This is a genomic window from Streptomyces sp. NPDC088252 (assembly GCF_044740965.1).
Classification (GTDB): Bacteria; Actinomycetota; Actinomycetes; order Streptomycetales; family Streptomycetaceae; genus Streptomyces.
Genome location: NZ_JBIURS010000020.1, coordinates 55,251 through 159,450 on the forward strand (window position 1 = coordinate 55,251; position 104,200 = coordinate 159,450).

Consider the following 104,200-nt stretch of genomic DNA (forward strand, 5'->3'; position numbering starts at 1 on the left):
CGATCACGGTCAGGACGTCGGCAGGCAACCCTCCTCGGGCGTAGACAACACGACGGTTCATGGTTCTTCTCCTGCGCGCTGGTACGTGTGGGTCCTGGCCCCGGCATCGACCGACGTCCTGCGGTTGCGCTCCGCCGAGTGCACTGCGGAACACGGGTTTCGTAGCGCACACGGCCCGCGCTGTACGGGCGGTCCTTGCGGTCGGTTCGTGGTGATTGCCAGGTCAAGCAGTTCGTCACTCACGGGCCGGGTCCTTTCGGGGGCGGTGTCGGCGTGAGAACTCGATCCGGTGTCCGTGTGGCGGCCGGCCCCGTGCGCGACGGCCCGTCGGCGCCTCCGACGGTCAGCCCGTGTCATGCTCGACAACGAACGACGAGGAGGTGGCTTCAGGGGCTGAACAGGCCGGGGTTCTCGCGGACGTAATCGGCCACTCCCGAAGGAGGCCGCCCGGTGACCTGCTCGACCCCGTCCGCCTTGCGGTCGTACCGATTCTCCGCGTGAAGGCGAGCCATGGTGGAGATGTGCTGGAAGACGTGGTCGGGCAGCCCCAACGGCCTGAGATCGTCGTCGATCCATTCCTGCAAGGGGACGTCGATGTAACCGACCTGTCGGCCCAGGGCCGCGGAGACCTCCGCCGCCATGGCGGCGACATCCTCCGACCGGGGTCCGGTCAGCTCATAGATCCGGCCGACGTGCGGGGCAGGATCGGCCAGGATCTCCTCCACGACCGCGGCGACATCCCGGGCCGCCACAGGGGAGGTCTTCGCCCGGCCGAAGGGCAGCCTGATGCTTCCGAACTTCGCGATCGAGGAAAAGCCCACACGGAACAGCGGGTTCTCCATGAACACGGTGGGCCTGACCTGGACGACGGGCAGGCCCGACCAGCCGAGGACCTGCTCCACCAGCCACTGCTGCCGCTGCTGCGCGGACTCGGAGATGCTGGTGAGGCGCATCTCGGAGACAGTCAGCTGCGACATGTTCACGAACACTTCCAGGGACCCGTACGCATGCGTGACGGTCGCCACCGTCACGGCAGCCTCCAGATACTGCGCCGACACGCCCATGCCGAAGTACATACGTCCACAACCGGCCAGGGCGTCGGCGACGTCGCCCGCGCGCGTCAGGTCTCCGACCACGGTCTCGGCGCCCGTCGCGCGCAGCGCCTCCGCCCGCTCGTCATCGCGGTGCACCATGGCTCGGACGGGCAGGCCCCGACGCCGAAGACCTTCGACCACGGAGCGCCCGACGCCGCCGACACTGCCCGCCGCGCCTGTCACCAGAATGGGTAGCACACTGGCTTCCGGGGTGCGGTCCATAGGTGCAGCTTGTGACGCGTACGACCAGGGCGCAACCGGAGCCCGCCGAGCCGTAGGCGCTGCGACAACAGTCGGCTGTCGGCGACGGGACGTACGACAGGGGCGTCCCGGAGCTGTCGCAGGCAGCCGACCCGCAGCCGCCTCGGCTGTGCGCAACCGCTTCGCGGACGAGGCCGCCGACATCGGCAACCTGCTCGTCGCCGCGGATCTTCCCGGCATGCGCCTCGGAGGGATCATCACAGCCGACGGAGGACGTCGTTCCGTCGCCGTGCAGCCGCAGGGCCGGCGTGATGTCCCCCCCAGTGGTTGTCGGGGGGCATATGGGCTGCGGGCGCCGTCGGCTTCGCGCCGGTGCGGGGCCGGGGATTGCGGCGGGTCAGCAGGCACGGACCCGGGTGGCGCCTTGAGTTGTGACGGTTTACGTTCGTGATGCTGTGTTCGCTTCCTGCTCTGCGATCGAGGCGAGGGCCTTGTGGACCTGCCCGGCAGCGAGGGAAGCCGGGGCCGTTGTCAGTGGGGCCGTCTACTGTGCCGGCCATGTCTGATGATCTGCGGAACGACGGCCTGCGGGCCGAACCCACGGCTGCGCATGAGTGGTTGTCGGATCCCGGGCTCCCGATGGTGCCGTTGGAGCCCGGGCCGCGGAGGGGGGCAGCCGCGTGCCGGAGAACCCGCTCCCCATTCGTCGCCGACGGACTCGACACCGGGGCCGAGGAGAAGCACTTCACCGGGGACTTCGAGACCCACTTGACGGTGCGTCTGCGTGACGGAGAAGAAGCGTCGTTGCTTCGCCTCGCGGAGCACAACGGGATGAAGTACTCCCGAATCGTCCTGGATAGAGGGAAGACGCCGGACCAACCGATGCTCACCACCACCGGCCGTGGGACTCTGGCCCTGCAACGGGCCACTGCCGGAAGGCGCGTGGAACAACTGCGCAGTGAGGGCTTCGAGGTCGCACGCGTGAAGATCGAGGCGGCACCATGGAACAAGGACGTCCCGCAGACAACCCGAGAGGCCGCGGCGCTCCCGCGGCAGTGCTACTTCGAGCATCATGTGAAGCTGGCGCTGACCGATGTCGATCAGGTGACAGCGGTGCGGGCGCTGTGCGAGCCCCACGCGGCGCACGTCTCCCGCAATGCCCGCCGTCCGCTCAGCGGGGGCCGCCACGAGCGCTTTGTCACGCAACGCTGTCGACCGGTCGGCCGTCCTGCTGCTCGCGCGCGACTGGACGCCCTGCTGGCATCGCTCGCCGACGCGGGGTTCGTGGCCGTGGAGGTCGAGGAGGAGTTCGTGGTGCACGACGACAACCTCGTCATGGACGAAGGCTGGATGGTCGCGGACGGGAGCGGTGCCGCGTGACGAAGAGCAATCGGAACCGTCCGACTCCCCCGGCACCGAAGGAGGCGATCGGGGGCTGGGAATCTCCGTCCGAGGAGTTCGACCGTCGATCACGGGCAGGGGAGCCGGAGTTCGCGGACCCGGCGCAGGCCGTGCGCTGGCGGACCGCCCGCCGGGCGGCGATCGATCACGTGCTCGCTCTGATCGCCGGATCCTGGTGGAGCGACAGTCTGGTACTGCGGGGCAGCCTGCCGCTACAGGCATGGGTCGGCGAGCGGGCCCGGGAGCCGGCTGATCTCGACTGGGTGGTGGTTCGCGACATGCTCAACACGGGCTGGCAGTACGGAAACCTCATCGACCTGACCCGCACCTGGCCCGCCGTGGTGGACGCGCTGGAGCCCGCTGACGATGCGCACGGCATTCAGGGGACCTGGGATGCGAGGCATCCGTCGTCGGACCTGAAGCGGCTGCTGGAGGCCGCCTCGGCGGATGGGGAAGCCGAATCCTTGTACGGGGACCTGCTTGAGCGGATCAGGCAACGGCCCGAGGCACCGGGCGGCGTGCTGCTCGACGCCGGTCAGGCGTACGCGGAGTCGAGCGACGGAGGATGGTCCTACCACGGGCCGGGGGTGCGGCTGGAAGTGCCCTGGCGGGCATCCGGGTTGCCGCCCGGCCGGATACGCGTGGACTTCGCTACCGACGACACGTTCTCCGATCCGCCGGAGTTGGCGGCCTTGCCGGTCGGCTGCGGCGAACCACCCGTCGTGGTCCAGACGGCCAGCCGGGAACTGTCGCTTGCCTGGAAGATCCTCTGGCTGCAAGTCGAGTCCGAGGAGGACGGCGGCGCCCAGGGCAAGGACCTCTACGACGCCGTCCTCCTGGCCGAGGACCGCCGTACCAGGCTGTCCACGAGCCTCCTTGAAGACGTCTTGTCCAGCGGTTACGGCTGCACCGACGCCAATGGGCTCGACCCGGACCGGGTACGCCAATGGCCCATGGCATGGGCACAGTTCCAAACCGAGTATCCCTGGGTGCAGGGGAGCGCGGAGGAATGGTCGTCCCGCCTGTCCGCGGCACTGACTTCGATGTTCGCGGCGGCGGTACCCACAACGGCCGACCTCGAGGTCGGTGATTCGGTGACAATCGCCGACCTTGAGGTCGGTGATTCGGTGACAATCAGCGGTGGTCCCTTCGCCACTCTCCAGGCGACTGTCGACGAGGTCAGTCCCCACTCGAAAAGGGTCAGGGTTCTGGTCCATGCGTTCCACCGGGAGACCACGGTCGACCTCTCCTTCGACCAAGTGCGCAAGAATTGATGAGGGGGGCACCGGAGGTGTTCCTGGCTCACGCCCAGGGCTGCGAGTTCCGTGTAGCCGACGGGCTTCAAGACGATGCCCATGACCACACATCCACCATCCGCCAGGGCTGTCGCCGGACGGATCCTCCGCCGCTCCGAACTCAGGAGTGGTCGGAGGCCACGTCAACCGGATCAAGATGCTCAAGCGCCGGCTGTTCGGCCGCGCAGGATTCCAGCCTCTCCGCAGCCAGGCTCTCCCGGTTCCACAATCGTGTCGACGCCGGGCTCGGCCGGGACTTACGATCGGGCGTGGCGATCAACTACGTGTGGCGGGGCGACTTCGACAACACTTCCCTCAACGCGCTGCACGCCGACGGCTTCGGTCACCCGGTTGCTCGGACCGACTGGCGGGCGCGACTCGAACGCCACAGCCTCGGCTGGGTCTGCGCCTGGGAAGGCGGCGCCTTGATCGGCTTCGTCAACGTTGTCTGGGACGGCGGAGCCCATGCTTTCATCCTGGACACGGTGGTCGCTCAGCATCGCCGGGCAAAAGGAATCGGCGCCGGGCTCATTGCGATCGCAGCGGACGAAGCCCGTGCCGCGAAGTGCGCGTGGCTTCACGTCGACTTCGAGGACCACCTGCGTCCGTTCTATTTCGATGCCTGTGGCTTCAAATCGACGACAGCCGGACTGATCGCTCTGTAGCGCGGCAACACCGGCTCTCGGTCTGCTGCACACGACCAGGCGCAGAATAACGGCCTCCACTACGAACTCCGCCCGACCTCAGCTGTCACGGAGCGTGGCCTCGCCACAGAAGTTTGCCTGTAGTGCACCACGGCGCAGCAGGTGCTCGCCGAGCTCCACAGATCCCGAGACCGCCCATCCGGACATGCTGAAGACGATGGTGTCCACGGGGTCGGGGCCGATCACTTCGGCCAGGTCCGCCCACGGGTGCCCCTCGCGAACACCCTGCAGATAGGTCAGGACCGGCACCCCTGCCGATTGGTCAGGGTCTGGCGCTGCTCGTCGCTCTCAGTCACTCGTCATCCTTGATAGATCACATGTACCTCGGTGCGGCATTCTCCGGTTCCGCATTCGCCACGGCAACAGAATTCCGCAACTCACACGCCTGTACGACAGATCGGTGGTCCGCAAACCGCGGCAGCGGGGCAGATCACCGCCGAGGCCCGGGATCTGTCCTGGCAGCCCCGCTGAACTTCCAGGCAGTGACTGCCCGCTGCACCGCGAGTTGCGGCGAAAGCCCAGATGGGGTGTGCACCGCCACCACTCGGACAGAACCAGCCTCTGCTCGGCCACGGAAGGCCGAGAAGTCATGGCGTCCAGCAGTGATGACGACGATCAGCGACGGAGACATGAGGGTCGGCGCCACCCACAGCAGCGACGACGCGCCGAGCGTGACGGGACCCGCGCGCGATGTCAGTGGGGCGATTCGGCAGCCAGCCCGAAGTCCACGGGGAACAGGGCTATAGGGCGGTGCGGCGGAACGTTCAGAAGAGTCGGCCAGCGGCCTGATGCCGGGTGTTGACAGCGTCAGCAAGCTGGGCCGACGTTCCGGCCGCGTTGGTGATCACGGCAATGGCCGCCCTGGCGTGGCTGAGCCTGCGAGGCTCGTCCGGCGCGTCCGATGATGGCCTCGGTTCGCGGCTCACAGCAAGGGCACCGGGGCCTGGTCGCGCCGCGGCAGACCGAGCACCAGGTGCGTTCAGCTGTGCGATGTGCGCCACCAAATCCGACCACGCGCCCCATCGAATGGCGCAACGGTCGCTGGGACGCGCTCACGCCATGCCGTTCTGCACAGGCTGACTCCGTCGCACCGCGACCGCCCCGCCCTGCCCCGGAATCACGCACGCCCGACCGTTGGCTCGCGGGCTCCCGCGCGCCGCCCGTTCGGCAGGCCGTGCGGCGGCCCGCGTGCTCGCGTGCGTGACACACAGGAAGAACCAGCGGCGCGCGGAAGGCCTCGGGCCGAACCGATGTCCGGGGCCTTCCGCGGTGTGCTGGGGCCGGACGCCGACAGGGCTGCCCCGAGCCGGACCGGCCGGGCCTGCCGTCGGGGCCGGTGCCAGTGGCGCGGGAGAGGCATGTCCGGGCACATGCCGAAGAACCGGACGCCGCGGCCGAGCACGGAGAGGCGACCGGAGGAGGCGGACCAGGTGGCCGCCTCGATCAGGAATCGAGAAGCGCGGGTCACGAAGTCGCACCTAGCATGATCTCCATGGACATCACCATTCACACGAGCGTTCTTCCGCACGACGACCCGGACGCGTCCCTGACCTTCTACCGCGACGTCCTCGGCTTCGAGGTCCGCAGCGATGTCGGACAGGGCAAGATGCGCTGGATCACGGTCGGCCCCGCCGGCCAGCCCGACACGTCCATCCTCCTGGCACCGCCGGCCGTCGACCCCGGGGTCACCGAGGACGAGCGCCGCACCATCACCGAGATGATGGCCAAGGGCACCTACGGCTGGATCCTGCTGGCCACCCGGGACCTCGACGGCACCTTCGAAAGGGTCCGGGCCGGCAACGCCGAGGTCGTCCAGGAGCCGACCGAACAGCCCTATGGCATCCGCGACTGCGCCTTCCGCGACCCCGCGGGCAACCTGGTCCGCATCCAGGAACTCCGCTGAGCCGCCCAACGGCCCCTCCCTCACCGCCGAGCAACTCCTCGGCCTGCCCGATCGGCTCGCCCACCCCAGCAGGCCGTGCACCGCCACCGAGCACCTCGCCACTCACCCCGCCGTGCAGGCCCGGGTGCTCACGGACATCGACGAAGAGGACCTCTCTTCATGTGTCATCTCTCGTAGGGACGCTCACGTACGGCGGCACAACGCCTGAACGACCTCAAGCGACTGCGTCGCGTCCGCGACCGGATCGACCGTGAATACGCGCAGCCACTGAACGTCGAGACGCTCGCCCGCGGCGCGAACATTTCCGACGGGCACCTCAGCCGCCAGTTCCGGCCGGCCTACGGCGAGTCACCGCACGCGTACCTGATGACACGTCGCATCGAGCGTGCGAAAGCGCTGCTGCGCCGCGGCGACCTGAACGTCATCGACGTCTGCCTCGCGGTAGGCCGCACATCCCTGGGCATCTTCGGCACCTGCTTCACCGACCTGACCGGCATGCCACCCAGCACCTGCCGCCGGCGCGCAATGAGCACCGCGGCAGGGGTACCGCCATGCGTGGCAGAACAAGTGACAAGACCGGTCAGGAACCAACCAGCACCGACCGCCGAGCCACAACCGGCTTGACGACCACAGCGTCCACCAACCCGGTCACCCTCCACTCGGACGGCCTCACGACCGACCAGTCACCAGGGCGCGCTCGATCCGCCCGGTCCCCCGGTCGGGTCCCGGCCGAACAGCACGTGCCACCACCAGCAGCGGAACCCGTCGGCTGCCGAGCCCACCGACTCGCGACATCCCGGTGGCAGCCGACCGGGCGTGGCCCCGCCCACCATCCGGTTCACCGATACGCCCGGCCCCGCACATAGGCGATGACGAGGGCAACAGCGGTGACGGTGCACACCAGCATGCCGAGGGCCAGGAAGGCGTAACCCGCTTCGCTGATACCCGGTTCGGAGCTCTGTACCGCAGTCATGCCGTCGCCGATGGAGATCCGGTGGTCCTTGTCCGGGTGGGCGACGATGTAGAGGAACATGGCGGCGACGGCCGCCACGCACGCCACCGCCCCGGCCAGCGGCCAGGCGCCCGCTCTGCCGTACCAGGGGACCTTGGGGACCAGAGCGACATGCGGGCACCGCGTCAGCAGCGCACGCCCCAGCTCAGCAGGACGCTCGGCCATCCCGTCCGCCCGGAGCCGTCGGCCGTCGTCCAAGCCGATCACGCAACGGTGTCCATTCCCCAGCCGGGCTGCGAGGGCGTTCACGGATTCGCCCTCGACGCGGAGCGAGGTGACACGGTCCCAGGACCAGCCCGACACCCCGCGCCGGGACCCGTGGACCAGCCCGCCCTCCCGCACCTCGAAGTACTCCCCCGGCTCACCGCGCACCGCCCGGACGATCTGGGTCACCGCCACACCCACGGCGCCCAGCGCCACACCGAGCAACAGCCCGATCGCCTTGTTGCTGCCGGCCGACCCGTCGCCTGTCGCGGATATGCCCCATACGCCCAGCCAGCCGCTGGGGACGGCTATGAGCAGGGCCCAGCCCGCGTTCACCCACCGCTTCCGGTGGTCGACCGCATGCCGGCTGACCACGGGGCCGAACTCCTCGAAAGCGTTTGCTCCCTCGTCTTCCATCACTGCGCAAGTCAAACACCAGGCGTGTCCGGCCTCAAGATCCAGGCGATACAGTTCGGTTGCTCTCCAGCGGAAGGGCTCGGAGGGCCTCGGGATCACGGGCTGCCGCTCACGCGGCTGGGGGCGCCCCCCTGTCCGGCACCCGGGCGATGAGATCTGCGTGTCCGATCGGCCCACGAACGGGTCGGTGGCGAAATCGCGTGCCCGGTGCGCTGGTTGACAAGGTTGTCACGGCGCCGGGCAGATCACTCATGCCGTCCCGGCGGAACAGGGGGTCGAGGCCTTCCCCGACCGCGAACCCAGACGTGCCTGGATCCGGTCGACGTCGGGTACGTCCAGTCGCCTGGCGATCACGAGGGAGAGCGACAGCCAGTCGGAACCGTTGCCCGCCGTGCCCTGCCCCCGCAGACTCCGGTCGAGCCCCTCGAGGGCGAGCATCTCGTCGTACGGCGACTCGATGGCACGTGCCAGTTCGAGTGCCCGCTCATGGCACTCGCGGGCCTCGGACGCGAAGGCGACACCGTCGGCCGCCAGGCAGACCGCGCCGAGGATGTTGAGGGCTTCCGCCTCGCCCCCGCGGTCCTTGAGCTCGCGGCACAGGTCCACGCTCGCGCGAGCATTCTTCATCGCGATGCCGTGGGCGCCGCTCGCCGACTGCGTCTCGGCCAGATGCATGAGGACGTGAGCCTGTCCCATACGACTGCCGAGTTCGTGACAAATGGTGAGGGCTTCGTCGAGGTCGCTCTCGGCCGCTTCGAGTCGTCCCGTGCTGAACCTGACCCGGCCGAGGTACATGAGGGCGTTCGCCTGGCCGAGCCTGGCACCCAAAGCGCGGAACATACCGAGCGCCTGCTCGATGCATTCCGCGGCCTCCTCGTACTCACCCCTCAGCCGCAGTACGTCACCGAGGTCGGCCAGGGCATTGCCCTCGCCGTAGCGGTTGTCGAGGACGCGATAGCTCACGAGGGCCTCACGATGGGCGTCGATGGCCCCCGTGTAGCGTCCGGCAGACTTGTGCAGATCACCGAGAGCCGTGAGGGCGTTCGCCCGGCCGAGGCGGTTTCCCGATGCACCGTGCAGCTCCAGCGCCCGTTCGAGGCTCTCGGCGGCCTCGGCGTAACGCCCGGTCAGTTGCTGCACATGGCCGATGTCGACGAGCACATGAGCCATGCCGCGCGGGTCGCCCACGTCACGGAAGAGCCGCAGCGCCCGCTGATACATGTCGTCGGCCTCCTCATATCTCCCGGTCACACGAAGGACACTCGCCAGATCACCGAACGCGATGGCCTGGCCGTGGCTGTCCGGGAGACCGTCGAAGCGATCCAGCGCCTGCACGAGGTTCGCCTCGGACTGTTCGTACCGGCCCATCACACGATGGATCACCGCCATGTTCCGCAATGCCGTCGCCTGCCCCAGCAGATCCCCGGCGGCGAGAGCGCATTCGAGTGCGGTCCCGTGCAGGGCAAGGGCTTCGCTCCAGTGCCCGTGAGTACGCAGGAACTCCTTCATCGCGGCGGGAAGATGCACGGCGTGAGTGCGGTGGCCGTGGCGCGCCGCGTACTCGACCGCCGCCTGGAGGTTGGCGTACTCGGCGCGCATCCAGGCAGTCGCGCGATCCGCATCGGGAATGTCGGGGATCTCCGGTTGCAGGCTGGTCACATACCGCGGCTCGGGGCTGTTGTAGCGGTTGAAGAAGTGGGCGGCCCGGGTCGCGGCGTGGAGGTAGTAGTCCAACTGCCTCTCCAATGCCTCATGTACGGCATGGGTTCCGGCCTCACACGCGAGCGTACGGGCGTACTCACGGACGAGGTCGTGCATGCGGTAGCGGCCGCGGGTCGTTTCCTCGATGAGGTGATGCTCCTCGATCTCCTCAAGCATGCGGCGGGCGTCCGACACCCCGGTGTCCTGCAGTGCAGCGGCCCCGTAGGCGTCGACGTCGACGCCCGGCTGCATCCCGAGATGCCGGAACAGCTTCTGGCGATCCGCCGGAAGGTCTCGATAGGAGAGCTGAAACGCGGCGGCGACAGAGGTGTGTTCGGTGGAGAGGCCGCTCAGTTGTCCCTTCGGGTCGCTCAGGTCGGCCACCATGTCGGCAGCGGTCCAGGTGGGGTGATGGCGCAGGCGTGCGGCGGTGAGCTGAAGAGCCAGAGGGAGGTAGCCGCACAGTCGGCCGAGTTCGGCGATCGGGAGGTCACCGGCGTCGAGATCGGCTCGTCCGGCCTTCGCGACGAGCAGTTGGACCGCGCGTTCGGGCTGCAGGACTTCCAGGGTGAGCGGCACGACGTCCTCGAGGGCGGTCAGCCTCCGGCGACTGGTTATCAGCACGAGCGAGGAACCGGTGCCGGGCAGAAGAGGCTCGATCTGTTCACTGCTGCAGGCGTCGTCGAGCAGGATGAGCATGCGGCGGTCGGCCAGATCGCTGCGCCACAGACCGGCGCGGGCCTCCAGGCCGCCCGGGATGCGCTGAGGGTCCTCACCGAGGGCGAGCAACAGGGTGGTGAGGGCGTCGGCCGGGTCGACGGGGGGCGTGCCCGGTGTGTGTGCGTGCAGCGGGAGGAAGATCTGGCCGTCGGGGAAGTCCTTGCGCAGACGGTGGGCCGCGTGGACGGCGAACGCTGTCTTGCCCACACCGGGCATGCCGTCGACGGCGTGGATGTTGATCACGCCCGAGGGCCCCTCGGAGCGGCTGCGTACCGCGGCTGTCAGCAGGTGGAGTTCGTCGTCACGGCCGGTGAAGGACGCAATGTCCCGCGGGAGTTCCGTCGGCACGGTCGGGGTGACGGGCGTGCCTCCCGCCGGGGGTTGGGGCGTGCTGCGGCCGGAGTCGTCGAGTATGTGCTGGTAGGCCGCGCGGGCTTCGGGCCCCGGCTCGACACCGAGGTCGTCGACCAGGGTGCGACGCAGCCGGTGGTACACGTCCAGGGCCCCGGCCTGCTGTCCGGTGCGGTGGAGAGCGAGCATCAGCTGGGTGTGGAAGGACTCCCGGAAAGGGAATTCGGCTGCCAGACGGCGGAGTTCGGGCAGAAGGCCGTCGTGCCGGCCGCGCTGCAGCTCCGCGTGGTTCCGCCACTCCAGGGCCTGTAGCCGGGCCTCCTGCCACTCGTCGACGTGGGCGTAGGCCGTCTCCGCGGCGGCGGGCAGGTCGCTCAGAGGAGTGCCGCGCCAGAGACCGAGGGCGGCTTCGGCCTCGCGCGCCACATTGTCCCAGTCGCTCTCCAGGCGTGAAACGCGAGCGGCCTCGACCCTCCGGGTGAAGACATCGACGTCCAGCTCGCCCTCACCGACGTGGAGGAGGATTCCATGACGCGGGGCCTGGACACGAGCCTCCTCCCCCAACGCGCGGCGCAGACGGCTCAGATGGTTGTGCAGGGAAGCGCGGGCGGTGGCCGGTGGCCGCGCGCCCCACAGGACTGTTTCGAGACGGTCGTGGGAGACGACACGGTTCGGCGTGAGCAACAGGACTGCCAGGAGGGTCCGGGCCTTGAGGGACCCCGGTGTCCGGTCGGTCCCGTGCTCGTCGTGGACCGTCAGCGGGCCGAGGAGTCCGAATCTCACGTTGTTCCCCCTTGTTGAGCTCTTCCGGCTGCCACCGGACCGCGTCGCTCCGTCCGCGTGGGCTGCATCGTAGCTCCGCGTCGACGTACTGACGTGGGGTTTCGTCGTGCCCCCACATTCCCGGTCGTGCCCCCGACGTCCCCGGATGAAGGGAGGTTGGCGTTCTGTTGGAGAGCTGTTGATCGGGTGGGCCAGCATGCCGATGTCGATCAGGCATGGACCCGGTCCCGTTGCCGGGAGCGTGCTTGACGGCGGGGTGGGTCCCACTCGTTTGCGCCTCGAAAGGTGTGCACGCATTGCTGCCTCTCTCGTCGTTCACCGATGCGATCGTCGCGACCGTGCTCCTGCGTTCCGCTGCCGCCAAGGCCGTGTCGCCCGGTGTGGCGTCCGCGGCCGTCAGCGAGGCGCTCGGCGGGCGCGCAGTCATTTCGCCGGCAATGGTCCGGGCTGTTTCGGCCTGGGAATCGATCGCCGCCGTCGCACTTCTGACGCCGGCTCTGCGCTGGGCCGCGAGCGCTCTCGTCGCGGTACTCGGTCTGAGCTTCGCCCTGCTGGGAACAGCCGGGTCAGTACGCGGAAGCAAGCAGCCCTGCGGCTGTTTCGGAGCCGAATCCGCGCGTCCGCTGGGCGCGGTGAACACGGTTGTCGGCGCCTTCTTCATCGCGGCTGCGGCCGTTCACGCATTCGGCCCCTCACACATCGACGTATCCGTCCTGACTTTCACCGTGCTGTTGGTGACGATCCTTTCCGGTGGCTGGCTGATCCTGTCGCAGCGCCGGACGGGCTGGGTCGTCGTAAAGAATTTCTTCCGGCGATGGGAATCCGCATCATGATGGTCGTTATGGCGTTCGCACTGCTGATACTGACCGCCGCGGTAGTGCTGCTCTTTGCGATGATGGGCGAGCTCAGTTCCCGTGTCCCCGATCCCGAGGACGGCCGGATCGTCGCCCTGGAGGAGTTCCGGCCCGGCGCCGAGGCGGACGAGTGGCCCGAGCCGCTGTCGGGGCTGGTCGGCGCCCGACGCTCCGCGCTCCTGGTGCTGAGCACCGTGTGCGCGACATGTGCCACGGTGGCCGACGAGATCGGTCACCGTCCTGAACTCGTGGCCCGGAGGCCTGTCGGCACCGTGGTCACGTGCGCGAATGCCGAGGAAGGCGAGAAGTTCGCCGCGGACCACGCGCTGCCCCCGGGCAGCTATGCGATCGACGCGGGCGGCGCCTGGGTGTCGGAGAACTTCGGTGTCGGCAAGAGTCCGTCGGCCCTGGTGTTCAACGGGGGCGTGCTCACCGAGGCCTTCGCGTTCGGCAGGGTCAGCCCACTTCTGGAACGCATCCAGATCGGAACAGCCACGGAGGAAATGGCATGACCGTTTTCAGGAAGAGATCACGTGATGCTCTCGGCGGCGCGGAGAAGGCCCGTGTGGGACGACGGCGGGTGCTGGGCGGTATCGGGGCGAGTGGCCTGATGGCCTCGGCCGCGGTGTTCGCCAGCTCGTCCACGGCGCACGCGGGCAACGCCGACTGCTGCAACCTCGCACACCCGCCGGGGACTTCCGGCTACCTGTCCAACTACACCGACTGCTCGTCCAGGGCCGCGTACATCTGGGGCTGCACCTCCAGTGGCGGCTACCTGCACTGCTACTGCTGCGAGACGGCCGGCAACGCGCAGTCCGCCTACCGCTGCCAGTACAACTGAGCGGGGAGCACACGTGGTGACGTGGTTGGCGATCGCCGGCATGGCGGCGGTCCTTCAAGTCTTCAGCCCTTGAGGCCAGTCCATGGCCGGGGTCGCCGGTCCCATGCTGACCCGCAGCAGATCCGAGGGAACGCGTTTCCTGGCCGGTCTGTTCGCAGGAGAAGTGATCGCCGCAACACTGATGAGTCTGGTGGTCTACGTCATCGGCGCCGGCCTGGCCGTGCTCGTCCCGCACACGGGGCTGCAGGTCGTCATGGCAATGGTGGCTGTGATCCTCGGTGTGGCGGACCTGCTGAACCGCACGCCGCACATCTGGCGACAGGTCCCGCAGTCGCTGGTACGCACCCACCCACCGGGAATGCTGGGTCTTTCGTGGGGTTTCGACCTCGCGTTGCTGTTCACCACCCAGAAGACCACGTCGCTCACCTGGGCGGCGCTGGCCGCGGCGCTGCTGCTGCACCCCTCGTTCTCCTGGCTCTGTCTCGTCGGCATGGCGGTGGTCGGCGTGCTGACGATCGCGTTGCGGAGCATCACCTGGAACTTCGTGCCCCTTTCGGAGTTCGGCGATCGCCTGCAGCCGTGGTTCGTACCGACGCGGCGGGCGGCGGGAGCCCTTCTGGTGGTCGTCGGCATGCTGACGGCGGTCGGAGCATGGTGACGCGGGAAGGGGGGTGTGGACATCTCCGGTGAGCGGTCCGGTGACAAGAAGGGCCAGATATTCGTCACCAGGTTCGAATGCCAGAGTCTGTTCAGGCTGTTGCTCGTGCTCGGGTTGCACGTCAAGGTCAAGCGCGAGGTACGCCGGGCCGCCGAGGGGTTCCTGGGTGGCACGACGCTCGTCCAGTGGCGCCGCAGGACCGTGCTGAGCATCTCGCTGTGGCAGGACCTGGACAGCGTCTATTCCATGGGAAGAGTCGGCCACCACATCGTGGCCTCCCGGATGCCCGCGCGCACGGGGATCCGTACGGCATGCGGTGTGTATCCGTACGCGGGCGACTGGAAGCACGTCATGTTCGGCGCGCCCGCAACCGCCGGCGAACCACTGTTCGCCACCGGTTCCGTGTCCACGACTGGGAAAGGAAGTCCGTCATGAGGAACCACACCCCGACAGACCGGGGGTACGCGTTCATCAAGAGCAATCCCGATGGCACCAAGAACGTCTACGTCGCCATGGGGATCGCGGCCGAAGGCACCCCGGAGGACGTGTTCGCCGTGCACCTGCGGCGTCCGGAAGTCGACGTGGACTCCGCCGTCGAGACCGTCGACACCGGCTCCGTGCGTCGCACCGGCTCGGCCGTGCACGTGTGGGCGGGCCCCGACAGCGTCGTGAGGGTCCGGGCGGCACGTTCCGGACCGGGAACGCTTCTCGGAAGCTGATCCCGGCCCGGCCGGACGTGTGGCGGAGGCGGACGGGAATCGAACCCGCCGGACGGGGGTACCCCGTCCCTCCCGCTTTGAAGGCGGGGAGGCCCACCAGAAACCCTGACGCCTCCGCCACACACCCTAGAGCAAAAGCGGCGGCGCGGCGGCCCGTTCAGGCTTCCGCCCGCTGCCGCGGCCGTGCCACGGAGCGTGGCGCCCTCATCGCGTTGAGCCGCTCACCACGAACGAACCGGATGACATGACACTCACACAGCAACCGTCACACGCCCCCACCCCCGAGCAGGTGCGGCTGACACAGTACGCACGGGGCGGTGGTTGCGCCTGCAAGATTCCGCCCGGTGAGTTGGAGAACGCGGTTTCCGCCCTTTCCCGCTCCCAACCCGTCTCGTCCGCACACGAGTTGCTGGTCGGCCTCGACACCGGCGACGACGGAGCCGTGGTGCGTCTGACCGGGGACTCGGCGCTGATCCTGACCACCGATTTCTTCACCCCGGTCGTCGACAGCGCCTATGACTGGGGGCGCATCGCCGCAGCGAACGCCCTGTCCGACGTGTACGCCATGGGCGGCGCCCCGCTCCTCGCGGTGAACCTGCTGGCCTGGCCCCGCGACGTTCTTCCGCTGGAGCTCTCCGCGGAGGTGCTGCGCGGTGGCATGGACACGGCTCGTGAGGCGGGCTGCCATCTCGCGGGCGGTCACAGCGTCGATGACGCCGAGCCCAAGTACGGCCTCGCCGTGACAGGCATCGCCGACGCGCGGCGTCTGCTGCGCAACGACACCGGACGGGCCGGTGTCCCGCTCTCGCTGACCAAGCCGCTCGGCATCGGAGTGCTGAACACCCGTCACAAGGCAACCGGCCAAACCTTCCCCCAGGCCATCGACACCATGACGCGCCTCAACCACGAGGCCTCGCAGGCCGCGCTTGCCGCGGGCATCACCTGTGCCACAGACGTCACCGGGTTCGGACTGCTCGGTCACCTCTACAAGATGGCCCGGGCCAGCGGTGTCAGCGCACTCCTGGACCCGTCCGCCGTCGCCTACCTCGACGGGGCCAGGGAAGCGGCACGGGATGGGTACGTGAGCAACGGCACCCGACGCAATCTCGCCTGGACGGACCCGCACACCACCTGGGGGGACGTACCCGAGACCGAACGCCTCCTGCTCGCCGACGCCCAGACCTCCGGCGGCCTGCTGGTCGCCGGTGAGATCCCGGGCGCCCCGGTCATCGGGGAACTCGTGCCCGCCCGCGAACACACGCTGATCATCGGCTGAGCCGGCATGAACCCGCAGAAGAGCGCCGACCGGCGCAGCGCCATCCCCCGTACCGACACGCTCCTGGCCGACCCGCGGCTCGTCCGGGCCGCCGACCGGATCGGCCGGCCCCGGGTGCGCGGCCTGGTCCGGGACGCCCAGCAGCACGCCAGGAACGGTGATCTGCTGCCGGAACAGGTCCTCTCCCACGTCCTGGCAGCACTGCCCACGGGCCCGACCACGCTGCGGCCCGTCATCAACGCCACCGGTGTGGTCGTCCACACCAACCTGGGAAGGGCCCCGCTGTCCCCCGCGGCGGTCGAGGCAATGACCCTGGCCAGCGGGTACACCGACGTCGAGTACGACCTCGCCGACGGAACACGGGCCCGGCGGGGCCGTGGGACCGTCGACGCCCTCCTGGACGCGGTGCCCGCAGCAGAGGACGCACACGTCACCACGAACGGCGCGGCAGCGCTCGTGCTCATCGCGACCGCCCTCGCCCAGGGCCGCGAGATCATCGTCAGCCGGGGCGAACTCGTCGAGATCGGCGACGGGTTCCGTCTGCCGGACCTACTGACGAGCACCGGTGCCCGGCTGAGAGAGGTCGGCACGACCAACAGGACCCACCTCGCCGACTACGCCGCCGCGGTCGGCCCCGACACCGGGTTCGTCCTCAAGATCCACCCCTCCAACTTCCTCACACTCGGCTTCACTTCGTCCGTCTCCGTGCGGGAACTCAGCGGTCTCGGCGTGCCGGTCGTGGCCGACATCGGCTCCGGTCTCCTGCACGCCGACCCGGCCCTCCCCGACGAGCCCGACGCGACGCAGTGGCTCGGCGCGGGTGCGGACCTCGTGACGGCCAGCGGGGACAAGCTCCTCGGTGGGCCGCAGGCCGGCATCGTCCTCGGACGCCGTGACCTGGTCACGGTCGTCCGCCGACACCCGCTCGCCCGCGCCGTGCGTGTCGGCAAGCTCACTCTCGCCGCACTCGAAGCCACGCTCCGCACACCGCAGACACGCGTCGACCAGGCCCTGCACGCCACCCCGGAGTCACAGGAAGCGAGAGTGCGGGCGCTGGTTGCGCGGCTGCGCGACGCCGATGTGGACGCAACGGCCGTGCCCTGTGCCGGCGCGGTCGGCGGCGGAGGCGCACCGGGAGTGGAACTGCCCGGATGGGCGGTGCGGCTGGCCCCGTCGTTCGCCGCCGCGCTGCGTACCGGTGACCCCAGTGTCGTGGGCCGTCTCGACCGGGGCTTCTGCCTCCTCGACCTGCGCTGCGTCCCGCCGGACGCGGATCCCTCGGTTGCGGCGGCCGTTCTCGCGGTGTCCCGCCGGCTGGACGGTTCGCCGTGCACGTGATGGCCACCGCGGGGCACGTGGATCACGGCAAATCCACCCTCGTACGCGCATTGACGGGAATGGAACCGGACCGATGGGCCGAGGAACAGCGGCGCGGCATGACCATCGACCTGGGATTCGCCTGGACACAGCTGCCGTCCGGAGTGACGGCGGCCTTCGTCGACGTCCCCGGTCACCACCGCTTCATCACCAACATGCTGGCCGGGATCGGCCCTGTGCCCGCCGCCCTCCTCGTCATCGCGGCGGACGAGGGCTGGTGCAGGCAGACCGAGGAGCACGTGGCGGCGCTGACGGCCCTGAACGTGCGTCACGGTCTGCTCGCCGTGACCCGCACCGACCTCGCCGACCCGGAAACAGCCGTCGCCGAAGCACGCGACCGGCTCGCCGGTACGCCGCTGGAGAACATCGAGGCCGTAGCCGTCCACGCTCCATCGGGCCGTGGCATCGACCGGCTCAGGACCGCGCTGGACCGCCTCGTCCACTCCCTTCCCGCAGCCGACACCGAAGGGCCGACCCGGCTGTGGATCGACCGTGCCTTCACCGTCCGTGGCGCAGGCACGGTCGTGACCGGAACCCTCGCCACCGGGCGGATCGAGCGCGGCGACGAACTCGTGTTGGCACCCTCCGGCACACAGGTGCGGATACGGGGTCTTCAAAGCCTCAAGGAAACCGTGACCGGCGCCGGGGCGGTTGCCAGGCTGGCGGTCAACCTCCGGGGCACGGCGCTCGAGAACGTGGCCCGAGGGCACGCCCTGATCGGTCCCGGGGAGTGGGCCCAGGTGTCCAGGATCGACGTGCGGCTCCACCACGTGCGGGAGATCCGAACCCACCACCTGGTTCTGCATCTGGGATCCGCGGCCGTCCCCGCCCGGCTCCGCCCGTTGGGCCGGGAGACCGGCCGGCTCACGCTCGCGCAACCGCTCCCCCTGCATGTCGGGGAGCGTGTCCTGCTGCGCGACCCCGGTATGCACCGGATCGTCGCCGGAGCGACGATCCTCGACACGAGGCCCACGCCACTGCGTCGCCGCGGCGCGGCAACCGCGCGTGCCGTGGAACTCTCGTCACTGCCACAAGCCCCCGACTGCGCGCGGTACATGCGGCTGCACCACTGCGCCAGGCGGTCCGATCTGCTGGAAGCCGGTCTGCTGCGGCCCGGTGTCGAGCCTCCCTCGACGACAAGGAGAGTCGGGGACTGGGTGATCCACAACAGCCTCTGGGAGTCGTGGCGGACGGAGCTGATGCGGGTCGTCGACGCATGGGCGGAGCGTCACCCGCTCGCACCCGGGATGCCACGGGCGGCGGCTGCCCGTATGGTCGGTCTTCCCGACTCACGGCTGCTGGGGCCCCTGATCGGCGCAACGGTCCTCGTCAGTGACGCCACGGGCGTTCGGCGTCCGGGTTCGGGTGGCGCTCTCCCCGAGGCCGTGCTGAGCGCCGTCGGAAAGGTGCGTGAGCGGCTGGAGAGCGCCCCCTTCGCCCCGCCGTCCGTTCCCGAACTGCAGGCGCTCGGACTCACCCGGAAGCACCTGTCGGCGGCCGAGCAGAACGGTCTCCTCCTGCGGATCACCGACGACGTATGTCTGCTGCCCGACGCTGCCCGGACCGCGGTGAGCCGCCTCGCTGCTCTGCCTCAGCCCTTCACCGTGAGCCAGGGGCGCGCCTGCCTCGGTACGAGCCGCAGAGTCGCGGTCCCGCTGTTCGAGTACCTCGACCGGCTGGGACTCACCGTCCGTACGAACGCCCAGGAGCGGCGGCTGCGCACCGGAGGGCCGACGGCCTTCGGACCGGACGGATCCGACCGGTGAGGGACCTCGGGCGTGAGCCGTTCCCGATCCGAAACGCTCAGTACCGGGGCCGCCGTCACGCTCGTGATCAGGCCTCTCCGCGGGAAAATACCGCCCCGCCCCGAGGTCCTTCCGACGCCCGGGACACCTTCGCCGCGGCCGGACCTGGCCACTGCGCCACCCGGACCTCGCGCCGGTCCCGTCCTCGCGCGTCCGGTCATCGGGATGCGTCGGTCGGCTGTGCGGGACACCATGGGGGAATGGCGACAGCACCCATCACCGTCCATGCCCCGACCCCGTCCGGCGGGCGTCCCGTGACGGTGCACATCAACAACCGTGAGGAGAGACTCGGCCTCGCTCACAGCGACCACGATCTCGTCGTCTTTCTCGCCGATGCCGGAATGGCGGATCCGGAACGGATCCTCGACAACCCCGCCGTGGTCCGGTGGACGGGCGCCGAGGCCCATCGGTACGAGTCCCCCGCGTAGCGGTCCGACCCCGGCCGAGCACCGACCGAACGGTCCCGGTCCGCTACGGCACCTTCCCGAGGTCGAGCAGGCCGGGCGGGCTCTCCCGCGTCCACAGGCCCGGCGAATCGTGACAGGAAGCCTCGGCTTCGGCTGGACGGCGAGTCAGGGGCTGTTCAGCCGGGACGCGATGCCCGCCGGCGCCGCTCTACCGGTCATGTACCGGGACGGAGTGGCCCTCGGAGTAGTCATTGACCCATCCACACCCTGCGCAGGCGTAGCGGCCGTCGAGTCCCGCGATGTGGGTGCCGCAGCGGGAGCAGTCCATGTAGGTGATGACTGGCCGGTGCGCGGGTAACCGGTCACCGGAGCGGCTTCGAGCTGTAGGGCGTTCGTCAGCCATGGTCCGAGGCTACCGAAGCAGCGGCACCCCTGACCCCGCCCGCCCCGTGACCGCGCGGTGCCCGCCGGACGGGCCCGTGCGGGACCGGACGGGGCCCTTTGGCGTGGGCCGTCCGCTCGATCCGTCCGGCGACGCGGACCGTGCGTCGAAGGCGCTGCGGAAGGTGTCGGAGGCCGGGGCCACTCCGGTCAGTGTGTCGCTGGCCGCCGAGTCCGCGAGCCACTACGTCGAACAGTTGGAGGCGCTCGCCGGGATCGCCGACCTGTCCGGCCGGCCCGGCACGACGTCGGCCCGGGAGGGACGGGCATGACCGAGGACCGGCCGGCCGCCGTCGAGGCGCGCCTGAGGCGGCTTGAGGACGAACGCGACATCGCCCGGACGACAGCCGCGCACGGGCCGCTGGTAGACGGCGGTGGCGCGGACGGTGTCGCCGCGCTCTGGGCTCCTGACGGTGTCTACGACATCGACGAGATCTTTCTCGCGGGCCGGGAGCGGATCCGCGAGATGGTGCGGTCCCCCGCACATCAGGGCTGGATCCGGCAGGGGTGCGCACACGTCGTGGTGGCCGACGCACATCACGGTCGACGGCGACGAGGCGGTCGCGGTGTGCCACTCGCTGATGGTGGTGCACGAGGAGGGCAGGTACGTGGTGCGCCGAGCCACCACCAACCACTGGCGGCTGAGCCGCACGGATTCCGGCTGGCACGTGGTCACCCGGACGAACCGGATTCTGGACGGCCGCCCCGAGGCTCCCGCTCTGCTGGCGGGCGGGGCGCGCGGCGAGTCGGCCCGCGGCTGAGGAGACGGCGCGGCGGTGCGGTGGCACACCACCGCCCCGCCGCGGTGCGTCGCGGTGCGGCGTCAGCGGGCGCCGTACACCGGCTGGGGCGTCTCGGACGCGGCGAGCAGCTCGGCCGCCGCCGCCCCGGCCTCGGCCGGGCTCCAGCGGGCGCCCTTGTCGACGGTGGGGCCCGGCCGCCAGCCCTCCATCACGGTGATCCGGCCGGCCTCGGCCTCGAAGACCCGGCCGGTCACCCCGGCGCATGCCGCCGATCCCAGCCAGACGACGAGCGGCGACACGTTCTCCGGGGCCATCGCGTCGAATCCACCGCCTCCGGGCGCCGCCATGGACTCGGCGAAGGTCTGCTCGGTCATCCGGGTGCGGGCGGCCGGGGCGATCGCGTTGACCTGGACCCCGTAACGGCCCATCTCTGCGGCGGCCACCAGTGTCAGGCCGACGATTCCCGCCTTTGCCGCGGAGTAGTTGCCCTGGCCGACACTGCCCGACAGCCCTGCCCCCGAGCTGGTGTTGACCACACGGGCCTCGGGGAGCCGGCCGACCCTGGCCTCGGCGCGCCAGTGCGCCGCCGCGTGCTTGAGCGGCAGGAAATGCCCTTTGAGGTGGACGCGCATCACCGCGTCCCAGTCGTCCTCGTCCAGGTTCACGAGCATCCGGTCGCGGAGGAATCCGGCGTTGTTGACGAGGGTGTCGAGGCGGCCGAAGGAGTCGAGCGCGGTGGCGACGAGGGAGGCCGCGCCGTCGGTGGTGGCGATGTCGCCGCTGTGCGCGACGGCTTCACCGCCGGACGCACGGATCTCCTCGACGACCTGCTGCGCGGGACCGCTGCCCGCTCCGGAGCCGTCGAGGTCCACGCCGAGGTCGTTGACGACGACCCTGGCGCCCTCGGCGGCGAGGGCCAGGGCATGTGCGCGGCCGAGTCCGCGGCCGGCGCCGGTGACGACGGCGACGCGGCCGGCGCACAGGGCGGTCGGTGTGGTCATGTCGGGTGTCCTTCCGGTTGGGGCGGGAGCGGGGCGGCCGTACCGCTCAGTGGCATGACTCTCTCCCGTGGCTTCCGCATCACTGCTACGTTCTACCTAACAAACATTTGGTGGAAAGGTAGCTGATCTGCTCATGGGTGTCTCCACCTCCGCCCCGGAAGAGGGCATCGCGGTCGTCACCGTGGACTTCCCCCCGGTCAACGCCCTCCCCGTGCAAGGCTGGTACGAGCTGGCCGCCGCAGTGCGCGCCGCCGGAGCCGACCCGAAGGTCCGGTGCGTGGTGCTCACCGCCGAGGGCCGCGGCTTCAACGCGGGCGTGGACATCAAGGAGATGCAGCGCACGGCCGGGCACGAGGCGCTGATCGGCGCCAACCGGGGCTGCTACGAGGCGTTCGCCGCGGTCTACGAGTGCGAGGTTCCCGTGGTCGCCGCCGTGCACGGCTTCTGCCTGGGCGGCGGCATCGGCCTGGTGGGCAACGCGGACGCCGTCGTGGCCAGCGACGACGCTGCCTTCGGCCTCCCGGAGCTGGACCGCGGCGCACTCGGCGCGGCCACACACCTCGCACGACTCGTCCCCCAGCACCTGATGCGGATCCTGTACTACACCTCGCGCACGGCGACGGCCGAGGAGCTGCACCGGCACGGCTCGGTGTGGCGGGTGGTCCCGCGCGACGGTCTCGCGGAGGCCGCCCTCGAACTCGCTCGTGAGATCGCCGCCAAGGACGGCAGTCTGATCCGGCTGGCCAAGGCCGCCATCAACGGCATCGACCCGGTCGACGTACGCCGCAGCTACCGGTTCGAGCAGGGCTTCACCTTCGAGGCCAATCTCAGCGGCGTCGCCGACCGCGTGCGCGACACCTTCGGCACGGACAAGGAGCAGCAGGCGTGACACAGGACAAGACGATGACGGCCGACGATGTCGTCGGCCGTCTGGAGAGCGGCATGACGATCGGCATCGGTGGCTGGGGCTCGCGCCGCAAGCCGATGGCGCTGGTGCGCGCGCTGCTGCGCTCGGACCTCACCGACCTGACCGTGGTCTCGTACGGCGGCCCGGACGTCGGCCTGCTCGCGGCCGCGGGAAAGGTCCGCAAGCTGGTCGCGGCGTTCGGGACGCTCGACTCCATACCGCTCGAACCGCACTTCACCGCGGCCCGGCAGCGGGGCACGTTCGAGATGGTCGAGCTCGACGAGGCGATGCTGATGTGGGGCCTGACCGCCGGGGCTCACCGGCTGCCGTTCATGCCGGTACGGGCCGGTCTCGGATCGGACGTGCTGAAGGTCAACCCGTCGCTGCGCACCATCACCTCACCGTACGAGGACGGTGAGGAGCTGGTCGCGGCACCGGCCCTGCGTGTGGACGCGGCCCTGGTCCACCTCAACCGCGCCGACGCACAGGGCAACGGCCAGTACCTGGGCCCCGACCCGTACTTCGACGACCTGTTCTGCGAGGCCGCCGACCACGCGTACGTCTCCTGCGAGCGGATCGTCGACACGGCGGACCTGCTCAAGGAGCACGGACCGCAGACCCTCCTGGTCAAGCGCCTGTTCGTGGACGGCGTCGTCGAGACACCGAACGGCGCGCACTTCACGTCCTGCGTGCCCGACCACGAGCGCGACGAGGCCTTCCAGCGCGCCTACGTCCGAGCCGCCCGCGACCCCGAGGCGTGGCGGGCCTTCGACGAACGGTTCCTGTCCGGGGACGAAGCCGCGTACCAGGCCGCTGTGACGGCGTTCCACCAGGAGGAAGCATGAGCGCCACCGAGACCGGCACCCCGACGGCGACCCGCGCCGACTACTGCGTGGTGGCCTGCGCCGAGGCCTGGCGGAACGCCGGCGAGGTCCTCGCCAGCCCCATGGGCACCGTCCCGGCGATCGGGGCGCGTCTGGCGAAACTCACCTTCTCGCCCGACCTGCTGCTGACCGACGGCGAAGCGCTGCTCATGGGCGACGTGCCCGCGGTGGGGGTGGAGCCGGGGATCATCGAGGGCTGGCTGCCGTTCCGTCAGCACCTCGCACTCACCGCCACCGGCCGCCGGCACGTGATGATGGGCGCCAGCCAGCTCGACCGGTACGGCAACCAGAACATCTCCTGCATCGGCGACTGGGCCAGGCCCGTGCGACAGCTGCTCGGCGTGCGCGGCGCTCCCGGCAACACCCTGAACAATCCGACGAGTTACTGGGTGCCCAGGCATTCGGCGCGGGTGTTCGTCGAGCGCGTCGACATGGTCAGCGGCGTCGGGTACGACCGGGCCGCGGCGGCCGGCCCCTCCGCGACCCGCTACCACCGCATCCCCGACGTCATCAGCAATCTGGGCGTCTTCGACTTCGAGACCCCCGACCGTACGATGCGGCTGCGCTCCCTGCATCCCGGAGTCACCGTCGAGCAGGTCTCCGAGGCCACCGGATTCGCCCTCACGATCCCCGACGAGGTGCCCCTCACCCGCGAACCCACCGAGGCGGAACTGCGGCTGATCCGCGAGGTCATCGATCCGAAGGGGCAACGTGAGCGCGAGGTTCCGGCATGAGCGGGCCCGGGTCGATCCCCACCGCGCTCACCGCACTGACCGGGGTCCGGCATCCGATCGTGCAGACCGGGATGGGCTGGGTGGCCGGCCCTCGTCTCGTGTCCGCCGCCGCGAACGCGGGAGCCCTCGGGATTCTCGCCTCCGCCACGATGAGCGTCGAACGGCTGCGTTCTGCGGTCCGCGAGGTCCGGTCCCGTACGGACGCGCCGTTCGGCGTCAATCTGCGGGCGGACGCCGGGGACGCCGGCGAACGGGTACGGATCATCATCGACGAGGGGGTGCGGGTGGCGTCCTTCGCGCTCGCGCCGTCGCAGGAACTGATCGCCCGGCTGAAGGACGCGGGCGTCGTCGTCATCCCTTCCGTCGGGGCCCGGCGACACGCGGAGAAAGTGGCCGCGTGGGGTGCCGACGCGGTGATGGTGCAGGGCGGCGAGGGCGGCGGCCACACGGGGAACGTGGCCACCACGATACTGCTCCCCCAGGTCGTGGACGCCGTGGGCATCCCGGTGATCGCGGCCGGCGGCTTCCACGACGGCCGCGGTCTGGTCGCCGCGCTCGCCTACGGGGCGGCCGGGATCGGCATGGGCACGCGATTCCTGCTCACCTCCGACAGCACCGTCCCGGCGGCGGTGAAGGCGAAGTACCTGGCCGCCACGGTGAAGGACGTCACGGTCACGACCAAGGCGGACGGGCTGCCGCACCGCATGCTGCGCACCGAACTGGTCGACGCCCTGGAGCGTTCGGGGCGGGCGGCCTCGCTGTTGCGGGCGCTGCGCCATGCCTCGGCCCTCAGGAAGGAGTCCGGGGCGAGCTGGCCCCGGCTGGTCCGCGACGGACTGGCGATGAGGCACGGCAAGGACCTGACCTGGAGTCAGGTCCTCATGGCCGCCAACACCCCGATGCTTCTGAAGGCCTCGATGATCGACGGTCGCACCGATCTCGGGGTGATGGCCTCGGGGCAGGTGGCGGGCCTGATCGACGATCTGCCGTCCTGTGCGGAACTCGTCGACCGCATCGTGGCCGAGGCGCAGGCCACGCTGAAGACGCTCTCCGGGGCCGGTTGACGGTCTCCCGCGTACGCCGCCGGGGCGGTCCGGACGCCGGACCGCCCCGATCCGTGTGCAGGGGACGGCGACGGCCACCACCCGGTGCGCCCGTCCAGGGACAGCGCCCCGGTACATGGGGCGGCCGGGGCGTCAGGGGCGGATCTCCCTGGGCAGGCCGAGGACGCGCTCGGCGATGATGTTGCGCTGGATCTCGTTCGATCCGGCGTAGATGGTGTCGGAGCGGGAGAAGAGGAACAGCCGCTGCCAGTCGTCGAGTTCGTACGGTTCGCCGGCGGCGAGCATGCCGCCCGCACCGCGGACGCTCATGGCGAGTTCGCCGAGCTCCCGGTGCCAGGTGGCCCAGAAGATCTTGCCGATGGACGCTTCGGGTCCGGGTGCGCCCGCCGCCACGCCGTCGAGCATGCGCAGGGCGTTGCAGCGGATGGTCTCCAGTCCCGTCCAGGCCCTGGCGAGGCGGTCGCGGACCAGCGGATCGTCCGCGGCGCCGTTGCGTCCGGCCAGTTCGATGAGGGCTTCGAGTTCGCGCCGGAAGCCGACCTGCTGACCGAGGGTGGAGACACCGCGTTCGAAGCCGAGCGTGGCCATGGCGACGCGCCAGCCCTCGCCCGGGGCTCCGACGATGTGTTCGGCGCGTGTGCGGGCCCCGTCGAAGAAGACCTCGTTGAACTCGCTGGTGCCGGTCAACTGGGCGATCGGCCGGATCTCGACGCCGGGCTGGTCGAGCGGGACCAGGAGGTACGACAGGCCCTTGTGGCGGGACGAGCCGGGCTCGGTGCGGGCCACCACGAAGCACCACTGCGCCTCGTGGGCGAGTGACGTCCAGATCTTCTGTCCGGTGACCACCCAGGAGTCGCCGTCGCGCTCGGCCCTGGTCCGGACGTTCGCCAGGTCGGAACCGGCTTCGGGCTCGCTGTAGCCCTGGCACCACAGTTCCTCGGCCGCGACGATCGGCGGCAGGAAACGGGCCCGCTGCTCCGGCGTGCCGAAGGCCACCAGGGTCGGGCCCAGCAGTTGTTCGCCGATGTGGTTGACGCGGGCGGGCGCGTCGGCGAGGGCGTACTCCTCGTGGAAGGCGACCTGCTGCTCGATGCTCGCGCCCCGGCCGCCGTACTCCTCGGGCCAACCCACGCAGGTCCAGCCGGCTGCCGCCATGTGCCGCTCCCAGGCGAGCCGTTCGGCGAAGGCCTCGTGCTCGCGGCCCGGTCCGCCACGGCCTCGCAGACCCGCGAAGGGACCGGTGAGGTTGGCGACCAGCCAGCCGCGGATCTCGGTGCGGAACTCCTCGACGCTGCTCATGGGATTACGTTAATCTACCAAACACTTGTTAGGGAAGCGCGGAAGGCGCACAGGTCCGTCGGCTGCACCGCCGCGATCGGCCCGTCCCTGTGGGTCCGCAGGGCCCGCCCGCCGCGCGGCCGCCGGGACGCCCCGGCCGTCTGCCGGGCCCGTGTACTGGCCGCCCGACGCGCACGACAGTGCGTGCCACACCGAGGGGAGCAGCCCGATGCGGCTGACTGAGGAGCAGGAAGAACTGCGGTCGGCCGTACGGTCACTGCTGACCCGGTACGAAGGAGTTGAGGCCTGGCGGCCGTTGACCGAACAGATCGGCGTCGTCGGTCTCGCCGTGCCCGAGGAGTACGGCGGGGCGGGCGGCGGCGCCCGGGATGTCCATGTGCTGATGGAGGAACTGGGCCGGAGCCTGAGTCCGCTGCCGTTCCTCGGCTCGGCGGTACTCACGGTCGGCGCACTGCTCGCCACCGGCGACAAGGCGGCCTGCGGACGTCTGCTGCCGCGGCTTGCCGAAGGCGGCTCGGTGGGAACCCTGGCCTGGGCCGAGCAGGGGTCCTGGGAACCGGAGGCGGTACGCGCCGAGGCCGTGCCCGGACCCGGTGGAACCTGGCGCGTCACCGGGACGAAGGAGCACGTACTGGACTGGCCCCGGCTCGACGTGCTGCTCGTCGCGGCCCGTACGGCGGCCGGGGTCTCGCTCTTCGACGTGGCGGTGGACGCCGCCGGGGCGCACCGCGCACCCGTCGTCACCATGGACGGCACGCGGAGCCAGGCACAGTGGGTGCTGGACGGCGCCGAGGCGCAGCTGATCGGCGTGGACGGCGACGGCGGACGGAGCCTGGCGCAGGTACGGGACCTGGCCTGCGCGGCGCTCGCCGCGGAGCAGGTGGGCGCGGCCGGGCGCTGCCTCGAACTCACCGTCGCCTACGCCCGGGACCGCGTCCAGTTCGGCCGCCCCATCGGCTCGTTCCAGGCCGTCAAGCACCGGCTCGCGGACGCCTACGTCCTGGTGGAGTCGGCGCGTTCGGCGGCGCTCGGCGCCGCCTTCGCCGCCGACCAGGACCCCGGCGCGCTGCCACGGGCCGCCGCTGTCGCGAAGTCGGTCTGTTCCGAGGCGTTCTCGGCGGTGGCCGGCGAGATGATCCAGTTGCACGGCGGCATCGGCATCACCTGGGAGCACGACGCGCACCGCTACTTCAAGCGGGCGCACGGGGCGGGCGAACTGTTCGGTTCGGCCGCGCGGCACCGGGCACGGCTCGCCGCCGGGCTCGGGCTGGCCGCGAACTGACCACCGATCGGGCACACCCGGCAGAGAGGCCGTACATCATGGACATCGACAACCCGTTGGACTTCACGGGACGCGTGGTGCTCGTCACCGGCGGCACGAAGGGCATCGGTGCCGCCATCGCCGAGGCGTTCCTCGACGCAGGGGCGGACGTCGTCGTCTGCGGCCGCAACGCCCCTGACACGACGCCGGCGGTGCGGGGCCGGGCAGCGGTCTTCGTCTCCGCCGACGTACGCGACCCCGCGGCGGCGGTCCGGCTCGTCGACACGGCGCTGGAACGCTTCGGCCGCCTCGACGTGCTCGTCAACAACGCGGGCGGCTCCCCGGACGCCGACGCGGCCACCGTCTCGCCCCGTTTCGTGGAGAGGATCGTCGCGCTCAACCTGCTCGCGCCGTTCTACGTGGCGCAGGCGGCCCACCGCGTCATGAGGACCCAGCACGGCGGCGGTTCGGTCATCAACATCGGCAGCGTCTCCGCGCACGACCCGCAGCCCGGCACCGCCGCCTACACGGCCGCCAAGGCCGGACTGCTGGCCCTCACCAAGGCGCTTGCGCTGGAGTGGGCTCCCGAGGTGCGGGTCAACCACATCACCACCGGGCTGATCCGCACCGAGAGCGCGGCAGCCGTCTACGGCACGGACGGCGGGGCGTCGGTGGCGCGCGTCATCCCGATGGGACGGATGGCCGTCCCCCCGGACGTCGCCCGCGCCTGCCTGTTCCTGGCGAGCGGGCTGTCCGGATATGTCAACGGGGCGGATCTCGCGGTGCACGGCGGTGGGGAGTTCCCCGCCCGCCATCTCGCCGCGAAGTCGGCCGACGGGCAGGAGTGAACGGGTCGAGGACCCCGCCCGTGATCCGGCCCCCAAGAGGCCCTGGCACAGAGCACAGACGCTGAACGGACGAGGGGGGCGCTGCCGCGACATCAGGGGCATGGGTACGCCGCGGTCGGAGCGCAGGACCGGACGAAGGCCGCCTCCGCGTCCCGCGATGGCCCGGGTGAGCTATCCGCGCGGCGACAAACGCGGGCGCCTCGTGCTCAACCGGCGGCGCCTGTTCGGGCGTACCGGCCCGGGGTGATGCCCACGATTCGCTTGAAGTGCCGGGTGAGGTGGGACTGGTCGTAGAAGCCGGCAGCGGCCGCCGCCTCGCCCGGCGGCTGTCCGTCGAGGAGCAGACGACGGGCCAGGTCGACACGGCGGGATGTCACGTACTGGTGGGGTGCGATGCCGAAGGCGGCGCTGAACGCCCTCACGAGATGCGTGGGGTGGACGTGGAACAGACGGGCGGCCTCGGCCAGAGTGACGGCTTCGCGCAGTCGCTCGTCGAGGAGGTCACGCAGATCGTGGGCGACGCCGCGGTCGGGTCGCGGGCCGGCGACGGCCGACCCGGGGCGCAGGTGCTCGCGCAGGCGCTCGCCGATGAGGGCCAGACGGCTCTCCGCCTCGAACTCGTCGCCCCGGCCGGCGAGAGCTGTGTGCAGCTGCCCGACGCGTCTGCGCAGGACGCGATCGGCCAGGTCGGGGCTGTCCACGGCGGGATTGATGAAGCTTTTGTCCAGTTGCGACATGTCGAGATAGAGCACGCGCTTGCGAAAGCCGTGAGGGGTGGCGGGTGAGCCGTTGTGCGGGACCTCCGGCGGGAGCAGGCTCACGGTGTCGCCCGGAGTGGCGCGCTCATGGCGGGCCAGGTCGTAGCGGACCGCCCCGTCGTCGACGATCAGCAGGGTCCAGGAATCGTGGACGTGCATGGGGTACGCGTGCTCGGTGAAGTGGGCGTGGAAGACCTCCACGACACCCGCGACCGGCGGGCGCCAGGCGGAGACTTCCTGCCGTGGCATCACGCAAAGAACGTACAAGACCGAGCGGGCGCGAGCCCGGCAGTCTCAAAGCATGAGAACCAAGGATGAGACCGAGGCGGGGGTCCGCATCGTGACCGGTGCGGGATCCGAGGACGCGCCTGTCCGCTTCGACACCAAGATCGCCGTACTACTGCGCGACGACCTGGAGCCCTGGCAGCGGCTGAATGTGACCGCCTTCGTGGTCAGCGGGCTCGGCACCGTGTCACCGGAGGTGGTCGGCGGGCCGTACACGGACGCGGACGACACCACGTACCTGCCGATGTTCCGCCAGCCCGTGCTGGTCTTCCAGGGGCCGAAGGAGACGCTGACCACCGCGCACGCTCGTGCGCTGTCCCGCTCACTCCCGACAGCCGTGTTCACCTCGGAGCTGTTCGGCACGGGCAACGACCGGGACAACCGGGCGGCTGTGCGCACCGTGGGCAGGGATCGGCTCGATCTGGTGGGGATGGCCGTCTACGGGCCGCGCAACGCGGTGGACAAGGTCCTCAAGGGTGCGCGGATGCATCCCTGACCAACGCGCCCCGGTGTGAGCACCGTGCAGAGACAGGCACGCCCCCGCATCAGTGCGGGGGCCACTGTTCGGCATGTCCGCGGGCCGGAGCTCTGTCGGCGACAGCGGACGTGTACACACGAACGACAAAGAGTTGTCACACAACAACCGGAATGCGCGGTCGACCGCAGTTGGTTCGCACTGGCATGACCATTGGAGTAGCCCTCAACGCGACGGACGCCGCCAACCAGATCGATGCCACTGTGCAACTCGCGCACGAGGCTGCGGCTGCCGGGCTGCGGTCGGCCTGGTTCGGACAGACCTTCGGCGCGGACTCACCCCAGCTCGCAGCAGTCGTCGGGCGAGAAGTACCCGGTCTGCACGTGGGCACGTCGGCGATTCCGGTATTCGGCCGCCACCCCCTGCTGGTCTCCAGTCAGGCCCAGACCGCCCAGGCGGCCACACACGGCCGCTACCATCTCGGACTGGCGCTCGGCACCAAACTCCTGACCGAGGCGGGCTTCGGCATCCCCTTCGAACGGCCCATCGCGCGCCTGCGTGAGTTCCTCATCGCTCTGCGGCAGTTGACCGAGACCGGCACCGCCGACTTCCACGGAGAACTGCTCACCGCCACTACACCGATTCCCGCGCGTGTGCCGGGCGCCGAGAACGGTGTGCCGTTGCTCGTCGCCGCCATGGGCCCCCAGGCCTTGCGCGCCAGCGGTGAGCTGGCGGATGGGATCCTGCCCTATCTCGCCGGGCCGCGTGCCCTGAGCGAACACATCGTTCCGGCTGTCACCGCGGCTGCAGAGGCCGCCGGCCGGCCCGCGCCCCGGATCGTCGCGCTGGTGCACGGAGTGGTCACCGACGACGTCGAATCCGTACGCGAGAAGGCCACCGAACAGCTCGCCTTCTACGAGCAGATCCCGTCCTACGCACGTGTCATCGAACTCTCCGGCGCCCTGCGGGCCTCCGATGTCGCGGTGATCGGTGACGAGAAGGCGGTCTCCGCCGAGGTGCGACGGTACCGGGATGCCGGGGCGACGGAGGTGGTGTTCTCGGGCACCGAGATCGCCGGGGCCACCGATCGGCGCCGTACCTGGGATCTCCTTGGAGGGCTGGCCGGTTGAGTGTCGGCGGGTGGTGGTAGGCGGGTCTTCGAAGCAGCACGGGCGAAGCGCAGGACGGTGTTCTGACTCATCCGCTCGCACTCCCGGTCAAGGGGCTTCGGACAGGCGCTGGACCGCCCGCCGGCGTGGGGCCTCGTCGTCCGGGACGTCCGGGGAAGGGAAGTGGAACGGCACTCCGAGATGGTGGGCCAAGGCCTGCCCTGCCCTGCCCTGCCTGCTGCGGTTCCCGGCGCGGGCCCGCCAGTGCGGCACTGGACGGTCGCCAGATGCGCTTCCCCGGATGGGTCGTCCATGACCGCTGCCAGGAGCACGAACCAGTCGTGAACGGTGTCGCCGCCCCAGAGGGCCTCGACCGCGGCCACCCGGCCCGGGTGGGTGACAGCACGGGCTGCGAGCGAGGGGACATCGAGCGGATCGGGCTGCGTGCGCCGCACGCGGTCGCCGAAGACCTCGTAGCGCGCGTGGACCACTTGTTCCGCCTCGCGCAGACCCAGCCCCAGCGGACGCAGCGCTCGCCAAACGGCCTTGACCGCCATGAGCGTGCGGTCGCGCAGCACGTTCTCGTCGACCTCCCGGCGGGTCCGGTCCTCCAGGTAGTTCCACCACCCGCTCACCGGGCCGCCAGGGATTGCGTGAAGTGCGTCATGGGCCGACCGTACCTCCACCGCGGAACGGCCCCGTCAGCCCGCGAGGAAGGCGGGGTGCTGTCGGACCGCGGGCTCTGGCACACATTCTGTGGCCGGGTGTCAGTGGTGGGCAGAACCATCACCGTTTTCTGCTCAGGCAGGCTGTTGGGCAAGGCGGTCACGCCGTCGCGGCGCAGAACTGGTGAGCGCCGCGCAGCGTGGTGCTGAGATTCCGCTGGGTCGCCTCGCTGTCGAGGCGTACGTCGGGGGCCCCGGGAAGCACGCTGTCCACCCGGAGGGGCGGAGGCGCGGAACAGGCCGACTACACCGTCACCGCCGAAGGCACGGACGCCGCGTTCTGCGTCGAGGTCCACGCCATGAAACGCAGGTTGCCCACGGGCTACGAATCCGTCGCCATCTCCGTCGGCGACGGCGCGTGCCGTGACGCAGATACCTGTTGTCCGAGTCTGTTGCACATGGTTCACCGGGCGCGCACGGGGTGGTCAGTCTCCGGGGCGCGATCCAGCCGATACAGACAGCCGGCGTAATGGCGTACTGGCGTATTGGCGGGACCGGAGGACTGTTGTACTGCTCACCGGCTGGTGCGACGGGTCCCTTCGACAACCGACCGGCATCGAGCGCCCTCGCGGTGGTGTCGCACCACGTGCCGCCGAGGCAGTCCCGGCGGCGCTGTTCGGGATCGAAGAGATGACCGATCACGACCCGCCGCAGGCACACCTGGACGGCGGAAGTCACGCCTGGACGGCCACGAAGCGATCGCTCGATTCACCGTGGAGGCGCCCCGGAGGAAGCCTACGACCGTATACGAGCAGAAGCAGGTCCTGCGCGGCGCCGGACAGCGGCGTCCCGGCACCGAAGGACCAGTCGAGGTCGTCGGCGCGGAGTTCGATGCCTTGAAGGTCGGCTCCGAAGAACTTGAGGGTCCTGGCGTCGACGCTCTCCAGAAGGATGCACAGACGGTCTTCGGGCACCCGGCGACCGAGGCCCAGCGCCACCGTGATGTCCAGACCGTGGATCACGTCATGACCCAGGGCCGCCACGAACCCGCCGACCGGCGGCGTCCAGGGGTGAACCGCGTTGTCCCTGAGCAGTGCGGCGAGTTCACGCGTCGAATGAGTGGCCGCGTCCTTGCGCGCGCATCGATCGGTCATCCGGTGGATGTTGCCTCGCGCTTGAGCGAGTTCCCGCGCCATCCTGGGCAACGAGTACCGGAACCCCAGCGACATATGGGCCGCGACTTCCCGTACACGCCAACCCGCGCACAGGGTCGGCGCGTCCCATTCCTCCTCCGACAGCCCGTCCAGCACGGCCGCCAACTCCTGGCGTTCAGCAGCAATCGCCGCTCTGATCTCCGCAGTCGGTCGCTGGTATGTCGCTCTCCTCATGGCATCAAGGGTCACGGCAGCCCCGCCACAAGTCCAAGAGTTTGCATGTCTCGCAGCTAGCATCACCAGTTATGGACATTCGGCAGCTGCGGTATTTCGTCACAGTGGTGGAGGAAGCAGGCTTCACCCGCGCCGCCGCCCGCCTGCATCTGGCACAGCCGGGGGTGAGCGCCCAGATCCGGCAACTCGAAAGGGAACTCGGCCAGCCGCTGCTGGACCGCTCCGCCCGGTCGGTGACCCCGACGGAAGTGGGTGAGGCCGTACTCCCGTACGCGCGGGCAGCGCTCACCGCAGTCGAAGCGATACGGCAGACCGTGGACGATTTCACGGGGCTGCTCCGCGGTCACGTCCACGTCGGCCTCGTCTCGGGTGCCGGCGCGGCCGCCCACGAGTTCGACCTGGCCTCCGTCCTGGCAGGCTTCCACGATGACCACCCACAGGTGGAGATCGTCCTGACCGAGGACACGTCGCAGCGTATGCTCGCCGCTCTGAACCGCGGGCACCTGGACATCGCCGTCATCGGGCTGACGGACGAGGAACCCCCACCGGGCATCTCCCTCCAGGTCGTGGTGGACGAACCCCTGGTCGCCGCCGTTCCCCCGGACCATCCGGCCATCATGCACGAGGGACGCACGAGCATTCCGCTGGCCGAACTCCGGGATCGTCCACTGATCAGCCTGCCGCGCGGCACGGGCGTCCGAGGGGTACTCGACCGGGCCTGCGCGCAGGCCGGGTTCCAGCCTCGCATCGCCTTCGAGGCAGCTGCCCCACTGTTCCTTGCCGAGCTCGCCGCCCGCGGTCTCGGTGTGGCGGTGGTTCCGGCGCTCCGGTGCGACGCAGCGTCAGCCTTCGGACTACGGACGCTGGAGATCACCGAACCACGGCTACGCGGCCGGATCGCCCTGGCCTGGCGGACGGACGGCCCTTCCGGCCCTGCTGCCGCAGCCTTCCTGGACCTGCTGCGTGCGACTCTCGCCCAAGAGGCCGCAGACGCGGCTGCCGTCGGGGCGGCCGTGCCCCGGCAGGCCGGATCGAGCAGGCCGAACACCCGCCGGAGTCAGCGCGCACACGGACAACGCCAGGAGAGACGGTAGTGGGAAGCGGCGCCCACGCTCGGCACGGGGATCGGGAATGCGGACGAACTCGGCCAACGGCGCGGCGACTTCCTCGCCGTGGGCTCGGTCCGGCTCCGGACGCGGGCTGCTGACGGCGCAGCGGCGGGCGTGGGAGGGCCCGACGAACGGACACGGCATCCTTGCCGATCGTGAAGCTTCGACACCTCCGTGATCACAAGGGGTCGTGACCACTTGCTTCCCGTGCTCCTGCCCCCACTGATCATCGTGGGCCGGGGCAACCTGCCTGAATTTCGGGGCCCGGCTAAGGGGTGTCCCGTAATCCGTGGTGGATCAGTGCGCGGCGTCGGATGCGGTGCATCGCAAGGCGGAGGGACGTCCGCATACTGGATGTATGCGGACTTTCCGACAACGCGGCGAGGTGCCGTAGCTGTCGTCGCGCGCCCGCCAGGGATTACGGGACACCCCTTAGGCCGTGTTTCGAATGTGCTGGTCGCCGGCGCGACACCATCGGCGGACGACCCGAAATCGCGTGCGATCTTCGCCCGGTCATGCTGAGATCAATCGCTATGAATGATCATTTCCTCAATGAAGCCGACTTGATGGACCGGATGGAACGCAACCTGGCGGAACATGCCTGTCACCTGCATCGAAGCATGACTGGTGCGGCCGTCACAGAGGCTGGTGACCTCCTGGTCGCCGACAGCGGCCTGGACGACGACACTTTCAACATCGTTGCCGCGGCCCGCTTCACCGCTACAACCGCCCCGGCACGTATCACCGAGACCGCTCGGACGCTGGCTCGCACTGGCCGGCGTTTCTCCTGGTGGGTGGGGCCCGTCTCGACGCCACCGGACCTCACCGCCCGCCTGACGGCGGCCGGTCTGTCGGCGTCCGAACACGAGACGGCCATGTGGGCGGAGCTGGACGACACCCTGCCACTGCCCGCCGCCCAAGGACTGGACATCCAGACGGTGGCCACGCCCGAACAGCTTGCCGACTACGCCGCGGTTCTCGCCGCGAACTGGGACCCGCCCGCTGACACCGTCCGCCGCTTCTTCGCCCAGGCCGCCCCGCGAGCACTGGCCGCGCACTGCCCGGCCCGTTACCTGGTCGGCTACGTGGAGGGCCGTCCGGTCTGTTCGGCTGAGGTGTTTCATCACGCGGGGGTCGCCGGTATCTACAACATCTCCACCCTGGCCGCCCACCGCCGACGTGGCTACGGCGGGGCCATCACGCTCGCGGCACTCCGCACGGCCCGCGACCGAGACCATCGCATCGCGGTCTTGCAGGCGTCAGCCGACGGCGAGCCCGTCTACCGCCGCCTGGGTTTCCGCTCCTGCGGCCAGTTCACCGAACACGTCATCAACCCCTGAACCGCTCGACCTTCACAAGCCCACTGCCCACTTCTTCACAACAGCGCTGGCACAGCCACTCGTTGATGGCCGCTACGAGGACGGTCGCCTCGTAGCGGACCGCAAGTCCGTCGTAGCGAGTTGCCACGGCACGGTGCCTTTTGAGGCGACTACGCACTCGACCGCGTGCCAAGGCTTGTAGTCCTCAGCGTCGAACTCGGGTGGCCGACCGCCGCGAGAGCCGAGCTTCTTGCGGTTGTGGGTCTGGTCGACCTTCTCCGGGATGGTGCAGGGGATGCCGCGTCGGCGCAGGTAGGCGCGACTCTTGCGGGAGGTGTCGCTGCCAGCGGCGGAAGAGGTCGTGCACCCGGGCCCAGGGCCCGTACCGCTCCGGGACGTCCCGCCGTGGGACGCCGGTGCGGGTGCAAAACCGTATGCCGTCGATCAGCTGCCGCCCGGCCCATATCGACGGACGGCCCGGCTTCTTGCCCTTGGACAGCAACGTCTCCAGGCAGCCCCACTGCGTATCCGTCAGATCTCCACGGTCCACGGAACGAGATCACCCCACTCAAGATCCACTTCCGATACACCGCCTAGCAGGGCTCGCCTGCCGTTCCATGAGGAGGGCGCCCGGCGTCAGGAGCGGCTGAGTTCGTGGCCCATTCGGTGAGGGCGGTGAGGGCGTCCACGGGGTGTCTGGCACGGATCCGGATCCTTCGGTAGCGGTCGCCCTGCACCGGAAACTGCGGGGATCGGTCCCATCTGCGGGCGAAGCGCCAGATCCAGGTGCCGTGGTGAAGCCTTCGGACCGAGGCGAACCCGTGGTCGCCGCGCAGCCGTACTTCCACGTTCAGCGGCTCGCGGAACGGAGTCAGCTCGGTCGTGTCGTAGCCGATGCGGAAGCTGACCTCGGCATCCTTCCAGTCCAGCCGATCGACTTCCGCGATTCGCTCGCGCGCGATCCGGGCGCCTTTACGGAGGAACACGGGGTCATGGATGACCAGGGCGCCCTTCTCCAGGGTGAGCCGGGGTCTGGACAGCAGAGCCCTGACGGTCTGCACCTGAGCCGGAACGGTTGCGAAGGACGCCGCACCGGCTGCCACAGCCATCGAGGTGCCCAGCACGTCAGGCTGCCCCGTGACGGCGTCCCATCCGATGGTGAGGGCCGCCGACGGCAGGCCCAGCCCCCACGGAAGCACGGCGAACATCGCGAGTACGGCCCGCCAACGTGATCGGACAAGCGCGATGTCCATGACCGGCGATACTAAGGGTTGTCGGGAGAAAGGGCATCAGACCTGTGGAACCACTGGGTCCGATGCCCTCAAAGGGTCACGGGAAGGAACCCCGGACCGATACCGCCGAGGGGGTCAGTCCCCGGTGTTGGTGGCCCAGACCGGGCGCCTGTCCGCGTTGTAGACGACTACGTTGCCGTCGTCCTGGATGGCGAGGTAAGCGCCCTTGCGCCAGGTGCCGGAGGCCCACAGAGGCTTGCCGCCGCGGTCGTACAGGACGAAGTTCCCGTCTTCCTGCATGACCGCGTGGTCACCGTTGGGATAGGCACCAGGGGCCTGCCACACCGGGCGGCCGTCCTTGTACAGGACGAAATTCCCGTCCTGCTGCACCCGCAGGATGGCCCGGCCGTTGCCCGAGGTCCAGGCCTGGTTCTTCTGCAGCGTCGCCCTCGGGTAGATCAACGTGTCGGACGTGGGGCGCGCACCGGAGACCTGAGCGTGGCGGGCCCCGGCCGGTGCGGTCACCGAGGCCTGAGCGGTGCCTGCCAGCATTCCGCCGACCGCGAGTACCGCGGTCGCGACGGCGAGGGACGGGAAGATACGGAGTTTCATCGATGTCCTTTACGGGATCGGGGTGCCCTGCTTTCAGGGTCACGCCTTGAAGCTGCCACAAATCCATCGAAGAAAACTCATTCCGAGAAATCAAGAATTAGTCAGGATTACTGAAATCCATATCGACACGAGAAGAATCTTGTTTCACCGAAAACCATCTCCCGAGCCAATGAAAATATCCACCACAAGCGCAATGCGACTGCCGCACGAATCCCGGCACGCCGCAGGTCCGCACCCGTGTGACGTCGGCCGATGCCCGGCCGGTGCGATCGACACAGCCGCCCGGCGCTCCGTCTGCACGGCCGCAGCGCATCGAATGGTAATCAACTACGACATTCTGCATGCGGAGTCTCGCCCCGCGCCGCTGCGCCGGTGCCGCTCCGGGACCCTCGCCATGACACATATCGGATTCGCCTCACAAAACCGAGCACATTTACGGTGGCCACCGGTGCACGGACGTGGTGAGGACGTGCAGCGGACGACGAGCGACCACGCCATGCCTCGCCACCCGTGTCCGCCGCGGGTCAGTACGCCTCCGCTGCCGGCCACGCGCGTGGGTACGGCACACGCAGCGACTCCGGTGCGACCGGGGCGTGTTCGGCGGCCGCGTGGAGCCGTCCGTCGCGCAGGACGACGGCGCCGCTGCGGAGCATCGTGGCGGTCAACTCGGCGGCGAGCGCCTGGGGCGTGCGATCCAGGAGCCGTGCCGCGTCGGTCAGCCAGGCCCGCGCGTGCAGGTAGGGCTCCACCTCGTCCGCCAGGACGCCGCCGCGGATCATCAGGGCGAACGCGAAGATCCGCCTGGCTCCGTACCAGACCGCCCCGTCCGGGTCGTCCACGAGACGTCGGGCGCGGCGCAGGGCGGTGGCGAACGCCGCGCCGGGATCCGCCGGGACGGGCCCGTGCGAAGGGAGCAGCACGCGCGGGGAGAGTTCGGCCATCCGCTTCAAGGAGGCGAGCGCCGTCGTGGCGGCGTCGAGACCGTCGAGGGCGAGGTTCACCCAGCCGACGTCGTAGTCCGACAGCGCGTCCCCGACCACCAGCAGGCGCTCCTCCGGTTGCCACAGCGCCAGATGCCCGGGAGTGTGCCCGGGAGTGCGGATGACCTCCCAGTCGGCATCCCCGAGCCGGAGGATCTGTCCGTCGTCGAGCGGTACGTCGACCGTGTACGGGGCGACCGGCTGGTCGAGGTACTCGGCCGCGCAACAGCCCGGGTCCCTGCGGGAGATCGCCTCCGCCTCGGGTGCTCCGGCGGCGATACCAGCGCCCCTCGCCTGGAGAAGGGCGTTGCCGCCGACGTGGTCGGAGTGCCAGTGCGTGTTCACGACCAGGTGGACGTCCCCGGCGTGCGCACGGGCCCAGTCGGCCGTCTCCTCGGCGTGGCCGACGAACCCGCTGTCGACCAGGACCGGTTGGCGTCCCGGCAACAGAAGTGTGTTGGCGTCGGGGAACGGCCTCTGCCACCAGGTCACCCAGGACGGCAACGACGGCTGCGGGCTCACGGAGCGGCCCTGTTCACGCGTATGAGCGTCTGCTGCCCGTTGGCGACAAGTTTCCGCTGTCCGTCCTGGACTCCGAACACCTCCAGTTGACACACGGTCAGGGTGCGTCCGGACTTCAGGACGGTCCCGACGGCCTCTATGTGGTCGCCGACGGCGGGCGCCAGCAGGTTGATCTTGTACTCGACGGTGAGCACATCGGTGTTCTCGGGGAACAGCGTGAAGGCGGCGTAGCCGCCGGCGCTGTCCGCGACGGCACTGGTGGCGCCGGCGTGGAAGTAGCCGTTCTGCTGGGTGACTTCGGGACGGCTCGGGAGCGTGATGTGCACACGTCCGGGTCCGATGTGGGTCATCCGCGCACCGAGGTGCCCCATGAGCCCCTGGCGGTCGAAACTGGACCGGATCCGGGCCTGTGCCTCGGGGCTCGCCTGTTCCTGCTGCGCCTGGTCTTCCACATGCTCTCCTTCGACGGACATCACGGTCTGTGAACGCGGTGAGACGGGGTCGGTCAACCGGCCGAGCTTTCCACCAGCACGTGCCCCGCCGGTGACGATCATCATGGCACCGAAGGCCCGGGCAGCCGCGCGGTCCTTCAGCACCCGATCCGTGCTCGGAACCGTCGGACGCGGCGCCGCCGACCCGGTCGGTGAGGCCAGGGATCCGGACCGGCCGCTCCTGCTACGCAGTCGGGAGGCCGAGCCCCGAGGCAACCGTTCTGTGCGTCGGACTCGGTGAGGTCGGTGAAGGGCTCACAGTTCTTGAGCGGCGCCAAGGTGAGCGCGGCCGACTTCAGTCGCGTCCCTGAGGTGTCGGTGCCGGTCCTGTCCCAGCCAACGGTCTTCGCGGTCTTCCCGAAGGAGTACAGGGCCGAGTCTCTCGGACCCGCCACCGGAAGCCGCGCGTACGGCATCGACGAAGAGAGCGCGATGACCGCCACGTCGTAGGTGAGTGTGCTCTGAACGAACTTCGGGTGGACCTTCGCCGAGGCGACGTGCCGGGCTGTCCCCTTGGTGCTGCCCATGTCGGTTCGCCCACCCATGACCAGCAGGTCGAGGGGCGCAGCGGCGTCCTTGATGCAGTGGGCGGCGGTGAGCACCTTTGTTTCCCGACGCGGGACGGGGCGACGCGCCGCTGGTGACGCGTCACCTCCTCCCCGACCGCCTCACACGTCTCGGCGGCACCGACGCCCGGCCCCGGTCCGAATTGCCGAGCGCCCAGCCGGGCAGGCCACGCGCGGGGAGGCGGGCGGGGGCGTCATCGCGCGCAGCCCTCCGAGCACGTGGGCCCGCGCGGTGAGCCCGTGGACCGCACAGGGAAGCTCGCGGCAGCCGGAATCGGCCGATGGCGGCTCTCTCGCCCTCGGCAGTCGTCTCCCCGCCCGCGCGTCGCATCTGCCTAGTGCAGCCTCCAGTGGAACTTGCCGCCACCCACCCACCGGATCAGGCCCGGGTCGTCGAGGTCATGGACGGTGATTCCTGCGGCTGCGGCGGTGAGCAGCACGTCCGTCACCGATGTGGCCTCGCTGACGACCTCGCCATCGATCTCCACCAGGCGAAAGGGCGGATCGCCGGGCTGCACGCCGAGCACGACGATCCTGGGCGTCGAGATATAAGGGCTCCCACTTTCAGTCATGCATAGATCGGTTCCACGCCGTGGTCGGCGGTAAGCCCGCCAGCAGGATGGGTGACGCGGCACCGCGCGGCCTCCCCGCGGCGACCCCGGCGCCGGCCGGGAGCGCCCTCTGAGTGGGGTTGTCGAGTCGCTCGCCTGACTGCAGCAGCCCGGCGCGCGTAGCGAACCCGCCACCGCAAAGCTGTGGGCATACGCGCTCCCGCCGTCCTCTCAGCGAAAGAAGAAGAAGGTTTCCCTGTGCGTTTGTATCGAATAGCGTTGTGGGTCGCGACTCCTATGGCGGTTCCTCTGTTGGCTGCGCCCCCAGGGGCAGCGACGGCCGGTGGTGCCGGCAGGACGACGCCGGAGGGCCCTCTCGCCGTGTGGCGGGCCGGGACGGTTCCGGAGGGGGCGGCTGTCGGTCCCTCCCGGCCGTTCCCGGCCCTCGGAGCGGCTTCCGTGGCATTCCCCCGTGCGGCACCGCAGCCCGCCATCGTGTCGCGTACGCGGTGGCGGGCGGACGAGACCAAACGCGACCCCCATGCCCACTATGCGGAAGGGGTGAGAGCGGTCTTCATCCATCACACCGACACACCCAACGACTACGACTGCGCCGACGTCCCGCGTACATTGCGCAATCTCTACACGGGCCAGACCCGTGACCGGAGATGGGGAGACCTCGGCTACAACTTCCTCGTCGACAAGTGCGGCACCATCTACGAAGGTCGCGCCGGTGGTGCCGATCGACCCGTCATCGGCTCCCACACCCTCGGGTTCAACCAGGGCACGGCGGGAATCGCCGCGATCGGCACATTCGGGCCGGGGACGCCCGTGCCGGCGGCCATGGAGCACGCGATCGCTGCCCTCGCCGCCTGGAAGCTCGGCTTGAGCGGCGTCGACCCCACCGGCAAGGTGCGACTCACATCCACCAACGACGAGAGCCGCTACGCCAGGGGAACTTCAGCGGAGTTCGACGCCATCTCAGGACATCGCGACGGCTTTGCCACCAACTGTCCCGGGGAAGCGCTGTTCGCGCGGCTCCCCGCGATCCGGGACATTGCTGCCGGCCTGCAGGGTAGGTCTCTTCGAGCACGCTCGGGTACCGGCCTGCCCGCGAACCTACGGAGCGTTCATCACGACGGTCACTGACGACCATCACGTCGTGGTGCGGCCCGAGCGCGGGTCCGAGCCCTGCGCAGCGGCGTGAGAACCGAGGTCCGATTCGCAGGAGAAGGCGGAGCAGACGTGCACGGGCCGCATGTTCACCCGGGTGGCGGGCGATGACCTCGTACGCACGCCGTTCGTACGCACCGGTCTCCCACATCCCATCGGATGCCTGCCGCAGGAACAGGAAATCCGTGGGAGTGGGGACCGGTGCGTGAACACCCTCGATGCGGCAGTGGCCGTCGGCCCCCTCTGCCGCGCTCAACGCCGCGCGGTTCCCGGCGTTCCACGCTGACGCTACGCGCCGACGGGCGTGAGGCAGGGGGCCCTCCAGCAGCCACTCGGCGTTCAGCCGCTGCCCCTGCCCCGGATCGACTTCCGCCTCAGATGTGTTGAGGCACTGCGGCGACAGCGCACGCTCTGCGTACGAGTCACCGGCGGGCGCCAGGCAGCCGTTGTACTCAGAAGCGAATCGGTCCGGGCTCCGGCCCCGGCCCCGGCACAGCTTGGCCGGCTCCTTGCCGATCCGGCCGGGACGGAGCGTGGCTTCCGGACGCGCCACTCCCACTCGGGCCCGTCGCAGCCTTACGCATGCGCGGCAGGTCACGGTTCATGCCGCCGAAGTCGGCCGTGGATCGACCCCGGGTGACGACCCGGCGTTCGCCCAGCCTGGCGCCTGCGCCGGGGCGGTCGGGGGACGAGTCCGCCGAAGCTGCGGTTCATCAGCACCGTTGTTGCAGGTCGGGGCGTGGGTGGCGGGCGTTCGGAGTGTTGGCGTGACGCGGTTTCGGCGAGTGTCAAAGACAGACACGCTGGCGTCAGGGTGACCCGGAATCAGGAAGTCGCCCAGACAGACCAACGAATCATCAACTCACGTGTTTTTGAGTCAAGTTGGAGATTAGTAATATTATCCTGCAATAGCATTTGGCGTACTTCTTATCCCCCAATAGGAGATACGCCCCCTTTCACCAATGCACCCGATATGACAGCTATGTGGACCGTCAGTACGTTCAATCACGGGTCGACTGCTCAGTCGGCCTCTCTGAGACAGGAGAAGCGACATGGTTACCCGTTCCACCGTTGTTACCGCCGCGGTAGCGGCAGCGGCGGCCCTGGCCGCCACCGGCATCACCTACGCGTCGGCCGCCACTTCCGAGCCGGCCCAGGCCGCCCCCGTCGTCCAGCAGGCCGCCGCCCCCGTTTCGGCTCTCACCGGCGGCGACGCCGGCAAGGGCAACGAGGGCAAGGGCAACGAAGGCAGGGGCGAGGAGGGCAGGGGCGAGGAGGGCCGCGGCTTCGAGCGCCGTGGCCACGAGGAGGAGCGCTTCGAGGGCCGGATCCACATCAACGAGCGCACCTACTCCGACGAGCGCGGTGGCTGCATCACCGTGGTCAGCGGCCTCGGCTCCAAGAGCCTCAACATCCGCAACGACAGCCGCCGGACCGTCGAGGTCTTCCGCGGGGCCACCTGCGACAACGGTGCCCCCATCGCCACCGTCGGACCTCACAGCTCCAGCGACGGCGTCTTCCCGGGCCGCGTCCGGGGCGGCGTCCACGTCCGCGACGGTGTCGTGGGCAGCTTCCGGGTGATCGACCACCGCAAGTGGTAACCGAGTCACTCGCCTGACACGGAACCCCGGCCCGCCGGAATCGGGCCGGGGTTCCCGCTCGGACTCCTCTGTTCGACCCCCCACACCTGACCAGCACCCGAAAGTCCATTCGCCCACCGCTCCGGACCGGACGGCAAGGCGTTGCCCGCCGGACCGTACACGGCCGGCGACCACGGGCCACCGGCGATCGGCTTTCGCCTTTCGGCAGGCCCTCTCGGCAGGGCCCGGCCATCGGGGCGGCACGACATGGCACCGGCGCGGCAGACGCCGTCCACGTCCCGGCCGCCCCGGAATCCGGTCACCTCACGACCGGCCGCCCTGCGGGCCCTCTTGAGCCGGAGCGCGAACTCACACCTCGGCACACCCTGTTGCCGTCCGGCGGCCCACGCCCCGGAAGTCCCATCCCGCAAGCAGGCACCGCCCCATCCCTGCCTGCGGGGAGGCCGCCGCCGATGCGCCCGCCCATGAAACGGCGGGGTGGCCCAACCGGGCGAACAGGGCGGCCGAGGGAAGGCGTGGATGCTGCACCTTCAAGCAGGGCGGCCGAGGGAAGGCGTGGATGCTGCACCTTCAAGCCCGACCCGCTCCCCGCTCGTCGCCGCCTCGCCACGGGCGACCCGGTCGGTGCCGGAGCCGGCCGGCCTCCCGGAGTCGGCCGCTCTGTGACCGAGGCGGACGGACCCCGCTCGACCGAGGAACCGGTCACCCCGGAAGTGCGCCGTGGTCCGTCGGCTCCGGGAAGATCGACCACCGTACGGCCGCCGGGCCTTCCAACGCCACGTCGGTGACCGGAGTCGTCGCCGGTCGCTGTGATTCGGTCGCTGTGCGGCAGTGGCCCGGTCCACGGGAGAAATGCCATGCGTGCGGCCCGTCCCTGCTGTCAGGCTGTGTCGGTGAACCGTGAACAGATTTCCAGACTTGCCCATGCCGACCACCCCATCAAGTCCCCACTCGATGACGACTCCGTGAGGCAACTGCTGGCACACGGCGTCCCGCACGGCGACGCACGCGTACTCGACCTGGGCTGCGGCAGCGGGGAATGGCTGCTGCGCGCCATGACCACGCACCCGAACCTGACCGCCGAGGGCGTCGACGTCTCCGAGGACGCCCTTCGACAGGCCCACGATTCCGCCGTCCGCCTCGGCGTCCAGGCCCGCCTCACGCTGCATCACCAGGAGGCGGCCGACTTCCGTTCTGCGCACTCGTACGACCTGGTGACCAGCGTAGGGGCCACCCATGCGTTCGGCGGCCTGCTGCCCACCCTCGCGGCCGCTCGCAAACACCTGGCTCCGGGGGGACGCGTCCTGATCGGTGACGGTTTTTGGGAGCATGAGCCCACACCGGAAGCCGTCGAAATGCTCGGGGACTTCACCGACCTCGCGACCACCGTGGACCGCGTCGCCGCCGACGGGTGGACTCCCGTCCACGGGCATGTCAGCACGCGCCGTGAGCTGGACGACTACGAGTGGGCCTGCTGGGGGTCGCTGGCCTCCTGGGCCCTGGACCATCCGGCCGACCCGGACAGCGCGCAGGTACTGGAGACCGCCTCGGCCCGCCGCACCGAATGGTTGCGCGTCTACCGGAACACATGGGGCTTCGTCAGCCTGGTCCTGCGCCGGACCTCCGACTGACCCTGGACCGGTACGACGGGTCGGCCGCGCTCGAAAGGGACTCGGGCGCGGCCGAACAGGCCACGGCCGGCACGGTCGACCAGCAGTCCCCGAGCGAGGGGTGGTCACCGCGACGCGCGCACCGCACCCACTGGGAGGCGACGGCACGAAGCGGTGTGAGGCGGCTCGGGGAATGGTCCCGTCGATCGGCGCCCACCGCGGGGCGCTGTCGGACGGTCGGCGGACCCGGACCCGCCCCACCCCCCTCCGCGTCAGCCGGTCGGGGCGAAGCACTCCGCGACACGGCCCGGGGAGCTGCCTCCCCGGCGGCAGGCGTCCAATCGAGCCGGGGGCGCGGTACCGGCACCCGTTCCGGGCACCGGTACCCTCTCGTCGGTCAGCCGATGTTCACGTCGACGCAGGCATAGAAGGCATTGGCGGTGTCGGCGATGTTCCAGACAGCGAGGACCTTCTGCTTGCCCGTCAGGCCGCCGAAGTTCACCTGGTGAGTGACGGTGGCACCGGGCTGTGCGCCGTTGTCGTTGAACTCGGCGACCTTCCGGCCGCCGGCGAAGTACTGCCACGTGCTCGTGGCGTGCCGGGCGGTCAGGATCCACTGGAAGGACGTGGTCCCGCTCACCGGGGTGACCTTCCATCCCTTGGAGTCGTTGTCGAGTTCGGCGAACCGGATGTTGCCTCCGCTGCAGCTGGTGAGCCCCTTAAGGCCTTCCACGCTCTGCGGCTCGTACTTGATGTCACCGCAGCTCACGGTCCCGGCGGCACACTGGGCCTGGCGGCTCGGAGGTGACGAGATGTATCCGTGGGCATCGGCGGAACCGGCCGGAAGGCTCAAAGCCAGTACAGGTGCGAGCAAGGCACCGATGGCTGCGGCTGTCTTCCTTTTCGCGTGCATGCTTCTCCTTCACATGAGGCGTCGCTGCGCATGATCGGGCTGTGGGGGCCCAACCGGTGGCAGGCCGGCCTCTCCAGTGTGGGGGCCAAGAGGCGCGAAGGGCTCGGCAAGATCCACCACCGCGTACGCCGTGAAGCAGCAGGTGCACGGAAGGCGGCCTTGCGCTTGGACTAGACCATAACCACCGATGCGTACGCGTCAAGGGCGTCGGCCTGGCGGGCGTCGACAGCAACAGCGACTTTCGGACAGCGCACATCGGGCCCACACCCTAGGGTCGGGACCGACACCGAGATCAGGAATCACAGGAGAGACCATGACGGTACGTCCCCCGGTCCCGCCGTTCACGCGTGAGTCGGCTGTCGAGAAGGTCCGGCTGGCGGAGGACGGCTGGAACTCCCGGACGCCGGAGAAGGTGGCACTCGCCTACACCGAGGACTCCCGGTGGAGAAACCGCGCGGAGTGGGTCACCGGACGCGAGGAAATCGTCGCGTTCCTCGCCCGGAAGTGGGCCAAGGAGCTCGACTACCGGCTCATCAAGGAACTCTGGGCGTTCGAGGACAACCGGATCGCGGTGCGGTTCGCGTACGAATGGCATGACGACTCGGGCAACTGGTACCGCTCGTACGGCAATGAGAACTGGGAGTTCGACGCGAGCGGGCTCATGAGCGTACGGCACGCCTCCATCAACGACGTACCGATCCGGGAAGCCGACCGGAAGTACCACTGGCCGCTGGGCCGCCGGCCGGACGGTCATCCCGGACTGGGTGACCTCGGCCTCTGATCGGCCGGAAGGGACGGTCGGCCCGGGAGATCGGTCCGGCCCGTCCGACGGGCCGTCGAGCCGTCGGCGCCCGCACCTTCTCGCCCCTCGCACGCAACGGCTGCCGGAGCCCCGCATGGACCGCACGTGCACGGCTACGGCTTTCGCCGCCCTCGCGGCGGACACCGCCCCGCTCGCCCCGCTCCCCCGGTGACCCGGTGACCCGTCGACCGGACGCCCGGAGCGTCCGGCGTCCGGACGGATCCCGCACCGGGCCCGGGGCGTTCGCCCGGATCCGGCCGGGCCCGGGTGCCGCCCTCGCCGATCCGTGCCGACCCAGACGGAACGCCCTGGCTCAGTGGCGCATCACGCTCCCGTCACACCGTCGGTGCGCTCGCGCAGAAGATCGGCGTGGCCGATGTGGCGCGCGTACTCCCCGATCATGTGGACGTGGACCAGGCGGAGCGAGTACACCTCGTCGGCGTGGGTGAAGGTGTCGTCCAACGAGGCGTCGGCGACGATCGCGTCCGCCAGCCGGCATTCCTCGACGAGGCGCGCGTAGTCCTCGGCGGCGCGGGCCGGGTCCAGGTCCTCGAAGTCCGCGTCCTTGCCCTTCTCCGGGTCGTACATCGGATCGAGCGCCTGGCCGGCGAACCGCTGCCGGAACCAGACGCGTTCGACCTTCGCCATGTGGCGGATCAGGCCGAGGAGCGTGAGGTTGGACGGAGGTACCGCCTGTTCGGCCAGCTGTTCCCCGGTCAGGCCGGCGCATTTGTGCAAGAGGCTGCTGCGGAACCACGCAAGGTAGCCCGTGAGCATCTCCCGCTCACCCGCCACGAGTGAACCGGGCGTGCGCTCTACATCAGGTGCTGTCCATGTCATCCCATGATCTTGCCCGGCGCGCGTCGGATCGGGCCAGGCATTTACACATGTCGGCGACGGGCTCCGCCGACCGGGGGCGTAACGGGTGTGGCGATTCCGGCGGCCGCTTCGGTGAGCGGGCACGCACGCCGGTCCGCGCGGAGGTACATCCCCCCTGCGGACCGGCGTGCGCCGGCTCAGTCGCTCCCGACCGTCGTGCCGCTCCCGCCCGGCCCGTCTTCGTCGACAGACACGAGGAGGTTTCGGCGCAATGCCGCCACCAGTTCCTCGTCGACCCCCAGGAGTTCGGCGGCGTAGCCGTGGACGGAGTCGTGGGTCGCGGCGAGATCGGCCAGGAAAAGCCGCATGACGTCGGCGGGAGCCCTGCCGAACCCGGGCCAGTCCGGCTCCTGGCCGGCGTGGTCCGCCCGCCAGTCGGCCAGGAGCCGTTCGGTGGCGAGCTCGGTGAGGGTGAAGTCGGTGACGATGTCGTCCTCGGACACGCCGAGCAGGGACAGAACGAGCGCGGCGAGCAGCCCGGTGCGGTCCTTGCCCGACGCGCAGTGGAAGACGGCGGGCGCGCTGTCCTCTGTGGCGATCACGTCCAATGCGCGTCGGAGCTCGGCGACTCCGTCATGAGCCACCTCCGTGTACCGATCGGCGAGGAAGCGTCCGGTCTCCACCCCCGGCCCCAGGGCCGCCTGGTCGTAGGGCCGGTGCTCGATGCTGAGGTGGTGGTATCGCAGTCCCGGTGCGTCGGGTACGCGCCCCTCGGCGGCGATCTCCCAGTCGTAGCGCAGATCGATGACCGTGCGGACGCCGAGGCCGAGGAAGCGGTCCCAGTCCTCGTCGCGGAGCTTGCCCAGCGAGTCGGAACGGTAGAGCCGCCCCCAGCGGACCTGACGGCCGCCCTCCGCCCGATACCCGCCCATGTCACGGAAGTTGTGCAGTCGCTCGAAAGCTATGTGTCTGTTCACCTTGCAGAACCTACGCCGACGACGACCTGCGCGTCGGTGTGGTGCGGATGCCCCCGCACGGATCCGCAGGGGTGACGATGCCCGGTCGTGCCTGACTCGCCGCGCCGGGCAGGCGGTGTGCACCTGCTTCGGCGGAGCTGAGTCGAGAATGCAGACGTGTCTACTCCTGTTCTCCCCGCCACTGGGCGCGACCCGTGGAGCGAATGGGCTCTGCTGCTTCTGTCGGCCGCTTCCGGGGCCGCGGATGCGTTCGTCTTCATCTGTGTCGGCCAGGTCTTCGCCGGGGTGATGACCGGGAACCTGGTGCTGCTGGGCGCTTCTGCCGCCGGTGTCGGGGAGCACGGGGTGGCCCTGCGGGTGATCACCGCGCTCGTCGCCTACGGCATCGGCGTCATGTGCGGTGCGTGGATGAGCGAGCGGTGGCGGTGGCCTCTGCCGTGCATGCTGCTGATCGAGGTGGCACTGCTCACCGCGGGAGCCGTGCTGTGGTGGCTGGGCCTGATCACCTCCGTGGGGGACCTGCTGGGGCTGCTGGTGCTCATCTCCGTGGCCATGGGCATTCAGGGCCGTATCCGGGCTACGCCCACCAACTACTTCACCGGCACGCTCACGTCCTTCGTCAGCCGTCTGGCGCTGCGATCGTGGGACCGGGGGGACCGCTGGGTGGCCGGCCGGCTGACCGCGGTCGTGGCGGGTGCGGCCGTGACCGCCCTGGCGGTACGGCTCTGGCCGGGCGGCGCGGCCACGGTGGCCGTGCTGCCGGCGGCGGGTGCGTTACTCATCGAGGCGGTGCCCAGGAAGCTGCCGCGAGGCTGACCGCGGTCCGGGCGGGTGCATCACTGCGTGGTCACGGGGCCACGTTCCGCGACGCAGTTCCGTACGAGGGCTGCGGTCTCCACCTGGCAGCGCTGTCGATTCCGAGTACGTGGTTCAGGACCAGCCCATCGGCGTGGGGCCCTGCGTGATCCGACCACCGTCCATGGGACAAAAGAATGCCCCGGCCGGATCGGGGGAATCCAGCCGGGGCGGTTCGGGTGTGGGCGCGATACGCGGCATCCACATATAGGTGAACAATAAACCATCGCGTCGCGTTCCCAGGACCTCGCGCCCAGCACTGTGATGCAGAGCACGGAATCACCGCTTCAGGGTGGTACGGATCAGCTTGCCGCGGGCGTCCGGCCGCCATAGCGACGGGTGAACCGTTCGATGCGGCCGGCCGTGTCCAGCACCCGCTCGGTCCCGGTGTAGAACGGGTGACTCGCCGACGAGGTCTCCACGTCGACAACGTGATAGCTCAGGCCGTCCTCCCACGTCACCCGCGCATCCGAGCTCACGGGCACGGTCGAGCGGACCAGAAAGGCCGCCCCCGCGGCGCGGTCACGGAAGACCACCGGACGGGAGACGGGGTGGATACGGGACTTCATGCGCGTTCCTTTCCTGGTGTCGCGAGAGGGCCGGACGAGCCGGCGGTCAGCGTTCCTCACGGAAGAGGACGTGACGCCCCACGGCGGGATCGAACTTGCGCAGGACCAGTCGGTCAGGGTTGTTCCGGCGGCTCTTGCGCGTCACGTAGCTCTGCCCCGTTCCGGCCGTCGACCGGAGTGTCACCACGGGGCGGGCCTCACTGCGGGCCATGTACGCCTCCAGACTCTTCCTCGACCCCGATTCCCCCGATGAGAATGGGTGTCGTTTTCGTTCTGGTGTCGTAACGCGAGAGGGGCACGCCGCATTCCCTTCCCGTCAGTGCCGACCGAAGACCACACCTCGCCCGTACCTCATGGAGGGATGGACCATGCGACCGTCGGGCAGCTCGCACGGATCGGCGCCGGAACAACCCGCGGAGCGTTCGAGGGCGACCCCGGCCGGTACCCGCACCCGAGCCCACCGCGCCCGCGCCGCGGCCCACCGACACATCCGGGCCGGATGTCGCGACCACCACTGCCGAGGGGCTCCTTCGCATATGCCCTCGCCTCGGCCGGACGCGCCGTTCGGGGACCGCGTGCGCGGGCGCGCGACCATCCGCGCACGCCGGGCGACTTGCATCAACGCTCTGCGAAAGTACGGCTGTTCGAAGAATCGAGGCCCCGCACCGCCTGTGGCATATGCCAGAAGCAACACCGTATCGAGTGTTGCCAAATCCCTTACGAGCCCCCGCGGCCTGTGCGACAGTCGTCTACGGTCCACCTTTCATACCTGGTCGCGCCGCGCCTGTATCGGAGTACGAGATGCCGTCCCATCTGTCCGCGGACCGCCCCGCCCCCCGGCCGCCCGAACGACATGCCGTCGACGCGTTGATCAGCCGGACCCATCGGCTGCGTGGCGACGTGGATGCCGTGCGGCGGGACACGGTCCTGATCGACGAGGAAGACGCTCAGATGCGCTGGCAGCGTGCGCTCTGCGATCTGGCGGTCCATCACCTCGACGATCTCGGCACGCATCTGGGGCAGCTCAGAGAGGGCCTTCCGCCGGAACAGCCCGCGGACACTGCGACACTCGACACCTCGGACGAGACCCTCGACCGGTCGGAGCGCGGCTCCCTCATCGGCAGGGTGGGAAGCGCCGAGTGGAATCTGCTGACCGACGAGGTCACCTGGTCCGAGGAACTGTTCCAGATCTTCGGCAGATCCCCGAAGACGGGGCCGCTCTCGCTGGACGAGCTCCCCTCCCTGCTCCTCCCCGAGGACCAGCCCCTGCTCACCGCCATGGTGACGGACTGCCTGGTCGACGGAAGGCCGATAGACGGTGAATTCCGCGTCCTGCGGACCGACGGTCGGATGCGCACGCTCCACATGATGGGTGAGCCCGTCCTCGACGCGGACGGCTGCACAGCCTCCATGTGGACGGTCCTGCGCGATGTCAGCGATCTGCGGCGCAGCCAGCACGCAGTACGCACGAACCACGACACGCTACGACGTCGACAGCACAGGGCACAGACCGAGCACCGGATGGCGGTCGAACTGCAGGAAACCGTGCTGCCGCCGTGGCGGGACTCGCTGCGGCTCCCTTCGCAGGGGGTGGGCGCGCTGGATGTCGCGGCCCACTACCTCCCTTCTCGGTCCAGCTCGCTGATCGGCGGAGACTGGTACGACGCGATGGAACTGCCGGACGGCCGGACCGTCCTCACGGTCGGTGATCTGACCGGCCACGGCATCCGGGCCACCTCGGCCATGGCGATGCTGCTGGGTGCGCTGCGTGGGATGGCTGTGGCCGGCATCGAGCCGGGGGCCCTGATGGGACATCTCAATCAGTTACTGGAATCCTCCGTCCAGCCCGCTCTCGGCAGCGCGGTGTGCTGCCGTTTCGAACCGTCCACCGGCGTCCTGACCTGGGCGCAGGCGGGGCACCCCGCACCGTTGCTGTTCCGCGACGGCAAGGGGCGCCCACTGCTGCCACCGGACGGGGTCCTGCTCGGCGCGACCTCCGGTGTCGCGTACGAGCAGGACGAAGTGCACCTGCTGCCCGGTGACGTGCTGGTCCTGCACACCGACGGACTGAACCGCCACAGCGACCGGGATGCGGGCCCGGACGCCTTGCTCGCACTCGCCCCCCGCTTCGCACAGGCCCGTACGGCACGGGAGTGCGTACGGTCGGTCGTCACGGAGTTCGGTGGCACCGAGCGCCTGGACGACGCGTGTGTGCTGATCGCCCGCATCGGCGCATAGGGAACAGCCGCACCTGCGCGAGGACAACGGGCACACGGAACACCCGACACGACACGGTCCGCGGGAGACGAGCCGCGGGTGCCGCACTCGACGATGCGACGGCCGGACTGTGATCGATCGATCAGTCGGTGGTCGGACGTGATCAGTGCCCCCTCATCGCGGGGCCCGCAGGTTCAGATCTCCGACGAGCGCCTGGGCTGCTTGATGATGGAGCTCTGCGGCAGGGCGAGCTTGATCTCCTCGCGCAGGTCCTCGATCTTGGCGTAGCCCGCGAACTGGCCCGTCAGCCGGTACATCTCGCGCAGCCGGTCCCAGGTGCGGTGCGAGGAGGTCTCCCCCATCGTCACCAGGGCGAGCCGCGCATAGCGGTCGGCCTGCTCGGGATCGTCTGCGATGAAGCATGCCGAGGCGAGTGAGATGTAGTCGAAGATCTTGGAGCGCTGGCGTCCGTTGGCCCGGAGCTCCAGAGCCTGCTTGGCATGGCGCTGGGCCACGATCGCCGCCGACGGGTCGTGTTCGGCGAGCGTACGGAACGCCAGGGCCTGCATGCCGTGCAGATCCGCCTCGTCGAACAGCTGCATCCAACTGGGCGGCGGCACATCGCTCTTGTCCGATACGAAGAGCTCCTCGGCCTTGCCCAGTGTGCGGCGCATCGCCTGGCCGCGGCCCATGGAAGCCTGCGCCCAGGCCTCGATGGTGTGCAGCATCGCCTGAGTGCGTGGCAGAACCATGTCACCGGAACCGGACTTGGCGAGCTTCATCAGGTCCAGGGCGTCGTCGGGGCGGCCCAGGTGGACCATCTGCCGGGCCGCCCTGGAGAGTGCCTCACCCGCTCGCGGACGGTCGCCGCCCTCGCGCGCCGCGTGTGCGGCGATGACGAAGTACTTCTGGGCGGTGGGTTCGAGGCCGATGTCGTGGGACATCCATCCCGCGAGCACCGCGAGGTTGGCGGCGACGCCCCAGAGACGGCGCTGAAGATGGTCGGGGTGACGGTAGGCGAGCATGCCGCCCACCTCATTGAGCTGGCCCACCACGGCCTTGCGCTGGAGTCCGCCGCCCCGGGACGCGTCCCAGGCGCGGAACACCTCGACAGACCGTTCGAGCGCCTCGATCTCCTCCGACCCGATGGGCGCGGCCTCGTACCGGTCGAAGCCGGCGGTATCCGCGTACAACGGGTCGTTGGTCCGTGGGGCATCGGCCGCCAGCACAGGGTCGGTGTGCAGCCACTCGTGCATGGGGCCGGTGATGGTCGATCCTGCGGCGAGCGCGGCGCCCGCGCTCACCAAGCCGCGTCGGTTGAGCATGAGGTCCATTCCCGTGAATTCGGTGAGGACCGCTGCCGTCCGCTCGGGCGCCCACGGCAGTCCGTCGGGATTGTGCTGCGTCCCGACCTCTCGCCGTTTCCCCACACGCCCGCGTCGGCCGAACCCGAGGTCCTCGATGGTCACGACACGACCGAGCCGCTCGGTGAACAGGGCAGCCAGCACCTTGGGCACAGGATCGCGGGGGGACTCCCCCATGTCGATCCAACGCCTCACCCGCGAGGTGTCGGTGGCCAGTTGCGGGTGGCCCATGGCCGCCGCCTGCCGGTTCACCATTCTCGCGAGTTCGCCCTTGGACCAGCCGGCAAGGCCGAACAGATCGGACAGGCGGGTGTTGGGTTCTCCGGTCACGTCAAGCCCCCAGGTTCTCGGCTGTGTCGACAGTAACCCCTGTCAGATGCGTTGCGAATATTCGCCAGGGTTCGCCAGGGTCCGCCAGATGGTCTGCCACCCGCGCGCCGGTGTCAGGTAGGAAAGCGCCACCCCGCCCGGCAGCCCTAGGTACTCCCCAGGGTGCCGAACGGCCGCCGGCCGGGGCGGTGCACGCAACTTGTCGGCGTGCGAAGGGATCTGTCTCCCCCATGTACACAGCATCGTCCTCCGTGACCGCCCCGCCCCGGCCGCTTCGTCCCCTGGGGGCGGGCGGCGGACCGTACCTCGCTCCGCATGCCGCTCCCGCGGCACCCGGCACGGTTCGGCCGCGGCGGCCGACGGGGCTGGGCGGCCCGCCGCTCAGTGGCCGGCTGGACCTTTCCGGTCCGCAGGGCGCTCAGCTGAGGATGGTGATCGCCTCGGTGCACCGCATCTGTCCGGAGTTCAACCCGGTGCAGGTGCTACGCCGCAGCGGCCGTTCGGTGCTCCTCGTCGGGTCCACCGGACGCACGACCGCGGTCGCCAAGTGTTTACTGGACCACTCGCCCGCATGGTCGGAGCGGTTCCAGCACGAAATAGCTGCATATCGGGCGTTCGCCCGGCACCGCCCGCCGGTGCGGGTGCCCCGGCTCATCGCGGCCGACCCGGAGAACTGCACCCTGGTCATCGAGCGCGTGCCCGGCCGGGTGGCGGCGCTGACCCGGCATCCGTCGGAGGCTCCGCCCCGTGCCGATGTACGGGCCGCGCTCGGTGCGATCAGTCGGATCAACGCCTGGCGGCCGGCTCCGGGTCTCTTCGACGCACCGCTGGACTACGCCTCGCGGATCGCCCGCTATCACGAGCTGGGACTGTTCACCGACCGCGATCTGGGCGACCTGCAGAAGCTGCTGCACGGTCTGGCCCATGCCGGCGGCCGTCAGGGCATGGGGCAGTTCTGTCACGGTGACGCGTTGCTCTCCAACATCCTGCTGTCGCCCACGGGTCCGGTGCTGGTGGACTGGGAGCATGCGGGCTGGTACCTGCCGGGCTACGACCTCGCGACGCTCTGGGCCGTCCTGGGTGACGCACCGGCGGCGCGGCGGCAGATCAGCCAGCTGGCGCAGGTCAAGGGGCCTGCGGCGCGGGACGCGTTCCTGGTGAACCTGATGCTGGTGCTGACGCGGGAGATCCGTACGTACGAGACCGCTGTCCAGCGGGCGATGCGGGAACCGGTGCCCGCGGGCGCCGGTCAGGACCGGCCGGGTGGCCTCTCGTCGAGCGAGGAGCAGCGACTGCTGCTGCGCCGCCTGCACGACGACTGCGCGATGGCCCGCCGGGCCGTACGAGCTGCGGTCGGCACTCGCTGACCCTGCCGGGAAGGGACACGCGCTACGGGTCCGGTGCCGACACACCGGCCCCGTAGCGCGTCGATGTGGTGTCAGGGACTCTTGAAGTCGACCGCGTCCACGTCGAACGCGTTGTTCTGCGGTGACGTGAAGACGAGATACAGCTTGTGCGTGCCCTTCAGCTCCTGGACGGGTACGGCCGGGGTCTCCTGATAGTTGTCCCATCCTCCGGTGTTGGGGACGGGGGTGGTGGCGAGCAGAGGACCGTCGGGGGCGTCCGCGCGCAGTTCGATCGCGCCCACCCCGTACGGCGAGGACAACCGATAGCCGACCGAGCCGACGCCTTCGACGCTCATCGGGTCGAAGGCGACCCAGTCGCCGTTCGAGACGTCTCCGATCCGTTTGCCGTTCTCGGCGCCTTCCTGGGCGACGATCCGGGTACCGGACTGGGCGTCGTAGTACTCCGCCTGCTTGTGCTGCGGCTGGAGCACGGAGCGCCCGTAGCCGGTCAGGGCGGAGACGCCGTCGCCGCCCTTGTCGGTGTACTTGGCGTTGAGTACGTAGGTCAGGTCCGCGCCTTCGGGGTGACCGCCCAGATCACCGGTGTCGACGGTGCCCTCGCAGCCGGGGATGTCGGTGGTGGGATGTTCGTGATCGTCGTGTCCCAGTGCCGGGTTGACGGTGACCTTGGAGCAGTCGACCGGTCCGTCCTCCGGGTCGGTGACCGTGACCTTGTACGGGATCTTGTCGCCGAACTCGATGAGCTTGCCGTTGACCGGGAAGTCGATGGTCACCTTGGGTGCGGTGTTCCCGGCGGTGACGGGGATGTTGGCGTAGCCGGACTTTCCGGTGGAGTCGGTGACCTTGAGCTGCGCGGTGAAGTCGCCCTTGACCGTGTAGGTGTGGGTCGGGTTCGCTTCGGTGGAGTCATACGTACCGTCGCCGTCGAAGTCCCAGGCATAGCTGAGCGTGTCGCCGTCGGGGTCGTTGCTGCCGTCGCTGGAGAAGTCGACCTTCAGCGGGACGGGGCCGTCGGTGGCGGACGCGGCGGCCTTGGCGACCGGTGCGCGTTGCCCTTGGGCGTAGTCGATGCGGTAGAGCCCGGAGTCGTTGTTGCCGCCGCCGAAGGAGCTGCCCCATTCGAGAACGTAGAGCGATCCGTCGGGGCCGAACGTCATGTCCATCGGCTTGTTGAACTTCTGCGAGGAGAGGAAATCGTTGATCTTGAGGAGCTTCCGGTCCTTGTCGAAACGGATCTCCTTGACGAAGTCGCGCGACCACTCGTAGAAGAAGCTCGCTCCCTCGAAGTACGCGGGGAACTTCGTGGTGGACGGGTTCTTCTTGTCGTAGTGGTAGACAGGACCGCTCATCGGGGCCGAGCCACCGCTGCCGACCTCGGGGAACTCCTCGGACGGGCCGTATCCGTACCAGATCTCCGGCTGCTGGATCGGCGGCAGTGCGGTCAGCCCGGTGTTGTTCGGCGAGGGATTGACGGGATTGGCACAGTCGAACTTGGGACCGACTTCCTTGGTGTCCGGGTTGTAGGGGGCGTACGCCTGGTTGTTGCCGTGGCAGAACGGCCAGCCGAAGTTGCCGGCCTTCTTGATGACGTTGTACTCGACCAGCCCCTCGGGGCCCCGGTCGGTGGTGGGCAGTCCGCGGTCGGGGCCGTAGTCGGAGGCGTGGACGTACCCCGTCTTGGGGTCGACGGTGAAGCGGAACGGATTGCGGAAGCCCATCGCGTAGATCTCGGGGCGGGTCCTGGCGGTTCCGGGGGCGAAGAGGTTGCCCTTGGGAATGGTGTAACCGCCGGAGTCCTTCGGCTTGATGCGCAGGATCTTGCCGCGCAGGTCGTTGGTGTTGCCCGCGGTACGGGCGGCGTCCAGCATCTGCTTGCCCTCGCGCCAGTCGAGCGGTGCGTAACCCTGCCAGTTGGGGTCGAGGTTGGGCGGAGTGTCGTCGCCGACTCCGAGGTAGAGCGTGCGGTCGGGGCCGAACTCGACGGCGCCGCCGGTGTGTCCCGGCTCCGGGAAGGTGCGGTCGCGGTAGGCGGGGACGTCGAGCAGCTTCTTCTCGCTGGCCGGTTCGAGGGTGTTGCCCTTGACCGTGAAGCGGGAGAGCCGGTTGACGTCCTCGGTCGCGCCCGCGGGGGCGTAGTAGAGGTAGATCCAGTGGTTCTTCTTGAAGTCGGGGTCGAGTTCCATGCCGACGAGCCCGTCCTCACCGCCGGTGTAGACGTCGAGCTTGCCCGCGGTGGTGGTGGCGTGCGTCGCGGGGTCGTAGACGTTCACCTCGCCGCTGCGCTGGATGTAGAAGACCCGGCCGTCCTCGGCGACGTCGAGTTCCATCGGGTCGGCGGTGTTGTCGTCGAGGGTGACCTTCTCGTAGCCGCTCCAGACGGTGCCGCCGCAGTCTCCGGGCTTGTCGCCCGCGGCCCACTTGACACCGCCGACGACATGGGCGCGGAACGCGGCTTCGCTGTACGAGGGGGTGTCGTGGCCCATGGCGGTCGCCCAGACCCTCCCTCCCTCGGTGTTGCGGCACCAGGAGATGGGGTGGTCCGCGCCCATGGCGGAACCGCCGGGGTTGTAGGTGGTTTCGTCGGCGGTGACCAGCACGTGGACATCGCCGCGGGGATTCCTGTCGAAGTTGTACCACTCCTCCGGCCGCTCCCAGCGCTCCGGGAGTCCCGCCGTGGAGGGGTGGACGCGGTCGGCGACCTTGGCGGTGCCCTGGAGGACTCCGGGTGAGTGTGCGGGCATGTGGACGCCGCCGTTGATGGCCTCGTCCCACCAGGGGAAGGTGTCCTCGATGCCCATGTCGAGGGTGTTGTGGATGGCGACGACGCCACCGCCGTCGCGCACGTATGTCCGCATCGCTTCGCGCTGGGCTTCGGTGTCCCAGACCATGCCGGAGTTCTGCAGCATGACGATGACGTCGAAGTCCTTGAGCTCGGCTTCGTCGAAGACGGCGGGGTCGGCGGTCTCGACGACTGCGAAGTTGTTGGCGGCCGCCTCCTCCTTGAACATCTGGATACCTGCGGGGATGGAGGCGTGCACATAGCCGACGGCGCGGGTGAACAGCAGGGCCCGGAAGGCGGGCGCCTTTCCGGTGGTGGCCGCGGTCGCGGGCAGCGCGGTCAGTGCGAGCAGCAGTGCGCTCACCAACGCGATGAACGTACTCCGCATGTCACGAGCATGACAGTACCGTCGTTGACGGTTCACGAGCGGTTCCTCTCTGCGGGTCGTGGCCGAGTGGGGTCGGGGGGTGGTTTGCCGGAGGGTGCTGAGGGGCTCGGCCGGCCGGGCGCCTCAGCACCCGCCAAGTGCGCGGTGCAGGAACGCCAGGCCGTCGGTGGCGATGGCGTCCTGGGTGGCGGCGAGCGGTCGCCAGACCGAGGCGGCGACCGCGATGGCGTCGTTGTGCGCGGTGAACGACTCGATGCAGAGCGGGCCCCGGTAGCCGCTCGTGGTGAGCGCGGCGAGGAAACCGGTCCAGTCGAGGGAGTCGGCACCGGGGGTGCCGCGGTCGTTGGCGCACACCTGGACATGGAGGATGCGGCCCGCGGCACGGTGTACGGCGTCGGGCAGCGAGCGTTCCTCGATGTTCTGGTGGTACACGTCGAGTGCGAGGCCGATGGTGTCCTCGGGCAGCCCGGCCAGCGCTTCGAGGGCCTGGTCGACGGTGTTGAGCAGACTCGTCTCGTACCGGTTGAGGGGCTCCACCGCGATGCGCACCCCGGCGGCATGTGCGTGATCGACGACCGGAGCGAGGTTCTGGCGCAACTCCTCGTACGCCGCGACGCGTTCGCCACGGTCCATGCGCCAGGCGCGACCGACCGCCGCGTACACGGGCCCCGCGACGGTGGGGGCGTTCAGGGCCTGAGCGGCGTCGACACAGCGGTGCAGATAGTCCTGGGTGATCCGGACGGTTCGGGGATCGGTGCGGACGAGGTCGCGGCCGGGCGGCATCACGGCGATCACCGCGGCGGGGGTGAGCCCGGACGCCTTGAGGAGCTTGGAGACGGAATCGGGCGCCCAGTCCCGTTCGTTCTCCAGCGGGATCTCGACGCAGTCGAATCCCCATGCGGACAGGCGGGGCAGGACGTCACCGAGTGCCTCGTACGTCACCGGCGAGTGCCAGATCCACGGGTTGGCGCCGAGCGGGAACGCGTGCGCGCTCACTTCCTGCCTCCCCACTTCTCCGGGAACCCGGGCAGGTTCTCGCAGCCGCACATCGCGTAGTGCAGCGGCGGCATGCCGGGCTTGAAATACTGATCGAGGGTGTCCTGGGTGACGGTGGGCTGCGGAAGCTTCCATTCCTTGGGTACCTGCTCCCCCCTCAGGATCCTCAGCGCCGCGATGACGGGTGTACGCCATTGGAAGGTGGGGTACGACGGGGCGATCGCGGTGAGCTTCTTCTCCTTCCACACCTGGAGGAAGTCCTGCTGGTCCTCGCCGGTGATGGGCGGTACGTCCTTGCCGGCGTCCTCGAAGGCCTCGACGGCCGCGACGGAGGTCGCGCCGGAGTCCATCCATACGCCGTCGATGTCGCCGTTGCGGGTGATCGCATCGGTCACGATCGCCTTGGTCCTGGCCGGATCGCCGTCGGTGAACTTCACATCCACCACGTCGAGCCCGCTCCTGTCGAACGCGATCTTCGCGGCCGACCAGCGGGTCTCCAGCACGTCGACGCCCGGAGAGATGCGCAGGGCGAGGATCTTCCCCTTGGGCTTCACCTTCCCGACGAGGAAGTCGGCGGCGACCGCCCCGTATCCGTAGCCACCGATCGGGTTGATGAAGGTGACGGCGCAGTCGGTCTCGACGCCCCGGTCGAAGACGATCACAGGCACCATTCCACAGGCCTTCTCGACGGCGGGGGTGAGCGTGGCCGTGGTGTTCGGGGAGACGATGAGTGCGTCGCAGCCCTGCCCGGTGAGCTCCTGGACGTCGGAGATCTGCTTGTCGTCCTTGCCCTGGGCGTCGAGCACGGTGAAGTCGGTGATCTCCTTGTGGAGTCCGGCCTCCGCCCGCATGTTCTTCAGGCCGACCTGGCGCCACGGGTTGAAGACTCCGGCGTTGGACAGACAGAGGTGGATCCCGCCGGAGCCGCTCTTCCTGTATCGCGTGGTGTCGACCAGCCGCGGCTGGAGCATCTGCTCCCACGGCTTCCCGGCCGGGCCCTGCGGGGTCTCCTCGGCGAGGGCCAGCTGGCGGTCGTACTCGGCGCGGTCGAAGAACTTCGACTGCTTTCCGGTACCCGGGTCGCCCGCTGTGCCGCTCGCCGCTTCGGCCGGGGCGTCGGGCGGTGCGTCGCTCGTGCAGCCGGCGAGCAGGGCCGCGCCGAGCAGGGCGGCGAGGGGCACGAGGACGTGTCGGATCTTTCGCGTACTCATGAGGTTTTCGCTCCTGGGGGCTCGGTGCCGCGACGGCGCGACCGGGACCAGTCGGCCGCGCCGAGGGCGACGGCGGCGATGACGATGACGCCTTGCACGGTCGATTCCAGGGCGCCCGAGACGCCCTGGAGGTTGAGCAGGGTGAACAGCGCCTGGAGCGAGAAGGCTCCGGCCATCGCCGCGACGACGGACCCGCGTCCGCCGCCGAGCACCACGCCGCCCAGCACGACGGCGGTGATCGCCTCGAACTCGTAGCCCCGGCCGGCCTGTGCCGAGACCCCGGAGAAGCCGCCGACGAGCACGGCGGCGAGTGCGGCCGCGACGCCGGAGAGGATGAAGGCGATGGTGCGGGCGCGCGCGACCCGGACCCCGGCCAGGGCCGCGGCGCGTTCGCTGTCACCGGTGGCGATGAGCGTGCGGCCGAAGTCGGAACGCATCAGCCGGACGGCGAGGAGACCCGCGACGGCGCAGACGAGGACGGCCCAGGGCAGCCAGCCGAAGGCCGTGCCGCGCCCGAGCCTGCGGAAGGCCGTGGGCAGCGCGCCGTGCGGGGAACCGCCGGTCCAGAAGAAGACCGCGCCTTCGAGGATCAGCATCATGCCCAGCGTGGTGATGAACGACGGCACGCGCAGCAGGGTGGTGATCAGTCCGCTGACGAGACCGGCGAGGGCTCCGGCGAGCAGCAGCACCGCGGTGACGAGCAGCCAGGGTGCACCCGGGAACGAACCGTACAGTTCGGCGGCGACGACCACCCCGGCCGTGACGATCGCTCCGACCGACAGGTCGAACTCCCCGCAGACGATGACCAGGTACTGGCCCGCGGCGAGGATCACGAGGGGCGCGGCGCGCTTGATGAAGGCGAGGAAGCGGTCGGGTTCGTAGAAGCCCGGGTCGGTGAGGGCCAGCGCGGCCAGGAGCACGGCGAGCAGGACGTAGACGGGTGTGCCGGTGGTGAGGGCACGCAGGACGCGACGGGCGGCGGGTGCCTGTGCGGTGGTCATGCGGTCCTCTCCCGCGGGCTGCGGCGGCCTCGCGCGTAGAGGGCGACGGCCGCGATGATCACGACGCCGCGGACGACGTTCTTGAAGAACGGGTCGACGGCGAGCTGGTTGAAGACGCTGTCGAGCACGGCGAGGACGAGGACCCCGCCCAGGGTGCCCGCCACCCCGCCGCGGCCCCCGGCGAGCGCGGTGCCGCCGAGCACGACGGCGGCGATGGACTCCAGGTCGTAGCGGGCCTCCGTACCGGCCCAGGGGGCCCCGGCGCCGAGCCGTGCGGCGAGGAAGAGGGCAGCGGCTCCGACGCAGAGGGAGCACAGGACGTGGGCGACGACGACGGTGCGCCGGGTGCGGACTCCGGACAGCCGGGAGGCGTGCTCGTCGCCACCGGTCGCGTACATGTGGTGGCCGAGCCGGGTTCGACGGGTGATCAGCCAGAGGGCGGCGGCGACGGCGAGAAGCAGGAACAGGGAGACGGGAACCGGTCCGATCCGGTCGTAGCCGAGATGCTGGAACGAGGCGGGGACCTTGCCGGCGGGGCCGGTGTAGTTGTCCTCGATCCAGCCGCGCAGGATGAAGGCGGTGCCGAGGGTCGCGATGAAGGCGTTCACCTTGAGGCCGGTGACGATCAGTCCGTTGGCGAATCCGACGGCGGTGCTGAGCGCCAGGACGGCGAGGACCGCCACGAGGCCGCCCTCGCTCTCCATCGTCTCCGCTGCGACGAGGGTGCCCAGGCTGATGAGGTAGGCGACGGACAGGTCGAGCGATCCGGTGAGGATGACGGCGGACTGGCCGACCGCGACGAGTCCGAGGGCGACGCAGTTCTGCAGGATCGTCACCGCGTTGGTGACGGTCAGGAAGTCTCCTCCTCGGGCCGCGACCGCGATCCAGCCGAGGAGGGTGACGGCGACGGCCGCGAGCCAGACCCCGGCCACCGGACCGACCGGGCGCGGCCGGGCTGTTCGCCCCGGGCGGCTGCGGGGCCCGGTCATCGGGACGGGCCGAAGCGCGGTCATGCGGCTCCCTCCCGTGGAAGGTCCCCGCCGGTGGCGAGGCGCATGACGGCTTCCTCCGTGGCGCCGGCGGGGAGTTCGCCCGCGAGACGTCCTTGCGACATGACGAGGATCCGGTCGCTCATACCGATCAGTTCCGGCAGTTCGGAGGAGATGATCAGTACGGCGAGGCCCTCGCGTGCCAGTTCCCGTACGAGGGTGTGGATGGCTGCCTTGGCGCCGACGTCGACGCCGCGGGTCGGTTCGTCGAAGAGCAGTACCCGGGGGCGCGCGGCGAGCCATTTGGCGATGACGACCTTCTGCTGGTTGCCGCCGGACAGGTACTGGACCTGTCGGCCCTCGCCGTGGGTTCGCAGGCGTACGCGTTCCAGCAGCGCGGTCACCTCACGGCCCGCGGGCGGTCGGCCGCGGGCGGGCACGGCCCGGGTCACGAGCAGCGCGTTGTCGGTCACGGACTGGCGCAGGGCGAGGCCCTCGGCCTTGCGGTCCTCGGTGACGAGGGCGATTCCGGCCCGGACGGCGTCCCGGGGGCGGATCGGGCGCAGTGGTCGCCCGTCGACGGTCATGGTGCCCGTGGTGAAGGGGTCCACGCCGAAGAGGGCACGGGCGAGGGTGGTGCGGCCCGAGCCCTGGAGCCCGGCGACGCCGACGACCTCGCCGGCCCGCAGGCTCAGCTCGATGCCGGAGAGCCGGGCGTTGCCACCACCGCTGACGGTGAGCCTCTCCGCGCCCGCCTCGCCCGGTCGGGCCCTGGGCGGGTAGTAGGCGCCGAGATCCCTTCCGACCATGGCGCGTACGATCGTGCCCGCGTCGGTGTCGCGCGTGGTGAGCGTGGCGACGCGGCGGCCGTCCTTGAGGACCGTGATGCGCCGCGAGAGTTCGAAGACTTCGCGGAGGCGGTGCGAGATGTAGAGGATGCCGATCCCACGAGCGGTCAGGCGGCCTATGAGTGCGGTGAGTTGCTCGACCTCGTGGTCGGCGAGGGCGGCGGTGGGTTCGTCCATCACCAGGATCCGGACATCGGATGCGAGAGCCTTGACGATCTCCACGGTCTGCATGCGTGCGACCGACAGCTCATGGACGGGGGTCCGGGGGGTGATGCCGGTCCGGTCCAGTTCCGCGAGAAGTTCGGCGGTGCGCCGTTCCATGGCGCGCCGGTCGACGAGTCCGTACCGGGTCGGTTCACGGCCGAGGAAGACGTTCTCGGCGACGGTGCGGTGCGGGAGCAGCGCGAACTCCTGGTGGATGATGCCGATTCCGGCGGCCTGGGCCTGCGCCGGATGGCTGAAGGAGTATGCGGTTCCGTCGATGGTGAGGGTCCCCTCGTCGGGTAAGTGCTCGCCCGCGAGGATCTTCATCAGGGTCGACTTCCCCGCGCCGTTCTCCCCCACCAGGGCATGCACTTCTCCGGCTTCGAGGTCGAGCCCCACGCCGTGGAGCACACGCACTCCGAGGAAGCTCTTGGACACACCGTGCATCGTCAGCATCGAATGACTCCTCGCTCAGCGGTCTGCAGAGCAGAGTCGTGACGCACCTTAGGACTGTCAAGGGCTCAAGCACCTTTGTTTTCAACCGCCTTGGCACGGACTTATGCCGATGACCGAACGCTGGACGCCTTGTGAGCAGCAAAAGTCGTCCTTAGGGTGACTGTCATGTCTTCGCCGTCGGATCGCACATCCGCTGCCTCCTCGCACTCACCGGGCGAGGTGCTCGCGTTGATCAGTTCAGGGACGGTGGCGACCCGTGCCGACATCGCCCGGATCACCGGGATGGCCCGTTCGACGGTCTCCCAACGGGTGGACGCGCTGATCGCGCACGGCCTCGTGGACGAGGACGCCGACGGCGGGTCCACCGGCGGTCGCCCACCGCGCCGGCTGGCGCTGCGCACCCGTGAGCACGCGGTGGCCGGGGTGGATCTGGGGGCCTCGCACTGCAGGGTGGCGTTGATGGACATCGGTGGCGCGACCCTGGCGGTCCAGGAGGAGCCGATGTCGATCGGTGACGGCCCGGACTCCGTACTGCGGCACGTGGAGCGAACGGTGCGCACCCTGCTCAAGGAGACGCACCGGGAGCCGGGAACGCTGCGGTCCATCGGAGTCGGAGTGCCGGGCCCGGTCGAGTTCTCCACCGGGCGTCCTGTCGATCCGCCGATCATGCCGGGCTGGCACCAGTACCCGATCCCGGAGTTCTTCGCCGCCCGTTTCGGGGTGCGGGCGCTCGTCGACAACGATGTGAACGTGATGGCGCTGGCCGAGCAGCGCCGTGCCTTCCCGGACTGCCGCTACCTGTTGTACATCAAGGTCGGTACGGGAATCGGCTGCGGGATCGTCGCCGACGGCGAGCTGCACCGGGGTGCGCAGGGATGTGCCGGCGACATCGGCCACATCCGTGTCGGGGACCTCGACGATCCTTGCCGGTGCGGCAATTCGGGCTGTCTGGAGGCTGTCGCGGGCGGTGCGTCGCTGGCGGCGAAACTGGTCGGCCTGGGGCTCGATGCGACATCGGGCAGCGATGTGGTGCGGCTGGTGCAGTCCGGGAACCGGGATGCCGTACGGATGGTGCGGGAGGCGGGGAGGGCGGTCGGCGAGGTCCTCGCCGGACTGGTGAACTTCTTCAACCCGGACACGGTGGTGATGGGGGGCGCACTGGCCGCCGTGCACGATCAACTGCTCGCCGGTGTACGGGAGGCGGTCTACCGGCGCTCACACCCGCTGGCCACGCAACTGCTGCGCATCGAGCCGAGCCGTACGGGCGAGAACGCGGCGGCGGTGGGGGCGGGGATCCTCGCGATCGAACACGCACTCTCTCCCGCGCAGGTGAACCGCCAGGTCGCGGGGTGACCTCTCGTGCCCTCTTCGTGAACGGATCCCCTTCACGAAGAGGGCACGACTCATACAGTCACGCTGTCGGACCGCCCGAGCGGCCTCAGTGCGCGCGCACGATGTCCACGTCGGAGGCCTTCACGAAGGCGACCCGGTGGCCGATCTGCACCGTCACATACTTCTCCTTGCCGCGGAAGTAGGCGTGGTCGAGCGGGTAGGAGGCATCGATCGTCGGGGCGTAGAAGAAGCCCGTGGGTGCCTCACCGCCACCGGGGTAGGACTGGCCCGCCTTGATGGTGTATTGCAGCGGCGAGCCCACCCGCTGGTCCGCGAAGTCCGCGGGGTACTCGGACCTCTCCGGGTACGCCACCCCGTACACCGGCACCTCGGTACGGCCGGCCTTCGGCTTGACCACGTAGCCGGAGGTGGGCGTGGTGGTCCGGGTGTGCGCCGGGGTCTGGAACCAGGCCTTCTGGCCGTACCACCAGATCGCCGTCCAGCCCGGGGCGTGGTCCGCGACGACGGCCTGCTGGGTTGCGCTGATCTTGCTGCCCCAGTCGGCGGCGCAGTTCGTGCCCGGTGAGCCGTCGGTGTGCAGGCCGGGGTCGGAGAAGAGCGGTGCGTCGGTGGACGGCGCGGTGTGCAGCGGGACGGCGCTGGAGCCCTGGACCGGCAGGTCCACACCCTTCTCGCAGTCCCGGAAGGCCTGCTTGTTCTTCTTGAAGTCCGGGCTGACGGTGATGAGTTCGCTGCTCTTCGGGGCGCTCGGGACGGTGGGCTTGCCGAGCAGCGTCATGAAGTGGTTCCAGTCCCAGTACGTGCCCGGGTCCCAGTGCATGTTCTTGGTGCCGGATGCGCTGGTGGGCGGTACACCGTCGTGGCCGATGATGTGCTGGCGGTCGAGCGGGATGTCGTACTTGGCTGCGAGGTAGCGCACCAGCTTGGCGGTCGAACGGTACATCTCCGGGGTGTACCACTTGGCACCCTCCACGGCGACACCCTCCTGCTCGATGCCGATGGAATGGCTGTTGACGTACCAGTTCCCCGCCTGCCAGGCGACGTCCTTGCCCTTGACCATCTGGGTGACGTGGCCGTCGCCCGAGCGCACCACGTAGTGGGCGGAGGTCTGTTTCAGCGGGTTCTGGAAGATCTTCAGGGTGGTGGCGAAGTCTTCCTCGGTGTCGTGCAGCACGATGAATCTGATCTTGTTGGTGTGCGGCCGGTCCGAGGTGTCGTAGTTCCCGTACGTCTCCTTGTCGGTGGGGTCGCCAGTCTGCTGGTAGGCGGCCGGTACCCAATCGCATGCGAGGCCGCGTGGGCATTCCGGCCGCACCCCGTCCGCACCGGCCTGCGCCGCGGGACTGAGCAGCGCCATGCTCAGGGCACCGACCGTGGTCAACGCGAGTGCGAGTCCGGTCCTCTGCTTGGACGTCATGACAACCCTTCTTGGAGCCGTGCGTGATGGAGCCGTGCGTGATCCGATCTCACTGTTCCGCTGTGCGCGCACACTCTCCGACCTGAGATGACAGCACGTCAAGAGGCCAGTGGGGGACACGCACCGAACCAGTGGAATAGACCACTGGCGGGGTGCCTGACCTGCGGTCGGAAAGAAGACGGGCACACGCTGACGACCGCACGACCCGGGGTGCACGGGACCGGCGACCGGTCGGAGAATCTCGCTCACCGGCCACGAACGAGCGCACTATTTATGCGACTAATCCCGGATGTGCGTGCCCCGAAGGGACGAAGGGTAGTGCTCGCGCGGACACCACCGGTCCGTGCGGCGTTCGCCGTACGGAGATCTCGGAAAGGCCGGACGCACATGGCTCAGCCCTTCACCCTGCCGGACTTCTACGTTCCGTATCCGGCACGGCTCAACGCCCATGTCGAGGAGGCGCGAGCGCACACCAAGAAGTGGGCACGCACCATAGGGATGCTGGAGGGTTCGGGAATCTGGGAGGAGAAGGACCTCGACTCCCACGACTACGCGCTGTTGTGCGCCTACACCCACCCCGACTGCTCGTCCGAGGCGCTCTCGCTGGTCACCGACTGGTACGTGTGGGTCTTCTTCTTCGACGACCATTTCCTGGAGTTGTTCAAGCGCACCCGCGACCGTGAGGGCGGCAAGCGGTATCTGGACCGATTGCCTGCGTTCATGCCGATGGACCGCGGTGCTCCGATGCCGGAGCCCACGAATCCGGTCGAGGCGGGACTGGCCGACCTGTGGACACGGACGGTGCCGGGCATGTCCGACGCCTGGCGGGTCCGGTTCGCCGAGGCGACGAAGAACCTGCTCGACGAGTCGCTGTGGGAGCTCGCCAACATCGACGAGGGGCGCATCGCCAACCCCGTCGAGTACATCGAGATGCGCCGCAAGGTGGGCGGCGCCCCGTGGTCGGCGGGACTCGTGGAGTACGCGGCGGGCGCGGAGGTACCCGAGTCGGTGGCCGACGAACGCCCGCTCCGGGTGTTGCGGGACGCCTTCTCCGACGGCGTGCATCTGCGCAACGACCTCTTCTCGTACCAGCGGGAGGTCGAGGACGAGGGGGAGAACAGCAATGGCGTGCTGGTCCTTGAGCACTTTCTCGGCTGCTCCACCCAGGAGGCCGCCGAGGCGGTGAACGATCTGCTGACTTCACGGCTCCAGCAGTTCGAGAACACCGCGCTCACCGAACTCGGCCCGCTCTGCGCGCAGAAGGGGCTCGACCCGGCGGACACCGCGGCGGTTCTGGCGTACGTCAAGGGGCTGCAGGACTGGCAGTCGGGCGGCCATGAGTGGCACATGCGCTCAAGCCGCTACATGAACGAGGGCGGGGCCGGTCGGGCCACGCCCGGCTTCGGTATGGCCGCGGCGTCGATCCGGTTCACTCCCCGCTCGGAAAGGGCCCGGCTGCGCAGCCACACCCACGTGCCCCATCAGCGTGTCGGCCCGTCCCTGCTGCCCGGTCTCGAGCTGCCCTTCGGCACGACACTCAGCCCGCATCTGGACGGGGCGCGGGTACGGATCGTCGACTGGGCGCTTCGCACCGGAATCCTGGAAGCGCAGCCGGGCGTGCCCGGATCGCACATCTGGGACGAGGAGCGGCTCGTCGCGACCGATCTGCCGTTGTGCGCGGCGGGTCTGCACCCGGACGCGACGCCGGAGGAGCTGGATCTGTCCTCCCAGTGGCTGACCTGGGGAACGTACGGGGACGACTGGTTCCCGGTGGTGCACGGGCGGCCCGGCGATCTGGCCGGTGCCCGGCTCGCCATCGAGCGTCTGTCACTGTTCATGCCTCTGGACGGGTCCGCGACGCCCGAGCCGGTCAACGCGCTGGAGCGGGGGCTCGCCGATCTGTGGGCGCGCACCTGCGCGCCGATGGACGCGAGCGGGCGCCGGACGTTCCGGAAGGCGGTCGAGGACATGACCGCGAGCTGGGTGTGGGAGCTGGCCAACCAGGCACAGAACCGCATCCCGGACCCGGTGGACTACATCGAGATGCGACGCATGACCTTCGGCTCCGACCTCACGATGAGTCTGTGCCGGCTGGGCCACGGCAAGAAGGTGCCGGACGAGATCCACCACAGCGGTCCGCTGCGTTCGCTGGAGAACGCGGCGGCGGACTACGCGTGCTTGATGAACGACCTGTTCTCGTACCAGAAGGAGATCGAGTACGAGGGCGAGGTGCACAACGGCGTGCTGGTCGTGCAGAACTTCTTCGGCGTGGACTATCCGACCGGGGTGGCGATCGTGCACGACCTGATGAGGTCGCGATTGAGTCAGTTCCTGCACGTCGCGGAGCAGGAACTCCCGCTGCTGTACGACGACTTCGGGCTCGACGCGGAAGCGAGGGAGATCCTGGCCGGGTACGTTCAAGAGCTCAAGCACTGGATCGCGGGGATCCTGATCTGGCACCGGGGATGCCGGCGCTACCGCGAGCAGGATCTGCGGCGGGGCACCGGCACCCCGTGGCGACTCGGGGGTCCCACGGGGCTCGGTGTGTCGGCGGCGCGGGTGACCGCGCTGTTCGCTCAGCCCTCGGCCTCCAGCGTGTAGCGCCCGCCCGCACGCGCCTTGAAGACCTTCTCGCCGCTCGCGAACAGCGTGCTGCGGACGGTCGCTTCGCGGCTGCGGCTCGCCGTGATCACCACACGGCGGGCCTGCCCCGCGGCCCATTCGATGTCGACGGTGAAGCCGCCCCGGGCGCGCAGTCCGCGTACCGATCCGTCCGGCCAGCTCGCCGGGAGGGCGGGGAGAATCTCGATGGCATCGTGCTGGCTCTGCAGCAGCATCTCGGCGATGCCGGAGGTGGCGCCGAAATTGCCGTCGATCTGGAACGGCGGGTGGGTGTCCCAGAGGTTGGGCAGGGTGGAGTTCTTCAGCTGTTCCGCGAGCATCCTGTGGGCGTGGTCGCCGTCGCACAGCCGTGCCCAGAAGTTGATTTTCCATGCCTTGGACCAGCCGGTGCCGCCGTCGCCGCGCGCACGGAGGGAGACCTTCGCCGCTTCGGCCCACTTCGTGCCGGGTTCGATCTGGCGGCCCGGGTGGAGGCCGAAGAGGTGCGAGACATGACGGTGTGTGTCGGCCGGGTCGTCCCGGTCTGCCTTCCATTCCTGGAGCTGGCCCCAGGCCCCGATCCGCAGTCCGGGGTCGAGTCGGTCGAGGGCCGCTTCCAGGCGGCCGCGGAAGGCGGGGGCGTCGCCGAGGGTCCGGGCGGCCTCCAGGGTGTTGGTGAGGAGGTCGTGGACGATCTGCTGGGACATCGCCGCACCGGCGGTGAAGTCTCCGTGCTCCGGAGAGTAGCTGGGGGTCACGACGAGCAGTCCGTCGCGCGGGTCGGTGCGCAGATTGGCCAGCCAGAACTCGGCGGCCTCCTTCATGGCCGGGTAGGCGGTGGAGCGCAGGTAGTCGGAGGAACCGCTGAACCGGTAGTGCTCGTACATCTGTTGGGTGAGCCAGGCGGCGGCTTCCGGGAACCAGAAGGCGGTGGACCAGTCATGGACGCCGGTGAAGCCGTACGGGTTGGTCTCGTTGTGCACGACCCAGCCGACCGTCCCGAACATCTCCTTCGCCGTCTTCCGGCCGGGGGCGCGCATCGCTTCGATGTAGCGGTCGTACGGTGCGGTGGTCTCTGCGAGGTTGGTGACCTCGGCGAGCCAGTAGTTCATCTGCAGATTGATGTTGCTGTGGTAGTCGGCGGACCACGGCGGGGTGGTGGAGTTGTTCCAGACGCCCTGGAGGTTGGCGGGCAGCGATCCGGCCCGCGAGGAGGCGATCAGCAGATAGCGGCCGTACTGGAAGAACAGCGCTTCCAGGGCCCGGTCGGCGGGGCTCGTGCCGTCCGTGTACCGGGCGAGCAGCTGATCGGTGGGCAGGTCGGGCAGTTCCTGGCCGATGTCGAGGGTGACCCGGTCGAAGAGGGCGCGATGATCGCGCAGGTGGGTGTCGCGGATCTTCTCGTACGAGGTCCGGACGGCGGAGTCCACTGCGGCGGCGACCGCCTTGTGCGGGTCGTCGCCGCGGTAGGCCGGATAGCGGTCGGCATAATCGGTGGCCGCGGCGAGTACGAACCAGGCGCTGTCGGCTCCGGTGACGGTGAGGGTGCCGTCCGGGCCGGCGGTGACGGTGCCACCGCTGGTCCGGACACGGATCTGGGCCTCGAAGCGCAGGCCGTTGTCCTTCAGCGCACCACGTACGGTGAGCCGGTCCTTTTCGGCGGTGGCGGTGTAGTCACTGCGCGGCGAGCTGTACCGCAGGGTGAACGACACCTGTCCCGGACGGTCTGCACCGAGGCGCCCCGCGATGACCCGGCCCGGATGGGAGACGAAGAACTCCCTTGTGTGGGCGGCTCCTTGGTGTGTGTAGGTGACGGCGGCAAGAGCGTTTCGCAGATCGAGGGTGCGCCGGTAGGAGGTGTCGGGGGCGGCCGGGGCGTTGCGCAGATCCAGCCACAGGTCACCGAAGACCTGGTAGGCACCGTAGCCACGGCGTGCCTGGCCGAGCTCGGCTGCGACGGCGTCCGGGCCGAGAGAGCCCTGACCGTCGAGGCACTGCTGGACGCCGGTGAGGGCGTCGGGTCTGGGGGTGGTCCAGTTCCCGAAGTCGTAGCCCTCCGCGGAACCGGGGCCGCCGGTCCACAGCGTCTTCTCGTTGAAGGTGAGCCGCTCGGATGCGAGCGTCCCGTACACGCTCGCGCCGAGAGCGCCACCGCCGATGGGCAGGGACTCACGCTCCCAGCCGGCGGCCGGGGCGTGGTACCGGAGTGTCGGTTCCACCGATGTCCTCGGGTGGGTGGAACTCTTCACTCCCTTCGATTCATCGGAGGTACTGGCAGCCACTGCCGTGCCAGAGGCGGCGGGGATTCCCAGCGCCAGAACGCCGGTTGCGCCTATCACTGTCTTCACTGTGGTGCGTCGCGTCATCCCGGATGTCATGCCGCCGACGGTAAAGGTCCGACGATTGCTCCGGCAAGGCACATGACAAAGCGGCCTCATGGACAGAGGCCGCGAACACTTGGACAGATGGACGAGGTGAGTGTTCCGCAGCCGCCCGTCGGGCACGGGCGGCCGAGGCGAAGGGCGGAATCAGCCCTGCTGGAACAGTTCGGCCGGCAGGGGCTTCAGCAGGGTGTACAGATCGTCGGTGATCGGCCGGTCCCAGCTGGCGATGGTGACGAGCACCCCGTCGCTGCGGTCGAACTGTACGCAGGAGATCCGGCTCTCGGAGAGCTTGACGCGGCGGACGATCAACAGGTTGTCGCCCTGCATCACGGGCATGTCCTCGGTACCGGTGACCTCGACCGGTTCGTCGTTCTCCAGCGCGAGCAGAAGCTGGGCGACCTCGAACGGAACCTGGCCCTCCTCGGTCTCGCGGGCGGGCGAACCCTCCGGGAGATTGCCGATGATCATCGCGGGGCCGCGGCCGCCGAACAGGTCGTAGCGCAGAAAGACGCCCTGACAGCTCCCGTCGGGGGCGGGCAGCAGGCCGGCGCCGAGGTTTCCGGGCCAGTCCCCCGGATCCATGGCCAGGACGTCGAAGTCGGGGCCCGCGGGTGTGGCGGCGCTACGGCGGCGGAGGAAGGACATGCAGACATGTTACGTGTCCGGGCTCACGTTGCGGAGCCGGGTCCGCGCAGGCCGGGGCACGGTCGGGGCCGCGGCCCGGCGCACCGGCCCCGAAGCCTCCGCGGCCCCGCCGTCAGCCGGACTCCGCGGCCAGTGCCTCCAGGACCCCGACGGCCTCGTCGGCGCGGTCGTACGGAACGAACAGGTGATCGTGATGGAAACCGGCCACCACATTGCAGCTCAGCCCGGCATCGGTGAGCGCCAGGGACACGGCGGCGGTGAGCCCCACCGCGTCCAGCGCCGAGTGGACACGGAGCGTGATCCAACCCGCCACGCAGTCGTAGGGCAGACCTGCCGAGACGGCTTGCTCCTCGGGCAGCACCAGGGTGAGCCCTTCGGGCTCGGCGACCGTGACGACCGGGTCGACGCCCTCGGGCACCGTTTCGCGGGGCGTGGCGGTGAAGACATACCGGCCGGGGTTCAGCTCCGGCCGCATGCTGCTCAGCAGGGTTCGAAGATCGCGCTCGCCTGTCACACCCACCACGCTACGTGGCGTGGTGACGCTCATGCCGGCGTGCGACCCGGGCGCGGCTGCCTCAGGAAGGCCTGCCCCGGACCGCGTGGTGCTGCGTGCCTGCCACGCCCCACGCCGCGTGCGGCGCGCCTGGGGCGGGAGCCGGATCTCGTACCGCCGGGCCGGACGCTGTACACGGCGCGCCCGCAGGGTGCGGAGTTCCGGCGGGGTGACAAGCGACGCAGGCGCGCACGCCTCAACTCCCCTGCGGACGAGAAGGGTTGGCCGCGCGATCTGTTGTGGCACCGAAGCGCGCCGGGCGTCCGGCGCTCAGGTGAGGTCGAATTCGCCGTCGCGGGCGTTCACCACGAAGGCACGCCATTCGGCCGGGGTGAAGATCAGTGACGGGCTGCCGGGCTTGCCGGCGTTGCGCATCGCGATGAATCCCTCGACGAAGGCGATCTGGACGTCGCCCGCGCCCTGACTGCCCGACCGCCACTCCGCGTTGCTCAGGTCCAGGTCCGGCTTGTCCCAGCCCGCAAAGGGCTGCTGGGTGGTGGTGCTCTCCGCCACGTCGGCTCCTCCCGCTCAATCGTCCCGGGCCGAAGCCTAGCCATCGTCGGCGGCCCGGGACAGGCCGTCGGGGAGGCTTCCTCCGGTCCGGGACGGCCTGCGGTCAGCGGGTGGGGGGCTCGGCTCCGACCAGCCACATGGAGAAGAACTGCGCCCCGCCGCCGTAGGCGTGGCCGAGTGCCTTCCGTGCCCCCGTCACCTGGTGCTCGCCCGCCTGACCCCGTACCTGCAGCGCGGCCTCCGCGAAGCGGATCATGCCGGAGGCGCCGATGGGATTGGTGGAGAGCACCCCGCCCGACGGGTTCACCGGGAGGTCGCCGTCGAGCGCGGTGACGCCGGACTCGGTGAGCTTCCAGCCCTCCCCCTCGGCGGCGAAGCCCAGGTTCTCCAGCCACATCGGCTCGTACCAGGAGAACGGCACGTACATCTCGACGGCGTCGATCTCCCGTCGCGGGTCGCTGATCCCGGCCTGCCGGTACACATCGGCGGCGCAGTCCTTGCCCGCCTGCGGCGAGACGAAGTCCTTGCCCGCGAAGAGCGTCGGTTCGCTGCGCATCGCGCCGCCGTGCACCCAGGCGGGCGGATGCGGCGAACGATCCGCTCCGGCCCGGTCGGTGAGGATCATCGCGCAGGCCCCGTCGGAGGACGGGCAGGTCTCCGAGTAGCGGATCGGGTCCCAGAGCATCGGTGCGGACCGGATCTTCTCCAGGGTGATGTCCGGGTCGTGGATGTGCGCGTACGGATTCTTCAGCGCGTTGCGGCGGTCCTTGTAGGCGACGAGTGAACCGACCGTGTCGGGCGCCCCGGTGCGACGCATGTACGCCCGGACGTGCGGGGCGAAGAAGCCTCCCGCTCCCGCCAACAGCGGCTGCTGGAAGGGGATCGGGAGAGAGAGGCCCCACATGGCGTTGGACTCGGACTGTTTCTCGAAGGCGAGTGTGAGGACCGTGCGGTGCACCCGTGCGGAGACCAGGTTGGCGGCGACCAGTGCGGTGGAGCCGCCGACCGAGCCCGCGGTGTGCACCCGCAGCATCGGCTTGCCGACGGCGCCGAGCGCGTCGGCGAGATACAGCTCCGGCATCATCAGGCCCTCGAAGAAGTCGGGGGCCTTCCCGATGACGACGGCGTCGATGTCCGCCCAGGTCAGCCCGGCGTCCTCCAGCGCGCGGACGGCGGCCTCGCGGACGAGTCCGGCGATGGAGACGTCCCGGCGGGCCGACACATGCTTCGTCTGGCCGATGCCGACGACGGCCACGGGCTCCTTAGGCATGAGCGCTCTCCCCTTCGAGTACGGCGACCAGGTTCTGTTGCAGACAGGGCCCGGAGGTGGCGTGGGCGAGTGCCCGGTCGGACTCGCCGCGGTGGATGCGGGCCGCCGCCTCGCCGAGGCGGATCAGCCCGGCGGCCATGACGGGGTTGGCGGCGAGCGCGCCGCCGGACGGGTTCACGGTGACGCCGTCGTCCAGTCGGAGCGCCTTGCGCAGCACCACTTCCTGGGAGGTGAAAGGCGCGTGCAGTTCAGCGGTGTCCACGGGCCGTTCGAACACCCCGGCCCGCTCGGCGGCGAGTCGGGTGGAGGGTGATTCGGTCAGTACGCGGACCCCGAGGCTGTGGGCCTCGATACGGTGGTCGATACCGCGGATCCAGGCGGGGCGGGCGCACAGGGCCCGTGCGCTGTCTCCGGCGGCGAGGACGACGGCTGCCGCGCCGTCGCGGACCGGTGGGCAGTCACCGGTCCGCAGCGGCTGCACGACGTACGCGTCGGCCGGGACCGGGCCTGCCGTCCGGGCGTGCGGATTGCCCGCGGCGGCGGCGCGGCTCCGGGCGGCGATCGCCGCGAGGGCGGCCTCGTCGGTGTCGCCCTCGTCGATCAGTGCCTGCGCCTGGAGCGCGGCGAGCGCGACGGAGTCAGGCCAGAGCGGTCCGACGTAGTACGGGTCGAGCTGACGGGTGAGGACGTCGCGCACCTCGCCGGGCGAGGACTTGCCGTAGGAGTAGACGAGCGCGGTGTCGGCCTCGCCCGTCCGGATCTTCACCCAGGCCTCGTACAGCGCCCACGCGCCGTCCATCTCCACATGGGACTCCGAGATCGGTGGGTAGGCGCCGACGCCGTCGAGCGCCATGGTGAAGGAGAAGGCCCGCCCCGCGAGATAGTCGCTCGACCCGGAGCAGGTGAAACCGATGTCGCTCGCCCTGAGACCGGTCGTGTCCAGGACCTGGTGGAGGACGGGCATCAGCATCTCGACTTCGGAGAGTTCGTCGGTGCGCCTGAGATGGTCCGTCTGCGCGAAGGCGACGATCGCTACGTCTCGCATCTACAGCAGCTCCTTGTACGCGTCGTAGTCGGCGTCCGGCTCTCCGGTCGGCCGGTAGTGATCGGGGTGCCGCCCGCCCTCGGTCCAGACGGGTTCGACCCGCAGGCCCATGCGCACCTGGTCGTACGGGATCCCGCCGATCCGTGCGTGCAGTGCGAGGTCGGCCCCGTCGAGGGCGATGTGCGCGTAGACGTAGGGGACTTCGATGTCGAGATTCCTGGCTTTGATGTTGACGATGCAGTACGTGGTCACGGTGCCGCGCGGGCCGACCTCGACCTGTTCGGTGGTGGCGACGCCACAGGTGGGGCAGGCGCCGCGGGGCGGAACGTACACCTTGGCGCAGGACGGGCAGCGCTCGCCGACGATGCGCCGCTCGGAGAGCGCGCTGATGTAGGCGCCCTGAGCACGGCCCGGTGTGTAGCGGTAGTCGAGACGGGCCGGGGTGACGATGCCGCGGACGGGGTCGGTGAACTCCTTGCCGCGCGGTACGGGTTGACCGGCCTCCCCGTCGTAGGGCTCGAAGCAGGCGATGTCCGTGATGGCACCGGTCCGTTCGGGCGCCCAGCGGATCCGCACCCGCATGCCGGTACGGACGGCTTCGGGGCCGGGCGCGGCAAGGACGTGCAGCAGGGCGCTGTCGGCCCCGTCGAGCCTGACGAGGACCCACGCGAAGGGGGTGTCGAGGGGCTGACCGCGGCGCGGGGCGGGGTTCCAGGCCCAGGTGGTGACAGTGCCGGTGTCGGAGACGTCGGTCAGCTCCCGGATCTCCTCAGCGGTGACGGGGTCGTACTCGACCGGTGGGACGAGGACCTTTCCCCCGCTGGTCCGGACGCCGAGGACGGTGCGTTCGCGCAGTCCGGTGAGGAAGGCGCTCTGGACGGGACCGAGGGATCGGGTGAAGGGGAATTCGAGCACCAGCGGTGCGCTGAGGATCTCGGACACGGTTGCCTCCTCGGCTCAGGCGCGCCGGTAGACGGGCGGGCGCTTCTCGGCGAAGGCACGGGCGCCTTCCTTGGCGTCGGCGGTGGCGAAGACCGGCCAGCCGCGCTTCAGTTCGGCGGCGAGGCCCTCGGCCTCGGTCATCTCCGCGGTCTCGTACACGGACGCCTTGACTGCTTCGACGGCGAGCGGACCGCAGGCATTGATCCGCTCGGCGACTTCGAGGGCCTGCTCCAGTGCGGCGCCGTCGGGGACGACCCGTCCGATCAGCCCGACGGCGGCCGCCTCCTCGGCGCTGTACGGACGTCCGGTGAGGAGCATTTCAAGGGCGTGGGTCCGAGGGATCTGGCGCGGCAGCCGTACCGTCGACCCTCCGATGGGGAAGAGGGCGCGCCCGACCTCGAAGAGCCCGAAGGTGGCGCTCGCCCCGGCGACGCGGATGTCGGTGCCCTGCAGGATCTCGGTGCCGCCCGCCACGCAGTGGCCCTCGACGGCGGCGATGACCGGCTTGCGCGGTCGGTGGTGGCGCAGCATCGCCTTCCAGTGCAGATCGGGGTCGGCGGTCATCCGGTCGCGGTACTGCTCGCCCTCCATCCCCTTGCCCGCCAGGGCTTTGAGGTCCATGCCCGCGCAGAAACAGCCGCCTGCGCCGGTGAGGACGACCGAGCGGACCGTGTCGTCCTCGTCGGCCGCCAGCCAGCCGTCGTACAGCCCGACCAGCATCGGCAGCGAGAGGGCGTTCTTCGCCTCCGGCCTGTTCAAGGTGAGCACCAGCGTGGCGCCCTCGCGCCGCACGGTGAGGTGTTCCGTACCACCCATTGCCTGCCTCCCGTCTCAAGACCTAGAACAGGTTGCAGTAGGCGGGGGTCCAGTTCAATAGTTTGCTGACAGTCAGTCAGATTTCTTCGGTGGGCCCCTTCCCACTTGTGCCTCCCGGCGCTCTAATGACCGCCGAGCCAGTCAGCATCCGGGGTCAGGAGGAACGGTGGAGTACAACCTTGCCGACCTGTTCGAGTCGGTCGTCGACGCGGTCCCGGAACGCGAGGCGCTCGTCTACCTCGACCATCCCGGTACGGGTGCGGAGCGCAGGCTGACGTACGCGGAACTGGACGCGGCCGCCAACCGTCTCGCCCACCATCTGATCGGGGCGGGCATCACGCCGGGCGAGCATCTGGGACTTCATCTCTACAACGGAGTCGAGTACCTCCAGACGGTGCTGGCCTGCCTCAAGGCCCGCATCGTTCCGGTCAATGTCAACTACCGCTACGTCGAAGATGAGTTGGTCTACCTCTACCGTGACGCGGATCTGGCGGCACTGGTCTTCGACGCCGAGTTCGACGAAAGGGTCTCGGCCGCCGCGCCCAAGGCTCCGACCCTCCGTCATCTGGTCCGCGTGGGGGCTCCGGTGGCGGGCGTCCGCGGTCCGGACGCGGTGGCGTTCACGGACGCCGAGGCGTCGGGGAGCCCCGAGCGCGGCTTCCCACCACGCTCGGCGGACGACCAGTTCATCATCTACACCGGAGGCACCACAGGAATGCCCAAGGGTGTGATGTGGCGCCAGGAGGACCTCTTCTTCTCCGGCCTCGGCGGCGGCGCGCCGACCGGTGAGCCGGTGAAGTCCCCGCCGGAACTGGCCGAGCGGGTGGCCGCGGGCGGTGACGGAATCACCTTCTTCCCCACTCCCCCGCTGATGCACGGCACCTCGACGCTCACCGCGTTCATCGGATTCAACTTCGGGCAACGAGTCGTGATCCACCGCAAGTTCGTCCCGGAGGAGGTGCTCCGCACGATCGAGAAGGAGAAGGTCACCAGCGTGTCCCTGGTGGGCGACGCGATGCTGCGGCCGTTGATCGACGCGCTGAAGGGCCCGCTGAAGGGCACCGACTGTTCGTCGATGTTCTCCATCTCCAGCTCGGGCGCGATCATGTCGGACTCGGTGCGTGCCGAGTTCCAGGCCTTGGTGCCGACGGTGATGCTGCTCAACAACTTCGGCTCGTCGGAGTCCGGGTTCAACGGCACGGCGACGGCCGACTCGGGGCCGAGGAACGGGTTCCGGCTCCAGGTCAACTCCCGTACGGAAGTGGTCGATCCGGTGACGTACGAGCCGGTCGCCCCGGGCGAGCAGGGGAGGATCGCCCAGCGCGGCCATGTGCCGCTCGGCTACTACAACGATCCGCGCAAGACCGCGGAGACGTTCTTCCACCGGGGCGACGAGCGCTGGGTCCTGCTCGGCGACATGGCGACCGTCGACGCGGAGGGCATCGTCACGGTTCTCGGCCGGGGCTCGCAGTGCATCAACACAGGCGGCGAGAAGGTGTACCCCGAGGAGGTCGAGCAGGCGCTGAAGGCCCATCCGGATGTGTACGACGCGCTCGTCGCCGGCGTGCCCGACGAGCGGTGGGGGAACCACGTCGCGGCGGTGGTGCAGCTGCGGGAGGGGGCGGACGAGCCTTCGCTCGACGATGTCCAGGCGCACTGCAGGACCCGCCTGGCCGGCTACAAGATCCCTCGCAGGCTGGTGATCGCCCGGCAGATCCAACGCTCCCCGAGCGGCAAGGCCGATTACCGGTGGGCCCGCTCGGTCGTGGCGGCCCGGCGCGGGAACGAGGACTGAGGACCGGGCCGGGCCACGAGCGGGGCCGCGGCCGGGGCGGGGCCGACGAGACACCCGAACGGCGGCCGGCCCGGTTCACCCGGTGGCCGACCGCTCGGCTCCGGCCGGATCACCCGACTGCGCCGTTGCAGGTCCGAGCCGGCCGCGGGGCACCGGGCGCCGGGCACCGGTCCCGGCGTAAGCCGTTCGGGCGCGTACGGTCTCCAACCGCTCACCCTATGTGGCAACAGGGGGAAAACGCCCATAGCTTCGGTTCATGAGGAAACGACACTTCAAGAGCCTCGTCCCGGTCGTGGTCGCCTCGACCGCGGGACTCGGCGCGGCAATTCCGTCCGCCTCAGCCGCCAACGCCCACGTGGTGCGGCCCGGCCAGTCCATCCAGAAGGCGGTGGACGCCGCGCAGCCGGGTGACACCGTCGTCGTCCTGCCCGGCACGTACCGGGAGAGCATCCTGATCACCAAGCCGGGCCTCACGCTGCGCGGCTCCGGCGACCACACCGTCATCCGGCCTGCCGCGAAGAGCGCCCCGTCCGCGGCCGCGTGTGTGAAGACCGGCAGCGGCATCTGCGTCCTGGGCCGATCGGGCCGGACCGTCGACGGCGTGACCATCGATTCGCTCGCCCTCTCCGGATTCAAGAAGAACGGTGTCTGGGCCTCCTGGACGGACCGGCTGTCCGTCCGGCGGGTGACCTCCGAACACAATGGTGTCTGGGGCATCGCCCAGGAGCGCTCCACCCGCGGCGTGTTCACGGGCAACACCGCCCGCGCCAACGGCGACGCGGGCATCTTCGTCGCGAACACCGTCGACGAGGAGGGCGGTGCCACCGACACGCGCGGCACCGAGCTCCAGGACAACACGCTCACGAACAACCGCGTCGGCTTCACCGCCCGGCGCGTCAGGAACCTGTCGGTCCACGACAACACCTTCACCGGCAACTGCAGCGGTGTGTTCGTCGTGGGCGACGAGGGCAGACCGCAGGCCGGAGCCATGACGATCCGGGCGAACCAGATCACCGGCAACAACAAGTTCTGCGTCGCCACCAAACGGCTGCCCGCCCTGCAGGGTTCCGGCGTCGTGCTCACCGGGGCCGCGGACACCCAGGTCCGTTCGAACACCATCAGCAACAACGTGGGCGCCACGCCGCTCTCCGGCGGCATCGTGCTGTTCAAGAGCTTCGTGGGCACCAAGAACACCGGCAACACCGTCAGCGGCAACGTCGCGCTCGGCAACAAGCCGGCCGACCTGGCCAACAGGGACACCGGCAAGGGCAACACCTTCGTCGCCAACGTCTGCACGAAGTCCACACCGGCCGGGATGTGCTGACCGGCGCACCCCCGTACGAGGAGAAGCGAACCAGCATGACCACTGTGAGTCCCACCCCCGCACCCACTCCCACCTCGACCGCCGTCCACGCCGCCGTGCCGCACCCCGTCACACCGCCTCAGCCGGCCATGCAGCTGCGCGAGATCGTCTTCGGAGCGGCGCGCGCCGCCGCCGTGCGCGCCGCGGCCCGGCTGGGCGTCGCCGACGCGCTGGGCGAGACGCCCGCGTCCGCGCAGGAACTCGCGGCGCTGGTGAAGACCGAGCCGGTGCCGCTGCGCAGGCTGCTCCGCGCCCTGTCCTGCTACGGGATCTTCGCCGAGACCCCGGACGGCGACTTCGTCCACACCGAGATGTCCCGTCTGCTGCGCGAGGACGACCCGAACAGCCTGCGCTACATCTCACTCTGGTGCACCGAGCCCTGGACCTGGGAGGTCTGGCCGCACCTCGACGACGCGGTGCGCACCGGCAGGAGCGTCTTCTCGGACGTGCACGGGAAGGGGTTCTTCGACTACCTCCATCAGGACGCCCACGAGTCGGCCCAGGTCTTCAACCGGGCCATGACCACCTCCAGCATGCAGTCCGCGCTGGACGTGGCCGAACTCCTGGACCTCACCGGGGTGTCCACGGTCGCCGACATCGGCGGCGGCCAGGGGCACGTACTGGCGAGCCTGCTGGAGAAGCACCCGTCGCTGCACGGCACCCTGATGGACCTGCCGGGTGTGGTGGCGCGCGCCGATGCCCGGCTGCGGGACCAGGGGCCGCTGGTCGGCCGGACTCGCATCGTGGCCGGGGACTGCCGCGAGGCCATCCCGGTCGATGCCGATCTCTACATCATCAAGAACATCCTGGAGTGGGACGACGACAGCACCCGCAGGACACTGCGCAATGTCGTCGCCGCGGCCCGCCCGGGAGCCAGGGTGGTCGTCATCGAGAACCTCGTCGACGACACCCCCTCGATGCGGTTCACCACCGCGATGGACCTGCTGCTGCTCCTCAATGTCGGCGGGGCGAAGCACACCAGGGAGAGCCTGGTCGGCCGGATCTCGGACGCCGGCCTGCTGATCGGCAGGGTCGTTCCGGTCAACCCCTACCTCCACGCCTTCGAATGCGTGGTCCCCGACTGATCGCGCCGTCCGGGTCGTCCATCCCCGGGAGACGGAAATCGCCCCGGGTCCGGCCGAGAGGCCGGACCCGGGGCGATTTCCGTCTCCTCAGGCGGTGGTACCGCGTTCCCAGTGGTAGAACTCCTGGGCCATGGCGTCCTTGGGCCCGCGCCAGGTCTGCGGGTCGTACGCGCTGACATAGGCGGTGAGCTTCTCGCTGATGTCCTTGAACGCCGGATGCTCGGTCACCTTGGCGATCTCGGGGCCCGGCGGGCGCTCCGATTCGATCAGGTGCAGATAGACGTCACCGAACTGGAACAGCTTGCGCCTGGTGACGCCGACGAGGTGCGGCAGTTCACTGCTGTCGGACTCGGCGAACAGATCGGCGATGTCAGGCGCGGAACCCGGCGCCATCCGGGCGACGATCAGAGCGTGGTGCATCGTGGGATGCCTTTCTGGTTCCGGCCCGGCACCCGGACTGCCGGGTGCCGGGCCGTGGGGCGGACGGCGGGTCAGCTGGCCGAGACCGAGGCGGTACGGCGCTCCCGGGCGCGCTGTTCGATCTTGTCCCGGATGAGTTCCATCTGGACCTTGGAATTGCGGTTGATGTTGTCGGTCATCCACTCGTCGTCGACGGGTGCGTCGGGCCGCATCGCGAAGTCCTGCGCCCAGCGCATCTTCGTGCCACCGGGGACCTCCGAGTACTCCCACCGGATGTCCATGTGCTGGAACGGGCCCGGCTCGACACGGCGGGCCCGGACCATGCGGCCGGCCCGGTCGACGGTCCGCTCGGAGACCCAGCTCCAGACCTTGTCGTTCTCGTCGGGGTGCATCGTCAGGCGGAACTTCGTCCTGTCGCCGTCCCGTTCGATCACCTCGACCGAGGCGTACTCGCTGAACAGCCGCGGCCAGTTCTCGAGATCGTTCGTCACGTCCCAGACAAGGTCCAGGGGGGCGGCGATGGTGATCTCGTTCTCGGTGTGTCCGGACACGTCAGGCTCCTTGCATGAGGGTGTTGTTGACGAGGTCGAGAAATTCCTGCGGGGTCTTGCAGCGGTCGGCGTCGGTCGGCAACGCCCGGCCGTGCCGGTTCTCCAGCACGCCCACGATGCCGAGGAGACCCAGCGAGTCGAGGCCGAACTCGTCGAAGGCGGACCTGGGGCGCTGCTCCATGTCACGCGGGTCCACGGTGAGTCCGGCGCCCTTCTTCATCAGGACGGCCAGTTCCGCATAGGTCAGTCGTTCGGTCATGAGGACTTCTCCTTCTCACGATTGGGTGTCGGTGGAGCGCCGCAGCACCATCGCCGCGTTCGAGCCCATGAGCCCGCGGCTGAGCACCAGCGCCGTTCGGAGTTCGGCCGGCCGCGCACTGCCGGTGACGACGTCGAGGTCGTGGCACACCTCGAACACGTTCGGCGTGGGCGGTATCAGCGCGTTCTCCATGGAGAGCACGGCGGCGGCCGTGTCCAGCACCGGCGCCCCGCAGTAGGCGCGCCCGATGCCGGTCTTGGGCGCCGTCACCGGTACCCGTCGGCCGTGCGCGCCCAGTGCGTCGGCGATCGCGAGTGCCTCGGCACGGTCGGCCGCCGGGACGCCGAGGGCGTCCGCGAAGACGACATCGATCTCGTCCGGCGCGCAGTCCGCCTCCCGCAGGGCGCCGATGATCGCCTGGGCGAGCCCCTCCCGGGACTCCTCCCATCGGGACGCTCCGGTGAACGTGGCGGCGTGCCCCGCGAGTTCGGCCCGGACCCGTGCACCGCGCCGACGCGCCGACTGCTCCTCCTCGACGACCAGCATGGCGCCGCCCTCGGCCGGTACGAAACCACAGGCGTCCGAGGTGAACGGCCGGTACGCGCGGGCAGGGTCGTCGCTGCGGCTCAGGTCCTCGTACCCGAGCTGACAGACGACCGAGTAGGGCGCGAGCGGTGCCTCGGCCGCGCCGACCACCACCGCTTCGGTGCCCCGCCGGATCGACCGGGCGGCATGCGCCAGCGCGTCCAGACCGCCGGCCTCGTCGCTGGCCACGACCGCGCACGGCCCCTTGAAGCCGCCGCGGATCGAGATCTGGCCGGTGCTGGCGGCATAGAACCAGGCGATGGACTGGTAGGGGCCCACGTAACTGGGCCCCTGCCCCCACAGCCGCTGGAGTTCACGCTGCCCGAACTCACCGCCGCCGGACCCTGCCGCGGTCACCACGCCGATGTCGTACGGCGTCTTCTCGTAGTCGGCACGGCCCAGCCGGGCGTCGTCCAGGGCGATGTCCGCGGCGGCCATCGCGAAGTGCGTGAACCGGTCGGTCTGGACGACGAACCGCTCCTCGATCTGCTCGACCGCCTCGAAACCGCGCACCTCGCCCGCGACCCGCAGCGGCAGATGTTCGCACCCCTCGCGGGTGACCCGGTCAAGAGCGCTGAACCCTTCGTGCGTCCTCTTCCAGAAGGCCTCGGTGTTGATGCCGTTGGGAGCGACGACACCGATGCCGGTGACGACGGTGCGCCGGGCTTTTCGGGTTCTCATGGTGTCCTCCCACCTGTTCGTGTCAGGGCCACCGCGGACTGGAAGCCACCGAAGCCGCTGCCGACCGACAGGACGCTGCGCAGCTTCAGGGGGCGCGCGGTGCGCGGCACGTAGTCGAGGTCGCACTCCGGGTCCGGGTTCTCGTAGTTCGCCGTCGGCGGCACGGTCTGGTGGACCAGCGCGAGTACACAGGCGGCGATCTCTATGGCCCCGATCGCCCCCAGCGAGTGACCGACCATGGACTTGATCGAACTCATCGGCACGTCGTGGGCGTGCGCACCCAGCGCCCGCTTCACGGCGGCCGTCTCGTGCCGGTCGTTCTGCTTGGTGCCCGAGCCGTGCGCGTTGACGTAGTCGATCTGCGAGCCGTCCATCCGGGCATGGTCGAGGGCCCGGTTGATCGCCTCGGCCATCTCCAGTCCTTCGGGGGTCAGCCCGGTCATGTGGTAGGCGTTGCCGAAGGTGGCGTAGCCCGAGATCTCGCAGTACACGGTCGCACCGCGGGCGCGCGCGTGCTCCAGTTCCTCCAGGACGAGCACCGCTCCGCCCTCACCCATGACGAAGCCGTCGCGGCGGGCGTCGAACGGCCGGGAGGCGTGTTCCGGGTCGTCGTTGTTCGGTGAGGTGGCCTTGATCGCGTCGAAGCAGGCCACCGTGATCGGGGTGATGGGTGAGTCGGACGCCCCGGCGACGCAGACGTCGACGCGGCCTTCCTCAATGGAGTGGAAGGCGTAGCCGATCGCGTCGAGACCGGAGGTGCAGCCCGTGGAGACGGTCTGCACCGGGCCGTGCGCGCCGACCTGTTCGGCCACCGCCGAGGCGAGGGAGCTGGGTGAGAAGGCCCGTTCCAGATGCGGACCGGCCGGGCGGTGGTCGACGTCCCATCGGGCGCCGCTGCCGCTGACGGCGACGTAGTCGTGCTCCAGCCGGGTGGTGCCGCCGACCGCGGTGCCCAGCGACACCCCCATCCGCCAGGGGTCCACCTTCTCCGGGTCGAGGCCCGCGTCACCGAGGGCCTCCCTGGCGGCCACCATCGCGAACTGGACGTACCGGTCCGACCTGGCGATCTGGTCCGCTTCCAGTCCGTGCGCCGCCGGGTCGAAGTCGCACTCGGCGGCGATGCGGGAGCGGAAGCCGGCCGGGTCGAAGAGCGTGATGCCCCTGGTCGCGGTGCGTCCGTTCGCGAGGAGGTCCCAGAAGGCCGGTACGCCGATACCGCCGGGGGCCACGACGCCCACGCCGGTGACCCCCACGCGGCGGGTCATGAGGCGGCCTCCGTTCGTTCCGGCGGCGCGACGCGCTCGGCGGACTCCGTGTGCTCCGTGTCGACGTGGCCGAGTTCGGGGCGCGGGGCGAGCGGGCCGAGGTGGAAGACCATGCGTGCCTCGACGTCGCCGACGTTCCGGAATCGGTGGCGTACATGGGGAGGGATCAGCAGGCCCTGGTCGGGCCGCATCCGGTGCGGTTCACCGTCGAGATCCACCTCCAGGAGACCGTTCACGACGTACACGAATTCCTCGGAGTACGGGTGGTAGTGCTCGCCGATTCGGTCACCGGGCTGGACGATGGCCAGCCCCATGAAGCCGCTGGTGGCTCCCACCGCTGTCGGCGTGAGCATGGCGCGAAGATCGCCCCCGCGCCTGCGGTTGGGCTGCGTCTCACTGAGATCCACGATGCGTGGCCGGTGCGTGGTCATGACTGCTTTCCTCCTGGCACATTGCGCGTTGTATTGACGGGTTGAGCGAGAACCCCCCAGGGCGGATGCGCGGTTCAGGAATCCATGGCCCGCCGATCGGTGATCAGGGTCATCTCGGACTGTGCGAGGAAGTGCGAGATCCCCTGGTCGTTCGCGGGCACGGCGTTCGCATCGCCGTCGAGGAGACGTCCGAGTCTGGCCACCTTGCCGGGGCCGTCGGTGCCGGCCGCCTGAGCGGGCTGCGCGTCGATCGGCTCGGCCGCTTCGAGGAGGCGGACCACGACGTCGTCGCGCTGGAAGATGGTGCTGCTGTCGATGATGCTCGCCGGGTCGTCGGCCGCCTCCTCGTCGTGGCCGGCGAGGAGCCTGGCGAGTGCCATGCCACAGCCCTCCTTGGCCTGGTAGAAGAGCGCGTGACGGCTGACGTCCTCGGCCTTGTGGCGGCCCGCGGTCACGTGGTGGACCGTCGGGAGAGCCGCTCGGGTGAAGAACATCCGGGCGGAGTCCGGGTCGCTGAGGTCCCGGTCCTGCTCCAGATACGGGTTGATGGCCTCTTCGACAGCCCTGACCTCGGGCTGCCGGGCGACGTGGCGGAGGGCCGCGAGAAGGTCGCCCTCCACCTCGACCGCCCGCACGACGCGGTTTCCGTGCATGAAGAGCGAAGTACGGCGCAAACGGGTGTGTTCGTCGACACGTGCGCTCGGGGACTCGTAGTCGGCCAGGATCTTCGCCACGATGTCCTCGGTGCCGGGCTTGACGGTGAAGGTGAGCGCGTGGCGCACCACCCCGTCGCCCAGTCGGGGTGACGCCTGCAGCCTGCCTTTGATCGCCTCCGGTGCCAGCTCGAACGCCTTCCCGGTCTCCCGCAGGACGCTGAAGCGCAGCGAACGGGTGTCACGCACGCAGCTGTGCAACGGCTGAACCGTCGCGACGTGCTCCTCGCTGTTCACCCAGGCGAGGAACGGGGGTGCGCTCTCCCATTCGCTGGTGATCAGCCATTGGGAGGGGTTCTCGATGGACTGGCACAGCTGGTCGCTGATGTGCCCGGGGACGGATGCCACCTGATTACGCAGGTGCTCATACGCCTCCAGGAACTGCTTCTGGGCTCCGTCGTACAGGTCCAGCAGCAGCACGACCCGCAGCCTGGAACCGTCGAAGGCGGACTGGGAGATCCGTTCCGAGAGGGTGGTGGTCATCTTTCGGTCTCCTTCGAGACGGTGTCGTGGGCAGGCCGGATGGCGTGCCGTCAACCGTCGGTTGGCGAGTGGAAGCGGAGCGGGGACTCTCCCGACGGATGCGAGCGGCCCGCCCCCGCTCACCGCGCGCATCGTCTCCGTGACCGATCGTGAAACGCTGGTCCGGGTGGCGCGAGATTTATGAACCGTTCAGGTGAGCGACCGTCCGAACCACTCCGAACAAGGGCATGGAACAAAGCATCCGAACGGCGTCCGAGCTGGAGCAACTGATGAACGAGAACGTCGACATCCGCGTGCCGGTCCTCATCGTGGGCGGCTCCCTGGTGGGCCTGTCCGCCTCACTCTTCCTCGGCCGGCTCGGGATCGAGCACCTGCTGGTCGAGAAGCACCGGTCCACCTCGACGCATCCTCGCGGACGCGGCAACAACGTGCGCACGATGGAGTTGTTCCGTACGGCGGGCGCCGAGCCCGGCATCCGGGAGGCCGCCTCGGTCCTTGCCGACAACCACGGCATTCTGCAAGCCGGCTCGCTCACCGGGGACGATCAGGAGTGGCTGTTCAAGGAGATCGACCCGGGGGGCGGGCTGGCCCGTTTCAGCCCGGCCGGATGGTGCCTGTGCAGCCAGAACGACCTGGAACCCGTGCTGGTGAGGCTTGCCCGCGAACAGGGCGGTGACCTGCGTTTCTCCACCGAGATGCAGAGTTTCGACCAGGACGGTACGGGGGTGGACGCGGCGCTGAAGAACCGGGAGACCGGAGAGCACATCAGTGTGCGTGCGGATTACCTCATCGCGGCCGACGGGCCGCGCAGCCCCATTCGTGAGCAGCTGCACATCGACCGTACGGGGCCCGGCGATCTGTTCCACAACGTGAGCATCACCTTCCGCTCCCGGCAGCTCGCCGATGTGCTGGGTGACCGGCGCTTCATCGTCTGCTATCTGACCAACCCCGCTGCGGACGGTGCCCTGTTGCCGGTGGACAACAAGAAGGAGTGGGTGTTCCACGCGCCGTGGCAGCCCCAACTGGGCGAGACGCTGGAGGACTTCACCGACGAACGATGCGCCGAGCACATCCGTAAGGCGGTCGGCGCATCCGACATCGACGTCGAGATCACCGGCAAGGCCCCGTGGCACGCCGCGGAGCGTGTCGCAAAACGGTACGCGTCCGGCAGGGTCTTCCTCGCCGGGGACTCGGCCCATGAGATGTCCCCGACCGGGGCGTTCGGCTCCAACACCGGCATCCAGGACGCCCACAACCTGGCCTGGAAGCTCGCCGCCGTCCTGAAGGGCGAGGCGGGCCCGGGTCTGCTGGACACCTATGAGGCGGAGCGGCTGCCGGTGGCGCGGGCGACGAGTTCACGGGCCTCGGCGCGCTCCAGCGAGCACAGCCACCCGGGATACGCCGCGGCGCCGGGTGTGGGCGGTGGAAGGCAGGGCGGCATGCTCACCGTGGCCCTGGGCTACCGCTATGTGCGCGGCGCCGTGATCGGAGCCGACCCGGAACAGCCGGTGGTGCCGCGAGGAATGCAGCTGAACGGCGAACCCGGCAGCCGGGCACCGCACCTGTGGGTCCGTCAGGAAGGTGTGCGCAAGTCCACTCTCGATCTGTACGAACAGACACTCGTGCTGCTCACCGACGGCGCGGACGTGGTGTGGCGACAGGCGGCGGCCCGGGTCGCCGACCGGCTGTCGGTGCGGCTCCGGACGTACGGCATCGGCTCGGGCGCCGATCTGGAGCCGGAGAACGGGGCCGACTGGGCGGAGCTCCACGGAACGACGTCCGAAGGCGCCGTCCTGGTGCGTCCCGACGGCTTCGTGGCCTGGCGCTCGACGGGTGCGGTGACCGATGCCGAGGCCACGCTCCAGGAGGTCCTGGCCGCGCTGCTGCACCGCCCCTGACCACTGCGGCGGACGACCGCGAAGCGCCCGGGACCGACCGGGCACGCCTGATTCCCTGCGGGATCCGATCGGCCGGACGGTGCGGGCGAAGCGTCCGGCGCCGACGACGACGCACGAACGGTGTATCCGCCCGGCCGTGCGAGCCGACCGGTCCCGGGCCTTCCGACGGGCAAACCCGTCGACGCGGGGTGGCTCCCCGTCGTCCCACCCCGCGAGAACGAGGGCGCGGTCGTGTTCGGCGCGGCCGATCGGCACCGCCGGACGCCGCTTGATCGAATGGAGTGGGTCCTCCCTCTTGCCATCGGGCGGGACATCCTGAATTACTGCTTCCGAACGATCGACCGAATGATCGGTCGCCTGCTCGGAAGAGGGAGATCCGGATGACGGCTCTGCTGGACGAGGCGGAACGAATGGGCCGGGACGAGCTGGAGGCACTCCAGCTGGAGCGGTTGCGGGCGACCCTGCGCCATGCGTACGAGAACGTCGGCCACTACCGGGCCGCGTTCGACCGGGCCGGGGTGGGTCCGGACGACTGCCGTACCCTCGCCGACCTGGCCCGTTTCCCCTTCACGACCAAGGCGGATCTGCGGGACAACTACCCCTTCGGCATGTTCGCCGTCCCCGAGGAACGCGTCCGGCGGATCCACGCCTCCAGTGGGACGACGGGCCGTCCCACCGTCGTCGGGTACACCCAGCGTGATCTCGACACCTGGGCGGACGTGGTCGCCCGCTCGATCCGGGCCGCCGGCGGCCGCCCCGGGCAGAAGGTCCACGTGGCGTACGGGTACGGCCTGTTCACCGGCGGCCTCGGCGCCCACTACGGAGCGGAACGGCTCGGCTGCACGGTCATCCCCGCCTCCGGCGGCATGACGGCCCGCCAGGTCCAGCTGATCCAGGACTTCCGGCCCGAGATCATCATGGTGACGCCGTCCTACATGCTGACGCTCCTCGACGAGTTCCAACGGCAGGGCGTCGATCCTCGGACGACCTCCCTGAAAGTCGGGATCTTCGGTGCCGAGCCGTGGACGGAGGAGATGCGGCGTGAGATCGAGGAGCGGTTCGCGATCGACGCGGTCGACATCTACGGTCTGTCGGAGGTGATGGGGCCCGGGGTGGCCCAGGAGTGCGTGGAGACGAAGGACGGGCTGCACATCTGGGAGGACCACTTCTATCCGGAGGTCGTCGACCCGTTCACCGGCGAGGTGCTGCCCGAGGGTGAGGAGGGCGAGCTGGTCTTCACCTCGCTCACCAAGGAGGCCATGCCGGTGATCCGTTACCGGACGAGGGACCTGACCCGGCTGCTGCCCGGCACGGCACGGGTGTTCCGGCGGATGGAGAAGGTCACCGGACGCAGCGACGACCTGGTGATCCTGCGCGGGGTGAACCTCTTCCCGACCCAGATCGAGGAGATCGTGCTGCGCACACCGGGCGTGGCACCGCACTTCCAGCTGCGGCTGACCCGCGAGGGCCGCCTCGACGCGCTGACGGTACGGGCCGAGGCCCGCGCGGGGGCCACGCCCGAGCAGCGGACGGCCGCCGCGGAGTCGATCACGGCGGCCGTCAAGGACGGGATCGGGGTGTCCGTCGGTGTCGAGATCGTCGATCCCGGGACGCTGGAGAGGTCGGTGGGCAAGTTCAAGCGGATCGTGGACGAGCGCGGCCGGAGTTAGGGTCTTTCGTCCGGGGCCGCTCGCTCCGATCGTGTGCTCGCCGCGCGCCACGGGCTGCGGCCCACCGGTTCCCGTGTGTGCGGGGGTACGGGGGTACGGGGGAATCCTGGGCCCTCCGCACGCCCCGCAGGACGGCCGCCGGGTCTCCTATGCGAAGCGGTCGCGCAGATCCCGCTTGAGGATCTTGCCGCTCGCGTTGCGCGGCAGCTCGTCCACGAAGAGGACCCTTTTCGGGGCCTTGAAATGGGCGAGCCGCTCGCGCGCGTGGCTGATGAGTTCGGCCTCCGTCGCCTCCCCGCGCAGGACGACCACGGCGGTGACGGCCTCGATCCAGCGCTCGTCGGGCAGCCCGACGACGGCGGCCTCGGCGACGGCGGGGTGGGTGTAGAGGGCGTCCTCGACCTGCCGGGAAGCGACCAGGACACCGCCGGAGTTGATGACGTCCTTGACCCGGTCGACCACGGTGAAGAAACCCTCCGTATCGCGCACGGCGAGGTCGCCGGAGTGGAACCAGCCGTCACGGAAGGCTTCCGCGGTCTCCTCGGGCCTGTCCCAGTAGCCGGTGCACAACTGGGGCGAGCGGTAGACCACTTCACCGGCCGTGCCGTCGGGGACCTCCCTGCCGTCCTCGTCGACGACCCTGGCCTCGACAAAAAGGACGGGCCGGCCGCAGGAGTCCATCCGGCCCTCGTGCTCGTCCGGTCCGAGGACGGTGGCGAGCGGGCCGATCTCGCTCTGCCCGAAGCAGTTGTAGAAGCCGAGCGCGGGCAGTCGTTCACGGAGCCGCTCCAGTACGGGCACCGGCATGATCGACGCGCCGTAGTACGCCTTGCGCAGGCCGCCGAGTTCCCGCGTGGTGAAGCCGGGGTGCCGGGAGATGCCGATCCAGACGGTCGGCGGGGCGAAGACACTGTCGGCCCGCCCCGTCTCGACGAGGTCGAAGATCCGGTCCACATCGGGGGTGTCGAGGATGATGTTCGTCGCCCCGACCGCCAGATAGGGCAGCAGGAAGACATGCATCTGCGCGGAGTGGTAGAGCGGCAGTGAGTGCACCGGCCGGTCGGTGGCGCGCAGATCGAGCGCGGTGATGGCGCTGACGTACTCGTGGACGAGTGCCCCGTGGGTCATCATCGCGCCCTTGGGGAGTGCGGTGGTGCCCGAGGTGTAGAGCAGTTGGACGAGGTCGTCCGCGGCCGGTGCGCGTTCAGGGACGAAGGGGCGCGGGACGGCGACGGCATCGAGGAGGGAGTCCGGTGCGTCGCGCAGCGCGCGTACGGAGAACGCGCCGGGAATCCGGCCGGCGAGGTCCGGGTCGGTGAGGACGAGGGCGCTGCCGGACTGTTGGAGGATGTATGTGAGGTCGTCGCCGGTCAGGTTCTGGTTCACCGGCACATGGACCAGTCCCGCACGGGCACAGGCGAGGTAACCGATCAGATACGCGTCGGAGTTGTGCGCGTAGGAGGCGACCCGGTCGCCGGGGCGCAGTCCGTGCTCGCCGGTGAGGACCGCCGCCGCGGTACTGACGGCCGTGTCCAGCTCCGCGTACGTCCAGGACCTCTCCGTGTACCGCAGGGCGGTGCGCCCGGGGGTGCGGCGGGCGCTGCGGGCCACGACGCCGTCGACTGTGCTGCTCCATACACCTGTCATGGCGCGATCCTGTGCGGCCTGAACCCGGCGGTCAAGGGGTCGGATGCCGGCCGGGATGTTGACAGCGGTGCGGGCGTGCTGGCTGAGTGACGCGTGGTGACTCGAACCCTCGGGCAACCTCCTTTCTCATGCGCACAGTTGGGAGGACCGTTGCACCTCGGCCATGTAACTCGTCGAGTGCGGCCACCGCCGCGCGGGACATCATCGAAGATCAAGCCTTCCGTCTACGAGGTCGTCGATCATCTGCTGTTGCCGGGGGGTGAGTTGGCTTCGTGCCCGCTCCTGGTCAGCCGCGTTGTAGTGCCCGATGAGTTTCTGCCAGTTGAGCAAGGGACCGCTCGAAGCGCACCCGCCACACAGCGAGGCCCATGTGCGGGCGCAGCGCGGCTAGCCGGTCGTGGAGGGCGACCTGAACAGGCAGCTGGAGTGGAAGAGCCCGAGCGTTCTCGCAGTCCAGGCAAGCCAAAAACGAGGCCGTACAGGGTTGTCCGGGCTCCGTTTCCGGACCTGCGAGGTGATCCGAACACGCGGTCGCCGCGGTGTCGAGTTCGCCGTTGACCATCTGCTGAAGGACGTCCGCAGGAAGACCGGCCTCTTCGGCGGCTGCGTCCAGGTCCCTACGGGCCTTGTCGACGTGGGAAGCGGTGATCACTGGAATCTGCCGCCGCGCGCGGGCCTTGGCCACCTCCGCACGCAACGCGTCTCCCCCACGACAGTACGGCTCTCCCGCTGCACTGCGGGGCTGCGTTTGAGGTAGTAGTCGTTCATCGAGCGCCGGGTCTGTGCGACGGGCCGGCGACTGTGCTCGATGCCGGTCTGTCGGATCCGCCGAGCTTCCACCGGCGGCGGCCCGCCATCGACTGTCTCCCCAGTGGGAAAGCCGTGCTTCACCGCCCACTTGCCGATATAGGACGCACGGACACCCTGTGGCCACCGGTCCTTGGGGCGGGTGCGCCTCGGATTGAACCCGCTCAATGCCAGTACGTGATCACCGTGGCGCCGTGAGAGCGCGGTCAGATCCAGCAGCAACTGGTAGACCCCCACCGGTGAGCGGAACAGGGGCAGGTCGCCGTCCGGTGACTTCAGCAAGTCCCCCAGACCGGAGGGCAGGTCCTCCAGCGGCGTGACCATGTGCTCGCGGTCCGGCCCACGCCGCGGCTTGACCGCTTCGACGAGCGCGACGCCCCTCCGACTTCTTCGGCAGCCCGTTCGGCGCCAGCCACAACGCCAGCGGCTCCAGGCCGTGCGACGTACGGCGGAACAGCAGCCGTCGCTCATCAGGGGCGATCGCATCCGGTGACAGCTGGCTCTCGGGAGCACCCTCGATGCGCAGCGTCCGGGAACGGGCGTTGTAGCCCGTGACCACCCGCACGTACGACAGCCGCTCGTACCGACCTGTGCGCTGGGCCCTACGGATCGCCTCCGTGCGCGAACCCTCCAGCGGGTCGCAGTAGCCCACGATGTCCCGCAGCACCCGGCGCGGGCTCCGGTACGTTCGCCCCTCCTTCTTCGTCCCCTTGACGCACGCCGCGGCCAGCCACGCCTTCGGGAGACGCCCCTCCGCCTGCATGGGAATCTCCACGTCCAGGACGCTCGCCCACTCCTGCAGCCTGAGCCCCGTGCCGTACAGCCCGTCGACGAACACGGCGTCGCGGCGGCAGCAGCCGAGCTGATGGCCGACCACTCCTGGGACGACCCCCACCCCATGGCCCCGACAGCCCTCTTGCACGGTTGGTCGCCCGCAGCGGCCGGGGCCTTCTGCTCGGGGCTCCCCTGGATACCATGGCTCTGCTGCACCACGCCGAGGCGCTCGCCAAGGCCCCCGGCAAGCGGTTCGTGGACTACGAACAGCCCATCCTTGTGCAAGGTCAGCGGGTCTGGCGCCGCTTCCACGACATCGACTCGGAGGACGGGGCCTTCGACTACTCGGCAGTGGTGTCCGAGGGGCAAGAGCCGTTCGAAGCGATCGCCCGGGCGCACCGGGACCGGTTCCCGGCAGGTCTCCCGGATCCGGCCGGGCCGGCTCCTCGTCCCGTTCCTTCTGGGTACCCAGCGCTCTGGCCTCGCGCCGGAGTGGGCGAGGCCAGAACCCGGAGGGTTTTCAGTGATCTTCTAGGCGGTGCGGGAGCGGGTGGTGTGGACGTGGTGGCTGTGAGGCAGAAGGTGTCGGGGCGCCAGAGGATGCCGGTGGGGGCGTCGGCGTCCAGGAGGGTGTCCAGGGCCGCGCGGTCCTGGTCCAGGTGCTCGCCGAACTGGTCGCGCTGCCGGGCGAGACGGGTGTGAAGGTGCTCGCGGGCCGGGAGTCCGAGTGTCGGTGAGGAAGGTGCGCGCGCCGCTGGGGACGAGTCCGACCCGGGCCAGCATGGCGGGCCAGTCCTCGACCTCGTCCACGGAGCCCGGGAGTTCGGGCGCATGATGGTGAAGCCGTCCTCGTTGCCGGCGTCCAGGCGGGCCTGGAGTCCGGGGCGGCCCAGGCCGATGTCGTGGACGAGCAGTGCCCCGTCGCCGCCAGGCTCGCCCGGACCGGCACATGGCTCCGCCGTGTGTGAACCCTGTCTGCGTTCGCCGGGGCGAAATGGAGGAGGGGTTCGTGGCCGGTGGATCGTAGAGTCTCGGGCATGCACGTAGAACGTTCTCCCGAACCCCGCGCCCTCCTGGTCAACGGCACTGTCGGCGTCGGCAAGACATCGGTGGCCGAAAGCGTGGGCGACCTACTCACCCATGCGGGCATACCCAACGCCGTCATCGACCTGGACTGGTTGAGGCAGTCCTGGCCGACGCCGCCGGAAGACCGCTTCAACTCCGGCATGATGCTGCGAAACCTGCGCGGCGTCGCGGGCAACTACCTCGCGGCGGGAGCAGTCCGGCTGGTCCTCGCCGGTGTGATCGAGAATCAGGAGGACCGGAAGCTGTGCGGCGATGCGATCGGTATCGAGCTCTCAGTGTGCCGGCTCCAGACCGATCTGCCGGTCATCCACCAGCGACTCATGCGGCGCCACGAGGACGAGCCCGAGGCGTTGCGATGGCACTTGGCCAGGGCCGGCGAGCTGGCCAGGATCCTCGAACGGGCAGCGGTCGACGACTTCACCGTCGACGCCACCACGCGCCCGGTCGGCGAGGTCGCCGCCGAGGTGACCGGGAAGGCGGGCTGGCTGTGACGCGGCTTTCACGCCTGCGTCGGATCAACGGCGAAGCACTCGGGGCGGGCGGCCCGGACGTGGGGGGCCGCATGCGGCTGTTCAACGCAGCCGGGCACGTATTCCACTCGTCGCCGGCTCCAACGCCCGTCCGGACGGCACCGCGCTGACACCGTTCCACCGCTCACCCCGGCCGGCTACCGGACCGGGTAAAGGAAAAGCCCACCACCACTATGTACAAGGAACCCGCCATGCCCGAATCAGACCGCAACCCCGCCTGCGGCCGCATCGGCGTAATGCTCCCCCGCGACCTGCCCGTCCAGGACATACTGCCGTTCGCCCGGCGAGCGGAAGACCTGGGATTCGACCAGATATGGGTGGTCGAAGACCTCGGCTGGCGCGGCGGACTCGCGCAAGCCGGCCCCGTCCTCGCCAGCACCACCCGCATCGCCGTCGGCATCGGCATCATGCCCGCCGGCGCCCGCAACGTGTGCTTCGCCGCGATGGAACTGGCCACCCTCGCCCAGCTCTACCCCGGCCGGCTGATCGCCGGCATCGGACACGGCATGCCTGACTGGATGCGCCAGGCCGGAGCCCGGCCAGCCAGCCCCCTGACCCTGATCAGGGAATACACGACTGCGCTGCGCCTGCTCATACGCGGCGAGCCCGGCCCTGCCGACGGCCGCTACGTGCGCTGCGAGGGAGTCGTCCTCACCGAGACCCCCGACATCGTCCCCCCGGTCATCCTGGGCGTACGCGGTCCCAAGTCGCAGGCAGCCGCAGGCGAGGTGGCCGACGGACTCCTCCTTGCCGAGCCCGCGGCCCCCGCATACATCGCCTGCTCGCTGCAGCACATGAACGTCACCCCTCACACGAGCGGCCCCGAAGTCGTCACCTACGACGCCGCCGCCGTCGACGACGACGAGGACACCGCTCTCGCCCGCGTCCGCAACGGCCTGACCGCCATCGGCGAGCCGGCCTGGGCCGCGCACATCGACCCCCTGCCCTTCGCCGCACAGCTGCGTGAACACCGCGCCGCCTGCACCGACGCCCGGCAATTCGCACAGACCATGCCCGCCGACTGGGTCCGCCGGCTGAGCATCGCCGGCACCCCCGCCCAGGCACGCGAAGCGATCAAGGCCCGCCACGCGGCTGGCGCGACCAGCGTCGTCCTCACCCCCACCGGCCCCACCCCCCTCGCATCCCTCGACTCGCTCGCCCGCGTCCTGGCCCCCCGCCCCCGAACCTAGAACGCCACGATCTCGGAGAACCTCCTACCCACCGCCGGCCGGAACGCGCTGTTCGGCCTCTTCGGAGCCATCGCCCTCCGCCGGGGACAGCGGTCACGCGTTCACGAGAAGTACGTGAAGTGCCCGTCGAAGGGCTTCCTCCGGATCGCGCGAGGCATCGCGTCTCAGTTCTTCGTACACCGGCGCCACGCTCTCGTCGCCCGGAGTTCGGGGTTCCAGCTGAGCGGCCCGGTAGGTCATGGCGCTTCCTATGACGAGGTTGCTCGCCGAGTACGCGACCCACAGTGGCGCGGCTGCACCTGACCTGCCGAGCCGCTCGGAGAGTCCTTCCGAGAACGCGAGGTAGGCCGGTCCTCGTGGTGGACGCATGGCGATGACCTGGACAGCCCATGGGTGCTCGAGAAGATGGCGGTACAGCGACAGCAGGACCTCCGACGCCTCCTCTTCGCGGAGAGCGCGCTGAACCGCGCCGTCATGTCCCAGGGCATGGTCGAGCGCGAGATCGAGCGCGTCCGAGATGCCGTTGATGCGCGAGTAGAGGCTTGCGGGTGCCGCCTCCAGCGCGTTCGCCAACGCGCGAAGCGAAAGGCCCTCGATCCCCGACGCGTCCAGGATGCGTACTGCTGCGCGCGCGATGGCCTCGGGATCCAGAGCCCGGACGCGCCGCACAGGCTTGACGTGCTCCCAGTAACTCATACCCCTCCTTAAGCGAATGCTGTTAGTTTAAGGGCATGATTGACGCAACCCTGCTCCCCGTCAGTGACAGCCTTCGAACGCTCCGGCCCCTGTCCTCCCGCGACGCCGAACGGTACGCCGGCGGAACCCGGGATCCACTCGTGCAGAAGTACGGGCACCTGCCTGAACCGGAGTACACGCCCGAGACCGTAGCCCGCCTCGCTGACGACGTCGTTCCTCAAGGCCTCCAGGCCGGAGACCTCGCGGTGCTCCGTAGAAGGCACGTGTGACCGCCGCGACGGCTTCGTCGCGGCCCGCCAGTGCCCACAACTCGGCGTAGACCCGGACGAGTCGCGGATCATCGTGCTCGGCCAGGAGCTGACGGACCAGCCCCTCCGTGTCCGGCGGAGTGTGCGCGGCCGCGTCGACGAACAACGGGGCCAGCCTGTCGAGGGAACGGTCCAGAGTGCGGCGCAGGAGGGCGGCGATCAGCTCCGTGCGGGAGGGGAAGCAGTACTGCACGTGCCCCAGGCGCGTCTGTGCCGTGGCCGCCACGGCCCGCATGGTCAGCTCGCCGTATCCGGACTAGTCTCTACAGTCAGCGCATGGCCACCGAGGACGAGCACCCACGTCACCCCGACATCGCCGCGATGCTCACCGACCAGACGAGCGCGTGCAAGGCAGCACGCGCCGCCATCGCGGCTGGCGGCGAGGTACAGGTCTCGGACAGGGAAGCGCCTCACTGGATGGTCCACGGTATCGCCGCAACGAGGCTGAGACGGTCGTTGAAGCGCGGTCTGCCGAAGACCCTCGGCCTCGACGAGACCGTTGAAATCCTCGCGCGGCACCGCGGCAAGCAACTACGTACCGGGACCATCCTCGCAGCGGACCGGCTCTGGTTCTTCAATCTGTACTTCGACGCCACTGGGACCGAGCTCTTGGCGTGCAGCGGTGTCAAACGCTCTCCGATGCCCAGTACGAAGAACTCGTTCGAGCCCTGAGGTGGTCCGCATCACCGACCCACTGCCCGACCCAGCCGCTACCACCCGCGGAATCTCAGCTTCGAGCAGCAGTCATGGAGGCAGGCGATGCCGATCTCAACTGCAGCCGGGTTTTACGGGACAAGCCTTTGCTCTAGCGTTAGGGAGATGAGTACTGCTCAAGAATCTGGGCCTGGTACGGTAACGCGGTCTTGGGCTCGCATCGATGTGTGGTTGGCTGCGCATGCGCCGGAGAGCGTATCTAGCTTGAAAGGCCCGGCTGACCCCGCCGGGATCGCTGAAGCAGAGTGGGCAATGACCTTGCAACTCCCGGCTGACTTGGTCGAGTCGTTGCGGTGTCACAACGGTGCGACTGAAGACGCTCTTGCCCGGGGAGCCAGCGTCTTACCTGGTGCGGATCTGCTGTCGGCATCCGAGATCGCTCGGACTCGGCGAATGGTCATGGAGAACGCCAAACTCTTCGACGCGTTTGAACAGAACGAGGGCGAGGACGAGCCCTATTGGCACTCGTTGTGGATCCCTTGGGCGAATCGGGAGCATCCACACCAGGTGGTCGATATGCGTCCTGGGCCCCAGCAGGGACGACTCGGCAGCGCCTGGGGCCGACCCGGCAACTTCAGCCCAGGTGGGGACGGTTGCTGGTCGAGCTTGGCGGCCTACTTGGAAGCTGTTGCCGACGCGCTGTATAGCGGCGGCGATGTCGGCGGGTGGCGTGCTCATCTCGAGGCAGACAAAGATGAGCTGGCGTGGGAACTCGAATTGGATTCAGAGCCACTTGCCGAGGTCGGCCTCGGCCCTGGAGCCGACAACCTCGACCACCTTGACCATTTGGACTCCTTCCGTCAGCTACGACCGGCACCTATCGGGCTTCCCTGATCACGTGCAGTTCGAGGAGCCCCGCGCCTAAGGGCTGTCCCGCAAAGATCTTGGTTCCGAGTGCGGAGCAGCCTGAAGAGCTGGCGAGGTGCTCAGCTGGTGGTTCGTGAGGTGTCCAGGGACCGGGCGAAGTCGGCGAGCGCTTGGAAGTCGTGCTCCCGTAGGCCGAACCGCGGGTTGACGTGGTGCAGGAGCCCTGGCCCTTGGTGGTGGGCGGTCACGTAGGTCTGATCCAGCTCGCTCTGTTCGTCGTCCACCCAGGCGAAGGGACGGCCGCCTGCATAGTCCACCAGCGGCCCGGTCTTCCAGTGGACGCCATCAGGGCGTTCTCGGAGTAGGACGTCGCCGAAGTTGACGAAGGGAAGTTCTGGAAGGCCCAGGACCGGTGCGATCCACCGGTTGGCGTCGTCCATCCATGTGGTCGCCCAGCACAGCTCGAAGCCGAGCTGGAGCAGGATTCGTCCGTGCTCTGGGTTGAGCCAGGCCCGCAGGGGTCGTCGGGACGAGAGGCCTCTGTCGTCCCGATCGGCGTCGTTTCGGGGGACTCTGAGTGTGGTGTAGCCGTCGGGTCGCTTCTCCGGCTTGGCCGCGTAAGGGTTGAGCGGCCCGTCCACGTCAAGGAACAGCAGTGGTCGGTTCACGGTTTCCCCCGGTCTTGCGCACTGTGGACTGCCCGATCAGCGTAACTGTGGGATTGCCTCGGGACTGGGCCAGCCTGAGTGATGATCATGATGTGACGAGTGTGATCACGGCATCGGAGCCGTCCTGGATAACCCCGTTCGCGGGGCTGAGCCCGCGCTGCTTCGGTAAACTGCTGACCACGCTGCGGCGCGATGGAGCAGATGTGGTCCACCGAGGCTGGCGGCTGGCCGTGGAGCCTGCCGCTCGAGGACCGGGTGTTGCTGGTCACGGCCTACTGGCGCACCAATCTGACGTTGCGGCAGCTCGCTCCGCTGTTCGGCGTCTCGAAGTCGACGGCCGGCCGATCAACCACCTCGGGCCCCTGCTCGCGCTCCAGCCCCGCAAGCGGTTCGCCAAGGACACCGTACTCATCGTGGACGGCACCCTGGTCCCCACCCGGGACCACACCGTCGCCGAGCGGTCGAAGAACTACCGGTACTCCACCAATCACCAGGTCGTCATCGACGCCGACACCCGCCTGGTCGTCGTGGTCGGTCGGCCCCTCGCCGGGAACCGCAACGACTGCAAGGCATGGGAGGAATCCGGCACCAAAGCCGCCGTCGGCAAGACCCTCACGATCGCCGACGGCGGCTACCCGGGCACCGGACTCGTCATCCCGCACCGCCGCAAGCGCGGCCAGACCGAGCTCCCGGCCTGGAAGGAGGAACACAACAAGTCCCACAAACAGGTCCGAGCCCGCGTCGAGCACGTCTTCGCCCGCATGAAGACGTGGAAGATCCTCCGCGACTGCCGTCTCAAAGGCGACGGTGTCCACCACGCCATGCTCGGCATCGCCCGGATGCACAACCTCACCCTCGCCGGATAGGCAAGCGGGCCGCAAGGCGGCCACCGTGCCCGAGGCGGCGTCAAGGTCTTTGCGGGACAGCCCTTAGCCAGAAAACAGCAGCGGCTTGGTCACCTTCATGACAGCAGCAGAACCACGACAGAACCCCAAACCACCAGCAACTCCTCACCTCGAAACTGCTGACGCCCATCCACTGCCGCCACACCCCACACCCACACAATCTGACCTTGCCCGAACTTTGCGGGGCCGGGCTCGTCGGCGATGGCCCGGACGGTCCAAGAAACGGGGGTAGTTGGTGGGATGGGGTCGGATAGTGTGGCGGTCATGTCTGACGATCTGCGAAGTGGCGACCTGGACTGTGAGGCTGCGGTGGCGGGTGTGCGGTTGGCCGACCCGGGGTGGCTGGTGAACGCCGATCCGGGGCAGGTCCTAGCAGCGCTGGGCGGTGCGACGGGTCGGGAGGAGATGCTGGCGTCCGCGGTATACGAGGCGTCCGCGCATCTGCACCGCGACACTGGTGCGGGGGTGCGGCGGCAGTTGCTGGCGTTGGACGCGGCACGCTACGGGGATCGGGGGCTGTCCACGAGCCTTGCTGCAGTCGATGTGGAGGGGGAGCCTGGCGCCGCATGGAGTGTGGAGTGGGCCACCGGTTCGCAGGTCGAGCCCCGGTTGCGCAACGTCCTCACCGGCCACAACGAGTTGATAGAGGCGGTGGCGACCGGGGTGGTGGAGGGCCGTCCGATCACGGTCACCGGCGGCGAGGACGGCACGGTGCGGGTGTGGGATCTGACGACCTGTAAGCAAGTCGGTGAGTCCCTGACCGGCCACACCGGCAGCGTGAAGGCGGTGGCGACGGCGGTGGTGGAGGGCCGTCCGGTCGCCGTCACCGGCGGCGATGATGCCACGGTGCGGGTATGGGACCTGACGACCTGTAAGCAAGTCTGTGAGCCTCTCACCGGTCACACCGACCCCGTGTTGGCGGTGGCGACGGCGGTGGTGGAGGGCCGTCCGGTTGCCATCACCGGCGGCTGGGACGGGATGGTGCGGGTGTGGGACCTGACGACCGGCCAGTCCGCCGGCGATTTCCCGGCCGACGACGGCGTGTTTGCGGTGGCGACGGCGGTGGTGGAGGGCCGTCCGGTCGCCGTCACCGGCGGCGACGATGTGTTGGTGCGGGTGTGGGACCTTGCCACCCGTGAGCAGGTTGGTGAGCCTCTGACCGGCCACAATCACCAGGTTGGATGGGTAGTGCCCACGGTGATTGAGGGGCGCCCTCATGTCGTGACCGGCAGTATGGACGGTACAGCGCGGGTGTGGGACTTGATCACCCGCGAGCAGGTCGGCGAGGCGCTGAGAGACGAGTCCGACCACATGGTCGCTGTGGGGATCGTCTCGGTGGACGGGCGTGCTCTCATTCTCACCGGTGGCGGGGACCCCATGGTGCGGGTGTGGGACCTGGCCAGCCGCCGACAAATCGACAGGCTCGCGACCGAGCATTGCCCCAGGGCGTCTGCGATGGCAACGACGGTGGTTCGCGGCCGGCCCCACGCCATCACCGTCGACCATATGGGGACGGTACGAGTGTGGGATTTGAGCAGCGACCGGCAGCTCGGCGCGCCAGTTGTTGGCCACACCGACAACGTGTACTCGATGGCGACCACAGTCCTGGACGGACGCCCGGCCGTCGTCACCGGCGATGGGGACAAGACCGTGCGGGTCTGGGACGTGGACACCGGCCGACAGGTCGGCGAGCCCCTGACCGGCCACACCGGCCCGGTGTGGGCGGTGGCGACCACCGTGATTGACGGCCGTCCGGTCGCCATCACCAGCAGCGGCAACGCGCGTACGGAAATACGGGTTTGGGACCTGGTCACCGGCCGGGAGGTCGGCGAGCCCATCATCAACCGCACTGATCCGACGCCGGCGGTGCCAAGCTCCGAAGGTTGGCCGTGGCCAGAATTCGACGAGCTCCCCAACTGGATCACAAACATGCGGGCGGTGGCGGCCGTGGAGATCGACGACCGCCCCCATATCGTGACCGGCGGCGATGATGGAACGGTGCGGGTGTGGGACCTGACCACCCGTGAACAGGTCGCCGATGTCTTGACCGGCCACACCGGCCGGGTGCGGTCGGTGGCGACGGCGATGATAGACGGCCGCCCGATCGCCGCTACCGGCAGCGACGATGCCACGGTGCGGGTATGGGACCTGACCGCCGGCCGGCCCATCGGCCAGCCCATGACCGGCCACGCCGGCCGGGTGCGGTCGGTGGCGACGGCGGTGGTGGACGGCCGCCCGATCGCCGTTACCGGCAGCAGCGATGGAACGGTGCGAGTGTGGGACCTGGCTACCCGTGAGCAGATTGGCGAGGTCATGGCCGATCACGCCCACCCGGTGCGGGCGGTGGCGACGGCGGTGGTGGACGGCCGCCCGGTCGCCATCACCGGCAGTGGCACCGCCGGCTTCACAGACTTGGATGCCGACAATTCCGGCATCGATGTCGATAGGGTCGGGGCGGTGCGGCTATGGGACCTGGCCAGCATGCAGCAGATCCGACCCAACGTGGCTATTCCGCTGGGTGCCAGAGTGGTTGACATGACATCGGACGGCCGGCTGGCCGTGGCCTTCGGTCATGAGATCGCAGTGTTGGCTCGGCGTTGAACCGCATCCCATCGAAGTGCAATCACGTGGTGAACCGGGGCGGGGCCTTTTGCCCCCGGATCTTGAACACGTCTATGCGGCTCGGGTCAGGGTAGCTGCTGTTGAGTGGAAGGTGTTTTCGTAAGCGATCGGGGATCGCTGGCCGAGCCGGGAATGCCTGCGTCGGGTGTTGTAGCGGGACAGCCAGCGGAAGGCGTCTGAGCTTGTTCCGCTTTGACGGACACCTTTGGTGTGGTGGTCAGGCTGCCAAGGCGGTCTCGTATTCGGCGGGACTGCGGTAGCCGAGGCTGCTG

The 104,200-nt window shown here is 69.6% G+C and carries 94 protein-coding genes, 1 tRNA gene and 3 pseudogenes (1 of these 98 running past the window's edge); 49 read left to right on the forward strand and 49 right to left on the reverse strand.

The window, feature by feature from the left end; translation table 11 throughout:
• Together ACIOHC_RS31955 and ACIOHC_RS31960 are read right to left on the reverse strand one after the other, a co-directional pair.
• Positions 1-61, reverse strand: partial view of a zinc-binding dehydrogenase gene (locus tag ACIOHC_RS31955; protein WP_401845016.1) — the 5' end (the start) only. Its footprint begins 944 nt before the window's first position; only the first 61 of its 1,005 coding nucleotides appear in the window; it begins with the start codon at positions 59-61; its stop codon lies beyond the left edge, outside the window.
• A gap of 325 nt (positions 62-386) precedes the next feature.
• Entirely contained in the window at positions 387-1,316 is a 930-nt protein-coding gene (locus ACIOHC_RS31960; protein ID WP_401845018.1) for an NAD(P)H-binding protein, read from the reverse strand.
• A gap of 537 nt (positions 1,317-1,853) precedes the next feature.
• On the opposite strand from ACIOHC_RS31960, the gene ACIOHC_RS31965 reads away from it, so the two are divergent.
• The 3 genes from ACIOHC_RS31965 to ACIOHC_RS31975 all read left to right on the forward strand — a co-directional run bounded on the left by ACIOHC_RS31965 (position 1,854) and on the right by ACIOHC_RS31975 (position 4,656).
• Positions 1,854-2,675 carry a hypothetical protein gene (locus tag ACIOHC_RS31965; protein ID WP_351081259.1) on the forward strand — a complete coding sequence of 274 codons (822 nt, stop codon included), beginning with the start codon at positions 1,854-1,856 and terminating at the stop codon, positions 2,673-2,675.
• On the forward strand, positions 2,672-3,970 hold the full coding sequence (locus ACIOHC_RS31970; protein WP_365691903.1) for a nucleotidyl transferase AbiEii/AbiGii toxin family protein: 1,299 nt from the start codon (positions 2,672-2,674) through the stop codon (positions 3,968-3,970). The genes ACIOHC_RS31965 and ACIOHC_RS31970 overlap by 4 nt, the downstream gene beginning before the upstream one ends.
• Positions 3,971-4,260: 290 nt before the next feature.
• Complete coding sequence (locus ACIOHC_RS31975; RefSeq protein WP_351081263.1) at positions 4,261-4,656, forward strand: GNAT family N-acetyltransferase; 396 nt, start codon at positions 4,261-4,263, stop codon at positions 4,654-4,656.
• Between the two features lie 78 nt (positions 4,657-4,734).
• Here ACIOHC_RS31975 and ACIOHC_RS31980 read toward each other — a convergent pair whose 3' ends face one another.
• The gene (locus ACIOHC_RS31980) at positions 4,735-4,944 is read right to left on the reverse strand and encodes a hypothetical protein (protein WP_401845021.1); all 210 of its coding nucleotides are present in this window, start codon (positions 4,942-4,944) and stop codon (positions 4,735-4,737) included.
• A gap of 1,243 nt (positions 4,945-6,187) precedes the next feature.
• Between ACIOHC_RS31980 and ACIOHC_RS31985 the strand changes: the two genes are divergently transcribed.
• Positions 6,188-6,598, forward strand: a complete 411-nt coding sequence (locus ACIOHC_RS31985) for a VOC family protein (RefSeq protein WP_351081266.1) — start codon at positions 6,188-6,190, stop codon at positions 6,596-6,598.
• Between the two features lie 204 nt (positions 6,599-6,802).
• Complete coding sequence (locus tag ACIOHC_RS31990; RefSeq protein ID WP_365691917.1) at positions 6,803-7,222, forward strand: AraC family transcriptional regulator; 420 nt, start codon at positions 6,803-6,805, stop codon at positions 7,220-7,222.
• 214 nt (positions 7,223-7,436) lie between these two features.
• Here the strand turns inward: ACIOHC_RS31990 and ACIOHC_RS31995 are convergent, their stop codons facing one another.
• Both ACIOHC_RS31995 and ACIOHC_RS32000 read right to left on the reverse strand, forming a co-directional pair.
• Entirely contained in the window at positions 7,437-8,189 is a 753-nt protein-coding gene (locus tag ACIOHC_RS31995) for a hypothetical protein (protein WP_351081268.1), read from the reverse strand.
• A 291-nt stretch (positions 8,190-8,480) separates the two neighbouring features.
• Positions 8,481-11,786: a BTAD domain-containing putative transcriptional regulator gene (locus tag ACIOHC_RS32000; protein ID WP_401845024.1), complete on the reverse strand. Its 3,306-nt coding sequence runs from the start codon at positions 11,784-11,786 to the stop codon at positions 8,481-8,483.
• 296 nt (positions 11,787-12,082) lie between these two features.
• Here ACIOHC_RS32000 and ACIOHC_RS32005 point away from each other — a divergent pair, with 296 nt between their 5' ends.
• The 6 genes from ACIOHC_RS32005 to ACIOHC_RS32030 all read left to right on the forward strand — a co-directional run bounded on the left by ACIOHC_RS32005 (position 12,083) and on the right by ACIOHC_RS32030 (position 14,858).
• The gene (locus tag ACIOHC_RS32005; RefSeq protein WP_351081272.1) at positions 12,083-12,619 is read left to right on the forward strand and encodes a MauE/DoxX family redox-associated membrane protein; all 537 of its coding nucleotides are present in this window, start codon (positions 12,083-12,085) and stop codon (positions 12,617-12,619) included.
• An 8-nt stretch (positions 12,620-12,627) separates the two neighbouring features.
• Complete coding sequence (locus ACIOHC_RS32010) at positions 12,628-13,152, forward strand: hypothetical protein (RefSeq protein ID WP_351081274.1); 525 nt, start codon at positions 12,628-12,630, stop codon at positions 13,150-13,152.
• Positions 13,149-13,481, forward strand: coding sequence for a hypothetical protein (locus ACIOHC_RS32015; protein WP_351081276.1), 333 nt, complete (start codon positions 13,149-13,151; stop codon positions 13,479-13,481). Before ACIOHC_RS32010 ends, ACIOHC_RS32015 begins: the two co-directional genes overlap by 4 nt.
• Positions 13,482-13,644: 163 nt before the next feature.
• The gene (locus ACIOHC_RS32020) at positions 13,645-14,139 is read left to right on the forward strand and encodes a hypothetical protein (RefSeq protein ID WP_401845027.1); all 495 of its coding nucleotides are present in this window, start codon (positions 13,645-13,647) and stop codon (positions 14,137-14,139) included.
• Between the two features lie 15 nt (positions 14,140-14,154).
• A complete protein-coding gene (locus tag ACIOHC_RS32025; protein ID WP_351081280.1) occupies positions 14,155-14,574 on the forward strand; it encodes a hypothetical protein in 420 nt (139 codons plus the stop codon).
• Positions 14,571-14,858 carry a hypothetical protein gene (locus ACIOHC_RS32030; RefSeq protein WP_351081282.1) on the forward strand — a complete coding sequence of 96 codons (288 nt, stop codon included), beginning with the start codon at positions 14,571-14,573 and terminating at the stop codon, positions 14,856-14,858. Before ACIOHC_RS32025 ends, ACIOHC_RS32030 begins: the two co-directional genes overlap by 4 nt.
• A 20-nt stretch (positions 14,859-14,878) precedes the next feature.
• Here ACIOHC_RS32030 and ACIOHC_RS32035 read toward each other — a convergent pair.
• A tRNA-Sec gene (locus ACIOHC_RS32035) sits at positions 14,879-14,974 on the reverse strand.
• Positions 14,975-15,102: 128 nt separating this feature from the next.
• Here ACIOHC_RS32035 and selD point away from each other — a divergent pair.
• From selD to ACIOHC_RS32070, 7 genes and pseudogenes are all read left to right on the forward strand, one after another.
• Positions 15,103-16,134 carry a selenide, water dikinase SelD gene (selD, locus tag ACIOHC_RS32040; protein ID WP_365691905.1) on the forward strand — a complete coding sequence of 344 codons (1,032 nt, stop codon included), beginning with the start codon at positions 15,103-15,105 and terminating at the stop codon, positions 16,132-16,134.
• A gap of 6 nt (positions 16,135-16,140) precedes the next feature.
• Complete coding sequence (selA, locus tag ACIOHC_RS32045) at positions 16,141-17,472, forward strand: L-seryl-tRNA(Sec) selenium transferase (RefSeq protein ID WP_351081286.1); 1,332 nt, start codon at positions 16,141-16,143, stop codon at positions 17,470-17,472.
• Complete coding sequence (selB, locus tag ACIOHC_RS32050) at positions 17,472-19,277, forward strand: selenocysteine-specific translation elongation factor (protein WP_365691906.1); 1,806 nt, start codon at positions 17,472-17,474, stop codon at positions 19,275-19,277. The genes selA and selB overlap by 1 nt, the downstream gene beginning before the upstream one ends.
• A 239-nt stretch (positions 19,278-19,516) precedes the next feature.
• Entirely contained in the window at positions 19,517-19,744 is a 228-nt protein-coding gene (locus tag ACIOHC_RS32055; RefSeq protein ID WP_351081290.1) for a hypothetical protein, read from the forward strand.
• Between the two features lie 485 nt (positions 19,745-20,229).
• Positions 20,230-20,436: a hypothetical protein gene (locus ACIOHC_RS32060; RefSeq protein WP_401845031.1), complete on the forward strand. Its 207-nt coding sequence runs from the start codon at positions 20,230-20,232 to the stop codon at positions 20,434-20,436.
• Positions 20,433-20,627 (forward strand): annotated as a pseudogene (locus tag ACIOHC_RS32065) (nuclear transport factor 2 family protein); the annotation flags it as partial. The gene ACIOHC_RS32060 and the pseudogene ACIOHC_RS32065, both read left to right, overlap by 4 nt.
• A 118-nt stretch (positions 20,628-20,745) precedes the next feature.
• Positions 20,746-20,925, forward strand: coding sequence for a hypothetical protein (locus ACIOHC_RS32070; protein WP_351081340.1), 180 nt, complete (start codon positions 20,746-20,748; stop codon positions 20,923-20,925).
• 62 nt (positions 20,926-20,987) lie between these two features.
• On the opposite strand, the gene ACIOHC_RS32075 is transcribed toward ACIOHC_RS32070, so the two are convergent.
• Positions 20,988-21,908 carry an SDR family oxidoreductase gene (locus ACIOHC_RS32075; RefSeq protein ID WP_401845033.1) on the reverse strand — a complete coding sequence of 307 codons (921 nt, stop codon included), beginning with the start codon at positions 21,906-21,908 and terminating at the stop codon, positions 20,988-20,990.
• 133 nt (positions 21,909-22,041) lie between these two features.
• Here ACIOHC_RS32075 and ACIOHC_RS32080 point away from each other — a divergent pair, with 133 nt between their 5' ends.
• Genes ACIOHC_RS32080 through ACIOHC_RS32095 form a run of 4 tightly spaced genes read left to right on the forward strand, consistent with a single transcriptional unit; the run spans position 22,042 to position 25,497 of the window.
• Positions 22,042-22,797 (forward strand): enoyl-CoA hydratase family protein, encoded by a 756-nt coding sequence (locus ACIOHC_RS32080; RefSeq protein ID WP_351081298.1) that lies wholly within the window; start codon positions 22,042-22,044, stop codon positions 22,795-22,797.
• A gap of 14 nt (positions 22,798-22,811) precedes the next feature.
• Complete coding sequence (locus ACIOHC_RS32085; RefSeq protein WP_351081342.1) at positions 22,812-23,660, forward strand: CoA-transferase; 849 nt, start codon at positions 22,812-22,814, stop codon at positions 23,658-23,660.
• Positions 23,657-24,433: a CoA-transferase subunit beta gene (locus ACIOHC_RS32090; protein WP_401845035.1), complete on the forward strand. Its 777-nt coding sequence runs from the start codon at positions 23,657-23,659 to the stop codon at positions 24,431-24,433. The genes ACIOHC_RS32085 and ACIOHC_RS32090 overlap by 4 nt, the downstream gene beginning before the upstream one ends.
• Positions 24,430-25,497 (forward strand): nitronate monooxygenase, encoded by a 1,068-nt coding sequence (locus ACIOHC_RS32095; RefSeq protein ID WP_351081302.1) that lies wholly within the window; start codon positions 24,430-24,432, stop codon positions 25,495-25,497. The genes ACIOHC_RS32090 and ACIOHC_RS32095 overlap by 4 nt, the downstream gene beginning before the upstream one ends.
• 132 nt (positions 25,498-25,629) lie before the next feature.
• Here the strand turns inward: ACIOHC_RS32095 and ACIOHC_RS32100 are convergent, their stop codons facing one another.
• On the reverse strand, positions 25,630-26,796 hold the full coding sequence (locus ACIOHC_RS32100) for an acyl-CoA dehydrogenase family protein (RefSeq protein ID WP_401845038.1): 1,167 nt from the start codon (positions 26,794-26,796) through the stop codon (positions 25,630-25,632).
• 208 nt (positions 26,797-27,004) lie between these two features.
• Here ACIOHC_RS32100 and ACIOHC_RS32105 point away from each other — a divergent pair, with 208 nt between their 5' ends.
• Together ACIOHC_RS32105 and ACIOHC_RS32110 are read left to right on the forward strand one after the other, a co-directional pair.
• Positions 27,005-28,078 (forward strand): acyl-CoA dehydrogenase family protein, encoded by a 1,074-nt coding sequence (locus ACIOHC_RS32105; protein WP_351081306.1) that lies wholly within the window; start codon positions 27,005-27,007, stop codon positions 28,076-28,078.
• Between the two features lie 38 nt (positions 28,079-28,116).
• Entirely contained in the window at positions 28,117-28,905 is a 789-nt protein-coding gene (locus ACIOHC_RS32110; protein WP_401845039.1) for an SDR family oxidoreductase, read from the forward strand.
• 206 nt (positions 28,906-29,111) lie between these two features.
• On the opposite strand, the gene ACIOHC_RS32115 is transcribed toward ACIOHC_RS32110, so the two are convergent.
• Positions 29,112-29,912, reverse strand: a complete 801-nt coding sequence (locus ACIOHC_RS32115; protein WP_351081310.1) for an AraC family transcriptional regulator — start codon at positions 29,910-29,912, stop codon at positions 29,112-29,114.
• Between the two features lie 52 nt (positions 29,913-29,964).
• Here ACIOHC_RS32115 and ACIOHC_RS32120 point away from each other — a divergent pair, with 52 nt between their 5' ends.
• Entirely contained in the window at positions 29,965-30,444 is a 480-nt protein-coding gene (locus ACIOHC_RS32120) for a DUF2000 domain-containing protein (protein ID WP_351081312.1), read from the forward strand.
• A 185-nt stretch (positions 30,445-30,629) separates the two neighbouring features.
• Complete coding sequence (locus ACIOHC_RS32125) at positions 30,630-31,553, forward strand: LLM class F420-dependent oxidoreductase (protein ID WP_351081314.1); 924 nt, start codon at positions 30,630-30,632, stop codon at positions 31,551-31,553.
• Positions 31,554-32,931: 1,378 nt separating this feature from the next.
• Here the strand turns inward: ACIOHC_RS32125 and ACIOHC_RS32130 are convergent.
• Positions 32,932-33,585, reverse strand: a complete 654-nt coding sequence (locus tag ACIOHC_RS32130) for a maleylpyruvate isomerase family mycothiol-dependent enzyme (RefSeq protein ID WP_351081318.1) — start codon at positions 33,583-33,585, stop codon at positions 32,932-32,934.
• A 71-nt stretch (positions 33,586-33,656) separates the two neighbouring features.
• Here ACIOHC_RS32130 and ACIOHC_RS32135 point away from each other — a divergent pair, with 71 nt between their 5' ends.
• Positions 33,657-34,679, forward strand: coding sequence for a LysR substrate-binding domain-containing protein (locus ACIOHC_RS32135; protein WP_351081320.1), 1,023 nt, complete (start codon positions 33,657-33,659; stop codon positions 34,677-34,679).
• A 590-nt stretch (positions 34,680-35,269) separates the two neighbouring features.
• Positions 35,270-36,034 (forward strand): GNAT family N-acetyltransferase, encoded by a 765-nt coding sequence (locus tag ACIOHC_RS32140; protein ID WP_351081344.1) that lies wholly within the window; start codon positions 35,270-35,272, stop codon positions 36,032-36,034.
• 184 nt (positions 36,035-36,218) lie between these two features.
• On the opposite strand, the gene ACIOHC_RS32145 is transcribed toward ACIOHC_RS32140, so the two are convergent.
• The 7 genes from ACIOHC_RS32145 to ACIOHC_RS32175 all read right to left on the reverse strand — a co-directional run bounded on the left by ACIOHC_RS32145 (position 36,219) and on the right by ACIOHC_RS32175 (position 40,988).
• Complete coding sequence (locus tag ACIOHC_RS32145) at positions 36,219-36,563, reverse strand: transposase (protein WP_401845042.1); 345 nt, start codon at positions 36,561-36,563, stop codon at positions 36,219-36,221.
• A gap of 43 nt (positions 36,564-36,606) precedes the next feature.
• Entirely contained in the window at positions 36,607-37,266 is a 660-nt protein-coding gene (locus ACIOHC_RS32150) for a hypothetical protein (protein ID WP_365691911.1), read from the reverse strand.
• 114 nt (positions 37,267-37,380) lie between these two features.
• Complete coding sequence (locus ACIOHC_RS32155; protein WP_401845044.1) at positions 37,381-37,857, reverse strand: hypothetical protein; 477 nt, start codon at positions 37,855-37,857, stop codon at positions 37,381-37,383.
• A 524-nt stretch (positions 37,858-38,381) separates the two neighbouring features.
• A complete protein-coding gene (locus ACIOHC_RS32160; protein ID WP_351081326.1) occupies positions 38,382-39,359 on the reverse strand; it encodes an MBL fold metallo-hydrolase in 978 nt (325 codons plus the stop codon).
• Positions 39,356-39,811, reverse strand: coding sequence for a PaaI family thioesterase (locus ACIOHC_RS32165; RefSeq protein WP_351081328.1), 456 nt, complete (start codon positions 39,809-39,811; stop codon positions 39,356-39,358). Before ACIOHC_RS32165 ends, ACIOHC_RS32160 begins: the two co-directional genes overlap by 4 nt.
• Before the next feature lie 137 nt (positions 39,812-39,948).
• On the reverse strand, positions 39,949-40,452 hold the full coding sequence (locus tag ACIOHC_RS32170) for a trypsin-like serine protease (protein ID WP_351081330.1): 504 nt from the start codon (positions 40,450-40,452) through the stop codon (positions 39,949-39,951).
• A 299-nt stretch (positions 40,453-40,751) separates the two neighbouring features.
• Positions 40,752-40,988: a hypothetical protein gene (locus ACIOHC_RS32175; protein ID WP_351081332.1), complete on the reverse strand. Its 237-nt coding sequence runs from the start codon at positions 40,986-40,988 to the stop codon at positions 40,752-40,754.
• 438 nt (positions 40,989-41,426) lie between these two features.
• On the opposite strand from ACIOHC_RS32175, the gene ACIOHC_RS32180 reads away from it, so the two are divergent.
• The 3 genes from ACIOHC_RS32180 to ACIOHC_RS32190 all read left to right on the forward strand — a co-directional run bounded on the left by ACIOHC_RS32180 (position 41,427) and on the right by ACIOHC_RS32190 (position 45,372).
• Positions 41,427-42,116, forward strand: coding sequence for a peptidoglycan recognition protein (locus ACIOHC_RS32180; RefSeq protein WP_351081334.1), 690 nt, complete (start codon positions 41,427-41,429; stop codon positions 42,114-42,116).
• 1,076 nt (positions 42,117-43,192) lie between these two features.
• Positions 43,193-43,741: a hypothetical protein gene (locus tag ACIOHC_RS32185; RefSeq protein WP_401845046.1), complete on the forward strand. Its 549-nt coding sequence runs from the start codon at positions 43,193-43,195 to the stop codon at positions 43,739-43,741.
• Positions 43,742-44,634: 893 nt separating this feature from the next.
• Positions 44,635-45,372: a class I SAM-dependent methyltransferase gene (locus tag ACIOHC_RS32190; protein WP_351087258.1), complete on the forward strand. Its 738-nt coding sequence runs from the start codon at positions 44,635-44,637 to the stop codon at positions 45,370-45,372.
• A gap of 376 nt (positions 45,373-45,748) precedes the next feature.
• Here the strand turns inward: ACIOHC_RS32190 and ACIOHC_RS32195 are convergent, their stop codons facing one another.
• Positions 45,749-46,264, reverse strand: coding sequence for a lytic polysaccharide monooxygenase auxiliary activity family 9 protein (locus tag ACIOHC_RS32195; RefSeq protein WP_401845049.1), 516 nt, complete (start codon positions 46,262-46,264; stop codon positions 45,749-45,751).
• Between the two features lie 313 nt (positions 46,265-46,577).
• Between ACIOHC_RS32195 and ACIOHC_RS32200 the strand changes: the two genes are divergently transcribed.
• On the forward strand, positions 46,578-47,045 hold the full coding sequence (locus ACIOHC_RS32200) for a nuclear transport factor 2 family protein (protein ID WP_351087262.1): 468 nt from the start codon (positions 46,578-46,580) through the stop codon (positions 47,043-47,045).
• Positions 47,046-47,390: 345 nt separating this feature from the next.
• Here ACIOHC_RS32200 and ACIOHC_RS32205 read toward each other — a convergent pair whose 3' ends face one another.
• Positions 47,391-47,906 (reverse strand): DinB family protein, encoded by a 516-nt coding sequence (locus ACIOHC_RS32205; protein ID WP_351087263.1) that lies wholly within the window; start codon positions 47,904-47,906, stop codon positions 47,391-47,393.
• A 176-nt stretch (positions 47,907-48,082) separates the two neighbouring features.
• The gene (locus ACIOHC_RS32210; protein ID WP_365692646.1) at positions 48,083-48,862 is read right to left on the reverse strand and encodes a tyrosine-protein phosphatase; all 780 of its coding nucleotides are present in this window, start codon (positions 48,860-48,862) and stop codon (positions 48,083-48,085) included.
• A 213-nt stretch (positions 48,863-49,075) separates the two neighbouring features.
• On the opposite strand from ACIOHC_RS32210, the gene ACIOHC_RS32215 reads away from it, so the two are divergent.
• Complete coding sequence (locus tag ACIOHC_RS32215) at positions 49,076-49,678, forward strand: YoaK family protein (protein WP_401845087.1); 603 nt, start codon at positions 49,076-49,078, stop codon at positions 49,676-49,678.
• A gap of 341 nt (positions 49,679-50,019) precedes the next feature.
• Here ACIOHC_RS32215 and ACIOHC_RS32220 read toward each other — a convergent pair whose 3' ends face one another.
• Together ACIOHC_RS32220 and rpmG are read right to left on the reverse strand one after the other, a co-directional pair.
• Entirely contained in the window at positions 50,020-50,286 is a 267-nt protein-coding gene (locus tag ACIOHC_RS32220) for a type B 50S ribosomal protein L31 (RefSeq protein WP_351084497.1), read from the reverse strand.
• A 46-nt stretch (positions 50,287-50,332) separates the two neighbouring features.
• Positions 50,333-50,497 (reverse strand): 50S ribosomal protein L33, encoded by a 165-nt coding sequence (gene rpmG / locus ACIOHC_RS32225; protein WP_326763837.1) that lies wholly within the window; start codon positions 50,495-50,497, stop codon positions 50,333-50,335.
• Positions 50,498-51,087: 590 nt separating this feature from the next.
• Between rpmG and ACIOHC_RS32230 the strand changes: the two genes are divergently transcribed.
• Complete coding sequence (locus ACIOHC_RS32230; protein ID WP_401845053.1) at positions 51,088-52,524, forward strand: PP2C family protein-serine/threonine phosphatase; 1,437 nt, start codon at positions 51,088-51,090, stop codon at positions 52,522-52,524.
• A gap of 173 nt (positions 52,525-52,697) precedes the next feature.
• Here the strand turns inward: ACIOHC_RS32230 and ACIOHC_RS32235 are convergent, their stop codons facing one another.
• Complete coding sequence (locus tag ACIOHC_RS32235; protein ID WP_351084500.1) at positions 52,698-54,197, reverse strand: hypothetical protein; 1,500 nt, start codon at positions 54,195-54,197, stop codon at positions 52,698-52,700.
• Between the two features lie 230 nt (positions 54,198-54,427).
• Between ACIOHC_RS32235 and ACIOHC_RS32240 the strand changes: the two genes are divergently transcribed.
• Positions 54,428-55,564 carry an aminoglycoside phosphotransferase family protein gene (locus ACIOHC_RS32240; RefSeq protein ID WP_351084502.1) on the forward strand — a complete coding sequence of 379 codons (1,137 nt, stop codon included), beginning with the start codon at positions 54,428-54,430 and terminating at the stop codon, positions 55,562-55,564.
• Between the two features lie 71 nt (positions 55,565-55,635).
• On the opposite strand, the gene ACIOHC_RS32245 is transcribed toward ACIOHC_RS32240, so the two are convergent.
• The 6 genes from ACIOHC_RS32245 to ACIOHC_RS32270 form a co-directional block, all read right to left on the reverse strand.
• Complete coding sequence (locus tag ACIOHC_RS32245; RefSeq protein ID WP_351084505.1) at positions 55,636-58,731, reverse strand: ThuA domain-containing protein; 3,096 nt, start codon at positions 58,729-58,731, stop codon at positions 55,636-55,638.
• A 123-nt stretch (positions 58,732-58,854) separates the two neighbouring features.
• A complete protein-coding gene (locus ACIOHC_RS32250) occupies positions 58,855-59,727 on the reverse strand; it encodes a sugar phosphate isomerase/epimerase family protein (protein ID WP_351084507.1) in 873 nt (290 codons plus the stop codon).
• Positions 59,724-60,938, reverse strand: coding sequence for an ABC transporter substrate-binding protein (locus tag ACIOHC_RS32255; protein WP_401845058.1), 1,215 nt, complete (start codon positions 60,936-60,938; stop codon positions 59,724-59,726). Before ACIOHC_RS32255 ends, ACIOHC_RS32250 begins: the two co-directional genes overlap by 4 nt.
• Positions 60,935-61,939, reverse strand: coding sequence for an ABC transporter permease (locus ACIOHC_RS32260; protein ID WP_401845061.1), 1,005 nt, complete (start codon positions 61,937-61,939; stop codon positions 60,935-60,937). Before ACIOHC_RS32260 ends, ACIOHC_RS32255 begins: the two co-directional genes overlap by 4 nt.
• On the reverse strand, positions 61,936-62,952 hold the full coding sequence (locus ACIOHC_RS32265) for an ABC transporter permease (protein ID WP_401845062.1): 1,017 nt from the start codon (positions 62,950-62,952) through the stop codon (positions 61,936-61,938). The genes ACIOHC_RS32260 and ACIOHC_RS32265 overlap by 4 nt, the downstream gene beginning before the upstream one ends.
• Positions 62,949-64,436, reverse strand: a complete 1,488-nt coding sequence (locus tag ACIOHC_RS32270) for a sugar ABC transporter ATP-binding protein (RefSeq protein WP_401845063.1) — start codon at positions 64,434-64,436, stop codon at positions 62,949-62,951. The genes ACIOHC_RS32265 and ACIOHC_RS32270 overlap by 4 nt, the downstream gene beginning before the upstream one ends.
• A gap of 165 nt (positions 64,437-64,601) precedes the next feature.
• On the opposite strand from ACIOHC_RS32270, the gene ACIOHC_RS32275 reads away from it, so the two are divergent.
• Positions 64,602-65,789 carry an ROK family transcriptional regulator gene (locus ACIOHC_RS32275; protein ID WP_351084517.1) on the forward strand — a complete coding sequence of 396 codons (1,188 nt, stop codon included), beginning with the start codon at positions 64,602-64,604 and terminating at the stop codon, positions 65,787-65,789.
• Positions 65,790-65,874: 85 nt separating this feature from the next.
• Here the strand turns inward: ACIOHC_RS32275 and ACIOHC_RS32280 are convergent, their stop codons facing one another.
• The gene (locus ACIOHC_RS32280) at positions 65,875-67,206 is read right to left on the reverse strand and encodes a peptidoglycan recognition family protein (protein WP_351084519.1); all 1,332 of its coding nucleotides are present in this window, start codon (positions 67,204-67,206) and stop codon (positions 65,875-65,877) included.
• Between the two features lie 387 nt (positions 67,207-67,593).
• On the opposite strand from ACIOHC_RS32280, the gene ACIOHC_RS32285 reads away from it, so the two are divergent.
• Entirely contained in the window at positions 67,594-69,807 is a 2,214-nt protein-coding gene (locus tag ACIOHC_RS32285) for a germacradienol/geosmin synthase (protein ID WP_351084522.1), read from the forward strand.
• On the opposite strand, the gene ACIOHC_RS32290 is transcribed toward ACIOHC_RS32285, so the two are convergent.
• The 8 genes from ACIOHC_RS32290 to ACIOHC_RS32325 all read right to left on the reverse strand — a co-directional run bounded on the left by ACIOHC_RS32290 (position 69,783) and on the right by ACIOHC_RS32325 (position 77,975).
• Positions 69,783-72,185, reverse strand: coding sequence for a glycoside hydrolase family 95 protein (locus ACIOHC_RS32290; protein WP_351084523.1), 2,403 nt, complete (start codon positions 72,183-72,185; stop codon positions 69,783-69,785). The genes ACIOHC_RS32285 and ACIOHC_RS32290 overlap by 25 nt on opposite strands.
• Before the next feature lie 150 nt (positions 72,186-72,335).
• Entirely contained in the window at positions 72,336-72,836 is a 501-nt protein-coding gene (locus tag ACIOHC_RS32295; protein ID WP_018550733.1) for a hypothetical protein, read from the reverse strand.
• A gap of 112 nt (positions 72,837-72,948) precedes the next feature.
• Complete coding sequence (locus tag ACIOHC_RS32300) at positions 72,949-73,350, reverse strand: ACT domain-containing protein (protein WP_365692635.1); 402 nt, start codon at positions 73,348-73,350, stop codon at positions 72,949-72,951.
• 309 nt (positions 73,351-73,659) lie between these two features.
• Positions 73,660-73,902 (reverse strand): DUF397 domain-containing protein, encoded by a 243-nt coding sequence (locus ACIOHC_RS32305; RefSeq protein WP_351084528.1) that lies wholly within the window; start codon positions 73,900-73,902, stop codon positions 73,660-73,662.
• Positions 73,903-74,005: 103 nt separating this feature from the next.
• Positions 74,006-75,172, reverse strand: a complete 1,167-nt coding sequence (locus ACIOHC_RS32310; protein ID WP_351084531.1) for a thiolase domain-containing protein — start codon at positions 75,170-75,172, stop codon at positions 74,006-74,008.
• Positions 75,165-76,217 carry a thiolase domain-containing protein gene (locus ACIOHC_RS32315; RefSeq protein WP_351084535.1) on the reverse strand — a complete coding sequence of 351 codons (1,053 nt, stop codon included), beginning with the start codon at positions 76,215-76,217 and terminating at the stop codon, positions 75,165-75,167. The genes ACIOHC_RS32310 and ACIOHC_RS32315 overlap by 8 nt, the downstream gene beginning before the upstream one ends.
• Positions 76,218-77,159 carry an OB-fold domain-containing protein gene (locus ACIOHC_RS32320; protein WP_351084537.1) on the reverse strand — a complete coding sequence of 314 codons (942 nt, stop codon included), beginning with the start codon at positions 77,157-77,159 and terminating at the stop codon, positions 76,218-76,220.
• Positions 77,160-77,174: 15 nt separating this feature from the next.
• Entirely contained in the window at positions 77,175-77,975 is an 801-nt protein-coding gene (locus tag ACIOHC_RS32325; RefSeq protein WP_351084539.1) for a crotonase/enoyl-CoA hydratase family protein, read from the reverse strand.
• Positions 77,976-78,141: 166 nt separating this feature from the next.
• Between ACIOHC_RS32325 and ACIOHC_RS32330 the strand changes: the two genes are divergently transcribed.
• From ACIOHC_RS32330 to ACIOHC_RS32340, 3 genes are all read left to right on the forward strand, one after another.
• Positions 78,142-79,770 (forward strand): acyl-CoA synthetase, encoded by a 1,629-nt coding sequence (locus ACIOHC_RS32330; protein WP_365692631.1) that lies wholly within the window; start codon positions 78,142-78,144, stop codon positions 79,768-79,770.
• 256 nt (positions 79,771-80,026) lie between these two features.
• Positions 80,027-81,094 (forward strand): right-handed parallel beta-helix repeat-containing protein, encoded by a 1,068-nt coding sequence (locus tag ACIOHC_RS32335; protein ID WP_351084543.1) that lies wholly within the window; start codon positions 80,027-80,029, stop codon positions 81,092-81,094.
• Between the two features lie 35 nt (positions 81,095-81,129).
• Positions 81,130-82,218, forward strand: a complete 1,089-nt coding sequence (locus tag ACIOHC_RS32340) for a methyltransferase (protein WP_401845066.1) — start codon at positions 81,130-81,132, stop codon at positions 82,216-82,218.
• Positions 82,219-82,305: 87 nt separating this feature from the next.
• Here the strand turns inward: ACIOHC_RS32340 and ACIOHC_RS32345 are convergent, their stop codons facing one another.
• The 7 genes from ACIOHC_RS32345 to ACIOHC_RS32375 form a co-directional block, all read right to left on the reverse strand.
• A complete protein-coding gene (locus ACIOHC_RS32345) occupies positions 82,306-82,638 on the reverse strand; it encodes a TcmI family type II polyketide cyclase (protein WP_351085860.1) in 333 nt (110 codons plus the stop codon).
• 71 nt (positions 82,639-82,709) lie between these two features.
• Entirely contained in the window at positions 82,710-83,189 is a 480-nt protein-coding gene (locus ACIOHC_RS32350) for an SRPBCC family protein (protein WP_351085862.1), read from the reverse strand.
• 1 nt (position 83,190) lies between these two features.
• Positions 83,191-83,448: an acyl carrier protein gene (locus ACIOHC_RS32355; protein WP_351085864.1), complete on the reverse strand. Its 258-nt coding sequence runs from the start codon at positions 83,446-83,448 to the stop codon at positions 83,191-83,193.
• A 15-nt stretch (positions 83,449-83,463) separates the two neighbouring features.
• Positions 83,464-84,714 carry a ketosynthase chain-length factor gene (locus ACIOHC_RS32360; protein ID WP_351085866.1) on the reverse strand — a complete coding sequence of 417 codons (1,251 nt, stop codon included), beginning with the start codon at positions 84,712-84,714 and terminating at the stop codon, positions 83,464-83,466.
• A complete protein-coding gene (locus tag ACIOHC_RS32365; protein ID WP_351085868.1) occupies positions 84,711-85,979 on the reverse strand; it encodes a beta-ketoacyl-[acyl-carrier-protein] synthase family protein in 1,269 nt (422 codons plus the stop codon). The genes ACIOHC_RS32360 and ACIOHC_RS32365 overlap by 4 nt, the downstream gene beginning before the upstream one ends.
• A complete protein-coding gene (locus tag ACIOHC_RS32370) occupies positions 85,976-86,410 on the reverse strand; it encodes a cupin domain-containing protein (protein ID WP_351085870.1) in 435 nt (144 codons plus the stop codon). Before ACIOHC_RS32370 ends, ACIOHC_RS32365 begins: the two co-directional genes overlap by 4 nt.
• A gap of 74 nt (positions 86,411-86,484) precedes the next feature.
• Positions 86,485-87,606: a SchA/CurD-like domain-containing protein gene (locus ACIOHC_RS32375; protein WP_351085872.1), complete on the reverse strand. Its 1,122-nt coding sequence runs from the start codon at positions 87,604-87,606 to the stop codon at positions 86,485-86,487.
• Between the two features lie 269 nt (positions 87,607-87,875).
• Between ACIOHC_RS32375 and ACIOHC_RS32380 the strand changes: the two genes are divergently transcribed.
• Both ACIOHC_RS32380 and paaK read left to right on the forward strand, forming a co-directional pair.
• Positions 87,876-89,504: an FAD-dependent oxidoreductase gene (locus ACIOHC_RS32380; RefSeq protein ID WP_401845089.1), complete on the forward strand. Its 1,629-nt coding sequence runs from the start codon at positions 87,876-87,878 to the stop codon at positions 89,502-89,504.
• Between the two features lie 380 nt (positions 89,505-89,884).
• Positions 89,885-91,174 (forward strand): phenylacetate--CoA ligase PaaK, encoded by a 1,290-nt coding sequence (gene paaK / locus ACIOHC_RS32385; RefSeq protein WP_351085874.1) that lies wholly within the window; start codon positions 89,885-89,887, stop codon positions 91,172-91,174.
• Positions 91,175-91,321: 147 nt separating this feature from the next.
• Here paaK and ACIOHC_RS32390 read toward each other — a convergent pair whose 3' ends face one another.
• Positions 91,322-92,821 carry an acyl-CoA synthetase gene (locus tag ACIOHC_RS32390; RefSeq protein ID WP_365692627.1) on the reverse strand — a complete coding sequence of 500 codons (1,500 nt, stop codon included), beginning with the start codon at positions 92,819-92,821 and terminating at the stop codon, positions 91,322-91,324.
• 648 nt (positions 92,822-93,469) lie between these two features.
• The gene (locus ACIOHC_RS32395) at positions 93,470-93,952 is read right to left on the reverse strand and encodes a hypothetical protein (RefSeq protein ID WP_401845071.1); all 483 of its coding nucleotides are present in this window, start codon (positions 93,950-93,952) and stop codon (positions 93,470-93,472) included.
• Positions 93,953-94,481: 529 nt separating this feature from the next.
• Here ACIOHC_RS32395 and ACIOHC_RS32400 point away from each other — a divergent pair.
• The 3 genes and pseudogenes from ACIOHC_RS32400 to ACIOHC_RS32410 form a co-directional block, all read left to right on the forward strand.
• Positions 94,482-94,789 (forward strand): annotated as a pseudogene (locus tag ACIOHC_RS32400) (AAC(3) family N-acetyltransferase); the annotation flags it as partial.
• 650 nt (positions 94,790-95,439) lie between these two features.
• On the forward strand, positions 95,440-95,979 hold the full coding sequence (locus ACIOHC_RS32405) for a hypothetical protein (protein WP_351085880.1): 540 nt from the start codon (positions 95,440-95,442) through the stop codon (positions 95,977-95,979).
• A 230-nt stretch (positions 95,980-96,209) separates the two neighbouring features.
• A complete protein-coding gene (locus tag ACIOHC_RS32410; protein ID WP_401845074.1) occupies positions 96,210-97,208 on the forward strand; it encodes an LLM class flavin-dependent oxidoreductase in 999 nt (332 codons plus the stop codon).
• A 93-nt stretch (positions 97,209-97,301) separates the two neighbouring features.
• Here ACIOHC_RS32410 and ACIOHC_RS32415 read toward each other — a convergent pair whose 3' ends face one another.
• Complete coding sequence (locus ACIOHC_RS32415; RefSeq protein ID WP_351085883.1) at positions 97,302-97,904, reverse strand: hypothetical protein; 603 nt, start codon at positions 97,902-97,904, stop codon at positions 97,302-97,304.
• A gap of 584 nt (positions 97,905-98,488) precedes the next feature.
• Between ACIOHC_RS32415 and ACIOHC_RS32420 the strand changes: the two genes are divergently transcribed.
• Both ACIOHC_RS32420 and ACIOHC_RS32425 read left to right on the forward strand, forming a co-directional pair.
• The gene (locus ACIOHC_RS32420; RefSeq protein ID WP_351085887.1) at positions 98,489-98,884 is read left to right on the forward strand and encodes a hypothetical protein; all 396 of its coding nucleotides are present in this window, start codon (positions 98,489-98,491) and stop codon (positions 98,882-98,884) included.
• A 147-nt stretch (positions 98,885-99,031) separates the two neighbouring features.
• Positions 99,032-99,760 carry an SMI1/KNR4 family protein gene (locus ACIOHC_RS32425; RefSeq protein ID WP_401845076.1) on the forward strand — a complete coding sequence of 243 codons (729 nt, stop codon included), beginning with the start codon at positions 99,032-99,034 and terminating at the stop codon, positions 99,758-99,760.
• Between the two features lie 92 nt (positions 99,761-99,852).
• Here ACIOHC_RS32425 and ACIOHC_RS32430 read toward each other — a convergent pair whose 3' ends face one another.
• Positions 99,853-100,401 carry a hypothetical protein gene (locus ACIOHC_RS32430; protein WP_401845079.1) on the reverse strand — a complete coding sequence of 183 codons (549 nt, stop codon included), beginning with the start codon at positions 100,399-100,401 and terminating at the stop codon, positions 99,853-99,855.
• A 92-nt stretch (positions 100,402-100,493) separates the two neighbouring features.
• On the opposite strand from ACIOHC_RS32430, the pseudogene ACIOHC_RS32435 reads away from it, so the two are divergent.
• Together ACIOHC_RS32435 and ACIOHC_RS32440 are read left to right on the forward strand one after the other, a co-directional pair.
• A pseudogene (locus ACIOHC_RS32435) lies at positions 100,494-101,267 on the forward strand (transposase).
• Between the two features lie 303 nt (positions 101,268-101,570).
• Entirely contained in the window at positions 101,571-103,907 is a 2,337-nt protein-coding gene (locus tag ACIOHC_RS32440) for a WD40 repeat domain-containing protein (protein ID WP_351085893.1), read from the forward strand.
• Positions 103,908-104,200: the final 293 nt, after the last annotated feature.

What these genes read in the sequence shown, in the direction of transcription:
- ACIOHC_RS31960 (WP_401845018.1), bottom strand. Translation starts at nt 1,316, where the DNA reads ATGGACCGCACCCCGGAAGCCAGTGTGCTACCCATTCTGGTGACAGGC.
- ACIOHC_RS31965 (WP_351081259.1), top strand. Translation starts at nt 1,854, where the DNA reads ATGTCTGATGATCTGCGGAACGACGGCCTGCGGGCCGAACCCACGGCT.
- ACIOHC_RS31985 (WP_351081266.1), top strand. Translation starts at nt 6,188, where the DNA reads ATGGACATCACCATTCACACGAGCGTTCTTCCGCACGACGACCCGGAC.
- ACIOHC_RS32010 (WP_351081274.1), top strand. Translation starts at nt 12,628, where the DNA reads ATGGCGTTCGCACTGCTGATACTGACCGCCGCGGTAGTGCTGCTCTTT.
- ACIOHC_RS32015 (WP_351081276.1), top strand. Translation starts at nt 13,149, where the DNA reads ATGACCGTTTTCAGGAAGAGATCACGTGATGCTCTCGGCGGCGCGGAG.
- ACIOHC_RS32030 (WP_351081282.1), top strand. Translation starts at nt 14,571, where the DNA reads ATGAGGAACCACACCCCGACAGACCGGGGGTACGCGTTCATCAAGAGC.
- selD (WP_365691905.1), top strand. Translation starts at nt 15,103, where the DNA reads ATGACACTCACACAGCAACCGTCACACGCCCCCACCCCCGAGCAGGTG.
- selA (WP_351081286.1), top strand. Translation starts at nt 16,141, where the DNA reads ATGAACCCGCAGAAGAGCGCCGACCGGCGCAGCGCCATCCCCCGTACC.
- selB (WP_365691906.1), top strand. Translation starts at nt 17,472, where the DNA reads ATGGCCACCGCGGGGCACGTGGATCACGGCAAATCCACCCTCGTACGC.
- ACIOHC_RS32055 (WP_351081290.1), top strand. Translation starts at nt 19,517, where the DNA reads ATGGCGACAGCACCCATCACCGTCCATGCCCCGACCCCGTCCGGCGGG.
- ACIOHC_RS32070 (WP_351081340.1), top strand. Translation starts at nt 20,746, where the DNA reads ATGGTGGTGCACGAGGAGGGCAGGTACGTGGTGCGCCGAGCCACCACC.
- ACIOHC_RS32075 (WP_401845033.1), bottom strand. Translation starts at nt 21,908, where the DNA reads ATGACCACACCGACCGCCCTGTGCGCCGGCCGCGTCGCCGTCGTCACC.
- ACIOHC_RS32080 (WP_351081298.1), top strand. Translation starts at nt 22,042, where the DNA reads ATGGGTGTCTCCACCTCCGCCCCGGAAGAGGGCATCGCGGTCGTCACC.
- ACIOHC_RS32085 (WP_351081342.1), top strand. Translation starts at nt 22,812, where the DNA reads ATGACGGCCGACGATGTCGTCGGCCGTCTGGAGAGCGGCATGACGATC.
- ACIOHC_RS32090 (WP_401845035.1), top strand. Translation starts at nt 23,657, where the DNA reads ATGAGCGCCACCGAGACCGGCACCCCGACGGCGACCCGCGCCGACTAC.
- ACIOHC_RS32095 (WP_351081302.1), top strand. Translation starts at nt 24,430, where the DNA reads ATGAGCGGGCCCGGGTCGATCCCCACCGCGCTCACCGCACTGACCGGG.
- ACIOHC_RS32100 (WP_401845038.1), bottom strand. Translation starts at nt 26,796, where the DNA reads ATGAGCAGCGTCGAGGAGTTCCGCACCGAGATCCGCGGCTGGCTGGTC.
- ACIOHC_RS32105 (WP_351081306.1), top strand. Translation starts at nt 27,005, where the DNA reads ATGCGGCTGACTGAGGAGCAGGAAGAACTGCGGTCGGCCGTACGGTCA.
- ACIOHC_RS32110 (WP_401845039.1), top strand. Translation starts at nt 28,117, where the DNA reads ATGGACATCGACAACCCGTTGGACTTCACGGGACGCGTGGTGCTCGTC.
- ACIOHC_RS32115 (WP_351081310.1), bottom strand. Translation starts at nt 29,912, where the DNA reads ATGCCACGGCAGGAAGTCTCCGCCTGGCGCCCGCCGGTCGCGGGTGTC.
- ACIOHC_RS32120 (WP_351081312.1), top strand. Translation starts at nt 29,965, where the DNA reads ATGAGAACCAAGGATGAGACCGAGGCGGGGGTCCGCATCGTGACCGGT.
- ACIOHC_RS32125 (WP_351081314.1), top strand. Translation starts at nt 30,630, where the DNA reads ATGACCATTGGAGTAGCCCTCAACGCGACGGACGCCGCCAACCAGATC.
- ACIOHC_RS32130 (WP_351081318.1), bottom strand. Translation starts at nt 33,585, where the DNA reads ATGAGGAGAGCGACATACCAGCGACCGACTGCGGAGATCAGAGCGGCG.
- ACIOHC_RS32135 (WP_351081320.1), top strand. Translation starts at nt 33,657, where the DNA reads ATGGACATTCGGCAGCTGCGGTATTTCGTCACAGTGGTGGAGGAAGCA.
- ACIOHC_RS32140 (WP_351081344.1), top strand. Translation starts at nt 35,270, where the DNA reads ATGGAACGCAACCTGGCGGAACATGCCTGTCACCTGCATCGAAGCATG.
- ACIOHC_RS32150 (WP_365691911.1), bottom strand. Translation starts at nt 37,266, where the DNA reads ATGGACATCGCGCTTGTCCGATCACGTTGGCGGGCCGTACTCGCGATG.
- ACIOHC_RS32155 (WP_401845044.1), bottom strand. Translation starts at nt 37,857, where the DNA reads ATGAAACTCCGTATCTTCCCGTCCCTCGCCGTCGCGACCGCGGTACTC.
- ACIOHC_RS32175 (WP_351081332.1), bottom strand. Translation starts at nt 40,988, where the DNA reads ATGACTGAAAGTGGGAGCCCTTATATCTCGACGCCCAGGATCGTCGTG.
- ACIOHC_RS32185 (WP_401845046.1), top strand. Translation starts at nt 43,193, where the DNA reads ATGGTTACCCGTTCCACCGTTGTTACCGCCGCGGTAGCGGCAGCGGCG.
- ACIOHC_RS32195 (WP_401845049.1), bottom strand. Translation starts at nt 46,264, where the DNA reads ATGCACGCGAAAAGGAAGACAGCCGCAGCCATCGGTGCCTTGCTCGCA.
- ACIOHC_RS32200 (WP_351087262.1), top strand. Translation starts at nt 46,578, where the DNA reads ATGACGGTACGTCCCCCGGTCCCGCCGTTCACGCGTGAGTCGGCTGTC.
- ACIOHC_RS32205 (WP_351087263.1), bottom strand. Translation starts at nt 47,906, where the DNA reads ATGACATGGACAGCACCTGATGTAGAGCGCACGCCCGGTTCACTCGTG.
- ACIOHC_RS32220 (WP_351084497.1), bottom strand. Translation starts at nt 50,286, where the DNA reads ATGAAGTCCCGTATCCACCCCGTCTCCCGTCCGGTGGTCTTCCGTGAC.
- rpmG (WP_326763837.1), bottom strand. Translation starts at nt 50,497, where the DNA reads ATGGCCCGCAGTGAGGCCCGCCCCGTGGTGACACTCCGGTCGACGGCC.
- ACIOHC_RS32230 (WP_401845053.1), top strand. Translation starts at nt 51,088, where the DNA reads ATGCCGTCCCATCTGTCCGCGGACCGCCCCGCCCCCCGGCCGCCCGAA.
- ACIOHC_RS32240 (WP_351084502.1), top strand. Translation starts at nt 54,428, where the DNA reads ATGTACACAGCATCGTCCTCCGTGACCGCCCCGCCCCGGCCGCTTCGT.
- ACIOHC_RS32245 (WP_351084505.1), bottom strand. Translation starts at nt 58,731, where the DNA reads ATGCGGAGTACGTTCATCGCGTTGGTGAGCGCACTGCTGCTCGCACTG.
- ACIOHC_RS32255 (WP_401845058.1), bottom strand. Translation starts at nt 60,938, where the DNA reads ATGAGTACGCGAAAGATCCGACACGTCCTCGTGCCCCTCGCCGCCCTG.
- ACIOHC_RS32260 (WP_401845061.1), bottom strand. Translation starts at nt 61,939, where the DNA reads ATGACCACCGCACAGGCACCCGCCGCCCGTCGCGTCCTGCGTGCCCTC.
- ACIOHC_RS32265 (WP_401845062.1), bottom strand. Translation starts at nt 62,952, where the DNA reads ATGACCGCGCTTCGGCCCGTCCCGATGACCGGGCCCCGCAGCCGCCCG.
- ACIOHC_RS32270 (WP_401845063.1), bottom strand. Translation starts at nt 64,436, where the DNA reads ATGCTGACGATGCACGGTGTGTCCAAGAGCTTCCTCGGAGTGCGTGTG.
- ACIOHC_RS32275 (WP_351084517.1), top strand. Translation starts at nt 64,602, where the DNA reads ATGTCTTCGCCGTCGGATCGCACATCCGCTGCCTCCTCGCACTCACCG.
- ACIOHC_RS32280 (WP_351084519.1), bottom strand. Translation starts at nt 67,206, where the DNA reads ATGACGTCCAAGCAGAGGACCGGACTCGCACTCGCGTTGACCACGGTC.
- ACIOHC_RS32285 (WP_351084522.1), top strand. Translation starts at nt 67,594, where the DNA reads ATGGCTCAGCCCTTCACCCTGCCGGACTTCTACGTTCCGTATCCGGCA.
- ACIOHC_RS32290 (WP_351084523.1), bottom strand. Translation starts at nt 72,185, where the DNA reads ATGACATCCGGGATGACGCGACGCACCACAGTGAAGACAGTGATAGGC.
- ACIOHC_RS32295 (WP_018550733.1), bottom strand. Translation starts at nt 72,836, where the DNA reads ATGTCCTTCCTCCGCCGCCGTAGCGCCGCCACACCCGCGGGCCCCGAC.
- ACIOHC_RS32310 (WP_351084531.1), bottom strand. Translation starts at nt 75,172, where the DNA reads ATGCCTAAGGAGCCCGTGGCCGTCGTCGGCATCGGCCAGACGAAGCAT.
- ACIOHC_RS32315 (WP_351084535.1), bottom strand. Translation starts at nt 76,217, where the DNA reads ATGCGAGACGTAGCGATCGTCGCCTTCGCGCAGACGGACCATCTCAGG.
- ACIOHC_RS32325 (WP_351084539.1), bottom strand. Translation starts at nt 77,975, where the DNA reads ATGGGTGGTACGGAACACCTCACCGTGCGGCGCGAGGGCGCCACGCTG.
- ACIOHC_RS32335 (WP_351084543.1), top strand. Translation starts at nt 80,027, where the DNA reads ATGAGGAAACGACACTTCAAGAGCCTCGTCCCGGTCGTGGTCGCCTCG.
- ACIOHC_RS32340 (WP_401845066.1), top strand. Translation starts at nt 81,130, where the DNA reads ATGACCACTGTGAGTCCCACCCCCGCACCCACTCCCACCTCGACCGCC.
- ACIOHC_RS32345 (WP_351085860.1), bottom strand. Translation starts at nt 82,638, where the DNA reads ATGCACCACGCTCTGATCGTCGCCCGGATGGCGCCGGGTTCCGCGCCT.
- ACIOHC_RS32355 (WP_351085864.1), bottom strand. Translation starts at nt 83,448, where the DNA reads ATGACCGAACGACTGACCTATGCGGAACTGGCCGTCCTGATGAAGAAG.
- ACIOHC_RS32360 (WP_351085866.1), bottom strand. Translation starts at nt 84,714, where the DNA reads ATGAGAACCCGAAAAGCCCGGCGCACCGTCGTCACCGGCATCGGTGTC.
- ACIOHC_RS32365 (WP_351085868.1), bottom strand. Translation starts at nt 85,979, where the DNA reads ATGACCCGCCGCGTGGGGGTCACCGGCGTGGGCGTCGTGGCCCCCGGC.
- ACIOHC_RS32370 (WP_351085870.1), bottom strand. Translation starts at nt 86,410, where the DNA reads ATGACCACGCACCGGCCACGCATCGTGGATCTCAGTGAGACGCAGCCC.
- ACIOHC_RS32375 (WP_351085872.1), bottom strand. Translation starts at nt 87,606, where the DNA reads ATGACCACCACCCTCTCGGAACGGATCTCCCAGTCCGCCTTCGACGGT.
- ACIOHC_RS32380 (WP_401845089.1), top strand. Translation starts at nt 87,876, where the DNA reads ATGAACGAGAACGTCGACATCCGCGTGCCGGTCCTCATCGTGGGCGGC.
- paaK (WP_351085874.1), top strand. Translation starts at nt 89,885, where the DNA reads ATGACGGCTCTGCTGGACGAGGCGGAACGAATGGGCCGGGACGAGCTG.
- ACIOHC_RS32390 (WP_365692627.1), bottom strand. Translation starts at nt 92,821, where the DNA reads ATGACAGGTGTATGGAGCAGCACAGTCGACGGCGTCGTGGCCCGCAGC.
- ACIOHC_RS32395 (WP_401845071.1), bottom strand. Translation starts at nt 93,952, where the DNA reads ATGGTCACGCCGCTGGAGGACCTGCCCTCCGGTCTGGGGGACTTGCTG.
- ACIOHC_RS32405 (WP_351085880.1), top strand. Translation starts at nt 95,440, where the DNA reads ATGCACGTAGAACGTTCTCCCGAACCCCGCGCCCTCCTGGTCAACGGC.
- ACIOHC_RS32410 (WP_401845074.1), top strand. Translation starts at nt 96,210, where the DNA reads ATGCCCGAATCAGACCGCAACCCCGCCTGCGGCCGCATCGGCGTAATG.
- ACIOHC_RS32415 (WP_351085883.1), bottom strand. Translation starts at nt 97,904, where the DNA reads ATGAGTTACTGGGAGCACGTCAAGCCTGTGCGGCGCGTCCGGGCTCTG.
- ACIOHC_RS32420 (WP_351085887.1), top strand. Translation starts at nt 98,489, where the DNA reads ATGGCCACCGAGGACGAGCACCCACGTCACCCCGACATCGCCGCGATG.
- ACIOHC_RS32425 (WP_401845076.1), top strand. Translation starts at nt 99,032, where the DNA reads ATGAGTACTGCTCAAGAATCTGGGCCTGGTACGGTAACGCGGTCTTGG.
- ACIOHC_RS32440 (WP_351085893.1), top strand. Translation starts at nt 101,571, where the DNA reads ATGTCTGACGATCTGCGAAGTGGCGACCTGGACTGTGAGGCTGCGGTG.